The organism is Marinobacter sp. R17 (assembly GCF_003789045.1).
GTDB classification, from domain to species: Bacteria; Pseudomonadota; Gammaproteobacteria; order Pseudomonadales; family Oleiphilaceae; genus Marinobacter_A; species Marinobacter_A mangrovi.
This window is the reverse complement of sequence record NZ_RHGZ01000005.1, coordinates 1-112,706: the sequence shown is the minus strand read 5'-3', so window position 1 is coordinate 112,706 and position 112,706 is coordinate 1. Positions and strand designations below refer to the sequence as shown.

Annotated in this window: 110 protein-coding genes (1 of these 110 running past the window's edge); 45 read left to right on the top strand and 65 right to left on the bottom strand. The window is 63.4% G+C overall.

Features of this window, described 5'->3' with window-relative positions; genetic code table 11:
- Positions 1-329, top strand: the end of a protein-coding gene (locus EB809_RS05685; protein WP_123633852.1) for a SulP family inorganic anion transporter. It extends 1,159 nt beyond the left edge of the window; 329 of the gene's 1,488 nt are visible here — the last part of the coding sequence; its start codon lies beyond the left edge, outside the window; the stop codon is at positions 327-329.
- Positions 330-403: 74 nt separating this feature from the next.
- Complete coding sequence (locus EB809_RS05680; protein ID WP_123633851.1) at positions 404-1,255, top strand: universal stress protein; 852 nt, start codon at positions 404-406, stop codon at positions 1,253-1,255.
- On the opposite strand, the gene EB809_RS05675 is transcribed toward EB809_RS05680, so the two are convergent.
- Both EB809_RS05675 and EB809_RS05670 read right to left on the bottom strand, forming a co-directional pair.
- Entirely contained in the window at positions 1,242-1,541 is a 300-nt protein-coding gene (locus tag EB809_RS05675; protein WP_123633850.1) for a hypothetical protein, read from the bottom strand. The genes EB809_RS05680 and EB809_RS05675 overlap by 14 nt on opposite strands.
- Positions 1,538-2,449, bottom strand: coding sequence for an esterase/lipase family protein (locus EB809_RS05670; RefSeq protein ID WP_123633849.1), 912 nt, complete (start codon positions 2,447-2,449; stop codon positions 1,538-1,540). Before EB809_RS05670 ends, EB809_RS05675 begins: the two co-directional genes overlap by 4 nt.
- A 266-nt stretch (positions 2,450-2,715) precedes the next feature.
- Between EB809_RS05670 and EB809_RS05665 the strand changes: the two genes are divergently transcribed.
- Positions 2,716-3,546 (top strand): substrate-binding periplasmic protein, encoded by an 831-nt coding sequence (locus EB809_RS05665; protein WP_190294832.1) that lies wholly within the window; start codon positions 2,716-2,718, stop codon positions 3,544-3,546.
- Here EB809_RS05665 and EB809_RS05660 read toward each other — a convergent pair.
- Positions 3,530-4,234, bottom strand: a complete 705-nt coding sequence (locus tag EB809_RS05660) for a DUF3047 domain-containing protein (protein ID WP_123633917.1) — start codon at positions 4,232-4,234, stop codon at positions 3,530-3,532. The genes EB809_RS05665 and EB809_RS05660 overlap by 17 nt on opposite strands.
- A gap of 119 nt (positions 4,235-4,353) precedes the next feature.
- A complete protein-coding gene (locus EB809_RS05655) occupies positions 4,354-4,962 on the bottom strand; it encodes a GNAT family N-acetyltransferase (protein WP_123633847.1) in 609 nt (202 codons plus the stop codon).
- Positions 4,963-5,075: 113 nt separating this feature from the next.
- On the opposite strand from EB809_RS05655, the gene EB809_RS05650 reads away from it, so the two are divergent.
- Complete coding sequence (locus tag EB809_RS05650; protein ID WP_223807829.1) at positions 5,076-5,702, top strand: LysE family transporter; 627 nt, start codon at positions 5,076-5,078, stop codon at positions 5,700-5,702.
- On the opposite strand, the gene EB809_RS05645 is transcribed toward EB809_RS05650, so the two are convergent.
- Positions 5,703-6,569, bottom strand: coding sequence for a hypothetical protein (locus tag EB809_RS05645; RefSeq protein WP_123633846.1), 867 nt, complete (start codon positions 6,567-6,569; stop codon positions 5,703-5,705).
- Between the two features lie 268 nt (positions 6,570-6,837).
- Here EB809_RS05645 and EB809_RS05640 point away from each other — a divergent pair, with 268 nt between their 5' ends.
- Positions 6,838-8,121 carry a DEAD/DEAH box helicase gene (locus EB809_RS05640; RefSeq protein WP_123633845.1) on the top strand — a complete coding sequence of 428 codons (1,284 nt, stop codon included), beginning with the start codon at positions 6,838-6,840 and terminating at the stop codon, positions 8,119-8,121.
- A gap of 48 nt (positions 8,122-8,169) precedes the next feature.
- Here the strand turns inward: EB809_RS05640 and EB809_RS05635 are convergent, their stop codons facing one another.
- Positions 8,170-8,865, bottom strand: coding sequence for an OmpW/AlkL family protein (locus EB809_RS05635; protein ID WP_123633844.1), 696 nt, complete (start codon positions 8,863-8,865; stop codon positions 8,170-8,172).
- 143 nt (positions 8,866-9,008) lie between these two features.
- A complete protein-coding gene (locus EB809_RS05630; RefSeq protein ID WP_123633843.1) occupies positions 9,009-9,470 on the bottom strand; it encodes a winged helix-turn-helix transcriptional regulator in 462 nt (153 codons plus the stop codon).
- A 114-nt stretch (positions 9,471-9,584) separates the two neighbouring features.
- Here EB809_RS05630 and EB809_RS05625 point away from each other — a divergent pair, with 114 nt between their 5' ends.
- Both EB809_RS05625 and bamE read left to right on the top strand, forming a co-directional pair.
- On the top strand, positions 9,585-10,697 hold the full coding sequence (locus tag EB809_RS05625) for an NADH:flavin oxidoreductase (protein WP_123633842.1): 1,113 nt from the start codon (positions 9,585-9,587) through the stop codon (positions 10,695-10,697).
- 113 nt (positions 10,698-10,810) lie between these two features.
- On the top strand, positions 10,811-11,122 hold the full coding sequence (gene bamE / locus EB809_RS05620; RefSeq protein WP_123633841.1) for an outer membrane protein assembly factor BamE: 312 nt from the start codon (positions 10,811-10,813) through the stop codon (positions 11,120-11,122).
- Positions 11,123-11,128: 6 nt separating this feature from the next.
- Here the strand turns inward: bamE and EB809_RS05615 are convergent, their stop codons facing one another.
- The 3 genes from EB809_RS05615 to EB809_RS05605 form a co-directional block, all read right to left on the bottom strand.
- A complete protein-coding gene (locus EB809_RS05615; RefSeq protein WP_123633840.1) occupies positions 11,129-12,025 on the bottom strand; it encodes a nucleotidyl transferase AbiEii/AbiGii toxin family protein in 897 nt (298 codons plus the stop codon).
- A gap of 48 nt (positions 12,026-12,073) precedes the next feature.
- The gene (locus tag EB809_RS05610) at positions 12,074-12,685 is read right to left on the bottom strand and encodes a type IV toxin-antitoxin system AbiEi family antitoxin domain-containing protein (protein WP_223807828.1); all 612 of its coding nucleotides are present in this window, start codon (positions 12,683-12,685) and stop codon (positions 12,074-12,076) included.
- A 164-nt stretch (positions 12,686-12,849) separates the two neighbouring features.
- The gene (locus tag EB809_RS05605; protein ID WP_123633839.1) at positions 12,850-13,479 is read right to left on the bottom strand and encodes a TetR family transcriptional regulator; all 630 of its coding nucleotides are present in this window, start codon (positions 13,477-13,479) and stop codon (positions 12,850-12,852) included.
- A gap of 172 nt (positions 13,480-13,651) precedes the next feature.
- Here EB809_RS05605 and EB809_RS05600 point away from each other — a divergent pair, with 172 nt between their 5' ends.
- Complete coding sequence (locus tag EB809_RS05600; protein WP_123633838.1) at positions 13,652-15,235, top strand: flavin-containing monooxygenase; 1,584 nt, start codon at positions 13,652-13,654, stop codon at positions 15,233-15,235.
- A gap of 140 nt (positions 15,236-15,375) precedes the next feature.
- Here EB809_RS05600 and EB809_RS05595 read toward each other — a convergent pair whose 3' ends face one another.
- From EB809_RS05595 to EB809_RS05575, 5 genes are all read right to left on the bottom strand, one after another.
- Positions 15,376-16,149 (bottom strand): SDR family oxidoreductase, encoded by a 774-nt coding sequence (locus EB809_RS05595; RefSeq protein WP_123633837.1) that lies wholly within the window; start codon positions 16,147-16,149, stop codon positions 15,376-15,378.
- A 56-nt stretch (positions 16,150-16,205) separates the two neighbouring features.
- Complete coding sequence (locus tag EB809_RS05590; protein WP_123633836.1) at positions 16,206-17,345, bottom strand: acyl-CoA dehydrogenase family protein; 1,140 nt, start codon at positions 17,343-17,345, stop codon at positions 16,206-16,208.
- 13 nt (positions 17,346-17,358) lie between these two features.
- Complete coding sequence (locus EB809_RS05585) at positions 17,359-18,546, bottom strand: acyl-CoA dehydrogenase family protein (RefSeq protein ID WP_123633835.1); 1,188 nt, start codon at positions 18,544-18,546, stop codon at positions 17,359-17,361.
- A 305-nt stretch (positions 18,547-18,851) separates the two neighbouring features.
- Positions 18,852-20,033, bottom strand: a complete 1,182-nt coding sequence (locus EB809_RS05580) for an acetyl-CoA C-acyltransferase (protein ID WP_123633834.1) — start codon at positions 20,031-20,033, stop codon at positions 18,852-18,854.
- Positions 20,034-20,101: 68 nt separating this feature from the next.
- The gene (locus tag EB809_RS05575) at positions 20,102-22,201 is read right to left on the bottom strand and encodes a 3-hydroxyacyl-CoA dehydrogenase NAD-binding domain-containing protein (RefSeq protein ID WP_123633833.1); all 2,100 of its coding nucleotides are present in this window, start codon (positions 22,199-22,201) and stop codon (positions 20,102-20,104) included.
- A 207-nt stretch (positions 22,202-22,408) separates the two neighbouring features.
- Between EB809_RS05575 and EB809_RS05570 the strand changes: the two genes are divergently transcribed.
- The 3 genes from EB809_RS05570 to EB809_RS05560 all read left to right on the top strand — a co-directional run bounded on the left by EB809_RS05570 (position 22,409) and on the right by EB809_RS05560 (position 24,431).
- Positions 22,409-23,029, top strand: coding sequence for a TetR/AcrR family transcriptional regulator (locus EB809_RS05570; RefSeq protein ID WP_123633832.1), 621 nt, complete (start codon positions 22,409-22,411; stop codon positions 23,027-23,029).
- Positions 23,030-23,114: 85 nt separating this feature from the next.
- Positions 23,115-23,423, top strand: coding sequence for a hypothetical protein (locus EB809_RS05565; RefSeq protein WP_123633831.1), 309 nt, complete (start codon positions 23,115-23,117; stop codon positions 23,421-23,423).
- 111 nt (positions 23,424-23,534) lie between these two features.
- Positions 23,535-24,431, top strand: a complete 897-nt coding sequence (locus EB809_RS05560) for a DMT family transporter (protein ID WP_123633830.1) — start codon at positions 23,535-23,537, stop codon at positions 24,429-24,431.
- On the opposite strand, the gene EB809_RS05555 is transcribed toward EB809_RS05560, so the two are convergent.
- Entirely contained in the window at positions 24,432-25,301 is an 870-nt protein-coding gene (locus EB809_RS05555; protein WP_123633829.1) for an alpha/beta fold hydrolase, read from the bottom strand.
- 164 nt (positions 25,302-25,465) lie between these two features.
- On the opposite strand from EB809_RS05555, the gene EB809_RS05550 reads away from it, so the two are divergent.
- The gene (locus tag EB809_RS05550) at positions 25,466-26,101 is read left to right on the top strand and encodes a MarC family protein (protein WP_123633828.1); all 636 of its coding nucleotides are present in this window, start codon (positions 25,466-25,468) and stop codon (positions 26,099-26,101) included.
- Positions 26,102-26,215: 114 nt separating this feature from the next.
- Positions 26,216-26,617, top strand: coding sequence for a group III truncated hemoglobin (locus EB809_RS05545; protein ID WP_123633827.1), 402 nt, complete (start codon positions 26,216-26,218; stop codon positions 26,615-26,617).
- Between the two features lie 12 nt (positions 26,618-26,629).
- On the opposite strand, the gene EB809_RS05540 is transcribed toward EB809_RS05545, so the two are convergent.
- Positions 26,630-27,148: a hypothetical protein gene (locus tag EB809_RS05540; protein WP_123633826.1), complete on the bottom strand. Its 519-nt coding sequence runs from the start codon at positions 27,146-27,148 to the stop codon at positions 26,630-26,632.
- A 206-nt stretch (positions 27,149-27,354) separates the two neighbouring features.
- Here EB809_RS05540 and EB809_RS05535 point away from each other — a divergent pair, with 206 nt between their 5' ends.
- Positions 27,355-27,687 carry a DMT family transporter gene (locus EB809_RS05535; protein ID WP_123633825.1) on the top strand — a complete coding sequence of 111 codons (333 nt, stop codon included), beginning with the start codon at positions 27,355-27,357 and terminating at the stop codon, positions 27,685-27,687.
- An 18-nt stretch (positions 27,688-27,705) separates the two neighbouring features.
- On the opposite strand, the gene EB809_RS05530 is transcribed toward EB809_RS05535, so the two are convergent.
- The 4 genes from EB809_RS05530 to EB809_RS05515 all read right to left on the bottom strand — a co-directional run bounded on the left by EB809_RS05530 (position 27,706) and on the right by EB809_RS05515 (position 30,873).
- Positions 27,706-29,160 (bottom strand): succinylglutamate desuccinylase/aspartoacylase family protein, encoded by a 1,455-nt coding sequence (locus EB809_RS05530; RefSeq protein WP_123633824.1) that lies wholly within the window; start codon positions 29,158-29,160, stop codon positions 27,706-27,708.
- A gap of 71 nt (positions 29,161-29,231) precedes the next feature.
- Positions 29,232-29,603, bottom strand: a complete 372-nt coding sequence (locus EB809_RS05525) for a DUF2784 domain-containing protein (protein ID WP_123633823.1) — start codon at positions 29,601-29,603, stop codon at positions 29,232-29,234.
- 57 nt (positions 29,604-29,660) lie between these two features.
- Positions 29,661-30,470 carry an OmpA family protein gene (locus tag EB809_RS05520; RefSeq protein ID WP_123633822.1) on the bottom strand — a complete coding sequence of 270 codons (810 nt, stop codon included), beginning with the start codon at positions 30,468-30,470 and terminating at the stop codon, positions 29,661-29,663.
- A gap of 25 nt (positions 30,471-30,495) precedes the next feature.
- Positions 30,496-30,873: a DUF4398 domain-containing protein gene (locus EB809_RS05515; RefSeq protein ID WP_123633821.1), complete on the bottom strand. Its 378-nt coding sequence runs from the start codon at positions 30,871-30,873 to the stop codon at positions 30,496-30,498.
- Between the two features lie 335 nt (positions 30,874-31,208).
- On the opposite strand from EB809_RS05515, the gene EB809_RS05510 reads away from it, so the two are divergent.
- Positions 31,209-31,751 (top strand): macro domain-containing protein, encoded by a 543-nt coding sequence (locus tag EB809_RS05510; protein WP_123633820.1) that lies wholly within the window; start codon positions 31,209-31,211, stop codon positions 31,749-31,751.
- 9 nt (positions 31,752-31,760) lie between these two features.
- Here the strand turns inward: EB809_RS05510 and EB809_RS05505 are convergent, their stop codons facing one another.
- Positions 31,761-33,404, bottom strand: coding sequence for an MBL fold metallo-hydrolase (locus tag EB809_RS05505; RefSeq protein ID WP_317848704.1), 1,644 nt, complete (start codon positions 33,402-33,404; stop codon positions 31,761-31,763).
- A 128-nt stretch (positions 33,405-33,532) separates the two neighbouring features.
- On the opposite strand from EB809_RS05505, the gene EB809_RS05500 reads away from it, so the two are divergent.
- Positions 33,533-33,958: a thioesterase family protein gene (locus EB809_RS05500; protein ID WP_123633819.1), complete on the top strand. Its 426-nt coding sequence runs from the start codon at positions 33,533-33,535 to the stop codon at positions 33,956-33,958.
- 166 nt (positions 33,959-34,124) lie between these two features.
- On the opposite strand, the gene EB809_RS05495 is transcribed toward EB809_RS05500, so the two are convergent.
- From EB809_RS05495 to EB809_RS05480, 4 genes are all read right to left on the bottom strand, one after another.
- Positions 34,125-35,411 (bottom strand): MATE family efflux transporter, encoded by a 1,287-nt coding sequence (locus EB809_RS05495; RefSeq protein ID WP_263316976.1) that lies wholly within the window; start codon positions 35,409-35,411, stop codon positions 34,125-34,127.
- A 167-nt stretch (positions 35,412-35,578) separates the two neighbouring features.
- Positions 35,579-36,076, bottom strand: coding sequence for a thiol peroxidase (tpx, locus tag EB809_RS05490; protein ID WP_123633818.1), 498 nt, complete (start codon positions 36,074-36,076; stop codon positions 35,579-35,581).
- A 217-nt stretch (positions 36,077-36,293) separates the two neighbouring features.
- On the bottom strand, positions 36,294-37,511 hold the full coding sequence (locus EB809_RS05485) for a Bcr/CflA family multidrug efflux MFS transporter (protein WP_123633817.1): 1,218 nt from the start codon (positions 37,509-37,511) through the stop codon (positions 36,294-36,296).
- A 135-nt stretch (positions 37,512-37,646) separates the two neighbouring features.
- Positions 37,647-38,561, bottom strand: coding sequence for a LysR family transcriptional regulator (locus EB809_RS05480; RefSeq protein WP_123633912.1), 915 nt, complete (start codon positions 38,559-38,561; stop codon positions 37,647-37,649).
- A 110-nt stretch (positions 38,562-38,671) separates the two neighbouring features.
- Here EB809_RS05480 and EB809_RS05475 point away from each other — a divergent pair, with 110 nt between their 5' ends.
- Positions 38,672-39,346: a haloacid dehalogenase type II gene (locus tag EB809_RS05475; protein WP_123633816.1), complete on the top strand. Its 675-nt coding sequence runs from the start codon at positions 38,672-38,674 to the stop codon at positions 39,344-39,346.
- Here the strand turns inward: EB809_RS05475 and EB809_RS05470 are convergent.
- The gene (locus EB809_RS05470; RefSeq protein ID WP_223807827.1) at positions 39,343-40,491 is read right to left on the bottom strand and encodes an alpha/beta fold hydrolase; all 1,149 of its coding nucleotides are present in this window, start codon (positions 40,489-40,491) and stop codon (positions 39,343-39,345) included. The genes EB809_RS05475 and EB809_RS05470 overlap by 4 nt on opposite strands.
- A 146-nt stretch (positions 40,492-40,637) precedes the next feature.
- Here EB809_RS05470 and EB809_RS05465 point away from each other — a divergent pair, with 146 nt between their 5' ends.
- Complete coding sequence (locus tag EB809_RS05465; RefSeq protein WP_123633814.1) at positions 40,638-41,525, top strand: acyltransferase; 888 nt, start codon at positions 40,638-40,640, stop codon at positions 41,523-41,525.
- Between the two features lie 23 nt (positions 41,526-41,548).
- Here EB809_RS05465 and EB809_RS05460 read toward each other — a convergent pair whose 3' ends face one another.
- From EB809_RS05460 to EB809_RS05445, 4 genes are all read right to left on the bottom strand, one after another.
- Positions 41,549-43,069 (bottom strand): putative bifunctional diguanylate cyclase/phosphodiesterase, encoded by a 1,521-nt coding sequence (locus tag EB809_RS05460; protein ID WP_123633813.1) that lies wholly within the window; start codon positions 43,067-43,069, stop codon positions 41,549-41,551.
- A gap of 91 nt (positions 43,070-43,160) precedes the next feature.
- A complete protein-coding gene (locus EB809_RS05455; RefSeq protein ID WP_123633812.1) occupies positions 43,161-43,355 on the bottom strand; it encodes a hypothetical protein in 195 nt (64 codons plus the stop codon).
- A gap of 75 nt (positions 43,356-43,430) precedes the next feature.
- Positions 43,431-45,416, bottom strand: a complete 1,986-nt coding sequence (locus EB809_RS05450; RefSeq protein WP_123633811.1) for a ribonuclease R family protein — start codon at positions 45,414-45,416, stop codon at positions 43,431-43,433.
- A 396-nt stretch (positions 45,417-45,812) separates the two neighbouring features.
- Positions 45,813-46,373: a hypothetical protein gene (locus tag EB809_RS05445; protein ID WP_123633810.1), complete on the bottom strand. Its 561-nt coding sequence runs from the start codon at positions 46,371-46,373 to the stop codon at positions 45,813-45,815.
- 102 nt (positions 46,374-46,475) lie between these two features.
- Here EB809_RS05445 and EB809_RS05440 point away from each other — a divergent pair, with 102 nt between their 5' ends.
- Positions 46,476-46,832: a hypothetical protein gene (locus tag EB809_RS05440; protein ID WP_123633809.1), complete on the top strand. Its 357-nt coding sequence runs from the start codon at positions 46,476-46,478 to the stop codon at positions 46,830-46,832.
- Positions 46,833-46,838: 6 nt separating this feature from the next.
- Here EB809_RS05440 and EB809_RS05435 read toward each other — a convergent pair whose 3' ends face one another.
- The 8 genes from EB809_RS05435 to EB809_RS05400 form a co-directional block, all read right to left on the bottom strand.
- The gene (locus EB809_RS05435) at positions 46,839-47,288 is read right to left on the bottom strand and encodes a DUF411 domain-containing protein (protein ID WP_123633808.1); all 450 of its coding nucleotides are present in this window, start codon (positions 47,286-47,288) and stop codon (positions 46,839-46,841) included.
- Between the two features lie 120 nt (positions 47,289-47,408).
- Positions 47,409-50,144, bottom strand: a complete 2,736-nt coding sequence (locus EB809_RS05430; protein ID WP_411711060.1) for a heavy metal translocating P-type ATPase — start codon at positions 50,142-50,144, stop codon at positions 47,409-47,411.
- A 236-nt stretch (positions 50,145-50,380) separates the two neighbouring features.
- Positions 50,381-50,821 carry a MerR family transcriptional regulator gene (locus EB809_RS05425; protein WP_123633807.1) on the bottom strand — a complete coding sequence of 147 codons (441 nt, stop codon included), beginning with the start codon at positions 50,819-50,821 and terminating at the stop codon, positions 50,381-50,383.
- Between the two features lie 79 nt (positions 50,822-50,900).
- Positions 50,901-51,227, bottom strand: a complete 327-nt coding sequence (locus EB809_RS05420; RefSeq protein WP_123633806.1) for a hypothetical protein — start codon at positions 51,225-51,227, stop codon at positions 50,901-50,903.
- Positions 51,228-51,306: 79 nt separating this feature from the next.
- Positions 51,307-53,577: a putative bifunctional diguanylate cyclase/phosphodiesterase gene (locus tag EB809_RS05415; protein WP_123633805.1), complete on the bottom strand. Its 2,271-nt coding sequence runs from the start codon at positions 53,575-53,577 to the stop codon at positions 51,307-51,309.
- A gap of 183 nt (positions 53,578-53,760) precedes the next feature.
- The gene (locus tag EB809_RS05410; RefSeq protein WP_223807826.1) at positions 53,761-54,711 is read right to left on the bottom strand and encodes an AEC family transporter; all 951 of its coding nucleotides are present in this window, start codon (positions 54,709-54,711) and stop codon (positions 53,761-53,763) included.
- A 6-nt stretch (positions 54,712-54,717) separates the two neighbouring features.
- Positions 54,718-55,986, bottom strand: a complete 1,269-nt coding sequence (locus EB809_RS05405) for an HD-GYP domain-containing protein (protein ID WP_123633804.1) — start codon at positions 55,984-55,986, stop codon at positions 54,718-54,720.
- A 464-nt stretch (positions 55,987-56,450) separates the two neighbouring features.
- Entirely contained in the window at positions 56,451-56,879 is a 429-nt protein-coding gene (locus tag EB809_RS05400) for a CoA-binding protein (RefSeq protein WP_123633803.1), read from the bottom strand.
- Between the two features lie 162 nt (positions 56,880-57,041).
- Here EB809_RS05400 and EB809_RS05395 point away from each other — a divergent pair, with 162 nt between their 5' ends.
- Entirely contained in the window at positions 57,042-57,767 is a 726-nt protein-coding gene (locus EB809_RS05395; protein WP_123633802.1) for an MBL fold metallo-hydrolase, read from the top strand.
- A 51-nt stretch (positions 57,768-57,818) separates the two neighbouring features.
- A complete protein-coding gene (gene folK, locus EB809_RS05390) occupies positions 57,819-58,364 on the top strand; it encodes a 2-amino-4-hydroxy-6-hydroxymethyldihydropteridine diphosphokinase (protein WP_123633801.1) in 546 nt (181 codons plus the stop codon).
- On the opposite strand, the gene EB809_RS05385 is transcribed toward folK, so the two are convergent.
- The 3 genes from EB809_RS05385 to EB809_RS05375 form a co-directional block, all read right to left on the bottom strand.
- Positions 58,248-58,970, bottom strand: a complete 723-nt coding sequence (locus EB809_RS05385; protein WP_123633800.1) for an SDR family NAD(P)-dependent oxidoreductase — start codon at positions 58,968-58,970, stop codon at positions 58,248-58,250. The genes folK and EB809_RS05385 overlap by 117 nt on opposite strands.
- Before the next feature lie 17 nt (positions 58,971-58,987).
- Positions 58,988-59,551 carry a GTP cyclohydrolase I FolE gene (gene folE / locus EB809_RS05380; protein WP_123633799.1) on the bottom strand — a complete coding sequence of 188 codons (564 nt, stop codon included), beginning with the start codon at positions 59,549-59,551 and terminating at the stop codon, positions 58,988-58,990.
- 171 nt (positions 59,552-59,722) lie between these two features.
- Positions 59,723-59,911: a hypothetical protein gene (locus EB809_RS05375; RefSeq protein WP_123633798.1), complete on the bottom strand. Its 189-nt coding sequence runs from the start codon at positions 59,909-59,911 to the stop codon at positions 59,723-59,725.
- A gap of 353 nt (positions 59,912-60,264) precedes the next feature.
- Here EB809_RS05375 and EB809_RS05370 point away from each other — a divergent pair, with 353 nt between their 5' ends.
- Complete coding sequence (locus tag EB809_RS05370; RefSeq protein WP_123633797.1) at positions 60,265-61,176, top strand: alpha/beta fold hydrolase; 912 nt, start codon at positions 60,265-60,267, stop codon at positions 61,174-61,176.
- A gap of 39 nt (positions 61,177-61,215) precedes the next feature.
- Here EB809_RS05370 and EB809_RS05365 read toward each other — a convergent pair whose 3' ends face one another.
- Positions 61,216-62,307, bottom strand: coding sequence for a GGDEF domain-containing protein (locus tag EB809_RS05365; protein ID WP_123633796.1), 1,092 nt, complete (start codon positions 62,305-62,307; stop codon positions 61,216-61,218).
- 104 nt (positions 62,308-62,411) lie between these two features.
- A complete protein-coding gene (locus tag EB809_RS05360) occupies positions 62,412-63,053 on the bottom strand; it encodes a TetR/AcrR family transcriptional regulator (protein WP_190294831.1) in 642 nt (213 codons plus the stop codon).
- Positions 63,054-63,219: 166 nt separating this feature from the next.
- On the opposite strand from EB809_RS05360, the gene EB809_RS05355 reads away from it, so the two are divergent.
- Together EB809_RS05355 and EB809_RS05350 are read left to right on the top strand one after the other, a co-directional pair.
- Complete coding sequence (locus EB809_RS05355) at positions 63,220-64,299, top strand: patatin-like phospholipase family protein (protein ID WP_123633794.1); 1,080 nt, start codon at positions 63,220-63,222, stop codon at positions 64,297-64,299.
- Between the two features lie 55 nt (positions 64,300-64,354).
- Positions 64,355-64,600: a CDGSH iron-sulfur domain-containing protein gene (locus tag EB809_RS05350; RefSeq protein WP_123633793.1), complete on the top strand. Its 246-nt coding sequence runs from the start codon at positions 64,355-64,357 to the stop codon at positions 64,598-64,600.
- A gap of 4 nt (positions 64,601-64,604) precedes the next feature.
- On the opposite strand, the gene EB809_RS05345 is transcribed toward EB809_RS05350, so the two are convergent.
- The 12 genes from EB809_RS05345 to pilG form a co-directional block, all read right to left on the bottom strand.
- A complete protein-coding gene (locus EB809_RS05345; RefSeq protein ID WP_123633792.1) occupies positions 64,605-66,059 on the bottom strand; it encodes a PAS domain S-box protein in 1,455 nt (484 codons plus the stop codon).
- A gap of 236 nt (positions 66,060-66,295) precedes the next feature.
- Positions 66,296-67,111 carry a zinc ABC transporter permease subunit ZnuB gene (gene znuB, locus EB809_RS05340; protein ID WP_123633791.1) on the bottom strand — a complete coding sequence of 272 codons (816 nt, stop codon included), beginning with the start codon at positions 67,109-67,111 and terminating at the stop codon, positions 66,296-66,298.
- On the bottom strand, positions 67,098-67,871 hold the full coding sequence (gene znuC / locus EB809_RS05335; RefSeq protein WP_123633790.1) for a zinc ABC transporter ATP-binding protein ZnuC: 774 nt from the start codon (positions 67,869-67,871) through the stop codon (positions 67,098-67,100). Before znuC ends, znuB begins: the two co-directional genes overlap by 14 nt.
- Positions 67,864-68,355: a Fur family transcriptional regulator gene (locus EB809_RS05330; protein WP_123633789.1), complete on the bottom strand. Its 492-nt coding sequence runs from the start codon at positions 68,353-68,355 to the stop codon at positions 67,864-67,866. Before EB809_RS05330 ends, znuC begins: the two co-directional genes overlap by 8 nt.
- 85 nt (positions 68,356-68,440) lie before the next feature.
- Entirely contained in the window at positions 68,441-68,905 is a 465-nt protein-coding gene (locus tag EB809_RS05325; protein ID WP_123633788.1) for a chemotaxis protein CheW, read from the bottom strand.
- A gap of 10 nt (positions 68,906-68,915) precedes the next feature.
- Entirely contained in the window at positions 68,916-69,965 is a 1,050-nt protein-coding gene (locus EB809_RS05320; protein WP_123633787.1) for a chemotaxis protein CheB, read from the bottom strand.
- Positions 69,965-78,118 (bottom strand): Hpt domain-containing protein, encoded by an 8,154-nt coding sequence (locus EB809_RS05315; RefSeq protein WP_123633786.1) that lies wholly within the window; start codon positions 78,116-78,118, stop codon positions 69,965-69,967. The genes EB809_RS05320 and EB809_RS05315 overlap by 1 nt, the downstream gene beginning before the upstream one ends.
- An 11-nt stretch (positions 78,119-78,129) precedes the next feature.
- Positions 78,130-79,023 (bottom strand): CheR family methyltransferase, encoded by an 894-nt coding sequence (locus EB809_RS05310; RefSeq protein WP_190294830.1) that lies wholly within the window; start codon positions 79,021-79,023, stop codon positions 78,130-78,132.
- 48 nt (positions 79,024-79,071) lie between these two features.
- Positions 79,072-81,144: a methyl-accepting chemotaxis protein gene (locus EB809_RS05305; RefSeq protein WP_123633784.1), complete on the bottom strand. Its 2,073-nt coding sequence runs from the start codon at positions 81,142-81,144 to the stop codon at positions 79,072-79,074.
- A 77-nt stretch (positions 81,145-81,221) separates the two neighbouring features.
- The gene (locus EB809_RS05300; protein WP_123633783.1) at positions 81,222-81,767 is read right to left on the bottom strand and encodes a chemotaxis protein CheW; all 546 of its coding nucleotides are present in this window, start codon (positions 81,765-81,767) and stop codon (positions 81,222-81,224) included.
- A gap of 19 nt (positions 81,768-81,786) precedes the next feature.
- Complete coding sequence (pilH, locus tag EB809_RS05295) at positions 81,787-82,149, bottom strand: twitching motility response regulator PilH (protein WP_123633782.1); 363 nt, start codon at positions 82,147-82,149, stop codon at positions 81,787-81,789.
- Between the two features lie 33 nt (positions 82,150-82,182).
- Positions 82,183-82,575 (bottom strand): twitching motility response regulator PilG, encoded by a 393-nt coding sequence (gene pilG / locus EB809_RS05290; protein ID WP_123633781.1) that lies wholly within the window; start codon positions 82,573-82,575, stop codon positions 82,183-82,185.
- Between the two features lie 461 nt (positions 82,576-83,036).
- Between pilG and gshB the strand changes: the two genes are divergently transcribed.
- The 9 genes from gshB to EB809_RS05245 all read left to right on the top strand — a co-directional run bounded on the left by gshB (position 83,037) and on the right by EB809_RS05245 (position 90,605).
- The gene (gshB, locus tag EB809_RS05285; protein WP_123633780.1) at positions 83,037-83,981 is read left to right on the top strand and encodes a glutathione synthase; all 945 of its coding nucleotides are present in this window, start codon (positions 83,037-83,039) and stop codon (positions 83,979-83,981) included.
- A 148-nt stretch (positions 83,982-84,129) separates the two neighbouring features.
- The gene (locus EB809_RS05280) at positions 84,130-84,996 is read left to right on the top strand and encodes an energy transducer TonB (protein ID WP_123633779.1); all 867 of its coding nucleotides are present in this window, start codon (positions 84,130-84,132) and stop codon (positions 84,994-84,996) included.
- A 74-nt stretch (positions 84,997-85,070) separates the two neighbouring features.
- Entirely contained in the window at positions 85,071-85,628 is a 558-nt protein-coding gene (locus EB809_RS05275; RefSeq protein WP_123633778.1) for a YqgE/AlgH family protein, read from the top strand.
- Entirely contained in the window at positions 85,621-86,049 is a 429-nt protein-coding gene (ruvX, locus tag EB809_RS05270) for a Holliday junction resolvase RuvX (RefSeq protein WP_123633777.1), read from the top strand. Before EB809_RS05275 ends, ruvX begins: the two co-directional genes overlap by 8 nt.
- A gap of 93 nt (positions 86,050-86,142) precedes the next feature.
- A complete protein-coding gene (gene pyrR / locus EB809_RS05265; RefSeq protein WP_123633776.1) occupies positions 86,143-86,670 on the top strand; it encodes a bifunctional pyr operon transcriptional regulator/uracil phosphoribosyltransferase PyrR in 528 nt (175 codons plus the stop codon).
- A 4-nt stretch (positions 86,671-86,674) separates the two neighbouring features.
- A complete protein-coding gene (locus EB809_RS05260) occupies positions 86,675-87,682 on the top strand; it encodes an aspartate carbamoyltransferase catalytic subunit (protein WP_123633775.1) in 1,008 nt (335 codons plus the stop codon).
- Positions 87,679-88,971 (top strand): dihydroorotase, encoded by a 1,293-nt coding sequence (locus EB809_RS05255; RefSeq protein ID WP_123633774.1) that lies wholly within the window; start codon positions 87,679-87,681, stop codon positions 88,969-88,971. The genes EB809_RS05260 and EB809_RS05255 overlap by 4 nt, the downstream gene beginning before the upstream one ends.
- A gap of 115 nt (positions 88,972-89,086) precedes the next feature.
- Positions 89,087-89,374, top strand: coding sequence for a hypothetical protein (locus EB809_RS05250; RefSeq protein WP_123633773.1), 288 nt, complete (start codon positions 89,087-89,089; stop codon positions 89,372-89,374).
- A gap of 262 nt (positions 89,375-89,636) precedes the next feature.
- Positions 89,637-90,605, top strand: coding sequence for a putative solute-binding protein (locus EB809_RS05245; RefSeq protein WP_223807832.1), 969 nt, complete (start codon positions 89,637-89,639; stop codon positions 90,603-90,605).
- 44 nt (positions 90,606-90,649) lie between these two features.
- On the opposite strand, the gene EB809_RS05240 is transcribed toward EB809_RS05245, so the two are convergent.
- Entirely contained in the window at positions 90,650-90,925 is a 276-nt protein-coding gene (locus tag EB809_RS05240) for an HU family DNA-binding protein (protein WP_123633771.1), read from the bottom strand.
- A 389-nt stretch (positions 90,926-91,314) separates the two neighbouring features.
- Between EB809_RS05240 and EB809_RS05235 the strand changes: the two genes are divergently transcribed.
- The 3 genes from EB809_RS05235 to EB809_RS05225 all read left to right on the top strand — a co-directional run bounded on the left by EB809_RS05235 (position 91,315) and on the right by EB809_RS05225 (position 95,683).
- Positions 91,315-92,385 carry a hypothetical protein gene (locus EB809_RS05235; protein ID WP_317848703.1) on the top strand — a complete coding sequence of 357 codons (1,071 nt, stop codon included), beginning with the start codon at positions 91,315-91,317 and terminating at the stop codon, positions 92,383-92,385.
- A 159-nt stretch (positions 92,386-92,544) separates the two neighbouring features.
- A complete protein-coding gene (locus EB809_RS05230; RefSeq protein WP_123633770.1) occupies positions 92,545-93,564 on the top strand; it encodes a putative solute-binding protein in 1,020 nt (339 codons plus the stop codon).
- 37 nt (positions 93,565-93,601) lie between these two features.
- Positions 93,602-95,683: a TRAP transporter large permease subunit gene (locus EB809_RS05225; protein WP_190294829.1), complete on the top strand. Its 2,082-nt coding sequence runs from the start codon at positions 93,602-93,604 to the stop codon at positions 95,681-95,683.
- Positions 95,684-96,239: 556 nt separating this feature from the next.
- Here EB809_RS05225 and EB809_RS05220 read toward each other — a convergent pair.
- The 6 genes from EB809_RS05220 to mutM form a co-directional block, all read right to left on the bottom strand.
- On the bottom strand, positions 96,240-97,772 hold the full coding sequence (locus EB809_RS05220) for a phosphoenolpyruvate carboxykinase (RefSeq protein ID WP_123633769.1): 1,533 nt from the start codon (positions 97,770-97,772) through the stop codon (positions 96,240-96,242).
- 263 nt (positions 97,773-98,035) lie between these two features.
- Positions 98,036-98,887, bottom strand: coding sequence for an Hsp33 family molecular chaperone HslO (hslO, locus tag EB809_RS05215; RefSeq protein ID WP_123633768.1), 852 nt, complete (start codon positions 98,885-98,887; stop codon positions 98,036-98,038).
- A 52-nt stretch (positions 98,888-98,939) separates the two neighbouring features.
- Complete coding sequence (gene hslR / locus EB809_RS05210; protein ID WP_123633767.1) at positions 98,940-99,344, bottom strand: ribosome-associated heat shock protein Hsp15; 405 nt, start codon at positions 99,342-99,344, stop codon at positions 98,940-98,942.
- Positions 99,345-99,413: 69 nt separating this feature from the next.
- Positions 99,414-100,094, bottom strand: coding sequence for a GMP/IMP nucleotidase (gene yrfG / locus EB809_RS05205; RefSeq protein WP_123633766.1), 681 nt, complete (start codon positions 100,092-100,094; stop codon positions 99,414-99,416).
- A 79-nt stretch (positions 100,095-100,173) separates the two neighbouring features.
- Complete coding sequence (locus tag EB809_RS05200) at positions 100,174-100,500, bottom strand: hypothetical protein (RefSeq protein ID WP_123633765.1); 327 nt, start codon at positions 100,498-100,500, stop codon at positions 100,174-100,176.
- 148 nt (positions 100,501-100,648) lie between these two features.
- Positions 100,649-101,464: a bifunctional DNA-formamidopyrimidine glycosylase/DNA-(apurinic or apyrimidinic site) lyase gene (gene mutM / locus EB809_RS05195; RefSeq protein ID WP_123633764.1), complete on the bottom strand. Its 816-nt coding sequence runs from the start codon at positions 101,462-101,464 to the stop codon at positions 100,649-100,651.
- 371 nt (positions 101,465-101,835) lie between these two features.
- Between mutM and EB809_RS05190 the strand changes: the two genes are divergently transcribed.
- Positions 101,836-103,014, top strand: a complete 1,179-nt coding sequence (locus EB809_RS05190) for a fatty acid desaturase (RefSeq protein ID WP_123633763.1) — start codon at positions 101,836-101,838, stop codon at positions 103,012-103,014.
- Positions 103,015-103,061: 47 nt separating this feature from the next.
- Here EB809_RS05190 and rsmD read toward each other — a convergent pair whose 3' ends face one another.
- Positions 103,062-103,691: a 16S rRNA (guanine(966)-N(2))-methyltransferase RsmD gene (rsmD, locus tag EB809_RS05185; RefSeq protein ID WP_123633762.1), complete on the bottom strand. Its 630-nt coding sequence runs from the start codon at positions 103,689-103,691 to the stop codon at positions 103,062-103,064.
- 180 nt (positions 103,692-103,871) lie between these two features.
- On the opposite strand from rsmD, the gene ftsY reads away from it, so the two are divergent.
- The 8 genes from ftsY (at position 103,872) to EB809_RS05145 (ending at position 112,029) form a co-directional block, all read left to right on the top strand.
- The gene (ftsY, locus tag EB809_RS05180; RefSeq protein WP_123633761.1) at positions 103,872-105,056 is read left to right on the top strand and encodes a signal recognition particle-docking protein FtsY; all 1,185 of its coding nucleotides are present in this window, start codon (positions 103,872-103,874) and stop codon (positions 105,054-105,056) included.
- Between the two features lie 74 nt (positions 105,057-105,130).
- Positions 105,131-105,823, top strand: a complete 693-nt coding sequence (ftsE, locus tag EB809_RS05175) for a cell division ATP-binding protein FtsE (protein ID WP_123633760.1) — start codon at positions 105,131-105,133, stop codon at positions 105,821-105,823.
- Positions 105,813-106,814 carry a permease-like cell division protein FtsX gene (ftsX, locus tag EB809_RS05170; RefSeq protein WP_123633759.1) on the top strand — a complete coding sequence of 334 codons (1,002 nt, stop codon included), beginning with the start codon at positions 105,813-105,815 and terminating at the stop codon, positions 106,812-106,814. Before ftsE ends, ftsX begins: the two co-directional genes overlap by 11 nt.
- Before the next feature lie 229 nt (positions 106,815-107,043).
- On the top strand, positions 107,044-107,910 hold the full coding sequence (gene rpoH / locus EB809_RS05165; RefSeq protein ID WP_123633758.1) for an RNA polymerase sigma factor RpoH: 867 nt from the start codon (positions 107,044-107,046) through the stop codon (positions 107,908-107,910).
- Between the two features lie 144 nt (positions 107,911-108,054).
- Complete coding sequence (locus tag EB809_RS05160; RefSeq protein WP_123633757.1) at positions 108,055-108,975, top strand: NAD(P)-dependent oxidoreductase; 921 nt, start codon at positions 108,055-108,057, stop codon at positions 108,973-108,975.
- A 3-nt stretch (positions 108,976-108,978) separates the two neighbouring features.
- Positions 108,979-109,758 carry a hydroxypyruvate isomerase gene (gene hyi / locus EB809_RS05155; RefSeq protein ID WP_123633756.1) on the top strand — a complete coding sequence of 260 codons (780 nt, stop codon included), beginning with the start codon at positions 108,979-108,981 and terminating at the stop codon, positions 109,756-109,758.
- A gap of 110 nt (positions 109,759-109,868) precedes the next feature.
- Positions 109,869-110,549 (top strand): response regulator transcription factor, encoded by a 681-nt coding sequence (locus EB809_RS05150; protein ID WP_123633755.1) that lies wholly within the window; start codon positions 109,869-109,871, stop codon positions 110,547-110,549.
- Complete coding sequence (locus EB809_RS05145; protein WP_123633754.1) at positions 110,536-112,029, top strand: sensor histidine kinase; 1,494 nt, start codon at positions 110,536-110,538, stop codon at positions 112,027-112,029. The genes EB809_RS05150 and EB809_RS05145 overlap by 14 nt, the downstream gene beginning before the upstream one ends.
- Before the next feature lie 24 nt (positions 112,030-112,053).
- On the opposite strand, the gene EB809_RS05140 is transcribed toward EB809_RS05145, so the two are convergent.
- Positions 112,054-112,287, bottom strand: coding sequence for a hypothetical protein (locus EB809_RS05140; protein WP_123633753.1), 234 nt, complete (start codon positions 112,285-112,287; stop codon positions 112,054-112,056).
- Between the last annotated feature and the right edge of the window lie 419 nt (positions 112,288-112,706).

Below are 112,706 nucleotides of genomic sequence, written 5' to 3'. Positions count from 1 at the left end.
GCCGGTTCATGGTAGTCACCCCGTCACTGGATGAGAGTGGCCAGACCCGCACTTATAAGGTGGTCGGCCAGGTGTTCTTCAGCTCCACCGAAAAATTCCTGGCGGCGTTCGACTTCAAGGAGGCTGTGGATAACGTGGTCATCGACCTGAGCCGTGCCCATTTCTGGGACATCACGGCGGTCGGCGCGTTGGACAAGGCAGTGATCAAGTTCCGCCGGGAAGGCGCGGACGTGGAGGTGATCGGCCTGAACGAGGCGAGCGCCACCATCGTCGACCGGTTTGCGATCCACGACAAGCCCGAAGCCGCCGATCAATTGATGGGGCACTGATGACGGCTGTCATGCAATCAGGGCAAACTGTTCGTACGGAAACATCAATAATAAAGCGAGGGGGAGACGGTTCCATGTCCCAAGTTGTAGCCTGCATCGATGGCTCCCGGTCCACGACGGCGGTGTGCGATTACGCCGCCTGGGCCAGTCAGCGCCTGGATGCGCCGCTGACCCTGTTCCACGTGCTGGATCATGCCCGTTACCCCACCGAACCGGACCTGGCCGGCAGCATCGGCCTCGGCAGCCGCGAGCACCTGTTGGAAGAGCTGGCCGAGCTGGACCAGAAGCGCAGCAAGCTGGCGCTGGAGCAGGGCCGGCACATGCTGGATGCGGCGGAGACGCGGGTCCGCGAAGATGGCGTGTCAGACATTCGCCAGCGTCAGCGTCACGGCGATCTGGCCGAGAGCCTTTTGGACATTGAACAGGACACCCGCCTGCTGGTCATGGGCCTGCATGGCGAGAGCAGCACCGATCGGGACATCCACATCGGCAGTCAGTTGGAAACCGTGATCCGCACCCTGCATCGCCCGCTGTTGCTGGTGCCGGATGAGTTCAGCACGCCGCGCAGCGCCATGCTGGCGTTCGATGCCAGCGAAACGGCGCGAAAAGGCATCGAACTGCTGTCAAACAGCCCGATTTTCAGGGATTTTCCGCTGCATCTGGTGATGGTGGGACCGGACACCAGTGACCGCCGGGCCCAATTGGACGAGGCGAAAGACAAGCTGTTGAAAGCGGGCTGCAACGTGGAAGTGGCCATCCGCGCCGGCGACGTGGAACCGACCCTGCACGCCTACCAGGCGGAACAGGACATCGACCTGCTGGTGATGGGGGCGTATGGCCATTCCCGGATCCGCCAGTTCCTGGTGGGCAGTACCACCACCAGCATGCTGACCACCACCCAGACGCCGGTGCTTATTCTTCGCTAGGCGCCCTCTCCTCGGGCGCCGGGGACCGAACCCACTGGTTGAGTCCCCGCGCGCCCAGCGCCACGCCGCGGTAGCTCAGCGCTGCAATTCCGTGATGGATTCGGCGCACCGGCTCGCTGAACGGCCGGGTCACCGGAATCCGGGCCAGCACATCGAACGTTTCGTCGGCGATGGATCGATGCACCCCTTCCAGCCGGCGAGCGGTGACTTCGGCGCTGGCGCTGGCCAGATCGGCCACGCCCCGCCACCAGATTCCGGGGCTCTCCGATGGCTGTGTCGTCTTCATCGTAACCAGTCCTCCAGTTGGGCCAGCACCGCCGGGTGATGGGCCAGCCGAATATGATCGATCCCCGCCAGCGTGGCCTGATCCGTCAACTGCCAGCCCGGCTGGCGATGCCCGCGGGCGCTGTCCTCATGCACCAGTGCGTCGCCGAACAGCCAGTTGGCCGGATTGGCCCGATGCCGGCCCAGCAAGCCGCAGATCGCATAGTGTCGGGCCGTCGCCAGCAGCGGCGGTTGTTCCTCCGGCTGGTCGGTGATCTGGCCGCGATTCAGGTTGCGAATGCCGACACTGCGCAAATCGATCACGTCGCCGATCGCCTTCAGGTAGTCCCGGGGCAGGGCCTGCAGCACACCGGCACCGCCCTGCGCCAGACGCGCCAGCCAGGCGCCATCGTGGGGTGAGCCCAGGTAGACGCAGCTGTCGACGGTCCGTATCCAGTCATAGCCGGCAGCTTCCCCGTAATGACAGGCACTGCGGATCAGCAGTCCGCCCATGCTGTGGCCGATCAGCACCAGGTTTTCCACAGGCACCGGCCAGGCGGCGACCAGGGCGTCCAGTTGCTGGGCCAGCGCCCGACCGTTGTCGGGAATGGCGCGACCGGTGTTGTAGCGCAGGCTGAGGGGTTCGGCGCCCAAGCCTTCGCAGAGTGCGGTGGCGTAGTTGGTGCCGGGTTGCCCCGGAAAATCCCAGATGGACTCCAGCTCGGTCAGGCCATGGACCAGGAGTACCAGGCTGCGCCGGGGCGCCTGACCGTCCTGTATCAGGTCATCCAGTACCAGGGGCCGGCCGTGACGATAGAGCTGCATGTCGATCGCCAGCGGATTACCGCGACTGGCCAGCCAGTCACCCAGCAGCCCGCTGAGGATGGCCGACGCCTGATGCTGCCAGTGGGCAAGCGGGGAGGAGGGCATGGCAGTGACTCGCGTTGATGATTTAATAATCAGTTTAGGGCGGTGCCGGCGTCCGGACCATTGGCCCGTCGGGCCGAAATCAGCGGCAGCCCAATCAACGCGGGTGCGAGAAACGCCACCTCCGTCAAATAATCGCGCACCTGTAGTGGTCGCCTGACGGGGGGCAGGTTATGTTGAGAGACAGGTGTTCTGTGATCAAATCCGGGTCGAGGCGTTGTGTCGCTCCCCGGCAGGGTGTTGAGCGGTATGGTTTTTCGGAGTCCGATGTGAAAATCGATTGGATCAGGTCGTTCGTCCGTTACCACGCCCTGTTCCAGGTGCTGGCGGCGGTTTTGGTCGGCCTGGTGTCGGTCACGGCGCGGGCCGATGCGCCGGTCGCGAGAATCGGTTATGTGGCCTTCCCGCCCTATGAATATCGGGACTCGCAGGGCCAGCCCGCCGGCAGCTTCATCGACCTGACCCGCAAAGTGGCCATTGAAGCGGGCTACCGGCCGGTTTTCGTCTATCTGCCAATCAGCCGGGTGTATCTCTACCTGCGGCAGGGCCGCATCGACCTCTGGCCCGGACTGACTCACATCCCTTCCCTGGAGGGTAAGGTGCGGCCCAGTGCCACCCGCCCGATCCACGTCGAGCTGAGTGCCTGGCATCTGAAGGACACACCGCCCATCCGGCAGTTCAGCGACCTGAGGCACCAGCGCCTGATCCTGATTTCCGGCTACACCTATGGCGGCCTCGCCCAGTACCTGGCCGATCAGGGCGACAATGACCTGACCTACACCTCCACTCATCAGGCCGGTGTCGACATGCTGCACCGTCGCCGCGGGGAATACCTGCTCGATTACCGGGATCCGGTGGCGGCGATCGGTGTCACCAACGGCCCCGAGGGGCTGGAACACTGTTTTATCCGGGAGCGCGAAGCGGCCTGGCTGTTCTCGGTAGAAGACGCCAAGTCGGAGCGTATGCGGCAGGCGTTCGATGCGGCGTTCCAGCGCCTCAAGGCGACAGGTTCGCTGCCACTGGCGGGGGATCAACGGCCGGTTTCAGCTCTGCCGGGGTTTCCCATGCCGGCGGAAGGGGGCGTCAGCGCTCCAGAGTGATGTCGCCGTACCAGGCGGTGGCGGATTCCCCGGTATTGTCGGCGTCGGTCATGATGCCAATGCCGATGATCGGCGGCGGCGCCTCGCCGAACGCGCGTTTGTAGTCGGCGACGATGTCCTGCGACTCCATGACCCATTGCCCGGTCTGGTCCGACCCGCTCTGGACCACGATCATCTGGGTCCGGTCGGTGTAGGGGTTGGCGATGACGGTATTCACCGGCAGCTTGTTGGCCCAGATGTAGTTCAGAGCGTTGCCGGGGAGTTCCTTGCCGTAGATCAGTTCGGCGGCTTTGCGTTTGGCCCGTTCGAAGAAACCGGCCTTGTCCGGTTCAAAGGCAAAGGCCACGTAGATCCGCGCCGGGTAGTCGTCGCCGTCCTTCTTGCGCGCGTTGCCGGTCTGGTAGATGTTGCTGACCTTCCAGCGCCACTGCAGGGTCAGCTTGTCGCCCGGCTCGATGCGGATTCGGGCAATCCGCCCGGAGGCGCCGCCCCGGGTCTGGGCCTTGATCACCTGCACACCGTCTTCGGTGACCAACTGATATTGCGAGTGTTTATTGATGTTGGGAAATTCCAGCGGTGCCCAGCCGTCATCCAGGGAGGACATGGTGGAAAACGGTTGCAGCGTGTCTGCAGGCGTGGGCCCCGCGACCAGGGCCAGTGTGGCCACCAGCAGGATCCCTCTCAGCATCGTCATGGCGCTTCTCCGGCGCGTTTTTTCGCCATTGTGTGGGTTTACCGGGCCAACGTCCATGGTATCCATGGTCGGGGGCTGCTCACCGGCGCCACAATACCCCGCCCGTCTCGACGTCAGCCGCGCTCGCGCAGGCGGGCCAGTTTGAAGGCGAGGGATTTCCTCACCGTGGGCCACTCACTTTCCAGGATCGAGAACACCACGGTATCCCGGTAGGCGCCATCGGGCTCAATGCGGTGGTTGCGCAGCACGCCGTCCTGCTTGGCGCCGAGCCGGGCGATGGCGCGGCGGGAGGCCTCGTTGTGCCAGTGGGTGCGGAATTCCACCGCGATGGCGTTCAACTGCTCGAAGGCGTGGGTCAGCAGCAGCTGCTTGCACTCGGTGTTCACCGCCGTGCGCTGGGCGCGCTGGGCGTACCAGGTGTAGCCGATCTCGACGCGCCGGTGGTCCGGCTCGGCGTTGCAGTAGCGGGTGGCACCGATCACGTCGCCACTGGCATTCTCGATCACCACGAACGGCAGGGCGCGGCCGGCGGCTTTGTCCTTGAGCGCCTGCTCGATGTAGGTGTCCACCGTGTCGGCGGACGGCGCGCCGGTAAACCAGAGCTCCCAGAGGCGACCGTCGCTGGCGGCTTCGACCAGCGCGTCCCGGTGTTCCGAGGCCATCGGTACCAGGCTGGCGGTCTGGTTCGTGAGGGTGACGTCTTCAAGCCATGTTGTCGTCATGCGTTCTCCGTGTGGTGTTGGGCGTCCTGGCATCCATTGCCAGGAAGGTGGACAATGAGTGTCACCCGATCGAGGCGCATTGCACAAGCACTCGCCTTGTCGCTGACTGGCCCATGGAGATTCCGGTGCACCTGTACCTGCTGTTCCTGCTGATGGCGACGGCCACCGCCCTGAGTCCCGGGCCCGGTGTCGTCATGACCCTCTCGAACGCCTTGCGCCTGGGGCAGCGCGGCACGTTGGGCGGTATCCTGGGGATTTCCGCCGGGGCTCTCGTAGTGTCGGCGCTGTCGGCAACGAGTCTGGGGGTTCTGCTGGCCACCTCGGCGACGGCCTTTACCTTGGTCAAGTATGTGGGCGCGGCCTACCTGGTGTACCTGGGTATTCGCCTGTGGCGCAAGCCGGGCCTGAACCTGCAGACGGACACCGGTGCGGCGGACGATCGCTTCGGGCGGCGCTTTGTTGAAGCGTTGGTGCTGCAGCTCAGCAATCCCAAGGTGGTGCTGTTCTTCCTGTCGATTTTCCCCCAGTTCATCGATCCGGCCGGCGATTTCCAGATCCAGTTTGTCCTGCTGACGCTGACGTATGCCGTGATCGTGGCTCTGGTACACCTGGGTTACGCCCTGGGCGCGAAGCGGATTCGAGGCTGGTTGACGTCGGAGCGGGGCGGGCGCGTGATGAACCGGACCGCCGGCTCTACCTTTCTGTTCTTTGGAGCCGTTCTGGCCAGCGCCCAGCGCTGATCACTCCTGCTGCGACGGCAGGTGCCAGTAGCGATCCGGGATCTGATCCAGCGTGCGGCTGGTTTCCGGTGTCTCCAGCCAGATGATCTGACGCTTGTCCAGCTCACCCTGGTCCAGTGCGGCCCGGTTGGCGGGGTGGTGGCGGAAGTTGTCCATGAACGATCCGTCGTCATAGGCCTTCATCAGACCCTGTTTCAGGATGTCGTGGAGGTCTGGTCGCGACTTCGACACATAGAGAAAGTAGTCGTAGCGCATGGCCAGGGCCACGCCGGGCAGCATCGCCAGGTTATCCCGGCCGGGTTTGGCCAGCTCGGTGAAGATTTCCTGAATGCCACGGTGGAACAGGTCGAAACGCTGGTACTCGAGCATACGCCAGAGGTTTTCATACTGGCTGGTCACCAGTTTGATGCCGTTGTGTTCCAGGATCCGGTTCTCTGGCCAACCGGTGCCGGAGCCAACGGTGACCTGTTGCAGCTCATACAGGGTGTCGATTGGACTCAGTTCAGCCATCCGATCCTTGCGCACGGCAAACAGGCGGTAGCCCAGCAGGCCCCGGGTCATGGGAATGTTGACCTGCAACAGGCTCTCTTCCCGTTCCGGGCTGTAGCCACTGAAGAAGACGTTGATCTTCGGGTGCGCCTCATGAAGCATGGCGAACACACGGTTCTGGGGCACTTTCGGCAGCGGGACCACTTCCAGCGTCTGCGGGCCGGGGGCGTGGTCGAGGGCCAGGCGGATCACCGACAGCTCGTAGTCGAACACCTCGGCATCGCCGTGCAGCAACCCCACACGAAAGGTCGCGGCGGCCGCAGGCAGGGTTAGCCACGCACACACGCCAATCAGGCCGAGGCGATACCACAGCATCATCGTCTCCGGGACAGGTTCAATGGCCTCCTAGTATAGGGGATATGGCCCTGTCACGGTTATCCACAGGTGCCCGACGTCGTTTTTATGGGCGAACTCTGTTAGGCTCCTCACATTCCTACCTCGAAGGACTTCGCCGCCATCGGCGCGGCCCCACTTATACGACCTTTCAGAGGGCGGCACGCCAACCCGGCGATGCCTGCAGTCGTTTTAGTCCATCCGATGCGCCACGTGCCCATGGCCGGTCAGCGCATCGCACGAGATCATATCTATGAGTTTTGAATCACTCGGCCTGTCCGAGGCATTGTTGCGTGCGACCCGCGAACAGGGTTACGAAGAGCCGTCCCCCATCCAGGCCCAGGCTATTCCCGCCGTCTTATCCGGTGGCGACGTTATGGCCGCCGCGCAAACCGGTACCGGCAAGACCGCCGGTTTCACGCTGCCGCTGTTGCAGCGTCTTGGCGAACTGCCGCGTCGTGGTAAGGGCGTGCGCGCGCTGGTGCTGGCACCGACCCGCGAACTGGCCGCCCAGGTGGGCGAGAGCGTGGGTCGTTATGGCCGCTACCAGTCGGTGAGCTCCGCCGTCATCTTCGGCGGCGTCAAGATTAACCCGCAGATCCGGAAGCTGCGCGAAGGCGTGGACGTGCTGGTCGCCACACCCGGCCGGTTGCTGGACCTGTACCAGCAGGGCGCCGTGCGTTTTGACGCGCTGGACATACTGGTGCTGGACGAAGCGGACCGCATGCTCGACATGGGCTTTATCCGCGACATCCGCAAGATCCTGGCCCTGCTGCCGAAACAGCGTCAGAACCTGCTGTTTTCAGCAACGTTCTCAGCGGAGATTCGCAAGCTGGCGGAAGGCCTGCTGAATGAGCCGGTCCAGATCGACGTGGCACCGCGCAACACCACCGCCGAAACCGTGCGCCAGACGGTTCACCCGGTGGACCAGAATCGCAAGACGGCGCTGCTCGCCCGTCTGGTGCATGACAACGACTGGCAGCAGGTGCTGGTGTTTACCCGCACCAAGCACGGCGCCAACCGGCTGTCCCAGAAACTGGAGCGTGACGGGATCACCGCGGCGGCGATCCATGGCAATAAGTCCCAGAACGCCCGCACACGGGCCCTGAGCCATTTCAAAGAAGGCGAGATTCGCGTCCTGGTAGCGACGGACATCGCCGCCCGGGGCCTGGACATCAAGCAACTGCCCCAGGTGGTGAACTTCGAACTGCCGAATGTGCCGGAAGATTACGTCCACCGGATCGGTCGTACCGGCCGGGCCGGAGAGAGCGGCCACGCGGTATCACTGGTCAGTGCCGACGAAGGCAAACTGCTGGGCGGCATTGAAAAGCTGATCAAGCAGGACCTGACGCGGGAAGTGATCGACGGGTTCGAACCCAGTGTTGCCCTGGCCACCAGGCCCCGCAATGATCAGGGGCGCGGCGGTAACGGCGGCAAGCGTAACGCAGGCGGACCGCCGCGGAACAACAGCTCGCGTCGTCGCAGTGGTCGGGGTCGTTCCGGCGGTGGCGCCCGTCGCCCGTCCGCTAACGCCTAGCATCAAAACGGGCCGATTCCGTATCGGCCCGTTTCCTTTCCGGCCGGCTCAGAACCGGTAACCGACGCCGATCATGTAAACGAACGGATCGATATCCACATCGACCTTCCCGGTGGCCACTTTGTTGCCGGCGCCATCGTAGGCCTTGATGGTGGCCGTCGTGTCGATGTCCGCGTACCAGACGGCGGCATTCAGCAGCAGTCGATCGGTCAGCATCACGTCCGCTCCCAACTCGGCCGCCAGCCCCACACTGTCATCCAGCTTGATATCGGTTGAAGCCGCGCCCAGGGCGTTGGTTAGCGTGTCGGTGGTCTTCTCGTCAAAGAAGTGGGTGTAATTCACGCCAATCCCGCCATACGGCTGAATCGTCATCCCCGGATCCAGCGGGAAATACTGGAGCGTGACGGTGGGCGGCAGATGTTTGGTCTCGGCCAGCTTGCCGGCACCGCCCAGAGCACCGGCGCCATTGATATCGTGTTTGAAAGGCGTGGCGGCCAACACGCCGATCCCCCAATGCTGGCTCAGCATATAGCTGGCGGTCAGACCGAGTTGCGTGTCGGAATCGACGCTCACTTTCCAGTTATCCAGTTTGGTGCTGCCAACCCGGACGTCGCCGCTGGAATCGTGTGGATCGACCATAGCCGCTCCGGCACGCAGGATCAGGTCGCCGGCCTCGTGGGCCTGGGCGAGGGAAGCGGGTAACAGGGCGGCTGCAATCAGGCCGTAACGGACGGTCTTTCTCATGGCTATCTCCTTGATATGAAAAGAGGGAATAGCCTGAGAGTAGGGCGTCGCCGGCGTCGGATATTGATCTGACGCAAGAATTCGGAGAGCGCCGGGCGGGAATCATCAATCCATTGATTCAGCTCAAAAAATGCAGTTCTGAATCAACCGGTTTTGGAGGTGCTTTCGGCGTCCGGCATAAACACATCACGGACCGAAAGGGGCTCACCGTCAGCGCTCTGGACGGTCATGGGCCGAATTGACTGTCCCGTGGCCCGGTCGCGCAGATCCAGGGCACCGCAATGGGGGGCCGGATTCCATTTGTCGCCCCACTGGCGCAGGGCGACCACCACCGGAAACAGGTCCCGGCCTTTCTCGGTCAGGCGATATTCATGCCGTGAGCCGTGTTCACCCACTTCCACTTTGCGCAGGACCTCATTGTCCACCAGGCGGGCCAGGCGGTCGCAGAGGATATTGCGGGCAATGCCGAGCTCCTGCTGGAAGTCGACGAAGCGGCGGGTGCCGTACATCGCCTGCAGCACGATCAGCAGCGACCACCAGTCCCCGACTTCATTCAGGGCCCGGGCCACGGAGCAGTTGGAATCATCAAAACGTTTTCTGGCCATGATTCGAGTCTACCGAAAAGAGTTGCATTTTGAAACCGGATTAAATAGGGTTGCATAACGAAACCAAATTCGCCGAATGTCATCCGGCTCCCCATTCCTCAGGAGGCTACTGCCATGACCATGAATCTCGGTCCCCTGTTTGACCCCTTTGAACTGAATGATCTGAAACTGCGCAACCGTGTTGCCATGGCACCGATGACCCGCAATTTCTCGCCGGGCAATGTCCCGGGTGAAAACGTGGTGGATTACTATCGCCGACGCGCCGAAGGTGGCGTGGGCCTGTTGATCACCGAGGGCACCACCGTGAACCACGCGGCGGCCAACGGCTATGAAAACGTGCCGGCCTTCCATGGCACCGACGCGCTGGCGGGCTGGAAAAAGGTCGTCGATGCGGTCCACGAGGCCGGCGGCGCGATCTTCCCGCAGCTCTGGCACGTGGGTGCCGTGCGCAAGGAAGGCATGGAGCCTGATCCGTCCGTACCGGGCTACAGCCCGTCCGGCTTCTACGCACCGGGCAAGCCTAACGGCAAGGCCATGACCAAGGAAGACATCGCCGACGTGGTCAACGCGTTTGCCGATGCGGCCCAGGACGCCAAGGCGCTGGGCTTTGACGGTGTCGAGATCCACGGCGCCCACGGCTACCTGATCGATCAGTTCTTCTGGGAAGGCACCAACCAGCGGGATGACGAGTACGGCGGCAGCATGGCCAATCGCCAGCGCTTTGCCATCGAGATCATCGAGGCGGTACGCCATCGGGTGGGTCCGGACTACCCGATCATGCTGCGTTTCTCCCAGTGGAAAATGCAGGACTACGACGCCAAGCTGGCGAAGACCCCGGAAGAGCTGGAAGCGTTCCTCAAGCCGTTGGCGGACGCGGGTGTGGACATCTTCCACGCCTCCACCCGTCGTTTCTGGGAACCGGAATTCGAAGGCTCTGACCTGAACCTGGCCGGCTGGACCCAGAAGCTGTCCGGCAAGCCCACCATGTCCGTCGGCAGCGTTGGCCTGACCGAGGACTTCATCAGCGGCACGTTTGCCAGCAAGAAGGACGCGGTGGAGCAGTCCGGCATCGACGAGCTGGTCGAGCGCATGAACAACCACGAGTTCGAGCTGATCGCCGTGGGCCGCGCCCTGCTGCAGGATCCGGAGTGGCTGGTGAAGGTGAAGGAAGGCCGCATCGGCGATGTGGAGCCGTTCGCCAAGAAATCCCTGGCCAAGCTGTACTGATCCAGAGCGGCAGGGATAAAGCATGGCGATTGCGGACTGGCTTACCGGTCCGTAATCGCACGCGTCACGTTGTTGCGTATGATGGAGGCATCATCCATTGACGGAGTGACGTGATGCCAGGAATGAAACCGCTGTTTGGCGCCGTTGTCGTTGCAACGGCGCTCACCGCCGGCTGTGCCACGGTCGGCCACGATTTCCCCACCCAGAACGTCGATCAGATCCGCATCGACCAGACCACCCGTGCCGATGTCCGGCAGATGTTCGGTGAGCCCTGGCGTACCGGGATCGAGGACGGCAAGTCCACCTGGACCTACGGCAAGTACCGCTGGTCCGCCTTCAGCGACGCCCAGACCACCGACCTGGTGGTGCGCTTCAACGCCGACGATACGGTGGATTCCTACGTCTACAATACAACCAAGAAGTAAGCGCCTTCACCCCTGAGGTCCTGAAACCCATGGGCCGGGTGGGTGCCAGGTTAGCGCCTTGGCCTCACCCGCAATGACAGGCAAGAGGAATTCACTTAGTGCTTCCACAACCTCCGAAAACGCTTCTGGAGGTTGTGGCTGGCCAAGGCGTTTTCGAAAAGCCTGCCACTGGGATTGTTTACTGCTTACAAATGCTGCCGTGAGCGGATCGCTTTCAGGCAGCGCCGTCCCCCGTCTCTCGAAGGTCCTGAGGACAGCGCCGGATAGATTCGCCAGGGTGAAGGTATGTCGACGAGCCATCAGCCAGATATCGTAGAAGTCCTTCATGCGACTGTTCAGTTCGCCCAGGCTAACCATGGCTTGAAACTTCTCGGCAATGGATGTTTCCGGGGGATAGCATTGTATCCGGGCGACGGGGAAATCCAGCAAGGTCGGAAAATCCCGCCAAGACGGTAACGGGAAAACGGCATCGCCAAAACCGATGTCCAGCTGCATCGGAATTCTGGCGGTGTCCAGAAATCCAATAAATGTTACTCGCAGACCCTGATAATCCGCATCTTCGGTAATCGCTTCAACTTTCAGGGTTTTCGGGTCGAAACTCAGGCCATCCTCGGCCACTTCGGTGGCAATCACATCACGGATCTGTGTCAGAATCGCCTCTGGTTCGTTGCTGGTCCGGCCCAGCATGTCGATATCCCGGGTGGGGCGGCTGTCCGGCCCCTGCAGGGTCCAAAGCATCAGGGCGCCTTTGAGCGTAAAGCAACTGTTGTGGGGCGATTGACTCAGCCGATACAGAAACCGCTCCATGGCGAAGTACTGCAAGAGCTCCTGAAAAGGGCGTTTCTCATCTCTGGATTTATTCAGCAGTTTCTGACGTACAGACGCCGCAATATTTTTGGCCACAGTGATCTCCTTTCACTTTGGTTGTTTCCTATGGACACTGGATTCCATTCATAGCTTGGCCTCTACGTAGGGGGCCATCACGTTGGCGACTCTGCAAAGGCGAGCGTATTCCATCAGTTTGCCCGGCTGAAATGTCTTTCTTGTACGGTAAAGTTCCAGAGCCTCCAGAACGACATCCATGCCGATGCGATTACGGAACTTAAAGCAGTCGGCCAGGGTCTTTTCCGCATTGTAGACCTGCATGGTGATGCCGTTGATGTTCACTCGTTCGATGCCCTCGCTGAACGCTTGCCCGGAGAACCGGTATCCGGATACCGGGGGATACTCCAGTACCGGCAGGCGCGCGTCGCGCTCAACGGCCAAGTGTATCTGATGGGGAATTTGCGTCGTGATGCCATGCCAGTCCAGAGCGGAAATCAGGCAAAGCACCGCGCCAGGAAAACGGGTCATGGCCGCCACCAGATCCGGATTTTCAACTGGCGGCATGTCCGCCAGTCGGTATAGGCCCCGGCTAACCGGTTCTATCACCCCTGCATCCCTTAGCTGATAAAACCGGTAGCGGCTGATGCCCTGTTCGAGCGCCTCGCTTAACCGCAGCTGTCCGCCATGCTGGCGAAACAGGGTTTGGAGTTGTGATCGGGAAGATCTGGGTCCAGACAAACTGTCACCACTTATAGATATCTGGTGACAGTTTGTCTGATGGGGTGGAAAGGTTCAAGCGGCCGCCACGACGGCGTTCCCTGGTTCAGCTTTAGCAAAGTTCCAGACATCGTTTTCGGTGGCTAGGCTCAGATTGAAAGTGAGCGATTACTAACGATTTGAGGTCAGTGACTACTGGCCCAGCGGGCGATGGTCTCGAGTGGCTGGGATTCCACCAGCGCCCCGCGGAACTGGCGGTTGATGAAGTGTTCGGTTTCGATCTGGATGCGATCGCGCTGTTCGGGTTTTTCGATGTAGTCCATGGCCCGGAACAGGATGTAGCGGATCGTCATGTGGGAGATCTCATGGACCGTGGCATCATCCACGCCCGGCACCAGGCGGCGTTCGATGATGTCCTCGGCCATCTCCCGGGCGCTGGCGTCCAGTTGGCTCTCTAAAGCCCGGCGTAGCACCGGTGACGGGCCGTGCAGTTCACGCACCGCCACCGTCGTCGCCGCGGCGTTGTTCAGAAAGTAGTGATAGACGAAGGCGACCGTCTCCCGGGACGCCTGGTCGGAACTCTCCGCCATCCGACGCAGTTCCCGTACGCCGGTTTTCATCTCTTCGGCGATATAGCCCAGCACCTGCAAACCGAATTCGTCCAGATTGCGGAAATGCCGGTAGAAGGTGTTGGGGTTCAGCCCTGCCTCCCGCGCCAGTTCGCGCAGGCCCAGTGAGGTCAGGCTGCGGCTCTCGGTAATCAGCCGCAGGGCGGCCTGCACCAGCTTCAGTTTTCCTCCGGTCATCACGCTCATCAGGACGCCTTCTTGTCGCTATGGGCCAAACGCCTATTTTTCGATCAGCAAAAGTATACAGTCGTCTACATGGGGTGTATACATCTGTCTACTGGCTCAGGTAGACAGGTGTCTACTCAGGAGCCATCGCTGACAACAAGACGCGCACAAGCGACAACGAGGTGTGGTGGTTATGACTGACAAGACTCCGATAGCAATCATCGGCACCGGCTTTGCCGGGCTGGGTATGGGCATCAAGCTGAAGGAAGCGGGCTACGAGGATTTCGTGATCCTGGAGCAGGGCAGCGACGTCGGGGGCACCTGGCGCGACAACCACTATCCGGGTTGCGCCTGCGACGTCCAGTCAGCGCTGTATTCCTTTTCCTTCGAGCAGAACCCGAGCTGGTCGCGGATGTACGCCCAGCAGGGCGAAATCCTCGATTACCTGCGCCATTGCGCTGAGAAGTACGGCCTGATGAAGCACATCCGCTTCAACACACACCTGGCGACCGCCCACTACGACGAGCAGCGCAACCTGTGGAAGCTGGAGACCGCCGACAGCCCGGCGCTGTGGGCGTACATGCAGAAGCATGACCTCAAGCCCGGCGATGCCCTGGACGTGAACGATCCCGACCTGCCGGCCTTTGAGGCTATGGAGGCCAACATTCTCGTCTCCGGCATGGGCGGGCTGAGCACGCCGGCCTATCCGAACATACAGGGCCTGGACCGGTTCAGGGGCAAGATGTTCCATTCCCAGGACTGGGACCACGACTACGACCTGAGAGGCAAGCGGGTGGCCGTGATTGGCACCGGTGCCAGCGCCATCCAGTTCGTGCCGGAAGTGGCGAAAGAAGCCGCCCGCGTGGATCTCTACCAGCGTACGCCGCCGTGGGTCATGCCCAAGCCGGACCGGCCCATGAAAGGCTGGGAGAAGGCACTGTTCCGTCGAGTACCGGCGGCCCAGTCGGCGCTGCGCAACTCCATCTACTGGCATCTGGAGTCCCGTGTTTTGGCACTGGCGCTTAACCCGCGCCTGATGAAAGTCGCCGAGCTGGAAGCCCGTCGTCACATCCGCAAGCAGATCCCCGACAAGGCGCTGCGCAAGAAGGTGACGCCGGACTACACCATCGGCTGCAAGCGTATCCTGCTGTCGAACAACTATTATCCGGCCCTGGCGCAGGACCATGTGGACGTGCGCACCGACGGCATCCAGGAGGTCACCGCCGGCGGGGTTGTGGATAAAAATGGCGTTGAGCGTGAAGTGGATGCCATCATCTTCGGCACCGGCTTCAGGGCGCAGGACCCGATTCCCCACGGCATGATCTTCGGCCGCGGCAACCGCGATCTGCTGGACGCCTGGCGCGAGGGGGCCGAAGCCTACAAAGGCACCACCGTGCACGGCTTCCCCAACTTCTTCATGCTGGTCGGCCCCAACACCGGCCTGGGCCACAGCTCGATGGTCTACATGATCGAGTCCCAGATCCAGTACGTCATGGACGCGCTGGCCCAGATGCGCCAGCAGGGCTGGGAAGCGGTCGATGTGAAAGAGAATGTGCAGGCGGATTACAACGCCATGCTCCAGTCCAAGTCCGACGGCTCGGTCTGGGACAGCGGCTGCAACAGCTGGTACGTCAACGAGAACGGCAAGAACACCACCCTGTGGCCGAGCTTTACCTGGGCCTTCCGGCAGCAGACCAACCGGTTCGATGCGCAGCAGTATGTGTGTGAGACGTCGGCGTCATTGCGGGAAGTGGCTGGAGAGGCGGTGCCGGCCTGACTGGGCTTTGGCCTGACAGGAACAATGTAGCGGACGCTTCAGCTTCCGAGCGGGCCGAAGGCTCGCCGATGGACCCGGGGCCCTGACGGGCCCTCCGAAGCTGAAGCGTCGGCTACATCGTATGGCGGGTGGACCTCAACTCAGGACACCAACGTCCCGCCATCTACCGCCAGACACTGCCCGGTAATATGCCGGCCGGCCTCGGACGCCATCAGCACCGCGGCCCCTTTCAGGTCTTCCTCACCGCCAAACCGGTTCAGCGGAATGCGGTCCAGCATGGTGTCGCCCTGGGCGTCCAGCAGGCCCTGGGACATTTTGGACGGGAAAAAACCCGGGCACAGGGCGTTCACGTTGATGTTGTGGTGGCCCCATTCTGCTGCGAGCGCCCGGGTGAAGTTCACCACGGCGCCTTTGCTGGTGTTGTAGGCGATGGTCTTCATGGCTTCCGGGTTGCCGGACAGGCCAGCGATGGAGGCGATGTTGATGACTTTGCCGGTGTGGCGCGGGATGAAGCACTTCTTGGCCACCGTCTGGGTCAGGAAGAAGACCGCGTTGACGTTGAGGTTCATCACTTTCATCCAGCCTTCGGCCGGGTAATCCTCGGCGGGCGCGCCCCAGGTGGCGCCGGCGTTATTGACCAGGATGTCGATGTCGCCCAGACCGGCAACGATGTTATCCACAACCGCCGGAATGCCTTCCAGGTCGGACATATCCGCCGCCAGGGTCATCACCTCGACGCCCTGCTGTTTAAGATGGGCTTCTGCTTCGTCCAGTTCATGCTGTTTGCGGGCAGTGAGAGCCACTTTGGCTCCCATTTCGCCCAATGCTTCGGCCATCTGCAGGCCCAGACCCCGGGAACCGCCGGTGATCAGGGCCACCTTGCCGCTCAGGTCGAAGAGTTGTTTAACGCTCACTCACTTCCCCTTACTGTTGAATCGGGTGCTGCCGTGACGGCAGCACCCGTCGGGTTTCAGGCGCTTTTCAGCAGCCCGTCGCTGACTTGGCCGAGGTGGTAGTCGGCATCGCCGAACTGCAGGTTGATCAGTGTCAGCCGCTTGAACAGGTGCGCGGCGAACATCTCGTCCGTGACGCCCATGCCGCCGTGCAACTGGACCGCCTGCTGGCCCACGTAGCGGGCCGACTGGCCGACCAGGGTCTTGGCCATCGACACGGCTTCGCGCCGTTGTTTGCGGTCGTCGGAGTCCGCCATGCTGGCCGCCAGGATGGCCATGGATTTGGCCTGCTCGGCGGCGATGAACATGTCCGCCAGACGGTGCTGAATGACCTGGAACTTGCCGATGGGCATACCGAACTGCTGGCGGGTCTTGACGTACTCCATGGTGGTCTCGTTGAGCGCTTCCATGGCGCCGACGGCTTCGGCGCACAGGGCGGCGATCGCACGGTCCACGCCCTTCTCGATGATGGGCATGGCCTGGCCACGGGCACCGATGCGGTCATCGTCACTGACCATCACGCTGTCGAGGATCACGTCAGCCACCCGGTGACCGTCATGAGTGGTGTATTCCTCGATCTCGACACCGGAGGTGTCGTGGTTGACCAGGAACAGGGACACCGGCTCTGTCGGCCGCCCGCCCCGGCGCCCGGAGACGATCAGGTAGTGGGCGCCGGCGGCATTCAGAACCGCTGTCTTGCGCCCGTTCAGGATGTAGTCGTCGCCGTGTTTCTGGATCTCCGTTCTCACGTAATCCAGGTTGTGACGCCCGCCGGGTTCCTGATGGGCCAAGGCCAGGAATTCCTCGCCGGTAGCGATTTTCGGCAGGATCCGCTCTTTCTGCTCGTCGGAACCGGCATCCTGGATGATGCCGCCGCCCAGCACAACGGTGGACAGGTAGGGTTCGACCACCAACGCACGGCCGAAACTTTCCATCACCAGCAGGGTGTCCATCGCATTACCGCCCAGGCCGCCGTATTCCTCCGGCAGGGTGTAGCCCAGCAGACCCATTTCCGCGAACGCGTTCCAGGTCGGCTTGTCCAGACTCTGGCCGGCGGCAATGATCTCCTTGCGCTTTTCAAAGCCGTATTCGTTGGCCAGGAAGCGACGCAGGGAGTCCTGCAGCATTTGCTGTTCTTCGGTGAGATTGAAATTCATGATGCGCGCCTCCTTACAGTCCCAGAACCCGTTGGGCGATGATGTTGCGCTGGATCTCGTTGGACCCGCCAAAAATCGACAGCTTGCGCATGTTGAAGTAGTCGCCGGCGGCCGGTGTGGCGTCGGGCGAGCCGACGCGGGATCCGGGGTAGTCCAGCTCCAGCGCTTCCGGAATGTGCGCCAGGGCGTCGGGCCCCACCGCTTCCATCATCAGCTCGAACAGCGCCTGGCCGATCTCGGTGCCGCGAATCTTCAGGATCGAGGCCTGCGGACCGGGACCGTTCTCATCGGTCAGAACGCGCAACACGGTCAGCTCCAGGGCCTTAAGCTCGATCTCCAACTGAGCCAGGCGGTCGCGGAAACGGGTGTTTTCAATGAGCACCCGGTCGCCGTCCGGCTGCTCCTCGGCAATTTCCCGGAGCCGTTTCATCATGGCTTTCCACTGGCCGACGTTGGCCAGGCCGGTGCGCTCATGGCCCAGCAGGAACTTGGCGTAGGTCCAGCCCTTGTTCTCCTCGCCAACGAGGTTTTCCACCGGCACCTTCACGTTGTCGAAGTAGACCTCGTTAATCTCGTGCTCGCCGTCGAGCATGATGATCGGCCGCACGTCGATACCGGGGGTGTTCATATCGATCAGCAGGAAGGAAATGCCTTCCTGTGGCTTGCCCTCGTTGCTGGTGCGCACGAGGCAAAAGATCCAGTTGGCGTGCTGGCCCAGGGTGGTCCAGGTCTTCTGACCGTTGACGATGTAATGATCGCCTTCGCGAACTGCCTTGGTCTTCAGCGAGGCGAGGTCGGAACCGGCGCCGGGCTCGGAATAGCCCTGGCACCACCAGTCCTCGCCGCTGAGGATGCGCGGCAGGTACTTCTGCTTCTGCTCTTCATTGCCGAAGGCCATGATCACCGGGGCGACCATGCGCAAGCCGAAGTCCAGCTGGCGTGGTGCACCGGCGAGGGCGCATTCCTCCTCGAAAATCAGCTGTTCGACGGGCGACCAGCCCGGCCCGCCGTGTTCCTTCGGCCAGGTCGAAGCGCCCCAGCCCTTGTCGAACAGAATCTTCTGCCAGCGCTGGGTCATGGCCTTGTCCGGACGCAGGCGTTTTTTGACGCGGTCGCGAATGTCTTTGGGGAGATTGTCTTTCAGGAACCGGCGCACTTCCTCGCGGAAGGTCGCCTGCTCGGGGGTATAGTTCAGGTCCATGGCTAACCTCGTTGTCAGGTCGACGTCTGGAAACGCTGTCTTGTTGTGGGTGCTCGTTTTAAATGTAGCTGATGGTTTGGCTTTCGGTGGTGGCCGGATTGATGCCAGGGTTTCCAGGCCGTGATACTTGGCCTGGAGTGACCGGTTACGCTCCCTCTCCCCTTGCGGGAGAGGGCCGGGGAGAGGGGGATCGGTTGTCTTGGCGCCCGGTGAATCCAGGTGCAGACGTCCAACTCGTCTCCCCCTCTCCCCAAACCCCTCTCCCGCCAGGGGCGAGGGGCTTAAAAGACCAAACCTCGGCGATATCAGGCGACCTCGAACAGCCCGGCCGCACCCATACCGGTGCCGACGCACATGGTCACCACCACGTACTTTACGCCGCGCCGTTTGCCTTCGATCAGCGCGTGGCCGACCAGGCGGGAACCGGTGGTGCCGTAGGGGTGGCCCACGGCGATCGCGCCGCCGTTGACGTTCAGGCGATCCATGGGGATGCCCAGCTTCTCCTGGCAATACAACACCTGGACGGCGAAGGCTTCGTTCAGCTCCCACAGGCCGATGTCGTTAACGGTCAGACCGTGGCGTTTAAGCAGTTTGGGGACCGCAAACACCGGGCCGATGCCCATCTCGTCCGGCTCACAGCCGGCCACGGCAAAGCCGCGGAAGATCCCCAGAGGCTCGATGTTGCGCTGCTCCGCCAGAGTGCCGTCCATCAGCACGCAGGCGGACGCGCCGTCAGAGAACTGGCTGGCGTTCCCGGCCGTGACCACACCGCCGGGCATCGCCGAGCGGATCTTGCTGACGCCTTCCAGGTTGGTGTCCGGGCGGATGCCTTCGTCCTGGCTGACGGTGACTTCCTTCGTGCTCAACTGGCCGGTGGCCTTGTCCGCGACGCCCATGGTGGTGGTGATGGGCACGATCTCGTCGTTGAATTTACCGTCTTCACGAGCCTGGGCGGCCAGCTGCTGGGAGCGCACACCGTATTCGTCCATGGCTTCCTTCTTGATGCCATAGCGCTCCGCCACGGTTTCGGCGGTCTGCAGCATGGACCAGTAAAGCTCCGGCTTGTTCTTCGCCAGCCAGGGTTCCATCAGGTAGTTCTGGTTGACGTTGGCCTGGACGGTGGAGATGGACTCCACACCGCCGGCGACCATCACCGGCACCTTATCCACAGCGATGTGCTGGGCGGCCATGGCGATGGCCTGCAGGCCGGACGAGCAGAAGCGATTGATGGTGGCGCCGCCGACGGTGACCGGCAGACCGGCGCGGATCGCGCCCATGCGGGCCACGTCATTACCGGTGGAGCCTTCGGGCAGGGCGCAGCCCATCAGCACGTCTTCGATTTCGTTGGGATCGACCTTGGAGCGCTCGACCGCGTGCTGGATGGCGTGGCCGGCCAGGGTGGCGCCGTGGGTCATGTTCAGCCCGCCGCGCCAGGACTTGGCCAGCGGCGTACGGGCGGTGGATACGATGACGACATCATTGGACATAACAATTCTCCTGTTGGCGGGCCTGCCCGGAGGCAACCCCGCTTGAATGCGTTGACCGGATACCCGAGTTATTTGGAGCGCTCATCGAAACGCTTGCCTTCGGCGGCGCAGCGCGCCAGCAGCGGCGCCGGTTCCCAGAAGCCCGGCTGGGTGTGGGTGTCGGCGAAGGGTTCCATGGCGCGGACCACATTGGGCAGGCCCACTTCCTCGGCGTAGTGCATGGGGCCGCCGCGGAACACCGGGAAGCCGTAGCCGGTCAGGTACACCATGTCGATGTCGGAGGCGCGCTGGGCGATGCCTTCGTCCAGCAGGCGGGCGCCCTCGTTGACCAGGGCGTAGACGCAGCGCTCGACGATTTCCTGGTTGCTGATCTTGCGCGGGGTGATGCCCAGCTCGGCGCGGACCTCGTCCACCACCTTATCCACTTCCGGGTCGTGCAGGGCGTTGCGGTTGCCCGGCTCGTAACGGTAGAAGCCGGCGCCGGTCTTCTGGCCGTAGCGGCCCATCTCACACAGGCGATCGGCGACGACCATCTTCGTCATGTCCGGGTGCTCGGCATACAGGCGCTTGCGGATGGCCCAGCCGATGTCGCCGCCAGCCAGGTCTGCCATGCGCAGCGGGCCCATGGCAAAGCCGAACTTCTCGATGGCCTTGTCGATCTGCTGGACGGTGGCGCCTTCTTCCAGCATCAGGATGGCTTCGCGCTGGTACTGGTTGATCATGCGGTTGCCGATGAAGCCGTCGCAGACGCCGGAGACCACAGCGGTCTTCTTGATGGTCTTGGCCAGTTTCATGGCGGTGGTCAGCACGTCCTTGGCGGTCTTGTCGCCACGAACCACTTCCAGCAGCTTCATGATGTTGGCCGGGCTGAAGAAGTGCAGGCCGATGACGTCTTCCGGGCGTTTGGTGAAGCTCGCGATCTTGTTCAGATCCAGGGTGGAGGTGTTGGAGGCGAGGATCGCGCCCGGCTTGCAGGTGGCGTCCAGCGTCTCGAAGACGGACTGTTTGACGCCCATTTCCTCGAACACCGCTTCGATCACCAGATCGGCGTCCTTCAGGTCGTCATAGGACAGGCTGGGCGTGAGCAGATCCATGCAGGCTTTCGCCTTGTCTTCGCTCATCTTGCCTTTCTTCACACGGCCTTCGTAAACCTTCTGGATGGCCGCCACGCCGCGGTCCAGGCCTTCCTGCTTCATTTCCACCAGGGTGACCGGGATGCCGGCGTTGAGGAAGTTGATGGTAATGCCGGTGCCCATGGTGCCGCCGCCGATCACGCCGACCTTTTGGATGTCGCGGGTCGGGGTGTCGCTCGGCACGTCGGCGATCTTGCTGGTCAAGCGCTCGGCAAAGAAAGCATGGCGCAGGGCCTTGGATTCCGGCGTCTGCAGAAGATTGGCGAAGGCTTCGCGCTCGACCGCCATGCCCTGGTCAAACGGCTTGGTGACGGCGGCTTCCACGGCGTCCACGCACTTCAGCGGCGCCGGGTAGTTCTTGGCCACCGCGCCCACGGTGTTGCGGGCGAACATGAAGAAGCCTTCCGGGTTGGCGTGGGTCGCTTTCAGGTCGCGCACGCGCTTGAGCGGCAGCTTCTCGGCAACGACCTTTTTCGCGTAAGACAGCGCGCCTTCGAGCAGGTCGCCGTCGACGATGTCATCGAACAGCGGGCTGCCCTGGAACTGTTTGGCCGGCACGGCGGCGCCGGAGACGATCATGTTCAGGGCGTGCTCGACGCCGATCACCCGCGGCAGGCGCTGGGTACCGCCGGCACCGGGCAGAATGCCCAGCTTCACTTCCGGCAGGGAAATCTGCGCGTCCGGCTTGGCGACGCGGTAGTGACAGCCCAGCGCCAGCTCCAGGCCACCGCCCATGCAGGCGCCGCTGATGGCTGCAATCACCGGCTTCTTCGCTGTCTCGAGGTAGTTAATGACGGTGGTCAGGATGGGCTCGGCCAGCATTTTCGGCGTGCCGAACTCGCTGATGTCGGCGCCGCCGGAGAAGGCACGGTCAGAACCGATCAGGACCACGGCCTTGATAGCGTCATCGCTTTCGGCCTTTTTGATGCCATCCACAATACCCTGGCGCAGGGGCAGCCCCAGGCCGTTCACCGGCGGGTTATCCAGGCGGATAACGGCGATCTCGCCGTTCACGTCGTAGTGCGCGCTACTCATCGCGTTGCTCCTTGTTGGCAGGCGGGGCGAACCATGGCGCCGACCCGCGCGAAAGATGGAAGACAGGTGCCGGAGTCGTCGGGTGATGGCTCCATACACTGGTGTATTGTTTTTCCGTACACTAATGTATGTTGTGGGTGCGGTCAACGCTTGGCCGGTTCATGTAGAATCCCACGTCATGATGTCAGGACAGGAACAGAGTGCTGTATGAGTGAAGCCAAAACCCGGAGTACGCGCAGACCGGCGTCGTCCGGCGACAAGACCCAGTTGACGCGCGATCACTGGCTGGACGCCGCCGCCGGTGAAGTGGCCTCCAGCGGATTCAGCCATCTGCGGGTGCTGACGCTGGCTAAGAAGCTCGGCGTGACACGGGGCAGTTTCTACTGGCATTTCAAGGACCATGAGGATCTGGTGGTCAGCTTCCTGAATCGCTGGCGCGACCGCCGCCTGCACGAACTGCAGTATTGGAAGCCCCAGGGCGGGGACGTGGAAATCGAATTGCGCAAGATCCTCGAACTGCTGCTCACCGATGCGGCCCGCAACGTGCGCCGGTTGCAGGTGGAGTTGGCGGTGCGCGATTTTGCCCGCCGTAACGCGTACGCCGCCGAATTGGTGGCCCAGGTGGACGAAGCGCGGATCAACCAGAATTGTGAGCTGTTCAGCCGCATCAGCAGTGACCCGGAGCGGACGAAAGACTTGTCGATGCTGCTGTATGTTGCGACCATCGGCTCCCAGGTGGTCCTGACCGGCCGCAGCGGAGAAGAAGACGATATCGGCCGTATTGAGGACCTGATGGCGCGCATCGTGATGGGCCAGCGGGATACGTGAACGACGCTTTACGGTTTGGTAACGGCGCCCATCGCCACACACGTGGTAGCGTTCCTTTACCTTAGATGGCCAAGGAGTATCCGCCATGAAACGTCTACTGATGACCGCTGTCCTGCTGACCGGGACTATGGGTGTCGCCTACGCCGGTGGCCACCATCACGATGGTTACGATGACTTGCCGCCCGGCCTGCAGAAAAAGGTCGATCGGGGGGAATCGCTGCCTCCCGGATGGCAGAAGAAGCTGCACCGCGGCGATCATCTGCCCGACGACTACTATCGCTATGGGGATGTCCACCATGTGGATGATCGCTACGACAGAGTCCGCATTGAAGATAAGGTATACCGCGTGATTCGCGATACCCGCGAGATTGTCGATATCCTCAACAACTCCTGACGACAAGCGGTGTCGCCAAAGCGACAGGTGACGCCGCGCTGCAGCATTTCTTTTGGGGTTACGCTACCCTTTCGGTCCTGTTTCGAGGATTTCGCGACAAGGACGTAGCCCATGCCCATCGCCGCACATTACTGCCTGACGGTCCTGATCTGGGGGCTGACCTGGACGGCGATTCGCCTGCAGGTGGAGTCGGCGCCTGTGGATATCTCCGTCTTCTATCGATTTGTGCTGGCGGCGGCGGTGACCCTGGGCGTGCTCAAGCTGGCGCGCCAACTTCCCAAATTGAGTTGGCTGCAGCATCGCTGGCTGGTGCTGCAGGGGCTGACCCTCTACAGCGTTAATTTCCTGCTGATTTACCGGGCTGCCGAGTCCATGACCTCCGGCCTGCTGGCGGTGGTGTTTTCCCTGGCGGCCCTGTTCAACGCCTTCAACGGTTGGCTGTTGCTGCGCCTGACGCCGAACCGGCGGATCTATCCCGCAGTGGCGTTGGGTGTGACCGGGGTGGCGCTGCTGTTCTGGACCGATCTGGAGTTGGGCAATGCCCGCGCTTCGGCCATCCTGTTCGCCCTGGCGGGCACTTACTGGTTCTCTTTCGGCAACCTGATCAGCCTCAAGGTCCGTGCGGCCGAGGTGCCGCTATTGGTGGGCAATGCCTGGGCGATGTTCTACGGGGCGGTGATCTTGGGGGTATGGTGCCTGATCAAGGGCGTTGAATGGCAGTTGCCGGCCGCGCCCAGCTTCTGGGGCGCGACGCTGTTCCTGGCGATCCCCGGCTCGATCATCGCGTTCTACAGCTACCTGACGGTGATCCGGACGCTCGGCGCCGACCGCGCGGGCTATGCCACCGTATTGTTTCCGGTTGTCGCGCTGAGCGTGTCCACCTGGCTGGAAGGCTTCCAGTGGACCGCACCCGCCGTGGTCGGCGCGGTGCTGGCGTTGTTGGGCAACTACGTGTTGTTCCGCAAACCGGCGGCGCCGAAAGCCGATGCCAGCACCTCCCGTCCCTGATTACTCAGCCAGGAAATCGTTCAGGTAGCCGGCCACTTCCGCTGGCTGCTCCTCCTGCAGGAAGTGGGCGGCGTCCACCTGTTCCACCCGGATGCTCTCGAAACAGTCTTCGATGTGGTTCAGGTACTCGGGGATGATGACCTTGTCCCGGTTGCCGTAGATATACAGCCCCGGCATCGGCCAGACGTGGCCCCCGGTGGTGGCCCAGCGTTTGGCGTCGTCGTGGAAGGTGCGGTAGTAGTTGGCGCTGGCGCCCGGCGTACCGGGGATGCGGAACATGCGCACGTATTCCTGCAGGGCATCCTCGGGAAAGCCGTCGCGGCGCCAGGTCCGCAGGAAGTGCTTGAGCCAGGTTTCCTCGTTGCCGGGAATCATCGCCTCCGGCAAATCGGGGGTCTGCAGGAAGTGCTGGTACCAGTACACGCTGCCACTGCCGGAGCGCACCGTCTCGATCACTTCCTGGTTGCCTTTCAGGTTGTTGATGATCGCGATGTTCATGATCACCAGTTTGTTCACCCGGTCGGGGATCGCCAGCGCGATTTCCTGGGCGACGATGCCGCCCCAGTCGTGGCCGACCAGATAGAAGTCGTCGATCTCCAGCGTGTCCAGCAGCGCCATGACGTCCCGCGCCAGGGCGGCTTTGCGGTAAGGCTCCTGGCCCGGGGTGCGCTCGCTGTCGCCCAGCCCGCGCAGGTCCGGTGCGATCACCCGCAGGCCCGGGTCCAGATGCTCGGCGACACCGGCCCAGCAATAGCTGCTTTCCGGCCAGCCATGGATCATCACCACCACGGGGCCATCGGCTGGCCCGCTTTCCCGATAGGCAAATTGTCCTCGCGGTGTTTCGAGGGTTTCCGGGTGGCTCAGGGGCATAGGCTCTCCGATGGATCGGCTTTCAGGTTCGTCAGCTTCCCACAATACACCCCTGTATGGAAACCCGTTGCCGTCCGGTTGCAATTACGCATAGTCGTCGGTACCGGTCTAGGCTATGGTCTGCAGCCCTTTGAGTTTCCTCCTGTTTGTTGACCGGAATTGCCATGTTACACACGTTTTTCGCGACCTATCTGAGTAGCGCCATCCGCTTCCTGTTCCTGCTGGCGCCGTTCTTCGTCGTCACCATGTTCCTGGCCCTGACCCGGGGTGATGACGCCGGCCAGAAGAAGCGGGTGATCAACCGATCGGTGTTTTCGGCGCTGGTCCTCGGGCTGGTGCTGTTCTTCGCCGGCCCGTTGTTGTTCGAAGCGATCGGGATCACGCTCAATTCCTTCCGGATCGGCGCCGGATCGCTGCTGTTCCTGACCGCGATCAGCCTGGTGACCAGCGGCACCCGCAACCACGCCACCAGTCTGCCGGAGGAAAACCGGGACGATGTGGCGGTGGTGCCGCTGGCGATTCCCATCATCATCGGGCCGGCCACCATCGGTGCCATCCTGGTCTACGGCGCCGAGCTCAACACGGTGCCGGAAATGGCCGGTGGTGTGCTGGGGCTGGTCACCGGACTGTTGGCCCTGGGCGTGCTGCTGCACCTGTCGGGTTACCTGGAAAAGGCGCTGGGCAAGACCGGCTTGAACATCATGTCCAAGATCAGTGGCCTGATCCTGTCGGCGATGGCGGCGGAAATCGTGATGTCCGGGATCGCCGGTTTTATCCAGTCGGCGGGGCTGGTGGGCTGACCGGTGACCCGTTGCAAAAACGGGGTGACGGGGTCGGGTAAACCTGCGTTATCATCAGAAGTTCGCCGGAGGAATGCCTGAGGCATTCCCGAACCTGAATGGGGCGGAGGGCCTATGGATCTCGACAATCCTGCTGCGATCCACCGCATGGTACAGCTGTTCTACGCCAGCCTGCTGGATGATCCGGTGATGGAACCGGTGTTCATGGAGGTGGCTGGCGTGCATCTGGCCGAGCATCTGCCGATGATTGAAGGCTACTGGTGCAAGATGCTACTGGGCAAGGACACCTACCACCGCAACATGGTCTATCGCCATGAACGCGTCCACGACAAGTTCCCGCTGAGTCGTGAACACTTCGAACTCTGGTTCGACCATTTCAACCACACTCTCGACACCCACTTCGAAGGCCCCTATACGGAAAAGGCCCGCAAACTGGCGCGCCGGATCCTGCGTAACCTGGCGCGCTGGCTGAATGCCCGGGATGCCGAGATGGCGGCGGCTGCCGCAGACTCTTAGTGCCCGCTCGTTCTATTGATCCACCGGGCAGCGGGTTTTGACCGGTGCCCAGTGGGGCGGATCGGCCACGCCCGGCATGTCGCCGGTGGTCGGCCGGATCGCTTTGAAAATCTGGCCTTTGTAGGTCACCCACTGGCCGACCGTGTAAGTGTCGGAGAACGTCCAGTCCGGCGCCGGCTGGCAGTCCGCTTCTGACCGATCGCCCGGTTCGCCCAAAACGGCGTCCTGATCGTCGGCTGTGCCGACGGCGCTGCCGGTGTTCTTGCCATGGCCTTTCGCTTTGGCGGGGGCCTTGCAATCCGGTTCCTTGTCCAGCGGTTTCCAGGCGAAGCCGCCGCCGTCCGGGCGCTTGCCTTCCTGCCATTCCTGGGCCGCCCACCATTTGCCGTCGTAGAACACGATTTCACCCGCGTCGTAATAGCGGCTCGGCAGCCAGGCGTTGTCTTCCGGGGCGCAACTGCGCTCAAGGGCGCTGGCGTTCAGGGCGGTGAGAGAAAGCAGGAAAAGCAGCAGGGTAGCCGTCAATCGCATAGGGTCGTCCATCCGGGCGAATCCGGAGACCGCCCTGTTGTGAGGTTGTTGTGGTGCCAGACTGCCCGGGAACGGCGGCGGGATCAAGCGCAATGAGTGACGTGCGTGCCGCCTCCGTAGTTCCCCCGGTGGTTGCCGCCGCTGCCATCGGTTACGCTTGCCGGTTCGTCATCGTCCGGCGAAGGAATGGAAGAGGAGTAACGAACATGCAGCAATGGCTGATTCTCGGTGCCGCGATCTGCTTTGAGGTGATTGCCACGTCGGCCCTGAAGGCGTCGGAAGGCTTCTCGAAGTTCTGGCCGTCGCTGCTGGTGGTGGTCGGCTATGGGCTGGCGTTTTACTTCCTGGCCCTGACCCTGCGTACGATTCCCGTCGGCATTGCCTATGCCGTTTGGGCCGGTGTGGGCGTGGCACTGATTACCCTGATCGGCTGGCTGGTGTTCAACCAGACGCTGGATCTGGCGGCCGTGATTGGCATCCTGTTCATCGTGACCGGGGTGCTGATTCTCAACATCTTCTCCAGGGTCACGCCGCACTGAACAGGATGCCCGCGCCGGTCAGTCCTCATCCGGACCCTGTTCCGGGCCGCGGGCTTCGGTGCCCATGTGGTAGGTGGCAAAGCCGGCCATGACCACCTGATCCACCGCCATGCCGATGACCCGGCCATCCTGTTCCGCGCGGATCGGGTGCTGGGCGTTGGTGATCGGGTCGGTGACGATGCCCAGCACCTCACCGGCTACCACTTCGTCCCCCAGATCCACATCGCTCACCAGAATGCCGCCGTGTTTGGCGCGCAGCCAGGTGGAGTTGTAGTACACCGGCTCAGGTTTGCCCCATACGAACAGCCGGGAAATCATGCCCTGCTTTTCCAGCAGGCTGTTGATGCTGTTGACCCCCGCCTTGATCTGGTTTTCCTGGATGCGCAGCGATTCCCCGGCTTCCATGGTGACGGCGACGATGCCGTGGCTGGTCGCCGCCGTGCGCAGCATGCCCGGTGTCCCCTGGCTGTGGACCACGGCCATCTTGTCGAAACCCTCGGTGAATGTCGCCACTGAGCTGATGTGCATGTCCGCCCGCAGCTGGGCCAGGTTGGAGCGCTTGAGCGAGCCGGTGTGGATGTCCACCAGCATGTCGCAGTGGCGGATCACGTCGTTGAACAGAGAATAGGCCACGCGGGATGCCAGGCTGCCGTTGGGATCACCGGGAAAGTTTCGATTCAGGTCGCGCCGGTCCGGCAGATAGCGGGAGCCGCGCTGGAAGCCCTGCAGGTTGACGATCGGCACGCCGATCAGCCGACCGCTCAGCTCGTCCGCCTGGATGTCGTACATGACCCGGCGAATGATCTCGATGCCGTTCAGCTCGTCCCCGTGGACGGCGCCCGTCAGGCACAGGTTGGGCCCCGGCCGCGCGCCGTTGATCACGAGTACCGGCGTGGGCTGGTTGAGGCCCGCCATGGTGGTGTCCGGCGTCCAGCCCAGGCGGGTGGTGGTGCCCGGGCGGACTTCGGTACCGAGGATCACCAGCGGTTCGGCCGGTGGTGCTTCCTGCGGCGCCTCGTCGGTAGCGGTCTGTTCGTCGGCCGTTGTGGAATCAGGGCCGGGTGCGGTGGCGTCCGCGCCGGGTTCTGTCGGTTCCGGTGTTGCCGAGTTACCAGTTGCTTCCGGCGATTGCTCGGGTGGAGGCGATTTTGGGGCCGGTTCCAGAGTGGGCGCCACCTGTTTCAGGTCAACGTTGGGGGCAATCCGGGTCGGAGTGGCCTCGGCCTCGTCCGGTGGGGTGGCGGCCGCTTCCGACATGCTTTCCGCTCCGGCGGTTTCCGTGGCCGTGTTCTCAGCGGCTGGCGCGGCCTGGCTGGCCTCGATGTCCTCCACACTCTCGTCTTCCGACAGTTCCACGGGATGAGGCTGTTCCGGCGCCGGTTCCTGGGCCCAGAGGGTGGCGCTGAAGAGCACGGCGCCCAGGGTCGGCAGGATTCGGCGGGGACGCACGGACAGCGAAGAAGACGGCAACATGTCGGGTATTCCTTGAACGACTTAACTCACGGCGAAGCGCCTATTCTGCCTACGACCGCGGATCAACAACATTAAGATCCTGTTGCCTTCCGGCGTCGGATCAGCCAGCCGTAAATCGCTAGGTTGATCAGGACCACGCCGACACCGAGTGCGATCTGCACCGTGCGGGTCAGGCCCGGCGGATAGATTAAAGGTAGCAGGTAGTGAGCAATGAAGCTGCCGCGGTAGCCGGCCTCGCCGGCCCATTGCCGCAACTCGATTTCCAGGGGTGTGAGTGGGCAGAGCCAGCCGTTGAGCATGACCAGCGTCGCCCAGATCAGGGCCGGCACGTGTAGCCAGACGAACCCGCGCCGCCACAGGATGAGCAGGCCTCCGAGGACGGCAAACGCGATAAACAGCAGGTGCAGGACGAGGACGGCATCCGCCGCCAGGCGCCAGATCATCGGGGCTTAAACGGGAAAGGCTGGCCGGCCTTGGGATGACCGGCCAGCGGGTCCGGGTCAGCGACTCTTGATGTCGCCGTTTTCATCCGAAATGACGATCTCGACCCGACGGTTCTGCTGACGTCCGGCCGAGGTGTCGTTGGTGGCTACGGGGTACTGCTCGCCATAGCCTTTCACTTCGACCCGGGATGAGGCGATCCCCGCCAGCATCAGGGCATTGCGCACGGATTCGGCGCGCCGCTCGGACAGCGTCTGGTTGTAGGACGCGGCGCCGGTACTGTCGGTGTAGCCTTCAACCCGCACCCGTCGTTCCGGGTACTCGTTCATGAAATCCGCCAGTTTTTGCACCGTGCGTTCGCCGGCAGGCTTGAGGTCCGCCTTGTTCACGTCAAACAGCACGTCGCCCAGGGTCAGGACCATGCCGCGCTCGGTCTGTTTGGCCTGCAGCGCCGCCATTTCGGCTTTCAGGCGTTCCGCTTCGGATTGCGCCTGCTGGGTCTTCATGGTCTGGGCCTGCAGGGTCAGTTGATCTCGGCGGCTTTCCGCCGATTTGATTTCCTCCTGCAACCGGGCGCGTTCGCCCTGCTGGCTGGCGATCTCGGCGTGGCGATTGGCCAGGTAAGCGGCCTGTTCCACCCTGTCGGTGTCGGCGCCGTCCTCAAGCAGGTTCTCGGCCTTCTTCAGGGACAGCTCGGCTTCGCGCAGTTGGGTCGAGCCGGCGCGGGCGACGTAGGGATCGTCGGCGATCGCCTGATAGGAGGCGCGTGCCTCGTCCACCTTGGCGTTCTGCTGAGGAGTACTCGCGCAGGCGGTGAGCAGGGCGGACAGCGCCAACGCGGAACCCGACATCAATATCCGTTTCGTCATGATGATAACCTCCTGGAATCCGCTGTTACTGCTGCGCCTGGTTCAGACGCTGGCGCAGCTGTTCGATGTTGGCGTTGATTTCCTCGACGGCCTTACGGGCCTTCGCGGTTTCCGAGCGGGCGGCCGCCAACTGGGCATCAACGGTGGCCTGCTGCAGCAGATCCCCCGCCTCGTTGAACTTCTCGTCTTTGATCAGTTGCTCGGCATCCGCCACCTTGTTCTGGGCCCGGTTCAGCAGCACTGGTTCGAAGTCGCGGGCGTCGGAGGATTCCGCCTGCTGGATGGCGTTCTCAGCGGCGGTCTTGTCTTCGGTGGGAATCTTTCCCGAACTGGCGCAGGCTGCCAACATGGTCGACAGCCCCAGGGCCAGTGCCAAACGGAGGTAATAAGTCTGCCTTATCATTCACCCTCTCCTTGTGCTTGCGGTTGTAGGTCCAGCCTGCATGGCTGCTCGTCACTCGCCGATTGCCCCTTTCTGGGAGGGGCTGTTTCACCAGGAGCACACTTCTTGACTACGATTAAAAATAGCAGCTGGCTTTGATTTCTGTATGAAAAATGTGCAACTTGACGGGGTGGATCGTCGGGCTGTACGCATGCGCGCGTCGCGGCCCTGAGGCAGGCTGACCGCGGTTCCGGCACCCTTACGATCTGGTCATATTCCTGATTTTTCGCCGATTACCAGCTGTTGGCGTCTGCGGAAACGCGATCACCGGCCCGGACCAACAAGGGGGAGGCAGGATGTTTGAACTGAATCGCCATGGCGTCACCGTGAGCTGTGTGCAGGGGGACATCACCCGGCAGCCGGATCTCGACGCGGTCGTGAACGCGGCCAATGCGGAATTGCGACCCGGTGGCGGCGTCGCCGGGGCCATCCATCGGGCGGCCGGGCCGGAGCTGGATGCGGCCTGCCGTTCCTTGGCGCCGATTCGGCCGGGGGATGCGGTGATCACCGCGGGATATGGTTTGCCCAACCCCTGGGTGATTCACTGCCTGGGTCCGGTGTATGGCCGCGATACGCCATCAGACAGCCTGCTGGCGGACTGCTACCGCAATGCAGTGGAGCTGGCGGACAAGGAGCAGCTGCACTCCATCGGCTTTCCCGCCCTATCGACCGGAGCCTTTGGTTATCCCATGGAAGCGGCAGCCGAAGTGGCTTTCCAGACACTCTTGGCGCTGTGCGCGTCCCTGAGCCATGTGCAGCAGATCCGTTTTGTCCTGTTCAGCCACGACGATGCGGCCCTGCATGGACGGGTGTTGCGGCGGGTTGGGGTATCCAACTGAGCGTGGGGATCAGCGGAGGGCCCAGTGCTCGCCGTCCCGTGTTGCCCGGCCGTCTTTTTCCAGCTTCAGCAGGTGCGCCAGCAGCGAGCGCGAGGCCAGACCATGCAGGGCCGGCGCGGCATCGGCGTAAGCGTCCGGCACCAGATCGTCGAGCGGCGCGGGTCCGGTTTTGCGTAGCGCCCGGATGACCTTGCGCTCGCGGTTCAGGCGGTGGGTGACCAGCAGGTCAATCACGATCTGTGGATAAGCCAGCAGGAAGCCGTGCCCCGGCGCGATCCAGTCGATCTCTTCTTCCAGCAGATGATGCAGGGAATCCAGGTAGTCCGCCATGTCGCCATCCGGTGGATTAATGACGACGGTTGAGCCTTGCATGATGTGATCGCCGGAAAACAGCATGCGCTCGCCTTCGTGCAGGAAGCACAGGTGGTTGGAGGCATGGCCGGGCGTGTGCAGGATTTTCAGCCGGGCATCCGCCAGTGTCATCACGTCGCCGTGGGCCGGGGTGTGGTCGGGTACGAACGACGTATCCTGGAAGCTGTCGTCCGGCGGTGCCAGGCCAATCAGCGGCGCGCCGGTGGCCTCCTTCAGTGCGCGGGCGCCGGGACTGTGATCCCCGTGGGTATGGGTGACGAGGATGGCCCGCACCTGGTTTCCGGTCCGTTTCAGCAGGCGTTCGATGTGTTCGGCGTGATGGGGGCCGGGGTCGATGATCAGGGCGCCGTCGGCGTCTTCGATCAGGTAGGTGTTGGTGCCGGGACCGGTCATCACGCCCGGGTTGGGGACGGTCAGGCGCCAGATGTGTTTGCCCAGGCGCACCCAAAGGCCGGGTTCGATCGTCGCTTCTGCGGTGCCGTAGCCTTCCGGATCGCGCTTGCGCACTTCGGGATAGGCGGCGTCGCCGGGATCCAGGGTGACCAGATCGCCGTTCTTGCGGGCGGGCCAGGGTTCGGTGGGAAACGGCTGTGGCCGGTTGCGCCGGGCGTCCGCCAGGGCGTCGTCCAGGCGGTCAAAACGGGCCAGCCGGCGCAGGACGGTCAGCGTCGGGGCGCCGAACTGTCGCTTGCCCACACGATGTTCTTCCAGCGCCTGCTGCGGGTTGAGCCAGCAATGATCGATCGTCTCCCGGCCATCGTGGGCGGCCGCCTGGTCTTCCGGCGCTTCCGCCAGGAAGAAGCGGGTATCGAACCGGCGCGGGGCGCCGGGCGGCGTCACCCAGTGGTCGATGTAGTGCAGTCGGTCCAGGGGCAGGGTCAGGTTGTGGGCCCGGCACAGGTCGGCCATGGGCCGTTCACCGTGCATGATGGCGTGGCGGTCTTCGTCCAGGGCGGGGTGGTTCGCGCCGATGGTGGCGCCATCGGGATCCTCGGCCAGCAGCAGGCCTGCTTCTTCGAAACACTCGCGGATGGCCGCCACCAGGTAGCCCAGTCCGTCGGTGTCGATGCCCAGCATCTGGCAGGCGGACGCTTCGGAGTGGCCGGTCAGCCAGGGTATCAGGTCCGGGTGGGTGTCGATGGTGTCCACGGCGCCGCCGGGGAAGACGAAGTAACCGGGCAGGAACGCGGCCTGGTGACTGCGCTGCAGCATCAGGACTTCGAAGCCGTTGGCGGCCTCCCGCAGGAGCGCCAGCGTTGAGGCAGGTCGCGGTTGCATCATGGTGACGTTCGCTGACTGGAGAATGAAAGCATCAACGATAGCGCGCCTTGAATGCGAATGCGACCGTGGCGGTAAACGCGTAGACTACGGCTCCTTTTGTCTCCAACGTGTCACGAACGAGCAGTATTATGGCCCGAGTTCAACTCTCCTTTCCCGATGACGTCTTTGTTTTCTCGACGGAAATGCCGGTGCGGATCACCGACATTAACGGCGCCAGCCACCTGGGCAACGATGCCCTGATTTCCATGCTGTCCGAGGCCCGGGCGCAGTTGCTGGTGAAGTACGGGATCGGGGAGGTGGATCGGGACGGTGCCGGGATCATCGTGACGGACCTGGCCACCATGTATCAGTCGGAGTCGTTTTTCCCGGAAGTGCTACGCTTTGAAATCGGGCTGACGGATTTCAATAAATACGGCGGGGATTTCGTGTTCCGGGTGACCAAGGCGGAGTCCGGGCAGCCGGTGGCGTTGGCCAAGTATGGGTTTGTTTTCTTCAACTATCGGGAGAAGAAAGTCGTGCCGATGCCGGAGGCGTTTCGGGCGAAGTTTCCCTAGGCCGGCACACGCATGAAATCTTGTGCCGGGAAGTGAATGGGCATTCTTGCCTACGCTGCATTAGACGGCCGTCCCTGGCCGGCTAATGCGACCGGCACGTCCCTGTGCCTCCTCCGGCAAGGATGACCATTCGCTTCCTTCATACCTCGAGTTGACGTGACCGGTTTCAGGCTGGTTCGGCGACGGCCGTGCGCAGCTTCACCATGCCCTGCCGATAGAACAGATAAGCCTGCGTCCCGGCCGCCAGGTTGCCCACCAGCGCCCCGCTGAGCAGCCCTTCGATGCCGCCGATCTGCGATCCGATCCAGAGGCAGGGCAGGTAGCACAGGAACAGCCGCAGCACCGAGACCAACAGGGCCCGCATCGACAGCCCCAGCGCGTTGCAGACCGACACCATCAGCATGCACACCCCCAGCCCGCAGTAACTCAGCGGCACTCGCACCAGGTAGCTGTGCAGGACGGTCGTGACCGACGCGTCCGCCGTGAACAGGTCCGATACGAAACCGGACAGTGCCAGCCACACCAGACCGATGGCCAGTTGCCAGATCACGACGAAGCGAACGGCAATGCGCACCAGCTTGCGGATGCGGTCGATATCGCCCGAGCCCAGGAAGCGGCCGATCATGGGCGGCATGGACATGGTCAGGGCCAGCACCACGACGATGGAGAAAAACTCGAGCCGGGTACCCAGACCCCAGGCGGCGACGGCCGCGGTGCCGAAACCGGCGACCAGCGCCGTGGCGAGGCTGGCGGCGAGGGGCGGCATCAACTGGCTCATCATCGCCGGGGCCATGATCCCTCCCAATTGACGCACGGCGGGTCCGAGGGCCAGGGCCGACAGGTCAAAGCGCAGCCAGCCGCGCTTCAGCAGTTTGGGATAAACCCCCAGGATGCCCACGGTGAAAGAGGTCATGGTGGCCAGCGCGGCGCCGGGCAGGCCCCAGTCGAAGACGAAGATATACAGCGGGTCCAGCGCAATGTTGACCAGGCTGGTGGCCACCATCATGTAGCCGGGCAGGCGGGTATCGCCGTGGGAGCGGCACACGCTGTAGCCGAAATAGGCCATGGCGCCCAGCCAGGCGGCACCCAGCCAGGGGATCCAGTAGGTGGAGATCAGCGGCATCAGGCCGGGCTCGGCGCCCAGCAGTTTCAGGATGGGGTAGCGGGAAAGCCAGAGCAGGCCCACCAACAGCAGGACCATGCCGCCGCCAATGAAGACCACGAGACCGCCCAGCCGTTCGGCCCGGGTTTCATCGCCGGCGCCCAGCGTGCGGGAGATGATGGCCGTGGTGGCGATCCCCAGTCCCACCTGCAGGCCGATGATCAGTTGCTGCATCGGTACGGTGAAACCCAGCGCCGCCAGCGGATCCCGGCCCAGTTGCCCGATGAAGATGCTGTCCACCAGCTGGAAACTCATCAGTGACAGCACGCCGAACAGCATGGGCCACGTCATGACCAGCAGTTGGCGGCCGAGGGGGCGGTTGGGGTCGATTTGGGCTCTCACGTCAGCGGGAAACCTGCGGGTCCGGACACAAAATGAACGGGAAGTTTACCAGCCGGAGCCAGGAAGGGCAGTGCGGGATGACCGGGGCCCACAGGCCCCGGCGCATTGACGATGGATCAGAGAACGGCGAGGGCCGCCTCGTAATCCGGCTCGTCCTTGATTTCGCCGACGAGCTGGCTGTGCAGGACGGTGTCGTTCTCGTCCAGCACGACGACCGCGCGGGAGCACAGGCCTGTCAGCGGGCCGCTGTTGATGGCCACGCCGTAGTCTTCGCGGAAGTCGTCGTTGCGGAAGGTGGACAGGGTTTCCACGTTTTCCAGACCCTCGGCGCCGCAGAAGCGGCCGGCAGCGAACGGCAGGTCAGCGGAGATCACCAGCACGACGGTGTTGTCGAGGCTGCCGGCCTTTTCGTTGAACTTGCGGGTGGACGCCGCGCAGACGCCGGTGTCGACGCTGGGGATGATGTTCAGGATCTTGCGTTTGCCGGCCCAGGCGCTCAGCCCCTTGTCTTCCAGGCCGCTGGTGGTCAGCGAGAAATCCGGGACTTTGTCGCCCTTGGCAGGGAATTGACCGCCGATCTCCAGCGGGTTGCCATCGAGTGTGACCTTGCTCATGAAAATGCTCCTTGTCGTTTGGCCGTACTTGAGTGATGGATCGTTTTACCACGCCTGGTGCAAAACGGATCTGTCGACTTTTGGATTAGGCGTCGGCGAAAACCGTGAGAGAAGTCTAGACCGGAATTCGTCCTGGAGGTTCGGAAATCAGGTGTCCGGCGGTTGGCGTGGACTGACTGCTCATCGTCAGGTGCGAGTCGACGCCGAACCCTTATCCTCAGCCATGACTGGGCACGACGTCAAAACTGGGCGCTGGGTAGCGGGCGGTGCGCAGCAGGTAGGCGACACCGGCGGCCAGGGCGCAGCCGGCAATGATGCTGGCCATGGTCTGGCTGGTGCCGTTATGCAGGTGACCGACCAGGGCGCCGGTGCCGGCGGCGGCCGCCATCTGGATAAAGCCATACAGCGCCGAGGCGGATCCGGCCATGTGCGGGAACGGCGCCAGGGCGCCCGCCATGGTCTGGGGCATCACCATGCCCACGCCGATCATGAACACCATCTGCGGCAGGATCACGGCCGCCCGGGTGAACACCTCCGCCCAGGCGAGCCCGGCCATCAGGGTGCCGCCGGTGACGGCGATGATCAGGCCCAGGCGCAGCATCTGGTCGGGCGACAGGCGACGGCCCAGTCGGGCCGCCAGAAAGCTGCCAGCCATGTAGCCGAACACCATCACCGAGAAATAGGCGCCGAAGGCTGTCGGCGACACGCCCAGGAAATCGATCAGCACGAAGGAGGCGCCGGACAGGAACGCGAACAGGCCGGAGAACAGCAGCGCGTTGGTCAGTGCGTAGCCCTGGAACGACCGGTCGCAGGCAACGGTCCAGTAGTTCCGGACAAGGTTCGCCGGCTTCAGGGTTTGTCGGTAATGGCGCGGCAACGGCTCGGGCAGGCGCAGCGCGATGATCAGGCTCAGAGCCACCGCGTAGACGCCCAGGGCCAGGAAAATCGATGGCCAGCCGAAACCGGTCAGCAGGGCGCCGCCCAGCGTCGGTGCGATGGCCGGTGCCACGGCCATGATCGCCGCCAGCAATGCCATGATGCGGGCGGCTTCCCGGGGGCTGTGGATATCCCGCACGGCGGCCCGGCCCAGCACCGGTCCGGCGGAGCCGCCCAGGGCCTGCAGGAAGCGGCACAGGGTCAGTGCTTCGATGCTTTCAGACAAGGCGCAACCGACGCTGGCCAGGGCAAACAGCAACAGGCCGCCCACCATGATCGGCTTGCGGCCGAAACGGTCTGCCAGGGGGCCGCAGATCAGTTGAGCCAGGGCGAAGCCGGCCAGGTACAGGCTCAGGGTCAGCTGGACCTGGCCGGTGTCCGCCTGCAGCGTCGCCCCCAGCTCGGGCAAGGCTGGCAGGTACATATCCGTGGCCAGCGGTCCCAGGGCAACGGCCGCAGCGAGCAGGATCGTGGTGGACAGGCTGGTCAAGGACAGCATGAGCCGGAGGACTCCAGAGATTTGAGAAGGACTGCGAATAAATGGGTTCGTCAGTTATCAGGAGACAGCTTACGGAAAGACCGACGTCCGATAACGGCCGGATCGTTCATTCGATATATGAATAAAAGTGATGGGTTATTGCGGCGGGTGTTCCGGCAGCTGGCTGGCGATCGTCAGCAGCTGGTTGCGGACCCAGCGCTGCGCCGGATCCTTGTGGTGGCGCTGATGCCAGAGCAGGTACAGACTGAAGGTGCGATGACGGAAGGGCAGTGGGGCAACGGCAAAGTCCCGCAGGATGCCGTCCTTGAGGCGCGCGGGCGCGGATGCCAGCAGCGGGGTATCCCGCAGGAAGGCCGGCAACCCCGAGAAGTTGGACACGGTCACTGCCGCCTCCCGGACGAGGCCCTGGCTGGCCAGGACCTCGTCCATGCCCAGGCGCTCGCCGGTGTTGAAGACGATGGAGATGTGCCGGCTGGCCAGGTAATCGGCCATGTTGGCTGGCGCGTCCCGCTGGGCCGGGTCGTAGAACACCACCATGCGGTCGTCCAGCAGGCGGCGCTGGATGATGTCGCTGGCGGGCGGCGGATGCGGGGTGATCATCAGGTCGCACAGCTCCCGGCGCAGTCGGTCCGGTGTGGGAATGCCGGACGGCATGACCTGCAGTTCGATGCCTGGTGCTTCCGATTGCAGCACCTTCGCCAGGGCCGGCAGCAACAGGTCGCGCTGGTAATCGTTGGCGGCGATGGTGACGGTCAGACGGGCTTCGGCCGGTATGAACGGCGGGCCCAGCGCCAGCCCACGCAGTTCCTGCACCAGTTGGCGCACGTGGGGACCGGTGTCCAGCGCGTAACGGGTCGGTGTAATGCCCCGGCCCGCCTTGACGAACAGCGGGTCACCAAGGGCCTGGCGCAGGCGGTCCAGTGTATGGCTGACCGCGGACTGGCTCACCCCGAGGGACACCGCGGCGGCGGACACGCTGCCTTCGTCCAGCACCGCCAGGAAGACGCTGAGCGAGCGGACATCGAGGTTGAATTGATCGATCGGATTCATGAATCGCAGTGTACGGCGGTTGTCCAGAGACGGCCAGCGTCGCATACACTGACTGGCAAGGTTCCATTCCCCGGCCCGCCGGATCGGGCCCTGAACAAGGCGAATTTCCCATGAGCATGCATCTGGCGTTCGATGTCTACGGCACCCTGGTGGATCCCCAGGGCATGAGCGATCACCTGAAAGCGGATTGCGGTGAACAGGCCGCCACGGTCAGCCGCCTGTGGCGGGAGAAGCAACTGGAGTTCTCGTTCCGCCGCGGGTTGATGCGTCTGTACGCGGATTTTGGCGTCTGTACCCGCGAGGCCCTGCGCCACGCCATGGCGCTGCAGGGGCTGACGCTGTCGACGGCGCGGGAGGACGACCTGATGCAGGCTTACCTGACCCTGCCGGCCTTCCCGGATGCCAAGCCCATGCTGGCGGAGTTGGGTGAGGTGTATCCCTGCTACGCGTTTTCCAACGGCAGCTACCCGGCGCTGGAAAAAGTGCTCGGCCATAACGGTTTGCGGGACTATCTGACCGGGCTGGTCTCCGTGGATGACATCAAGAGCTTCAAGCCCGACCCGGCGGTGTACGCCCACGCCCGGCGTGCCACCGGCGCCTACGATCAGCCGCTTTGTCTGGTGTCGTCCAATGCCTGGGACGTGATCGGGGCCCGCTCGGCCGGGCTGTCCGCGATCTGGGTGCAGCGGGACCCGGCCGTGCCGTTCGAGGATTGGGGGCTGACGCCGTCGGCCGTTATCCACAGCCTGCAGGGATTGCGTGAGGCCCTGGACGACATCGCCTAGTCCGAGCGCTCCGCCAGCCAGTCGGCGATCTCGATCCAGCTGGCTTCCGGCGCCTGACTGCCCGCCAGGATGCCCATGTGTCCGCCGGGCACGACGCGGAAGGTCTTGTCGCTGGAGCTGACGTGGTCCATCACCCGCTTGGCGGCGCCCGGTGTGACCATGGTGTCGCCCTCGCCGGCAATGGCCAACAGGTTGGCGTGCACGTTCTCAAGCCGGGCCATGTCGTCGCCGATCTGGATTTCCCCGTCCGACAGCTGGTTGTCGATCCAGACCCGCACCAGCGTGTCCTGGATGATGCCGCCGGGGTAGGCCACCATGCGATCGAGGAACGCCGAGGTGGTGGCGTGGTTGGTGACGAACTCCCGGTCTCCCAGGCGCAGCAACAGTTCCCAGTAACCCATGGCACTGCCAATGGGGTTGGTCAGCTTGAAGCCGATGGTGTTGGCCCACCCCGGCGTGTGCAACCAGTGCGGGCGCACATCGTGAATGCGAAAGCCGGTATGGCGGCGCACCAGTCCCGCCACATCGCTGAAGCGCCGGTACATCAGTCCCATCAGGCCGGAGGCGTGGCTGTCGATGGGCGAGCCCAGCACCACCGTGTTGCGGATATGGCGATCACCGCTCAGGGCTGTGTAGAACAGCGTGAACATCCCGCCCATGCTCCAGCCGTGCAGGCTCAGGTCCTGCTCGCCGCTGTGCTGGCGCACGGCATCCAGGTAGCGGGGCAGCAGTTCGGCCACGTAGGTGTGCAGGTTGTAGTGGCTATGCCGCCGGGTGGGCATGCCCCAGTCGATCAGGTACACCTCGAAACCCCGGGCGCGCAGGTAGCGCACCAGGCTGCGTTGCGGGAAGAGATCGTAGATCAGCATGTTCACCGCCAGCGGCGGGACAATCACGATCGGTACGCGGTGGGTGGTGGGTTCCACCGGTACCGTATCGTCGCCCAGCTGGATGCTGAAACTCTCCAGCGGCGGGTAGTAGCGCAGGCTCACCAGGCCGTCTTCGGCCAGTGTCTCATAGGGCGTCTTGCCGGCCAGCACCATCTCCGCGGAGCGGAAGACGCGATCGAACGCGTTGCCGGCATAATCCCGGGTTTGCCGGCTGAACCGGGCGCCGCGCTGCAGGGTGGACTGGATCAGGTTCACGGTCAGGTCCTGTTGGCGAAACATGGTCGCAGTGTAATGACTCAGGTCCACCAATCAGTGGCGGACCCGGCATCCACGTCGGGCATTTTGGCCAGTCGCTTGTTATCATGAGCGCCGGTTTCCCGATGCCTGAATGGACAACAACAATGCTGAGTTTTCTGCCCGCCCCGGTCCGGGGTGTCATTGCCGCCGTGCTGCTCGCCATCAACACCGTTTTCTGGTGCGTGCTGCTCTACATTCCGGCGCTGCTCAAGCTGATTCCGATCAAGCCCTGGCAGGGCTTCTGCACCCGGATCATCATCATGATTTCCGAGGCCTGGGTGGCCTGCAATACGGGTTGGCAGATGCTGACCCAGAGCACGAAATGGGACGTCGAAGGGGCCGATAAGCTCCGCCGTGAGGGGTGGTACCTGGTGCTGTCCAACCACCAGAGCTGGGTGGACATCTTTGCCATGCAGCGGGTGTTCAATCGCCGGGCGCCGTTCCTCAAGTTCTTCCTCAAGCGGGAGCTGATCTACGTGCCGGTGATCGGCCTGGCCTGGTGGGGCCTGGATTTCCCGTTCATGAAGCGTTATTCCCGCGAGTACCTGATCAAGCACCCGGAAAAGCGCGGCCAGGACATGGTCTCCACCCGCAAGGCCTGTGAAAAATTCCGCTTTGCACCGGTCTCGGTGATGAACTTCGTGGAAGGGACCCGTTTCACCCCGGCCAAGCACGCCAAACAGAAATCCCCCTACAAGCACCTGCTGCAGCCCAAGGCCGGTGGGGCCGGGTTCGTACTGGACGCGATGGGCGATTCGATCGAAACGCTGGTGGACGTGACCATTGCCTACCCGGGCGGGGCCCCGAGCTTCTGGGATTTCCTCTGCGGCCGGGTGTCGACGGTTCGCCTGCGCATCGACACCGTGCCCATTCCGGCTCACCTCAAGGGGCGGGATTACAGTGAGGATGCCGCCTTCCGCAAGGAAATGAAGGCCTGGCTGGGCAGCGTATGGTCCGAGAAGGACCAGATGCTGGATTCGCTGAACGCCTGATTCAGGCGCGAATCAGAGGCGCCCTAGCGCACCTCTTCGCCGGCGTCGGCGGACTGCAGCAGTCCGCTGGCGGGCACGGCCTTCAGCAGGTCGTCCACCGCCTGGGGCCGGCTGAACAGGAAGCCCTGACCGTAGTGGGCACCCATGCCCAGCAGGCAACCCAGTTCCGCCTCGGTTTCAATGCCCTCGGCCACCACATCCAGCTCCAGTCGCTCGCACAGCGTCAGGATCATTTCCAGGATGGCCCGTTTCTCGTTGTCGTGATCCAGCCCGGAGACCAGGCTGCGGTCGATCTTGAGCTGATCCAGGGGCAGGTTGCGGATGTAGGCCAGCGACGAATAGCCCGAACCGAAGTCATCCAGCGCAATGGCGATGCCCTGCTTGCGCAGGCGGTGGATCAGGTGGATGGCCACGTTGGGGTCGGCCATCACGGCGGTTTCGGTCAACTCGATTTTCAGCCGCCGCGGATCGGCGTCGGCGGTTTTGAGGATCTGCAGAATCTGGTCGGCCAGGTTGGGGTCGTGCAGCTGGGTCGGTGACAGGTTCACGCTGAGGGTAAAGTCGTCGCCGAAATGCTTCTGCAGGCGGGCGTCCTGCATCAGCGGCACGGCCTGGCGCATCATCTGGTCGCTGAGCGGACGAATCAGGCCGGTGCGTTCGGCCACGGGCACGAAGACCGAGGGCGAGATCAGTCCGCGTTCGGGATGACGGATGCGCGAGAGCACTTCAAAGCCGGTCACCTGGCCGTGCTGCAAATCCACCAGCGGTTGCAGGAAGGTCTCCAGCCAGCCCCGGCGCAGGGCCGAGCGGATGGTCTGTTCCATGTCCAGGCGGCCGTGGCGCTGGGCGCGCATGGTGTCCTCGAACAACACGAAACTGCCGGTGCCCTTGCTGCGGGACTCGCCCAGGGCCGCGCGGGCGGCCTGGATCAGGGTGTGGGTGGTATCGGGACCTTCCGGGCGCACCCGCGCCGCCGAGGCCACCGCCGACAGCCAGACCTGGCGCTCGCCCAGGCTGAAGGGGTCATCCAGGGCGTTCATGATGTGCTGGGCCCGCAGACGCAACTTGGGTTCGCTGTCCATGGGTACCACGAACGCGAGCGTGCCGTCGGGCAGGCTGGCGACCAGTTCGTTGGTGGCCAGGGTGCGCTGCAGGCGTTCGCGCAGGGCAGTGCGCAGTTGCCGGGTCTCCCGGGCATCGAGGGTTTCGGCAATCAGGGTGCGGTTGGGAATGCTCAGCAGGATCAGCGACAGGACCGGGGTGTCGGCGCCGCGCAGGCGACGGTCGAGCTGTTCTTCCAGATAATCGGCGTTGGCGAAGCCGGTCTCGGTGTCCAGGTACTGCTGGTCGTGGATCGCCTGGTCCATCACCGCAAGCAGATGATGGACCGTATCCATCAGTTGCAGCATATCGGCGTCGTCGGAGTCCGACACCACCGGCACAATATCACCCCGGGCCAGCCGCTCACGCAGCTGGCGGGTGATGTCCTGTATGTTCTGCCGGAATAAGGCGTCGCTTTCCCTGTACTCACTGTCCCTGGACACTGACTCTCACCTCTGCCGGATTGCACCGGATTCAAGACGGATACATCACGTGGCGTGGTGCGGCGTTACCAGTCTGTTGGAAAACCGGGTTTTATTCTTCTGGTTCGTCTTCGATGTCTTCAGGGTGTTCGTGCCGATACCGTTCCCAGTCTTCCCAGTCATGAGGCGTCCCGGCGTGGGGCCGCTTCAGGTGACGGGCGTGGTCGAGTGCCCGACCGCGCAGGCTGTGGTCTTTCTCGTCCTCTTCGTCGAAGCCGTACTTCTTGAGGAATTCATCGGGTCGCATGGTTCACCTCCTGAGGGGTGGTGCCAGGCTGTTTTGGGGACGTTCATTCGACTATGAGCGTCCCACTCGGTCTTTTCAAGAGCGTTCTGCCGGGTCCGGGGTCTCGCTGTCGCCGGTTTCCGCCAGTTTGAGCTGCACCTGACGCTTGTCCGCATCCACGCCGGCAAAGGTCACGGTGACCGGCTGGTCGAGCTGGAAGATACGCTCTTCCGGGCCCGTCAGGCGCAGGGTCACCGGGTCGAAGCTGTACTTGCCGGTCATGTCCCGGGTGGTCACGAAGCCCTCAATACCGTTGCTGTCCAGACGCACAAAGAAACCGGCTGAGGTGGTCCGGGAAATCACACCGGTGTGGGTCTGCTTGCCCAGTTGCGGCGCGTACAGTGACTTCAGCCACTGTTCCAGGGCGTTGGCTGCCCGGCGGGCGTTGAACTGGGCGTCCTGCAATGCGGCCATGGCCTCGGCGTTCATGTCCGCCTTCTTGCCATTCCACAGGGCGGCCCGCAGCAGGCGGTGGACCTGGAAGTCGGAATATTTGCGCAGCGGCGACGTAAAGGTGGTGTAGGCGGGCAGCCCCATGCCCTGGTGCGGGGCCGGGGTGGCCGAGAGCTCCGCCCGGGCCAGCTGGCGCATCAGGATGGATTTGACCGGGACCTCGGCCTCGAGCTTTTCAGTCGCCCGCATCAGCTCGCGGAAACCCTCGGCGCTGGTGATGTCCAGTTCGGTCAGTTCGGGCGCATAGCGCTTGAGCAACTCGCGGATGTTGTCGAGCCGATCGTCCCGCAGGCCGGGATGGGTGATGAACAGGCCGTTCGGGCTATTCGCCTCGAGCGCGCTGGCTGCACAGCGGTTGGCGGCGACCATGCACTCTTCCACCAGTCGGTGGGCTTCGTTCTGCTGGGACGGCTCGATGGTGCGGATATGCCGGTTCTCATCCAGGCGCAGGCGGAATTCCGGGCGATCCTGGCTGAGCAGGGCGTGTTCCTCGCGCCAGCGGCGCAGGGCGTTGGCGGCTTGCGCCAGTTGGTCGATATTGGCACTGACCGCGTCCGGCAGGGCCTGGATCTCTTCGTCGCTGCGCCCGGCAATCACGCCGTCCACCAGATCGTAGCTGAGCTTACCGTGGGAGCGGATGACCGCTTCCTTCAGGCTGAATTCGCCCAGTGACCCGTCGTTGTTGACCTGGATGTCGCACACGACCGCCAGCCGCAGCACGTCCGGCACCAGTGAACACAGTTGGGTGCTCAGGGTGTCGTGCAGCATCGGCCGCGGCTCGCCCGGGAAGTAGATGGCGGTCGCGCGCCGGCGGGCCTCCCGCTCGACCGGTCCGTTCACCTGGAGCAGCGCGGTGGGGTCGGCGATGGCGACGGACAGGGTCCAGCCGGTGGCGTTGGGAATGGCGCAGAGGGCGTCGTCCATGTCCTGGGTGCTGGGGCTGTCGATGGTCACGAACGGGTCGCCGGTGCGGTCGTCGCGGCCTTCGGCCAACTGCGCCACCCGATCCTCGTTGAGCTGCTCCAGCTCGTCTGCGGCGTCTTGTGGCCAGTCTTCATTGAGGTCGTACTGGGCCAGGGTGACGGCGCGCTCGATGCCGCTCCGGTCAGGCTTGCCCAGCACGCGCAGGATACCGGCCTGACCCTTGCCGTCTTTCACCGGATGTTTGGCCACCTCGCAGTAGATAAAGTCGCCCGGCTCGGCCCCGGCACGCTGCTTGGGCGGAATGAACAGCCAGTGATTGAGGCCGGGGGTTTCCGGCGCCACGAAATGCCCTTTGCCGCGGACCTTATAACGACCCACAAAGGTTTTCAGCGGCGATTCCAGCAGCTTGTCTATCTGGCCATAGGTCTTGCCCTTTTCGCCTTCGTGTTCGGTGACCTCGACACGGTCGCCGGGCAGCACGCGCTGCATCTGCTCCTGGGGCAGGTACAGGTCACGGCCGTCGTCCAGAGCCACGAAGCCGAAACGGCCGTTGGTGGCCTTGACTGTGCCGGGGTGAACCACCTTGTTGGCTTCGATGTCGGTTTTGAGCTGGCGCAACTGCGAAAGGGCGTCGGCGTTTAGCATGCGATGGAACCTGACTGGCGGGAACTTGAAAATGGACCGGCAGTATACCGGTTATGGCGCGTGTCGTCAGATGGGAAATGGTGACGATCGTGCAACCGCACGTTGGACCTTCCCTGGGTTGGCGTCCTAGTGTCCCGTCTGGTTAATTCGTTGACCTACTGCGTACCGCTGACGTCTCTGGCCAAGGCGCCAGCCCGCCGGTGTGGTGGTTCCACATCCAGGGTTGGCAACGCAGGTCCAGAGGCGTCAGCGGTGCGCCCTTCGGGAGCGCCTGAACGCTTTGATAGCGGTGTTGCGGCAGCTCGATTTGGAACCACCAAACCTTCGCTACCGCGCCTTGCTCTCAAAGCGTTCAGGCGCTCAGAAGATCAGCGAATTAACCAGACGGGACACTAGCTACCAGCCCAGACCGAAGTGGGGATCCGTCATAAACATAACGCCGGTGTAGGCGCCGGCCAGGGCCAGGCTGGCGGCGAAGGTCACCAGACTCCAGTGCAGGGTGTGCCGGGCATCGCGTCGGGCCAGACCGAGACCGAGGATCACCCCGATCAGCGCCACCAGCAGCAGCGTCAGCGCCAGGGTGACCTGGTTGACGGTCCGGATGGCGACGTTGTTATCGTCGCCGAGGTCCAGGCTGGCCCGGGTCTGGGGCGCCTGGATGCTGTAGCGATAGAACGGCCAGAAGCGGCCGCAGCGCAGCACGACCGGCTCTCCCAGAGCCGCTGGCGTGCGGCCGGCGGCGGGTAGCAGCTGGGTACCGCAGTCGGCGTCCAGCCGATCCAGTTCCGGCGTGTTGACGTTGGTGAACGTCAGGCTGGGGCTGAACAGCGCCTCGCCCCGGAGTTGGAACAGCGCGTATTCCGCCAGGCTGAGGCTGTAGCTCAGGCTGCCGTAGAGAAACAGCCCGATCAGGAGTATCTGCAGTCGTTTCGGGCGTTTGCCGGTGATATTCCGCATGATCCCGCAGGTCCTCGGTCGCGCTCTGGCAGCAGGTGGCAGTCCAGGGAATGTCGGCCATACTGTGGACAAACGATCTGCATCCTGCCGGGAGTCTCAAAAATGATAAAGCCCACCGCAGTTTACGCGATCTTGCCGCTTGTCGTCTTCCTGGGCGCCTGTGCCGCGCCCCCGGACCAGCCACCGCAGAACCGGAAGGTGGCGGACGGCCCGCGGGGTCAGTTTGAGTGCGCCGATCGTAACAGCAACGACTACATTGACCGGGCGGAGCTGGTCTACTTACGCCAGTGCGGCGTCGGCGAGGACCTGCGCTGCGGCTCAGTCCCCGACACGATGGCGCCGATCCCGGCCAAGGACGAGTTTGAAGGCGGCCGCCGGATGCTGGAAGTGATGGACGCGGACGGCGACAACCGCATTAGCAAGCTGGAATTCCGCGCCCACTGCAACAGCAATCGATAGAACCCGTCAGTCGTACCGGGCGAACGGGCGGGTCTGGCCGTCCGCGTTGAACAGCAGCACCTGATAGGCGTCGCGACGGTTGCCCATGTCCATACCCGGTGAACCAATCGGCATGCCGGGCACGCTCAGTCCCCGCGCCTTGGGCGCCTCGGCCAACAGCCTGTGAATATCCGCTGCCGGCACGTGACCCTCGATCACATAATCCCCGATGAACGCGGTGTGGCAGCTGGCCAGATTGCGGGGCAGCCCGGCATCCGCCTTGATGCGGTTGATGGCCGTGGTGTCGTGGGCGGTCACCTCAAAGCCGTTGTCCTTCAGGTGGCCGATCCAGGCCTCGCAGCAGCCACAGGTCGGCGACTTGTAGACGGTGATGGCCTCCCCGGCCGCAGCCAGGGTGCTGAGCAGGGTGGCGCCGCCGAACAGGGCGGCGCGCAGCAGTGGATGTGACGCTTTCATGGAAATGGCCTCAGTGGTGGTGATGGGAGGAATCGCCAACGGACGGGCCGCTCAGCCAGAACCAGTAGACGATAAAGGCGGCCAGCAACAGGCCGGCGCCATTGATCAGTAACGTGCTCATCAGGAGGCCTCCTGGTGTTTACCGGGTTTGAAAAAGCGCAGCCGGTTGGCGTTGGAGACGACGGTCACCGACGACAGGGACATGGCCGCCCCTGCCAGGATCGGACTCATCAGGATGCCCCAGACCGGATACAGGATGCCGGCGGCGATCGGAACCCCGAGACTGTTGTAAGCAAAGGCCCCCAGCAGGTTCTGGCGGATATTGCGCACCGTAGCCCGGGAGATCTCGATGGCATCGGTGACGCCCTGCAGGGAACTGCGCATCAGGGTGATGGACGCGCTCTCGATGGCCACATCGGTGCCGGCACCGATGGCAAACCCAACATCGGCGGCGGCCAGGGCCGGGGCGTCGTTGATGCCGTCGCCCACCATGGCCACACGCCGCCCCTCGTCACGCAGCTGTTTGACGATGCTGGCCTTGTCTTCCGGCAATACGTTGGCATGCACCTCGTCGATACCGGCCTGACGGGCAATCGCCCGGGCGCTGGCTTCGACGTCGCCGGTGAGCATCACGACTCGAATGCCCTGGTCGGTCATGCGGGCGATGGCCGCCTTGGAGTCGTCCTTGATGCGGTCGGCGACACCGATGACACCCAGCGCCTGGGCGTCCCGGGCCAGGAACAGCGGTGTGCCGGCATCGTTCGAGATGGCCTCGGTCGCGTCGCTCAGGCCTGACAGGTCCACGCCTTCGCTTTCCAGCCAGCGGCGGTTGCCCAGACGCAGTGTCTGGCCGTCGGCCTGGGCCGTGACGCCCTGGCCGTTCAGGGCTTCGAAGCCGCTGCTGCTGAACCGTTCCACCCTCCGCTCATCGGCGGCGGTCAGGATCGCCTGCGCCAGCGGGTGTTCGGAGTGTTGCTCGAGGCCGGCGGCCAACCCCAACAGCTCGTTCTCGCTGACACCGTCCGCTGGCACCAGCTGGGTGACGCGGGGCTTGCCTTCGGTGATGGTGCCGGTCTTGTCCAGCACCACCGTGTCGAGCTGGCCGGCCAGCTGCAGGGCTTCCCCCTGACGGATCAGGATGCCGTGTTCGGCGGCTTTACCCACGCCGACCATCACCGACATGGGCGTGGCCAGCCCCAGCGCACAGGGGCAGGCGATGATCAGCACCGTGGTGGCGGCCACCAGCATGTGCGCCGCTGCCGGGGCCGGGCCGACGTTGTACCAGACCAGCGCTGCGGCAATGGCGATGAGCAGGATGGTGGGCACGAAAATCGCCGAGATCCGATCCGCCAGCCGGCCGATGGGTGGTTTCTCGCCCTGGGCCTTTTTCACCAGCTGGATGATCTGGGCCAGGGCGGTTTCCGAGCCGACCCGGGTCGCCTGGCACACCAGCGCGCCGCTGCTGTTGATGGTGCCGGCGGACACCTCGTCGTCTTTGGCCTTGTTCACTGGCATGGGCTCACCGGTGAGCATGCTTTCATCGATGCGACTTTCGCCGTCGATGACCACCGCATCCACCGGGACCTTTTCGCCGGGGCGCACGCGGAAGTGATCGCCCACTTGCACCTCTTCCACCGGGATGTCGACCTCCTGACCGTCGCGGATGACCCGGGCGGTGCGGGCGCGCAGGTCGAGCAGACGGCGGATGGCCTGTGACGTCCGGCCTCGGGCGCGCAGTTCCAGCGCCTGGCCGAGGTTGATCAGGCCGATGATCATGGCCGACGCCTCGAAATAGACATGCCGGGCGGCTTCCGGCAACAGCTCCGGCGCCAGCACGACGCCCATGGAATAGAGCCACGCGGTGCCGGTGCCCAGGGCGATCAGGGTGTCCATGTTGGCGTTGTGATGGCGAAAGGCCTTCCAGGCGCCGGTGAAGTAATGGCCGCCGGCCAGCACCAGCACCGCCAGGGTGACGGCCCCGACAATCAGCCAGCCAATGCGGGTGTCGCCGTTAACGGCCATGGTGCCGCCGAATAGCCCCCAGGCCATCAGGGGAAGACCCAACCCCAGGCCCACGGCCATCTTGGTCAGCAGAGTCCGGTATTCCTTTCGGCTGGCGGCTTCCTTCTCGTCATCCACCGCATCCTGGTCGTGAATCTCGCTGGCGCCGTAGCCGGCGCTGCTGATGGCCTGGATCAAGGCATCGGTGCTGGCATTCCCCTGGGCGGTGGCGGTCAGGTCGGCCAGGTTCATGCGCGCCTCGGTCACGCCTGGCACCCGCTGCATGGCGGTTTCGATGGTGCGTACGCAGGAGGCACAGGTGGCGCCGGTGATCGACAGGTGGATCTCGCCATCGTCGGCGTGGGAGCCGCTACTCGATCGGTCTTGGGGTGACGTGGCGGCGGATGTTGCGGGCTCGGGCGGGCCGCTGTCCGCCTCTTCGGTATCAACGGCGTCCGCCCGTTGTGCCGGATAGCCCGCGTCGGAGATGCGCTGGACGGCCTCTTCCGCGTCGATACCGGCCGGCAGGGTAACGGTCTGGCTCGCCAGGTCGACATCAATATCATCCGCTGCGTTTACCAGTGGTGTCACCGCCTCCCGGATCTTCTTGACGCAGCCCTGGCAGGAAGCGCCCTGGATGGCGAGCTTGACAGTCGCTTCGCCTTCCGCGCTCTGCACGGGATAGCCGGCCTCGGTGATGCGAGCCGCCGCGGCATCCAGATCCGTGCCCGCGGGCAGGGTGACCGTCTGTTGCTCGAGATCGACCGTCACCGTGTCGGTGGAGTCCACCAGCGGCGCCACGGCGTCGCGGATTTTTCGGACGCAGCCCTGGCAGGAGGCGCCGCGGATGGTCAGGGTCTCGCCGGCTTGCGCCTCGACGGGCCGGGCCGGATACCCGGCGTCGATCACCCGCTGGGCGGCTGCTTCGGCGTCGGTGGCTTCCGGCAGGGTCACGCGCTGCTGGTCCAGGTCGACGGTGACCTGCTCCGGATCGGACACCAGGTCGGTCAGGGACTCGCGGATCTTGCGCACACAGCCCTGACAGGAGGCCCCCTGGATGGCCAGTTGGGCGGGATGTCGCGTTGCGGTGTTCATGCGTGCCCTCCTTGTTTATCGGTGTTCGCCTCGGAGTCGTCCCAGTGCTCGATCAGGCGGCATATGGTGTGGCCGTCCGGTGTGCCGTCGGGCATGGTTTCCCAGGCGGCCATGGCATCGCGCATGCGGTTGCGCAGGGCTTCCAGTTCGGCCAGGCGGGCTTCCACGTCCTGCAGGCGGCGCTCGAAAATGTCGCGCACCATGGGGCAGGGGGAGGTGTGATGGTCCGCTTCCCCCAGGATGGACTGAATTTCGCTGAGCGCGAATCCCAGCTGCCGCGCCTTGCGGGCGAACTGCATGCGCTGGAGGTCGTCGCTGGAGTAGATGTGGTAACCGTTGTCCGGGTTACGCTCGGGATGCAGTAACCCCTCCCGCGTGTAAAAACGCACCGTCTCCGGATTCACGCCTGCGGCGCGGGCCAGCTCGCTCACCTTCATGGGACACTCTCCCCGATGGATTCAGGGACAGTTTAAAACCCTTGAGCAACTCAAAGGTCAAGGGTTTTCTGGGCAAGCGTCAGCGGGATTGGCGGGCGCGCAGGACGATGCCGCAATGCCGGCACTGATCCGGCGCCTGCAGTTTGGCCTGCCAGCCGATGCGATGGTCGCAGGCGGGGCAGCGCAGACGCAGCTGCAGCACGATGATCGGGACAATCAGCAACACCAGCAGCGGACCCAGCGCGCCCCAGTCCTGGCCGCTGGACAATCCCAGTTGGCTGCTGAAGACCAGCAGGATCACCAGGGCGACAAAGGCAAAGATAAAGTAGCGGCGGTTCCAGCGTTCCCAGCGCCGGACCTGTTGGTCCTGTTCGGCTGTCAGGTAGTGCGGGGAGGAGGTACTCATAGTGCTCCGACCGGGATAAATGAGTGCGTATCTTATCGTGGTTTACGCGTGAACGCCGCGTTGCGTTCACCGGAGCGGGTCAATCGGGCTGGTGCAGCGGGTTGGGCAGTTGGAAGCCCCGGCTGACCAGTGCCTCCAGCTCCGACGCCGGCATTGGGCGGCCGATCAGGTAGCCCTGGGCCAGGTCGCAACGGTGGGTATTGAGGAAGTTGAGCTGGGCTTCGGTTTCGATGCCTTCAGCGGCGACCTGGATGCCCAGGTTGTGGGCCAGGTTGATCACCGCCCGGGTGATGATGGCGTCGTCGTGGCGTTCGGTCACCCGGGTGATGAACGAGCGGTCGATCTTGAGCAGGTCCACCGGGAAGTCCCGCAGGTAGGCCAGTGAGGAATAGCCGGTACCGAAGTCGTCGATGGCCAGGTGCACGCCAATCTGGTGCAGGCGTTTGAGTTGGTCCAGGTTGTGCTCGAGGTTGTCGATAAAGATTTCCTCGGTCAGCTCCACTTCCAGCTTGTCGGCCGTGACGTTGTTATCGCGCAGGGCCCGTTCGATGTTGCTGACGAGGTCCCGGTCTTCCAGCTCGCGTCCGGACAGGTTGATGGCGATCCGCAGGTGGTCGAAGGGACCGCCCTGCCAGGCGGCCAGCTGGCGACAGGCCGCCATCGCCACCCAGCGCCCGATATCGGTGATGCGACCGCTCTCCTCGGCCAGCGGGATGAAGTCCACCGGTGGCAGCAGACCGCGGGTCGGATGCTGCCAGCGGATCAGCGCTTCCACGCTGCCGATCTGCTGGGTGGCCAGATCCAGTTGAGGCTGGAAATGCAGCACCAGCTGATCTTCGCTGAGGGCGCGGTTCAGGTCCTTGTCCAGTTCCAGCCGGCGCACTTCCCGGTCCTGCATGCCCTCGGTGTAGAACTGATAGTGATTGCGGCCGTTTTCCTTGGCCCGGTAGAGGGCGACGTCGGCATTGCGCAGCAGGATATCGGCATCCAGTCCGCTCTGCGGGTAGATGGCCACGCCCATGGTGGCGGTGATCTGATGGCTCTGTTCCTGGACCTCGAACGGGTCCACGAAGCATTGCTTGATCTGGCCCAGCAGCGCGATGACGTCGTCGATGTCGTCGATGTGCTGCTGGCAGATCATGAACTCGTCGCCGCTGGAATAGGCCACCAGCACCCGTTCGCTGCTGAGCTGGTTCAGGCGCTCGGCCACCTTGATCAGCAGTTCGTCGCCGAATTGGTGGCCGAGGGTATCGTTGAGGATCTGGAAACGGTCCAGATCCAGCATGATCAACGCGACCTGGCGGTACTGGCGGTCGGCGATGGCCAGGGTGTGGGTCAGGTCTTCGACGAAGAAGCGGCGATTGGCCAGGCCGGTCAGGCTGTCCGTGGATTCGATTCGGGCCAGATCCTGCTGCACCGACTCACGCTGATAGATTTCGTTTTCCAGGGCGCTGCGGGCGTGTTCCAGTGCCCGGTTGCGGCGCATCACCGCCTGGGTCAGCCACACCAGCAGGCTGATCAGCAGGCCGAGGATCAGGAAGCTGACCAGGGCAAGGTCCGGCCAGATGCCCTGGTGGTCTGTGGTCCACTCACGGGTTGGGGTGATCCGGAGCGTCCATGCCAGGCCCGGCACCGACAGCGTGGCTTCCTGCGACAGACGGCCGGCGATCGGGCTGTCGGGTTTGTTGGTGTAGCGGACCTGGCCGTCTTCTTCGATATCGACCTGGAAGTTGTCGTGGATGCGGGGCGTGATCAGGGCTTCGGCCAGACCTTCCATACGGAAAACACCGGCGATGAAGCCGTGCCGGCCCCCTTCGTCGTCAACGATAGGGGCGTAGATGACAATGCCGGTGCCGCCCTGGCGCAACTCGATGATGCCGGAAAAGTCGGCCACACCGGTGCGGGCAGCCTGCTTCAGGCTGGCGAGTCGCTCGGCGTTGAAGGCGACGTTAAAGCCGACCACATTCTCGTTGCCCGCCAGGGGCGCCACCCAGCGAATGCGGTAGTCGGGAGCGATCCACTCGATGGCCTGGTAGTGGCGAAAATCCCGCAGGTAGTGTTCGGCGTCCTCCTGCCAGATCTCCCGGGGCATATTCGGGCTGGCAGCCCGGCGTTCCGCCATCCGGCGCAAGGCATGGACATGGGCGGTAAAGTCGGAGGCCAGTTCCCGCGACAGGGCGGTGGCCTCGGCATCCAGGGTCAGTTCCATCTGGTGCCGGACCTGGCGTTCGATGCCCTGCCAGAGGACCGTCGCCAGCACGATAAACGTCAACAGCAACACGGCCGGTAATGCGGGACTGACCACCACCCGCATGAGCCCGGTGTACCATCTGGACGTCTCGTTATGCATGGAACTCCTGAAACACGACATTTGTTTGTTGTACTGTCCTCACATTCTCGGCCAGTACAATGAATACTTCAGTAGAGTTTACAAGTATTTGCAATTCATGTGTCTGTAATTTGTAGGAAGTCTCGGGATCGTGGTGCCAAATTGGCGGAACCTGTCGCGATAAGCGCCAGACATGCTCGATCTCTAAATAAGGCCCAGAGTCCGGAGGGCGTAGATCCCCACACTCAGGCTGATCGGCGCCAGCAGGGTCGTCAGGGCCACGATACTGGCGGCCAGCTGGTGATTGCCCCCCATGGTGCGGGCCATGACGTAGCTGGCAGTGGCCGTGGGCGAGGCAAACATCGCAAACAGGGTGCCCAGCTCCATGGGTGAAAAGCCGAAAGGCAGCGCCGCCAGGGTGCCTGCAATCGGCAGGACGACGAGTTTCAGGGCGGTGGCCACGAAGGCGGTCGCGGTGCCATGGCTGAGCGCGTCCAGGCTGAGCGTGGCGCCCACACAGAGCAGGGCCAGCGGCAGGGTCATCTGTCCGAAATAGGCGGCGCTGGTCAGAATCAGGTCCGGCACTGGCACCTTGAAGGCGGCCAGCGTCAGGCCCAGCAGGATGCTGATGATCAGCGGGTTGCGGGTGATGCCCCGGATAATTTGGCGCCAGGACGTGTGCTGCCGGCCGCCGCTGGCGGTCAGGGCGTAGACCGACAGAATGTTATAGGCCAGCGTAATGCCGGCCAGCAGGACCGAACCGACCGCCAGCCCCGTATTGCCATAGAGGCTGGCGCAGACGGCGATGCCGATGATGCCCAGGTTGCCGCGAAACGCGCCCTGCACAAAAACACCCCGATCCGGTCCGGAACCCGGCCACCAGGCACTGACGATCCAGAGCAGGACAAAGCTGGCCACGGTCACCGTCACACCAAATCCCACCTGCCGGGGATTGACCAGGCTGTCCAGATCCAGGTTGACCAGGCTGGTGACGATCAGCGCGGGCAGGGCCAGGTTGAACACCAGGCGTGAGCCGGTTTCCACAAAGGCATCGTCGATCCACTTGAGGCGGCGCAGGAACCAGCCAGCGGCCATCACCAGGAAGATCGGTGCCGTCACGGACAGTGAAAACAGCAGGTTATCGAGATAGCTCACGGCGCCTCAGGCTGATTCAGTAATGGTCTCAATACGGCCTGACAGGGTGACTCCGTAGGCGCCATCCGGAAGGGGGGCGGTAATGGTGTAGAGCTGGCCGCTTGTGGTGCGGGGTTCGTCTTTGAGATCGATGGTCTGGGGCGGGACGGACTGTTTATCGGGCCCGAGCAGGATCTCTACCCGCGGGCGTAGTTTATAGGATGGGTGGTTGGAAATCACCACGGCCACTTCGCCGGAATTGAGCTCCACCAGGCTGCCAGGGGGATAGACGCCGATCATGCGGATAAAGGCTTCGATCATGCCGGCATCGAACTGACGGTCGCGCTCGCGGTAGAGGATGCGCATGGCGTCGGTGGTGGGCAGCCCGGCGCGGTAGCATCGATCGCTGGTGATGGCGTCAAACACGTCGACGATCGCCACCAGTCGTGCGAAACGGCTGATCTGCCAGGCTTGCAGGCCGCGGGGGTAGCCTGCGCCATCGAGCCGCTCGTGGTGGTCGAGGCAGACGGTGGCCACGATCGGGTCCAGGTCCTGTTGCCGCAACAGATCATGGCCATGGCGGGTGTGCTGGCGAACGATCTCCATTTCGGCCGCGTTCAGGGCGCCGGGTTTGTTGAGCACCCGGTGCGGCACCTGCATCTTGCCGATGTCGTGCAGCAGCCCGCACAGCCCGGCGGTTTCCATGTCCACCGTCGACATCCCCAGGTAGCGGGCAAACGCCATGGCCAGGATGGCGACCCGCTGGCAGTGCTCAGCGGTGTAGGCGTCGCGATGCTTGATGCGGTTCATCCAGAACATGGCGCTGGGGTTGGCGGTGATGCTCTCGGCGCAGCGCTGGATCAGGGGGCGGGCCATCGACAGATTCACGTCGACGCCGCTCTCGACCCGGTCCAGCAGGTCACGGACATAGTCGCTGGTGGATTCGAAGACTTTCCGGGCGCGGGGCAGTTCGACATGGATCGGATGCTGTTCCGGCATGGGCTCGTCACGCCGGCGCCGCTGGATTTCGATCTGCTCCAGTACCGGTGTCAATTCCGTCGACAGGGCTTCCACCCAGACCCATTCGCAGTGCTGGCGGAGGATTGCGAGCTGGTCCGCGCGGTCGATGGTGAAGCCCTGGAACAGCACCGGCACTTCGGTCCACGGGCGATCCAGCTTGATGACGCGCATGCCGATGCCCAACAGATCCACCGGAATCCGTGAACGAATCAGATTGTCGACGACGCGACGGGAAGCTTTGACGGGCTTTCGGTTAGGTTGACGTCTGAACGGCATGACGCGACCGATCCTGACAATGAGCGTACGGTCAGTATTGCACGGGATCGGTCGCGTGACTGTGCGTTTGACGATGTTTTATACAATTATGCCGCGGTTGGGCGGTTCAGAAGCCGATACCCGGCCCGGCCGTATAGGCTGATGCGACAATGAACAGGGCTGTGACGGCCGCAATCTTGGCGAAGGAAACCAGTTGATCGACCATGATGCACCTCCGTTGTGGGGGCGCCGGGGCGGTGTTCCTCACCTGCCGCCGGCGAAGACGGATCGGGGCGTCGGGGAGACACTGAGTGATTGTCTCCGGGACCGGTTACCTCCAGCTTCTCGCAAGAATAAGACCGTTTGATGAAAAAGTGGTCAGCAACGATCGGGTTGGCGGACGAACTTCAGGTCCTGCCTCAACCAGCCGTGAAGGGCGGGTGTAAAAAAACGCAACGGTTTGGGTCGGAAAGTGACAACGCGCTTCACGGTGTGGCCAATGGCACACCCAGCCGCGGAATTTCCTGCTTGGGACAGCGGTCCATGACCACCTGCAGGCCGGCGGATTCAGCCTGGGCCGCGGCGTCTTCATCGATGACGCCGATCTGCATCCAGATGGCATCGACGTCACCCCGGCGCAGGGCTTCGTCCACCACAGCCCCTACGCGGTGGCTCGCCAGGAACAGGTCGACCATGTCGATCTTTCCGGGGATCGCCGTGACGTTCGGATAGACGTGTTCGCCCAGCAGGGTGCCGCCTGCCAGACGCGGATTGACCGGAATCACCCGGTAGCCGCGACCCTGCAGGAACGCCATGACGGTATGGCTGTCGCGGTGGGGCTTCTCGCTGGCACCGACCAGGGCGATGGTGCGGACGGACTCAAGAATCTTGCGAAGCTGCTCAGGCGTGGCCATAGGGTTTCCGGTTCCAAGTGCTGGCATAAAGGGCTATGGTTGCCGGTGCTTGGGCGACCGGCGGCTCGACGTTCGGGAGTCCCTGAAGGACTCCTGAGCAATTCTGGCCCAAGTCACGGCCTCTGGACAAGCCACAACCCTGTAATGGATGAAGGACAATCAATGGCAGTATTCACCATGACCGGCGTCGGCCACTCCGAGGCCATCGCGCACTGGAACAACAACGCGATGATTACCGCCGGCGGGCGTCGCTTGCTGATCGATGCCGGTTACACCATCAAGTTTGCCCTGCGCGATCTGGGGCTGGACCTGAGTCAGGTGGATGGCGTCTTCATTACCCACGTGCACGCCGATCACTGCTTTGGCCTGGAGCGCCTGGCCTACGAATGCCGTTTCCGCTACGGCTTCAAACCCCGGTTGTACCTGCCTCCGGGCGTCTACGAGGAGCTCTGGGATCAGACGCTGAAGGGCGTGATGGGTCAGGTGGGTGAAGGGCCGGCCACGCTGGACGATTATTTCGAGGTGATCCGACTGGACGGCGCGTTTGAATTCGAGGGTGTGCACCTGGAGTATTTCCAGAATAACCACACGCCCAACAAACCGTCCTATGGCCTGTTCATCAACCGCCGATTGCTGTTTAGCGGCGATACCCGGCCGATCGTGGAGGCGGTGACCCGGCGCGATCCCGAGATCATCCTGCACGACTGCACGTTGGCAGAGTGGAACCCGGTCCACGCCAGCCTGGCGGAGTTGGAGGTCAGCTACCCCGCCGCGCTGCGTGAGCGCATGTACCTGATGAGTTATGAGGATCACTACCGTGAATTCGAAACCCGGGTGGCCTCGAATTTCGCCGGCTACGCCCGACAGGGACAGACGTTTGAACTGTAACGGCAATCGATCCGCCCGGGATCAGCGTATGAAACAGCGTTTGTGACGGAAATGACTGAGGTAACCATGTGGTACCTGTGTGGCTTGGGCAGCAACATCCGCCCGGAACAGAACCTGCCGCGGGCGCTGGATCTGCTGGTGCAGAAGACCGGCTGCCTGCGAATCAGCCCGGTGGTGGCTACCCGCCCCCAGGGGATCGACAGTGACCGGGGCTTTCTCAATGCGCTGGTGGTGTTGCAATCGCCGCTGGCGCCGACCGAGTTGAAAGCCTGGTTCAATGGCGTGGAAGAGTCATTGGGGCGGGACCGGAGCGACCCCGCCTCTAGCCTCAAGGATCGCACCATCGATATCGACATCCTCGAGACCCGTGCCAATGGGCTGCCCGACGGGCGCAGTGTGCAGGAGCCCTATTTCCAGGCCTTGCTGGCGGATCGGGTGGATCCTGCCGACTGCCGGACGCTTCGTCTGGGTGAGCTGGCGCTAGGCCAGGCGACGGCCACCATCTACTGGGATCATCGCACCGGTCATGAAATCGTTGTCGATCAGCGCCATGGCCTGCTTGACGACGCTCTCGAAACCGCCTTCCCGGGCCAGTAACGTTTCGTCCAGCACCTCCTGTTTCTCATCGTCGGTGTGCCGCGGCAGGAAGCGGATCGGCCCCGGCATGATGGCGTTGACCCGCACCGCCGGCGCCAGCGACTTGGCGTAGCTCAGGGTCAGGTTGGCCAGCGCTGCCTTGGTGGCGCAATAGGCCGCGTAGCGCGGGTTGGGGTTTTCAGCAAAGATATCGGTAATGTTGATCACCACCGGCAGCGGGGCGCGCTCGCTGCTGGAGGCCGCCATAGTATCGGCCAGCCCTTCGATCAGCTGCATCGGCGCCACGGCGTTGACCCGATAGAGTCGCTCGGCGAGTTCGGTCAGCGCGGCCGGGTCTTGCGGGTTTTGCTCGAACTGGGAGGCGTTGTTGATCAGCACCCGCAGGGGCGTCGTGTGGCGGATCCGCTCGATGGCCTGCTGCACGCTGGCGTGGTCGGCCAGATCGGTCTGAATGACTGAGACGCCCCTCTCGCGCAGTTCTTCCACCTCGTCGGTGGCGGTGCGATAAAGGGCAAACACCTGGTAGTCGCGAGCCAGCAGAGACTTGCTCAGTTCATATCCGAGACGCCGTCCGGCGCCGGTGACGACTGCAGCGGGTAAGGTCATGATCGATCCGGTTCCTCTCAGTGGTTGATCAGTTGCAGGAATTCCGTCCGTGTGGCCTGGGATTTGCGGAAGCTGCCCAGCATGACGGAGGTCTTCATCCGCGAATTCTGCTTCTCCACGCCACGCATCATCATGCACATGTGCTGGGCTTCAATCACCACACCGACGCCCTGGGCGCCGGTTACCGACTCGATGGCCTCGGCGATCTGGCGGGTCAGGTTTTCCTGGATCTGGAGGCGACGGGCATACATGTCGACGATGCGGGCGAGTTTGGACAGGCCCAGGACCCGACCCTGGGGAATGTAGGCGATGTGGCACTTGCCGATGAACGGCAGCAGGTGATGCTCGCAGAGGCTGTAGAGCTCGATGTCCTGGACCACGACCATTTCGTCCATGTCGGATTCAAAGGTGGCGTCGTTGACGACGCTGGCAAGATCCTGCCGGTAGCCCCGGGTCAGGAATTCCATGGCCTTGGCGGCCCGCTCCGGTGTCTTGGCCAGCCCTTCACGGGCGGTGTCTTCACCGAGGGCCTTCATGATCTGTTCGTAGTGTTTGGCGATGGTGTCGGTCGTGTCAGTCATTCCGCATGTCTCTGGGGAGGGCTTCAGGCACGTACGTGCGATCGGGGTAACCGGATGAGTGCCAAGCGGTTCAGGGCGTCTCTGATGGACGCCTTTCGTTGGCGAATCTTAGAAGACTAAGCCATTTCCGGCCTGAAGCCCAAATTCCCTGCGGATGACTGCCCGGGCGGGTCACTCGGTGTCGCTGGTCTCTTTGCCAAGGGCATTGCTGATGGCATCGGCCTCGGCGGCAAGCACACGATACAGCAGGCTGTCGCTGCGTCGCCCGGAGCGCTGCAACTGCTGCTGTTTCAGGTGGTAGAGGCGGTTGAGACGGCTGTCGTCCCGCCGGGTCTGGTTGACTGGTTCGATGGTACGCATGGCAAAACCTCACACGGTTCGCGCGACGCCCGGAAAGCCGGGTGGGCGCCTTTGACGGCCCTTGCTGTCATGATCATGATATGGGGGCACGTCGTTTCAACTTCCACAGTCATATACGAAGCAGATTCCGTACCAGTTGATTAAAAAACACCCGGCCAACCGGGTGGCTGTGATGCGATGCCTGAAATGACCTGTCCTGCAGTGCTTCCCGAAGGGGGAATGCGCTAGTCTAATAAGCCGAGACGGGAAGGTACCGACCCAACCGGAGGAAGGTGTAAAGTATTCTTTACAGGTGGCCGGGCATTCCGGGTTCAGAACTGACGCGCCAGGGCAGCGGGGACGAAAAAGGGCATATGGAACGTGTAGTTTCTCTGGATGTACCGACCGACAACCATCACGCCGGTATCCCGGTTCATCGCTGGCAGCAGGCGGGCAAGTGGTTCGCCTACGGTGAACACGCCATCTTCAGCCGCATGGAGGGCCGCGGTGAGGTTATCCTGTTGTTGCACGGTTTTCCGACCGCGTCCTGGGACTGGAACCGACTCTGGCCCTACCTGACCCAGTCCCACCGTGTATTGGTGGCTGACATGCTGGGCTTCGGGTTTTCCGACAAGCCGGTGGACTATCCCTACAGCCTGATCGACCAGGCGGACCTGCAACAGGGTTGGCTGGAGGCCATGGGCGTTGAGCGGGTCCACCTGCTGGCTCACGATTACGGTTGCAGCGTGGCGCAGGAACTGCTCGCCCGGGAGCAGGAAGGCCAACTGCCGTTCTCGATTGCCAGTGCCTGCTTCCTCAACGGGGCCCTGTTTCCGGAAGTGCATCAGCCGATCCTGATCCAGAAACTGTTGGTAGGCCCCCTGGGCGGGCTGATCAGCCGGGGTTTCACCCGTGGGGTGTTCGACCACAACTTTTCCAAGCTGTTCGGCCACCACACCCGCCCCAACCGCAGCGAGCTGAACAGTTTCTGGCAGTTGCTGCTGTACAACAATGGGCGCGGCATCCTGCACCGGCTGATCCATTACATGGACGAACGCCGCTGCCACCGCAATCGCTGGGTGGGTGCGCTGGTCAATGCGCAGCAGCCCCTGCGGCTGATTTCGGGTACCGAGGATCCGGTGTCCGGCGTGGCCATGGCGGATCGCTACCGGCAGCTGATCAAACAGCCCGACGTCGTCGCCCTGGATGGGGTGGGGCACTATCCCCACTACGAGAATCCGGTGCAGGTGTTCGAGGCAGTGCGGGACTTCCTGGCCCGGGTCTAGGCCGTCGGAAACCGACCATTCCAGGCCGAAGGTGTTTCATCAGACATTCGGTACCGGCATGTCGTCGCCGCTGGCTTCCCGTTCCGAGCCGCGCAGGATCATGACCCGGTTGCGGCCCGCCTCTTTCGCGGTATAGAGCGCCTGGTCGGCCCGGTTGAGCCAGGTGGACCAGGTTTCGCCCTTGATCAGTTCGGTGACGCCAGCGCTGGCGGTCACCTGGATGTCCTTGCTGAACGGTGCCACGCTGAGGGTATCCAGCAACTGCCGCGCGAGCTCTTCGGCCGCTTTCTGCCGGGTTTCCGGCAACACCATCATGAACTCCTCTCCGCCGATCCGGAACAGCATGTCGGTGTCCCGCAGTCGCCGTCGCAGGCGCGTGGCGGCTTCCTGGAGTACCGTGTCGCCGGTGGCGTGGCCCCAACGGTCGTTGATCGTCTTGAAATGATCCAGATCCACCAGGATCAGGCTGGCGACCCGCTCGTAGCGCTCGCGCAGCTGGATCTGGCTGTTCAGTTCATCGGCCATCTGGGAACGGTTCAGGCAGCCGGTCAACGGATCGGTCGTGGCCAGGTCCGTCAGCTCGCTTTGCATCCGCCCCACCAGCCAGGCAAACACGGCAACGAAAACGGCCGTCAGGCTCAGGGAACTGGTGATGCGCCAGAATTCCGGCGTGGGAAAACGCTCGAAGGATACCCCGGCCAGGATGATGATAAAGAGACCGTTGAGGATCAGCGCTTCGCGCAGGGACAGCAGGAAGAACATCGCGGCAATGGCCGGATAGCCCCAGAACAGGCCGTTATGCCCGTTGATGATCGTCGAGTAGACGGTGCAGGCAATGGCAAACAGGGCGAAGAAGCGCCCCTTGAAGAGATAGCGACCGCGCAGGCGTAGGTAGAGGATCACCGCCACCAGGTTCAGGCAGAAGATCGCCAGCAGCAGGCTCAGCAACGGATGATGTTCGGACCACTGGACCAGCACCAGCGGCGCCACGGCCACCAGGGTCCAGAAATGTACGTGATAGACAATCTGGCGCTGGAAGCCCAGGATCGTTTCCGTCGGGTTGGTGGCTGTGTATTTCAGGGCTAACCGCTTGGCCACACTGCGCTCCTGCAGGTTGCGGGACCGATCCATCGTTCAGACGCCCGCGTTTTTGTGGACGTTACGGACACTTATAGCAGGAATTTGGCGAAGCGAAAGTCCTATCGTCTGGCTACCGCCACAGCCTGGGCGGCCACTTATTCACTGGCGGGTGGGGCGGCCAACCCGCCTTCAATGAAGTCGAGGAAGTAATTGAACAGGGTGAGGTCGTCGGGGCGGATGTTGCCGAACGGCGTGTGGGACAGCATATCGATCTCCGCGGCGCCGTGGATCAGGCTGACGAAGGTGAACGCCAGGCGGATACGCAGGACATCCCGGGGAATGGTCGGTAGCGCCCGGCACAGCTGGGCCTCGATGCGCTCCACATCGGGCCGGAAGTGGGTGTTCAGCAGTTCGACAATGTCCGGTGTGTTGTCCGCGTGCAGGTGGGCCATGAAGCGCAGTGCGGACGGCCCCCAGTCCGGTGCCAGGGTCAGGGACAGGTAAGGCGTGGTCACGGCCCGGACCACGTCGCGCAGCGTTGGCGCGGGAGCCTCCTCGACGCCCCGGAACCCGCTTTCGAACTGTGGCCGGGTGTGATCGGTAATAAAGGTGATCACCGCCTCCAGCAGGCCCAGACGGCTGCCGAAATGATAATGGGCGGCCGCGGAATTGCGGGTGCCGGATTCCGCGCTGATGGTCCGCAATGACACCCCGTCCAGCCCGTGCCGGGCATACAGGTCGAGGGCGGTCAGGATGATCTTCTTGCGGGTTGCTTCGCCGTGATTCGCGCGCGCCATGGAGGGGGTTCCGGATAAATTCCCGGGCAGTATAGCGCAGTGGCCGGACCAGATCAGGCCCCGTCCGCAGCGGCGTGCCCCGGGATGCCGTTGCGAAACAGGCTTTTGCTGTGGGAGCGGGTCCGTTAGACTCCCGCTCAGCTTCGTCGCTGTATAGGAAATTGCCATGTCCACCGTTTCGCCAGACCAATCCGTCCTGACCATCCGTGCGGGACGCCGGGCTTACGCCCGTATCCAGGAGCACGGCCTGCGTCCGGAAGACGTGCACGTGGTTCCCGGTGCCGCCGGTGGTCCCAAGGCGCTGGGCATCTGTGGGCTGGACCAGGCGATCTTTGGCGAGTGGCTGCCACGGGCGCCGCAGGTGCGGTCTCTGATCGGCGCCTCCATTGGCAGCTGGCGGTTTGCGGCCATTTCCTCCGGTGATCCGGTCAGCCAGCTGGCCCGGCTGTCGGATCTGTACACCCGCCAGCGTTTTCCAAAGGGTGTCAGCATGGCCGAGGTGACGCGCCGCAGCATGGTGTTCCTGGAAGAGCTGCTGGGCGGACGGGAAGACGCCATCCTCAACCACCCGGACTACCGCCTCAATATCGTGGTGGTGCGCAGCCGCGGCATGCTCCAGCACGACACCCGCGGCCGACTGGCCCTGGGGCTGATGGCCGCGATCAGCGCCAACATGGTCAGCCGTAAGCACCTGGGCCGCTTTATGGAGCGCGGTATCCTGCACGATCCCCGTGAGCGCGCCCCGCTGGGCGACCTGATCGACTTCCAGAGTCATCAGGTGCCGCTGACCCGGGACAACCTGATGGCGGCTCTGCTGGCGTCGGCGTCGATTCCCATGGTGATGTCCGGGGTGGCCGGAATTGCCGGCGCGCCGGAAGGCATGTACCGCGACGGCGGTCTGCTCGACTATCATCTCGACCTGCCTTACGAGCAGCCCGGCGTGGTGCTCTATCCCCACTTCACCGACCGCATCATTCCCGGTTGGTTCGACAAATCGTTGCCCTGGCGCCGGGGCGATCATACGCGCCTGCAGGACGTGGTCCTGGTGGCCCCGTCCCGCGACTACCTGGCCCAGCTGCCGGACCGCAAACTGCCCGACCGGAAGGATTTCGAGCGTTACCTGGGCAACGACGACGGGCGGGAACAGGTTTGGCGGCAGGCCATCGGGGACAGCGAGCGCCTGGGCGAGGCCTTCCTCGATCTGGTGGACAGTGGCCGGGTGGCCGAGGCGGTCCAGCCGCTCTGATCGTCTCTGCCGTCTATACTGGGGAAACGACATCCATGGCCTGGAGGTGACCGCCATGTCCGACGATGCGCCCCGTGTGGCTCGATCCAGTCCTTACGCGATTCCGGTAGAAGCCGGCAAATCCTATTTCTGGTGCGCCTGCGGTCGCAGCGCGGACCAGCCCTTCTGCGACGGCTCCCATAAGGCGACCCAGCTGCGTCCCGTGAAATACACTGCCGAGCGGGACGAGTGGGTCTGGTTCTGTGGCTGCAAGCAGACCGGTGATGCGCCCTTCTGCGACGGGACCCACAAGAGCCTGTGACGGGTCAGACCGCGGATATGTCTTCCTCCGGCTGACCCGGTCGGGCCTGGATGGACAGTCGGAAGCCGGCACAGCCGGTGAGGGTATCCACCACCGGCTTCAGCCGCAGGGTCACCGGTATGCCGACGCTGTCGCTGTTCTGCAGCAGCAGATCCATCCGCACCAATCGACGTTGTTGGCGAGAGGCGGTCAGGCCCTGTTTGAAACGCTCACGATCCTCCGGCATAACGTAGTTGCTGAAGGGATGATGCTCCAGCTCCGCCGGTGGGCGGCCAAGAAAGTCCACGGCCAGCGCTGAGATGAAGCCGATCCGGCCTTCCTCGTCCATTTCCGCGATGCAGCTGCCGGCGATTTCCACCAGGTCGCGGCTGCGCTGTTCGCTGTTCTGCAACGCCTGTTTCAGGGCGTGCTTCTCGATCCGGTTGTTCTCCAGGGCCTGACTCTCGATATCCAGCGCCCGGGTCACGAAGGCGTGGTCCCGACGATCCCGCGCCAGTCGCAGGCACAGCAGCCAGACCAGAACAGCGGCGGCCAGCGACGCGGCGGCCCCCACCAGCCACACGATCTGGCTGATCCGCTCCACCGGTGCGCCCATGTAATGCTTGTCGGGAATGGTGGTGAGGATCCATTCCCGGTCCGCCAGGCTGATGGCCGAGCGCAGGGCCCAGGCCATGCGCGGCTGTTCCAGCCGGTCGGTGGCAAACAGCGGTGTCTTCAGGTGCTGGTCCAGATCGAACACCGTTACCTGCAGGGCCGGACTCATCTGTGCAGGCAGGGCCTCCTTGAGCAACTGATCGGGGGAAAACGTCAGGCTCACCAGAGAGCCGTCCTCCAGCGCCCGGAACAGGCGTACGCCGACCTGGCTGCTGCCGTTACGCTGGATGCGGGTCTGGGCTGTGGCGGAGACCTTGTCGTGCTGCAGTGCGGTTTCTATCGGCTGGCGCCAATGCGGCACGGAGGGGGCCACCAGGCCGAGGATGGCGCTCGGCGGGTGGCGGTCGGCCACCTGGATCACCACCTGGTAGCTGGGTTGATGCGGCGCAACGCGGGTGATGCCACTCTCCTGCCATTCCCCCAGGGTGATGTACTGGCCACCGATATCGCTCAGGTTGCGCTCCACCACGCGGCGTTCGTCGTCGGAGATGGTGATGATGCGGTCCAGGTCGATCACGTCCGGCAAACGCCGCAGGACGGCTTCGGTCTGGTACTGGAAGATGCGGCTGTGGTCGCTGTGTCCCGACAGCGTCCGGGCCAGCACGTCGAGGGTCTGGATGCGGACGTTGATGGCCTGCTGCACCAGGTCGGTGAAATGGGCGTGCTGGCTTTCGAGCAAGCTTCGGGTCTGTTTGTCCAGGCTCTTGCTGGTCCAATGGTCCACCGTGCCGGTACACAGAATGCCGACGACAAGGACCACCAGTGGCAGCCAGATGTGCATGCCCCGTCCTGCAGGCCTTTCCATGGGTGCTCTCCCTTGCCTGATGAGGTAACGACCCCGGTAGCCGGATGGCTGTGTTCGTCCGTGATGTCGTCCGGTGTGGGGTGTCGGGATCCCCGCAGATTCCTTGCAGGGACCCCTTAACTTTAGGTGGGCCGGGGCGTTGGCGTCCAGTGTCGCTACCGGGTACGTCGCCGGAATGTGGCCGCTTTGGCGGTTAACGGCGGCGAATCGGGCGGATCTGTCGCCGGATCAGTCGGTTATCCGTGACGCTGCTCGCGGACCAGTCCGTAGACCAACAGGAACAGCAGGAAGGCCGACACCACGATGGACGGGCCCGCCGGACTGTCGAGAAACCAGGACATCGACAGGCCGCCACCGACGGCGATCACGCCGCCGACAATGGCCAGGCCCACCATCCGCTCCGGGCTGCTGGCCAGGCGCCGGGCGGTGGCGGCGGGAATGATCAGCAGCGCGGTGATCAGCAACACGCCGACGATCTTCATCGCCACCGCAATCACCAGCGAGAACATCAGCATCAGGCCCAGGCGTAACCGTTCCACCGGCAGGCCCTCGGCCTTGGCCAGCTCCTCATGGATGGTGCTCATCAGCAGGCCGCGCCAGAGCCAGGCCAGCAGGGCCAGCACAACGGCGGCGCCGCCGTAGATCCAGGCCACATCCATGCGGCTGATGGCCAGTAGGTCGCCGAACAGGTAGCCGGTCAGGTCCAGCCGCACGTCCGGCATGAAGCTTAGGGTCACCAGGCCGATGGCCAGGGCACTGTGGGCGAGGATGCCCAGCAGCGTGTCCGTGGCCAGGCTGCGATTGCGGGACAGAACCACTAACAACAGCGCCAGCCCGATGCAGACCACCGCGATGCCCAGGCTGAGCTGGATCTGCAGCAGCGTGCCCAGGGCCACGCCCAGCAGTGCCGAGTGGGCCAGGGTGTCGCCGAAGTAGGCCATCCGCCGCCACACCACGAAGCAGCCCAGTGGACCGGCCACCAGCGCCACACCCAGGCCGCCGATCAGCGCGCGCCAGAAGAAATCGTCGAGCAGGGCGTCAATGAGAGGCATGATCGTGGCAGGTCTCCGTCGGGGCGTTATCCACCACATCGCCGTGCAGGTTGTGGTCATGGTTGTGGTGGTGATGGTAGATGGCGACGCTGTCCGCCACGTGACGGCCGAACAGCTCCACGAACGCGGGATCGTGGGAGATCTGCTCCGGATAACCGCTGCAGCAGACGTGCTGGTTCAGGCACAGCACCTTGTCGGTGGCCGCCATCACCAGGTGCAGGTCGTGGGAAATCATGATGACGCCGCAGTGAAGGCTGTCCCGCAGTTCACGGATCAGCTCGTACAGCTCGGCCTGACCGTTGACGTCGACGCCCTGGGCCGGCTCGTCCAGCACCAGCAGGTCAGGCTGGCGGACCAGCGCCCGGGCGATCAGCACACGCTGGGTTTCACCGCCGGACAGGTGATGAATGGACGAGTCATAGAGATGATGGACCGCAGTCCGTTCCAGCGCCGCCCGGCACTCCGCGGGCGCGGCCCCGGTCAGCGCCATGAAGCGCTTCACCGTCAGCGGCAGTGTCGGCTGGAAATGGATGTGCTGGGGCACGTACCCCAGACGCAGGCCCGGCGTGCGCCGGATGCGGCCGCCGCTGATGGCCTGCAGCCCCAGGATGGCCTTGATCAGCGTGGTCTTGCCGGCGCCATTGGGGCCGATGACGGTAATGATATCGCCGCGGCTGACGGTCAACCGCACGTGATCGACGATGTTCTGGCCGCCCAGGCGCACACTGACATCGTCCAGCGTGACCAGCGCCTCACTCATGGTCGCCCTCCTGCTGACAGGCGGGACACAGTCCGGCAATTTCCAGGGTGGTGTCTTCGGCCGCGAACCCTTCATCCTGCGCTGCTTGGTCCACCGCTTCGGCAACGTGCGGCGCCGACAGCTCCAGGACGTTGCGGCAGGCCCGGCAGATCAGGAAAAAACCGGTATGGCGATGCCCCGCGTGGGCGCAGCCGACGAACGCGTTCAGGGACGCGATCCGGTGCACCAGCCCGTGCTGCTGGAGAAAGTCGAGGGCTCGATAGACGGTGGGCGGCGCGGCGTTGTGGCCGTCCTGGGCCAGCGCGCCGAGCAGGTCGTAGGCGCCGAGCGGTTTATGGGATTGCCAGATCAGTTCCAGCACCCGCTCGCGGGTCGGGGTCAGGCGGGCCTTGGCGTCGTTGCAGATGCGATGGGCATCGGCCAGGGCCTGATCCACGCAGGCCCGGTGGTTATGCGGGCGGTAGGGCAGCGGTGTCTGTGACATGGTGCGTCCGATCGGTCAATGGATGAAACATTATAACATCGCATTGCCCGGTCGGACGAGGTCCGTATCGATCGCAGCGCCTGGGTCAGGCCGCGAAGGATTTGGCGGCGAGGGATTCCAGGTATTCGAGATTGGGGATATAGGCCGTGTGGCCTTCGACATCCACCACCATCAGGTCCGCCGGACCGGTGTCGCCTTCCACCTGCTGAATCTCGGGCTCGGCCAGCTTGGTCTGGCTGGGAATCCCCTGGGTCACCATGGCCAGGAACGGCATCGCCTGGTGGCTGTCGCTGATGGTGTTGAGCACCGCAATCCGTCCGCGGGCGCCATCCGGGCGGGCGCCCTGGCCGCCGTTGGCCGCGTCGTAGGAGATTACCGGCAGGCGCAGGCCGCGCCAGTTGAGGTAGCCGATCAGCCACTCGGGGCCGCCATCGGCCGCTTCCGGCTCGGCATAGTCGACGATTTCGGCGATGGAAACGTTGGGCAGCAGCAACTGACGGTCCGTCACCGGAATCAGTACGCAGGGAAGGACTTGGGAATTGTCGGCCATGGTGTCGTCCTCAGGCGGAATCGCGATCCTGCTTGCGCTTGAGCAAACAGGCTTCTTCAAGGGTTTGCGTCAGTTTTCGGGCCAGTTGCGCCGGATCGCCGACGAAACTGGTGCAGCCCGTGGCCCGGATCGAGTCCGGCATCGAGCTGTTGCCACAGCTTTCACTGTTCTGGACCCAGATGCGGCTACCGTAGGCGTGCAGCAGCGGGGCCGCAATGGCGCCATCGTTGCCCATGCCGGAAAACAGGATAGCATGGCAGCGGTCGCGGTAATGGTCGGCCACATTGAGCAGTACCTGGTCAATGGACGGTCCATAGGGACCGGGCCACGGCGTCGCTTTTTCCTGCAGGCGGCCGCTGTCGTCCAGATACCACTCGTTTTCCACCGGCAGCAGCACCACGTCGCCGTTACGTACCCGATAGCCGGTTTCGGCCCGGCGCAGGCTGTAGTCCGCGTGGCGCCCCAGCACCCGGGTCAGCACCTCGGTAAAATGACCATCGATGTGCTGGGCATAGACAAAGCCGACCGGCAGCCCCGGCGGCAGGTTGTCGAGGAACGTTTTCACCGCGGCCGGACCGCCCAGTGATGCTCCCAGAATCCAGATCTCCTCGGCCGGCTCGTCCGTCTTGCCGGCGGGAATCCAGGCTGGCCGCTCCCGTCGGGTTACCGGCTCTTCCGGATGATCCAGCGCCTCTAATGTCGTGGCGCTGTCCAGCTGTTCCAGCTCGCCTAGCTGCTGTTCCAGTTTATCCAGCAGGCGCCGTTCCCAGCGAAAGGCCTCGGTCGTGCCCGGTGCCGGAGCCTCGTCCACACCGAACAGGATCGGCGCCTCGGTATTCTCCAGCAGGAAATCGAACAGCGTGGGATGATCGGCTTCGTCTTCGAGCGTCACCAGCCAGAGTTCAACGTCCGGGATCGCCGGCTGCGCCAGCAGGCGATCCGGGTCTCCGGTAAAGCGGCTGTCCAGGCCGAATTTTCCGACGGCGTCCTGCAGTCGGCGCCGCTGGAGCGGGCTATCGGATACGATAGCCACGCCCGGCGGCAGCACCTCGCGGGTCATCACTGATTCCCGGTCAGGCGCTCAATGGTGTCAAGCAGCTGGGTTTCCTGGAACGGCTTGCCCAGATACTCGTTGACGCCCAGCGCCAGGGCCCGCTCCCGGTGTTTCTGTCCGGTTCGCGAGGTGATCATGCAAATGGGCGTGTCGCGCAGGCTGTCGTCGTGGCGCACGAAGCTGGCCACTTCGAAACCGTCCATCCGCGGCATCTCGATATCCAGCAGGATGATGTCCGGGCGGTGATCCTGCAGTTGGGCCACAGCGTCCAGGCCGTCCTTCGCGGTGATGACCTCCATGCCGTTCCGTTCCAGCAGGCGCGAGGTGACCTTGCGCACGGTGACCGAGTCGTCCACCACCATGACCAGGGTCTCGCGGTCCTCGCGGCGGGCCTGGGCCTGAGCCGCTTCCAGATCCGCCAGGCGCTGGCGCTCGGACAGCATGTCGGAGCGGATCATCGCCGGCAGGTCGAGGATCACGACCACGTTACCGTCACCCAGAATGGTGGCACCGGAGACGCCCCGTACGGACGAGAACTGCGGGCCGAGGGACTTGACCACGATTTCCCGGCTGCCCATCAGGCTGTCCACCTGCAGCGCCATGGGTTGTTCAGCCCCGCGCACCAGGATGACCGGCAGCGGCAGGGCCTGTCCCTGCAGCTTGGGATGGTGCTCGCTGTGCAGCAGGCCGCCCAGGTACTGCAGGCGGTATTCCTGGCCGGCGTATTCGTACAGCGGCGCATCCGGCTTGTAATACTCTTCCAGCTCGTAGGTGCTGACCCGCACGATCCCCTCGATGGTATTGAGCGGGATGGCGTAGAAGTCCTCACCGGTGGAGACCATCAGGGCGCGGTTGACCGAGACCGTGAACGGCAGGCGCACGGTGAAGGTGGTGCCCTGGCCCAACATCGAGTCGATGTCCAGGCTGCCGCCAAGCTGTTTGATCTCGCTGGCCACCACGTCCATGCCCACACCGCGGCCGGAGATCTGCGTGACCTGGGCGGCGGTGGAGAAGCCCGGCTGCAGGATGAACTGCAGGACCTCCCGGTCCGACAGATCCTCGTCTTCGCGCAGCAGGCCCTGCTTGATGGCCTTTTCGCGAACCGCCGAGGTGCGGATGCCGGCGCCGTCGTCCATCATCCGCAGCACCACTTCACCGCCTTCTCGGGTCAGCGACAGGATGATTTCGCCGGTTTCCGGCTTGCCGGCCTTGCGGCGGTCTTCCGGTGTTTCGATGCCGTGGTCGAGGGCGTTGCGCAGCATGTGCTCCAGCGGCGCCACCATCCGCTCGAGGATGTTGCGGTCCATTTCGCCTTCGGCGTTGCGGACGTCAAACTCCACCTTCTTGCCCAGCTCGCCGCTGATCTGGCGAACGATCCGGCGCAGGCGCGGCACCATGGACGCGAACGGGTTCATCCGCGTTTTCATCAGGCCTTCCTGCAGCTCGGTGTTGATCCGGGACTGCTGGACCAGCAGGGTTTCGGTGTCGCGGGTCCGGTCGGACATGGTTTCGCGCAGGTCCGCCAAATCCGAGGCCGATTCACTCAGGGCCCGGGACAGCTGCTGGATGGAGGAGTAGCGGTCCATCTCCAGCGGGTCGAAGTCTTCGCCGTAGTCCGGACCGTGCTCTTTTTCGGCGCGGAACAGGATCTGGGCTTCGGTCTCGATGTCCATCCGGCGCAGCTGTTCGCGCAGACGTTCGATGGTCGCGGCCATCTCGTCCAGCGTGTGGCCGAAGTCACTGGACTGCTGCTCCAGACGGCTACGGGTGATACTGGTTTCACCGGCCAGGTTGACCAGCTCGTCCAGCAGCGGGGCGTTGACGCGGATGGTTTCCTGCGCGGCACGGGCCGGGTCCGCCTTGCGGTTCCGGGCCTTTTTGGCCGGCGGCTTGGGTTGTGGCTTGGCCTGTGGCTCCGGTTTGGCGTCCGCTGCGGCTTCGGCGGATGGCTCCGCTGGAGGCGCGGCCTCATCCGGGGTGTCTGCCTTGGTCTCCGGACTGCTCGGCAGGGTGACCGGGCCGGCACCGGCGTCTTCATAGCGTTTGCGGATCTCACCCACCATGTCGGTCAGGGTGTCGTGATCCCGGGTAATGGCGTTCCAGGTGGCGCTGTCGGGTTCGTTGCCGCCCAGGTCGATCAGGCGGGTTTCGAAGGCGTGGGCCTGGTCACCCAGCTCAACCAGTTGCGCCAGGCGTGCGCCGCCCTTGAGGGTGTGCAGGGCCCGTTGCAGCTCGCGGTTGAAGTGGTCGCTGGACGGCTCCTTGCGCCAGTCTTCCAGCAGGTTTTCGATCTGGTCGAGCAGTTCGCCCGCTTCTTCCAGGAAGATTTCCAGGACTTCCGGATCGACGCTTTCAGGCTGGGCAGGCTCGTTCTCCTCCGTTACCGGGGCGTCATCTACTGGCGTGACGCCTTGAGCCAGCGCCTCGATCAACTCGGCGTCGGCCACCGGCGTACGGCCTTCCTCGATATCGCGCAGCATCTGCGCCAACTGAGCTGAGGCCTTCTCACTGAGGGCCAGCGCGGCGGCACCGTCGGCGGCATCGGCCAGCGTCGATTCCAGGCGCTCGTACCAGGTTTCCGCCAGGTCCGCGATGGGGTCGACATCAGCCAGTCGGGCACCGCCCTTGAGGGTGTGCAGCTCCTGCAGCAGCGACGTCATGCTGGCCAGGGCTTCCGGCTCTTCGCGCCATTGCGCCAGGCATTCCTTGATGGCGTCGTGGATCTCCACGCCTTCGTCCAGGAAGATGCCGATCAGGTCGTCGTCCCGATCCAGCGGCTCGCTGTCGGCTGCGGTCGGCTCGGCAGGCGTCTCGTCCACCTCCACGGGCGGCAAATCGACCGGCGCGCTGTCTTCAGCCGGTGTGTCCGTGTCGGCCCGGCCCGAGAGGATGGCTTCGACGCGCTCGATCAGTGCGGTGGCCGGCTCGCAGGGTTTCTGCGCGGCCACTTGCTCCACCATCTGCGCCAGCCGGTCGTGGCAGGCAAACAGCAGGTCGGTCATGTCGGACGTGGCGTCCAGGCGGCCTTCAGCGACGCGCTCGAATAGGTCCTCCAGCACGTGGGTCAGATCGCCGATGGCATCGACACCGGCCATGCGTGCGCCGCCCTTGAGGGTATGCACGTCGCGTTGCAGTTCGCCAGCCAGCTTGGTGTTGCTGGGATCTTCGGTCCAGCTGTGCAGGGTGCTGGCGGTGGAGTTGACCAGGTCGTAAGCCTCTTCCAGGAAGATGCTGACCAGCTCCTGGTCGAGGTCCTCGGCATCGCCGGCGTCGTCGTCCGCGGCGGCCTGGTCCATGGCTTCCACCAGGAGGGCGTCGTCGAACACACTTTCTTCGGCTTCGGCTTCGGCTTCGGCTTCGGCTTCGGCTTCGGCTTCGGCTTCGGCTTCGGCTTCGGCTTCGGCTTCGGCTTCAGGCGCTGCCGGCTCGTCTTCCGGCGATTCGGTGGCTTTTTCGTCAACCGGTGTAGCGGCCGGCGCGTCGGTCAGGGCGGCTTTCAGGGCGTCCAGAACGTCCGGCGCTTCCGGACACTGTCCGGCTTCGGCAATGGCGTCCACCATCGTCGCCAGTTGATCGTGGGCGCGCAGGGCGACATCGGTACGCTCCGGCGTGGCTTTCAGGCGGCCTTCGACGATGCGCTCGAACAGCGTCTCCATTTCATGGGCAATATCGGCCACGGGCGCGATTTCCGCCATGCGGGCGCCGCCCTTGAGGGTGTGCAGTTCGCGCTGGAGTTCCTTGACCAGTTCCGGCTGGTCGGGATTGCCCTGCCACTGGTGCAGCTGCTCGGCGGTGGTATCAATGATGTCGCCGGCTTCCTCAAGGAAGATTTCCGCCAGTTCCGGATCCAGGTTCTGCAGCGCGCCGGTGCGCGCCACCGGCTCGGCGTCGTCCGTCTCGGTCGCATCCGGTGTGCCGGACTCGTCCTCTTCGGCGACATCCAGTTGCGGCAGCTCAAGCTCGATCTCATCTTCGGATTCGGCGTCGAACGAGGTGGCATCACTGCCGCCCGCATGCTGACTGATGTAGGCCTGGATCTCCTGGATCAGGTCCGGCGCCGGGCGTGGCTGGTCACCGGTACTGATCGCGTCCACCATGGCGGCGAGCCGGTCGTGGCTGCGCAGCAGGAGGTCTTCGAGGTCCTCGCGGGTGCTGAGCCGGTTGTCGGTCAAGCCTTCAAACAGGGTTTCCAGCTCGTGGGACAGGTCGCCGATGGCACTGATGTCGGCCAGGCGCGCGCCGCCCTTGAGGGTGTGCAGGTCGCGCTGCAGGTGGCGCAGCAATTCGGTGTCGGACGGCTGCTCGGTCCATTGTTGCAGGCGTTCGCCGGTGCCTTCGATCAGGTCGCGGGCTTCCTCCAGGAAGATCTCGACCAGCTCGGGGTCGAGACCGTCGTCGGCTTCCGGTGTTTCGACCTCGGCGGCGCCGGGTTCGTCGGCTTCGATGTCCAGGGTCGGCAGCTCCAGGTCTTCCTCGAAGCTGTTGTCGATGTCCTCCAGATCCTGGGCGAAGCTGGAGTCGGCCTGTTCGCGGAATTGGTCGAGCTGGGCCTGCAGTTTGCCAAGCAGGTCGTCGTCTGGCTTGGTCGCCAGACCGGCGGCCACCTGGTCCATCATGTTGATGAGGGCTTCATGGCCGGCGCGGGCAACGCTGAAGAACTCGCTGTCCGGCTGGGCCTTGGCGTCGAACACGGCGGCATAGGTCCGCTCGAGCCGGTCCGCCAGTTCAGACACATCGGCCAGGCCGGCCACATCGGCGCCGCGGGCCAGCTGGCGCAGTTCCAGCACCAGCTTGTCGAGCTGCTCGTTCTCGCCGGGTGCGGCGGCCCAGGCGTCCAGGATGGAGTCGGCGTCCAGCAGGATATCCAGGCCTTCGTTCAGGAACAGCTGGATGAGCTGCGGGTCCGGGCGGTGTTCGGCTTCCGCATTTTCGGTGCTGACCGGATTGGACGACAGGGTGCGGGTAGCGAGCATATCCAGGCGTTCGAGGAACGCCTCCGTGCCTGCCAGCGGTTGCTGCGGCGCAGAGCGGATCTGCCCCAGGCCACGCCCGATGAAGTCGCAGGCATCGGCCAACAGGGCCATCACGTCGCGATCGGCGCGATGGTTCTCGGCGCGGGCCGTTTTCACGAATTTTTCCAGCGGCGAGATGATGGTCGCCAGCGGCTCGATGCCGGCGGTGTGGGCCGAGCCTTTCAGGGTATGCAGGGCGCGGGACAGGCCATCGGTGTAGGCGGTGGTTTCGCGGCCTTCGGCCTCCGTCAGGAATTGTTTGAGCGCCTGCAGATGGGTTTCGGTTTCGCTCTCGAAGATGTCCAGCAGGACCGGGTCCACCAGCTGTTCGTCGCCGGCGTCATCGTCTTCCGCCTGTTCTTGCCGGTCTCCAGGGGCGGCCTCGACCGCTGCTGCATCCGGCTCGAATCCGGCGCTGTCGCCGTCTTCCGGCATGCGGCTGGATTCCAGGATCTCGCCGTTGGCCAGCGCGGTCGCCCGGGCTTCCAGCGATGAAGTGTCCAGCGACGCTGGGCGGCGGGCCTCAAAATCGCTGACCAGGGCCGGAATCACGCCAACCACGTCGTCCAGCAGGCGGGCGATGTCGTCGTTCATGAACACGCTGCCGTCGATCACCCGGTTGAGCATGTTCTCCACCGCCCAGGCGAGCTCGCCGACGGCGCTGGCGCCCACCATGCGGCCACTGCCCTTGAGCGTATGGAATGCCCGGCGAACTTCGGCCAGCGCGGTCCGATCGTCAAACTGGCGCAGCAGCATGGGCAGGTATTCGCGGATGGTCTCCAGCACCTCGCCCGCTTCCTCGATGAAGATCTCGAGGATTTCGTCATCGATCAGGTCGTCGTCGATCCCGTCGTCCTGTGATGGCGCGGCGGATTCGACGGTGTCGTCGTTCGTCGCTTCCGGCGCGCTCTCGGCGACCGGTTCGGCGGCGTCGGCTGCCGGTTCAGCGGTGGTTTCGCTGTCCGGGCCGGTCTTGCGGGTGGTGGCCAGAGCGTCGGCCTGGGCAATCAGATCGCTGACGTCGCCATCGGCGCTGCCGTCACGGAACTCGGCGATCAGGCCCGGAATGCGATCGATGGCGGTATCCACCAGGGCAAACAGTTCTTCCGTAGGCCGTACACTCTGGTCGATCACGCGGTTGAGCAGGTTCTCCACCGCCCAGGCCAGTTCGCCAATGCTGGTGGCGCCCACCAGTCGACCGCTGCCCTTGAGGGTATGGAACGCGCGACGGACTTCTGTGAGCGCTTCGCGATCGTCGTGATCCTGACGCAGACGCGGGTAGAAATCGCGGATGGTAGCCAGGACTTCCTCGGCTTCCTCGATGAAGATTTCGAGGATTTCGTCGTCCACCAGGTCGGCGTCGGAGGTTTTCGGGACGTCGGGTCCGGAGGTGGCCGGCGCCGGTTCTGGCTCGGCGGATGTGACGGCCGGCTCGTTGTTCCAGGTGGGTTCTTCGCCCACCGGGAAGCCCAGGCTGCGCAGGCTGTCTTCGGCGATCTTGAGGACACTTTCGTTGTCCTCAATGCCTTCCGCCAGGCGCTCCAGGTAGTATTCGATACTGGTCACCATGTCCGCCAGGGTGTCCAGCTGCTGCCAGTCCGGGACGCGCTGCCCGTCCAGCAGGACATCGGTGACGTAGCGCTCGGCGGACGCGAGCATGTCGCCGACACGCTCCAGCGGGATCAGTTGCAGGCCGCCGCGGATGCTGTGCAGCAGGCCCGGGACATGCTCGATTTCACGCCGGTCCCATTGGGCGGCAATGAAATTGACGATGGCGGTCTTGACCTGTTCCAGCGAATTGCGGGACTCGCGCAGCAGCGCCCGGTTCGCATCGTTCAGTTCCTGGGTGCCGTACTGGACGGCGTCGCCGGTGTCTTCGGAATGGGTCTGACGTTCTTTTTCAAGTCCGGCCAGGGTGGCTTCGACATAGAGCAGGGCGCCGGCGATGTCCATCAGGATGCCATCGTCGGCCGGCTCGTCATCGTGGCTGAGGCGCTGGACGATTTCGATCTGCTCGGTGACCACCCGGCGCGGGATGCCCAGACCCAGGACGGCCAGGGTGTTGGCCACCTGTTGCAGGCCCGGCAGCAATTCTTCCAGTTCGCTGTTCTGGCGGAATTCGGCACGCACAAACAGGTCGAGCTGGTCCTTCAGGCGGGCCAGTTCCTCGTTGAGGGCGCTGACCACGGATTGGATGGCCTCGCGACCCGGTCCGGAGACCCGCTGGCGGGCATCGTCCACGGATTCGTCGGAGGGCAGGGCGTCCGCCAGCTTATAGCGGCTGCGCAGGTCGTTGACCCGGGGCATGCCCAGGTCGTCGGCACGGGCGACGTAGTACAGCAGATGCTTGAACAGCGCCTCGGGCACCGGTTGCTGCAGGATGTCGCCGTGCTCGTCCAGCAAGCGCTTGAGTTCCGCATCCAGCTGGCGCAGCAGGGATTTGGCGGCGGAGTTGATCGGGTTGTGCCGGCTCTTGAGCGTGTCCAGGAAACCACCGGCAGCCTGCCAGAGTTCACCGCGGGGGGTGCCCTGGCACAGCTTGATGACCCGCTGGATCACCTTGTCCATGTAGTCGAAGTGGGAGTCCAATTCGGCTTCGCGGATGATGCCAACCAGCGCAAACTGGAACATCTGGCGCAGCTTGCGCACGTGGCCCAGGACCTTCGGATCCTGCAGACGCTGGGTGGCCGCCGGGTTGGCCCGGAAGTCCGCCGCCGACAGGTCCGGCTTGAACAGCGAGGTATCGGAAAGCAGGGCTTCGCCGCGGGCGGCGCGCAGGTCATTGAGCAGCGGCAACAGCGCCAGCGGGAAATCATCGCGGTTGCTGTCCAGGTGCTCCAGGTACTGCGGCAGCTGCAGGATCGCCTGCATCAGGACTTCGATGGCTTCATCGACGTTGCTGGTAGCGTCGTTGAGGACGGCCTGGGCCAGCTTTTCCATCTCTTCGGTGAGCAGGGCCGCACCATAGAGTTCGACCATCTGCAGGGTGCCGTGCACCTGATGGAGATAGTTCAGGCAAAAACGCAGGCGTGCCGTGTCGTCACGATTGTCGACATAGGCTTCCAATGCCTGCTGACCCTGTTTCAGGGTGTCCTGAATTTCGCCCCTAACCCAATCCAGGGCGATGCTGTCATGGTGATTGCCCATAACCACTCCGGTTATTCTTCGTCTGTCTGGCGTTTGATCCACGCCAGCACGCTATCCGATGGCACCCGCTGCAGGGAGGGATGCTGCCAATCCGTCAGTTCGCCCTGACCCAGCACCAGGAGTCCACCCGGTGCCAGTCGTTCGGTCAGTCGCCTGACAATTTCCCTGCGCCGCCAGCGGCGGAAGTAGATCAGCAGGTTCTGGCAGAAAATGATATTCATGCCATGCATCGGTGCCTGATTCAGGTCCAGCACGTTCAGTCGGGTAAAACAGACCCGCTGTTTGATCGCCGGGTCGATGGCCCATTCATTGCCGGTAGCCGGATGGAAGTAGCGTTCCCGAACCGCAGGCTCTGTTGTGGATAGCCTGCGGCCCCCGAATACCCCTCTCTGTGCCTTTTCCAGGGCCGGCTTGCTGATGTCCGATCCGGTCACCCCGAACAGGGGTTCCAGTTCCAGCTGCTGCATGCACTGATCCAGCAGCATCGCCAGGGTGTAAGGTTCTTCGCCGGTTGAACAGCCCACGCTCCAGGCTTCCAGGGGGCGTTTCTTGAGGCTGTCCCGTGGCCGGGTCATGACATAGTCCGAGACCAGTCGGAAGGCGTCCGGATCACGAAAGAAGCGGGTTTCCTGAACGGTGAGTCGGTCCACCAGGGTGGCCCACTCGACGATGGCGCCGGGGCCGGAAACCACTTTCTCGTAATAGGCCTGATAGGTCTCGCAACCGATTTCGCGCATCCGGATGCCCAGATTGGTCTGCAGGAACGATTGTCGATCCGGCGTCAGGGTCATTCCGGTCCGCTCTTCCAGTAGCGTCTGCCACTGCTGGAACTGGGCCCCGTCCATCTGGGGAAGGGGCCGCAGCGTCCAGATACCGGCGGATCTGTCGTCGCGCGTTTCGGCCATGATCATGATTCAGCCGTACTTTCCGGCGTCGTCACTTGCACCCCGCTATCAGCTCACCACGGGAACGTCGCTGTCTTCCTCTTCTTCTTCCGGCAGATCTTCCTCCGGCAGCGTGAAGCCGGCAACGGAGGAGCGCAGCTCACCGGCCATTTCGGCCAGGTTACCGATCGACTTCGCGGTCGCGTTGGTACCGGAGGAGGTCTGCGAGGTGATCTCCTGGATAACGTTCATCGTGTTGGAGATGTGAGCCGCGGACGACGCCTGCTGACGGGCCGCGTTGGAGATGTTCTGGATGAGTTCCGCAAGGTTCATCGAGACGTTCTCGATTTCCTCGAGGGCCACACCCGCGTCCTGGGCCAGGCGGGCACCACGGACCACCTCGGCGGTGGTGTGTTCCATGGAGATAACCGCCTCGTTGGTGTCAGACTGGATCGTCTTAACCAGGGCTTCAATCTGCTTGGTGGCCGCAGAGGAACGTTCCGCGAGGCGCTGAACCTCGTCCGCAACCACCGCGAAGCCTCGACCCGCGTCACCGGCCATGGAGGCCTGGATCGCAGCGTTCAGGGACAGGATGTTGGTCTGGTCGGCGATGTCGTTGATCAGGGAGACGATGTCACCGATTTCCTGGGAGGATTCACCCAGACGCTTGATCCGTTTGGACGTTTCCTGGATCTGCTCACGGATGTTGTCCATGCCGCGGATGGTGTTCTGTACCACTTCCGCGCCTTTCTTCGCGATCGCAACCGACCGCTCAGCAACCGCGGAGGATTCGGCGGCGTTCGAGGAGACCTGGTCGATGGATACGGCCATTTCGTTCACGGCCGCGGAGGCACCGGCAATTTCCTGGGCCTGGTGCTCGGAGGCGTCGGCCAGATGCATCGCAGTCGCCTGGGTTTCCTGGGCGGCGGAGGAGACTCGAACCGCGGTACCCCGGATGGACTGTACCAGCCCGCGCATCTGGTCGATCGCGTAGTTGATGGAGTCGGCGATGGCCCCGGTGAAGTCCTCGGTGACCGTGGCCTCGGTGGTCAGGTCACCATCGGCCAGGTCGGCCAGTTCGTCCAGCAGTCGCAGGATCGCGTTCTGGTTCTGTTCGTTCTGGTCCTGGGTCGACGCCAGTCGCGCCTGGGAGGTCCGGTAGATGGTCAGACCGATGACGACGATAACGGCAGCCAGGGCGGCCAGCAGGATGTACGCCAGCATCGGACTGATCAGGCGGGAGTCGGCCTGGTCACGGAATTTGTCGGCCAGTGCGGACGTTTCGTTCAGCAGGGCCTGGGAGCTCTGGTAGATCTCGTTGGACGCGCGGCGGACGGTAAACAGGTCCGGAGACGCGTCGAGGATGGCGTCAACGTTCTGGGAGACGAATTCGAACAGTTCGGAAACCGCGTCCAGACCGTAGCGGGCGTCTTCGTCCTGGACCTTGGAAATGCCCATGGCGGCGTTGCCGTTGGTCTGGCCGTCGAGGACGCGACCGAACAGCTTGGCGTCGCGGCCGAAGCGGTCGGCGGCGATCACCGCGTCTTCGTCACCGGACAATACGTTGTTGACCGAGCGCACGATCCGTTCCGCCAGCAGGGACTGACGCTGGGCCAGGGCGACCTGTTCCGCCGGAGCGTTGTTGTCCAGGAGGATCTGTACGATGTCGTCGTACTCCACCTGCAGCTGGGGGATGTTCTCGTTCAGGGTCTGGGCCACCTTGTGCAGGCCCAAAACCGCCTCGCGGGTGGAGATGATGGTGTCAGCCCGTTCACGAACGGCGTTCCAGTCCTCCTGTACGCCGCTTTTGGCAGCCAGGTCACTCGGCGGAAGGCCGGTCTGCGGGTTGCCCTCGGTGAGGAATCCCCAGAGTTTTGCGAACTGGTCACGAGAGCGCTGCAACTGATCGAACGCTTCCGGCGTCCCGCCGGCCGCTTCCGAGGCGTTTTTCGCGATTTCCTGTGACAGGACCCGCAGCTCACTGGCGTGGGCGATGTATTCCTGGTCGTGGCGGCTGTCGCGGTTGATGATGAACAGCACAGCGACGAGCAGGACGGTCAGTACGATCAATGCACCGATCAGGCCGCCAACCAGCTTGTTGGCGCCCTGACCCGCATTGAATCTTCCGGCTCTTTTCTTCATTTTCTGGCTCCCGGCCTTATGTCGGCAAGTTGGTCCTTCGGGTCTGGGGATTCAGTGAACAGGCCCTGCCGTCCTGTTCACCACTGAGAAACATCCAGGAAACGCTCATCGTCCATCAGTGCGAAGGTCGAGAACACATTCCAGGTTTCTTCGTTGCGTCGATAGCCTCCGTGAACGAAAGGCTGAACGATGTCTGGGACTTGCGCCGGATCTTCGGTGAAGCTTTCCAGCGCGAAATACTGCATGCCTGAGACGCTGTCGACGACCAGGCCACTGAACACGTCGCCCTGTTCGATGACCAGCACGCGACGCTCCCGGTGACTGCGGGAACTGCGGCCCAGGTCAAAGAAGTGGGCAAGGTCGATCAGGGGCAGCAGCCGGCCACGGACGTTCGCCGCGCCGAGCATAAATGGACGAACCCCCGGTATATGGGTGTACCGGGGGACGTGAAGAATTTCGACCACTTCGCCCATCGGGGCGACGTAGCGTTGTCCGGCCAGCGTGAAGCCGATGCCATTCCACAGCTCAATGGCTTCCTGCTGGGCCGGCAGGCCCGAAGCGAGGGCCTTGCTACGCCGGGCGATATCCGTCAGTACGGCAAAAGGGGCAGCCTGGGCGGACATGCTTACTCCATACTGGCGGTCAGGCGATCAGACTGGCAATCGTCTTGATCAGCTCATCTTCGTTGACGGGTTTGACCAGATAGCCCTTGGCGCCCTGACGGGTGCCCCAGACGCGGTCGGTTTCCTGATCCTTGGTGGTGACGATCACCACGGGAATGGAAGCCGTGTCCGGCGAGCGGGTCAGCTGACGGGTAGCCTGGAAACCGTTGAGCCCGGGCATGACGACGTCCATCAGGACCAGGTCGGGCTGTTCGGCGCGGGCCTTGGCGACGCCATCGGCACCGTTGTCCGCGGAGAGCACTTCATGCTGGTGCTTTTCCAGGATGCTGGAGATTTTCTTAACCTCGGTCGGAGAGTCGTCGACAATCAGGATGCGGGCCATGAGTTCCTCGATAAATGCGTTGTATCAATCGGTTTACTGTTCCGCCGTGGGAACGTACTGACGAATGGTGTTCAGCAGTTCGTCCTTGCTGAAAGGCTTGGTCAGGTACTGGTCGGAACCGACTATACGTCCCTTGGCCTTGTCGAAAAGGCCGTCCTTGCTGGAGAGCATGATGACGGGAGTCTTCTTGAACGCGGAGTTGTTCTTGATCAGGGCGCAGGTCTGGTAGCCGTCCAGGCGTGGCATCATGATATCGACGAACACGATGTCAGGTTGGGTGTCGGCAATCTTGGCCAGGGCATCGAATCCATCCGTTGCGGTGATGACTTCACAGCCAACCTTTTTGAGAAGGGTTTCGGCGGTGCGACGAATCGTCTTGCTATCGTCAATCACCATAATCTTCAGGTTTTCGAAGTTGTCATCCATTATCCAACAGCCTTGCGCTCTACAGGATCGTTGTTGTTCAGCTCCGATTCGAATCACTCTGGCTGTTCCAGCCGGTCACGCAGTCGATTCGGTAGCTGGCCTTGCTTCCAGCCCGGCTTCGTTGGCGCCGTCAGACCGGTTTCCGAGACCAGTGGGAGATTTGACGGGCCTTTTTAACACACATTCAAGGGGCGTTCTATAAAGCCTGACTATTTATAGATTATAGGTCGCTTGAGAAAAAGCATAAGTTTGTGACCAAATGTACTCTTGCGCTTACAAGAGCGCTTGCGGGGCCGGCTTTTGCGTAGTGATTCGGCAGCTTTGGGTAATGCATACTGAACGTCGGTACACTACCATCGGTCCGGCCCGGAAATATCCGCTGTGCCTGCCAGCATAGCACCTGAGCGTCGGGCTGCTCTGCTGACCCGTTCCTGTTTCCAGAAAGAGGTTGAAGTCGCGCTATGACCGTCAGACTCGGTATCGTCATGGATCCCATCGAGGACATCCACTACAAGAAGGACACGTCGCTGGCGATGCTATGGGCCGCCCAGCAGCGGGGCTGGGAACTGATCTACATGGAGCAGCACGACCTCTTCCTGGACGGCGGCGAAGCCCGTGCCCGGGTGCGCGAACTGACGGTGCGCATGGACCCGGACGACTGGTACACGTTCGGTGATGAGTTCGAGATGGCGCTGGGCGAACTGGACGTGATCCTGATGCGCAAGGACCCGCCGGTGGACCGGGAATTCATGATGGCCACCTATATCCTGGATGCCGCCGCCGACCAGGGCGCGTTGGTGGTCAATCCGCCGAACGCGCTGCGCGACTGCAATGAAAAGCTGTTCGCCACCCGCTTCATCGACTGTACGCCGCCGCTGGTGGTGACCCGCTCCGCCGAGCGCCTGCGGGAATTCTATGCCCGCCATGGCGACGTGATCATGAAGCCGGTGGACGGCATGGGCGGCAAGTCCATCTTCCGGGTGAAGGAAGGGGACGCCAACCTGGGGGTCATCATCGAGACGCTGACCAACGACGGCAATCACCAGATCATGGCGCAGAAGTTCCTGCCGGCGATCAAGGACGGCGATAAGCGCATCCTGATGATCGACGGCGAGCCGATTCCCTATGCGCTGGCGCGCATTCCATCCCAGGGCGAGAACCGGGGCAACCTGGCGGCCGGTGGTCGCGGCGAAGGCCGCCCGCTGACCGATCGGGACCGGGAAATCTGCGAGCGCATTGCGCCGACGCTGAAAGAGAAAGGGCTGATTTTTGTCGGTATTGACGTCATCGGCGACTACCTCACCGAAATCAACGTGACCAGCCCCACCTGCGTGCGCGAACTGGACCGGGAATTCGGCATCGACATTTCGTCGCAATTGCTGGACGCCATCGAAGCCCGGTTGTGATGTCGGCGTACCGTGACATCCTGTGACGATTTGTTGGCAGGATGGACAAGTGCCGACGAAGACAGCAAACTTGGGGCCTTATCTGAGGGTGCGCTTCGCCGCACCGTCGCGTCTCATGCAGTGGTCAGTGGTTGATTAAGTGGCGAGCATGGCTGTCCAGGTCAGTGATTTCGATCGGTTTTCCTTTACCTTTTTTATGGCACTGGCGCTTCATGCCGTCATCGTGCTGGGGATTTCGTTTGCCCCGGACGACCCGGCACCGGCCGCCGAGACGCTGGAAATCACCCTGGCCCAGCACGATGACCAGAAGGCGCCCGACGAGGCCGACTTCCTGGCGCAGACCAACCAGAAAGGCAGCGGCACCGAACAGGAAAAGCAGGAGCTGACCACCACGCACCAGGCGCCGGTGCAGAATACCCAGGTCAAACCCGTCCAGCCCCAACCGGTGCAGCAATCTCAGCCGGAACCCAAGCCCCAGCCCGATAAGCAGGTCGTCACCACGACGGCCAAGTCGCGTCCGGCGCAGCAGGAAAAAGAGAAAGAGAAGCCGGTTGAGAAGGCGCCGGTGAAGAAGAAAAAGAGCCTGATGGACCGCAGTCTGGAAATTGCCAGTCTCGAAGCCCGGCTTGACCAGCAGCAGCGCGCCTACGCCAAGAAACCGCGGATCAAGCGGGTGACGGCGGCCTCCACGCTCAAGTCCGATAACGCCTGGTACGTTCAGAATTGGGTGAGCAAGGTGACTCGCGTCGGCAACCTCAACTACCCGCCGGAAGCCCGCCGCTCGGGCATCTACGGCTCCCTGCGCATGGTCGTGGTGCTGGAGAAGGACGGCAGCGTGAAGGACGTGCAGATCCTCAACTCCTCCGGCAACAAGGTGCTGGACGATGCGGCCATCCGCATCGTGCGTCTGTCCGCGCCTTTCGCCCCGTTCTCGGATAAAATGCGCGACCAGTTCGACCAGCTGGAAATTATTCGCACCTGGTCGTTCCAGCGCCGGGGCCTGTCCTCCGGCTGATTTCCCGGCGTTGCCACCGGCCGGTCACATTTCCAGGCTTGCACCGGCGCGCCTCCGCACGAATACTAGATCCTATGACGATTGCTGACGATTCACTCCGTAACCGCCTGCTGGTGGCTTCGCCCTATCTTGAGGATCCGGGTTTTCACGGGACCGTGATCTTCATGTGTGAGCACAACAGCGACGGGGCCATGGGGCTGGTTATCAACCGGCCGCTGGATATTTCCGTGGGTGAAGTGCTGGAACAGCTCGACCTGGACGGCGAGGAAGTCAACCAGCCCGTCTACGCCGGCGGCCCGGTGCAGCCGGAGCGGGGCTTCGTGCTGCATCGTCCGTTCGGGGAATGGCAAAGTTCCATGGCCATTACCGATCAGCTCACCATGACCACGTCCCGCGATATTCTCGAAGCCATTGGCTGCGGTGAAGGCCCGTCGGAGTTCCTGATGGCCCTGGGCTATTCCGGCTGGTCGCCCGGCCAGCTGGAAGAAGAGCTCAATACCAGCAGCTGGCTGGTGTGTCCGGCCAATCACGACCTGCTGTTCCGGGTGGAGAGCGAGCAGCGCTACGCCGAAGTCATCCGCGCCATGGGCATCGACCTTAACCAGCTGACCGATACGGTGGGCCATGCCTGAGGTCGGTCAGCGCCGGGTGATGGGGTTTGATTTCGGCACCCGCCGCATCGGCATCGCCGTGGGCCAGGAAATGCTCGGCACTGCCAAGCCGGTGGCTATGCTCAAGGCCCGGGACGGGCAACCCAACTGGGATGAAATTGCCAAAGTCGTGGACGAATGGCGGCCCAACCTGTTTGTGGTCGGCCTGCCGCTGAACATGGACGGCACCGAGAGCGAGATGTGCTTGCGTGCCCGCAAGTTCGGCAAGCGCCTGCACGGCCGTTTCCATCATCCGGTGGAGATGGTGGACGAGCGCCTCAGCAGTTTCGAAGCCAAGGGCGAGGTTATGGCCCGCGGCGGCTCCCGTGATTTCGGCACCCACGGCGTCGACGACCTGGCGGCAGTCATCATTCTGGAGACCTGGTTTTCCAGCAACGGCTGACCGCCGGCCTCCCTGCCTTGCGACCCCGTCTGCCCGCTGCTTCCCCCGATTGGCCATGGTAGACTAGCGCCGCTGTTCGCACGGGGGACTACAATGACGGCATTGCTGAACGTGGACGCGTTGCTCGACGATCTCGAGCAGGGCCTGCGCCGCCTCCTCAAGGAGCGTGGCATCGAACGGCCGGTACTGATCGGCATCCGTACCGGCGGTGTCTGGCTCGCCGATATCCTGCACAAGCGCCTGGGCCTGGACGAGCCCTTTGGTGAGCTGGATATCTCCTTCTACCGGGACGACTTTTCCCGGATTGGGCTGAATCCGAAAGTCCGGCCTTCCCATCTGCCTTTCGAGACCGAGGACCGCCACATCATCCTGGTGGACGACGTCATCATGAGCGGGCGCACCATCCGCGCTGCCATGAACGAGATCTTTGACTACGGCCGCCCCGCCGGCATCATCCTGGCGACGCTGATCGACCTGGGCGCCCGGGAACTGCCGATCCAGCCGGACGTGGTGGGGCAGACCCTGACGCTGAAAGCCAATGAGCGGGTCAAGCTCAAGGGCCCGGATCCACTGAGCGTGGAACTGCGCCAGGCCGATGCAACGCCGGCAAAAGGAGCCTGATTCGATGACGACAACGGACGCCTCAGCGCGCGCGCTGCAGCTCAACGAGCAGGGCCAGCTGCGCCATTTCCTGACCATCGACGGCCTCGACCGGGAGCTGCTCACCCGCATCCTGGACACCGCCGACTCCTTTATCGAAGTGGGCGAACGCCGCATCAAGAAAGTCCCTCTGCTGCGGGGCTGCACGGTGGTGAACCTGTTCTTCGAATCCAGCACCCGCACCCGCAGCACCTTTGAACTGGCGGCCAAGCGCCTGTCGGCGGACGTGCTGAACCTGGACATCAGCACCTCCGCCACCTCCAAGGGCGAGTCCCTGTCCGACACCCTGCTTAACCTGGAAGCCATGGCCAGCGACATGTTCGTGGTGCGCCATTCCCGCAGTGGCGCGCCGCATTTCATCGCCCAGTCGGTGACGCCGGGCGTGGCCATCATCAACGCCGGCGACGGCCGTCACGCGCACCCGACCCAGGCGATGCTGGACATGCTCACCATTCGCCAGCACAAGGGCCGCTTCGAAGGGCTAAAAGTGGCGATTGTCGGCGATATCCTGCACTCGCGGGTGGCCCGCTCCCAGATCCAGGCGCTGAACGTCCTCGGTGCTGAAGAGGTGCGCCTGATTGCCCCCAGCACGCTGCTGCCGACGGACGTGGAGAGCCTGGGCTGCTCCGTGGCTTACGACATGCGCTCGGGGCTCAAGGACATCGACGTGATCATCATGCTGCGCCTGCAGCGCGAACGCATGGAAGGCGCCTTGCTGCCCAGTGAGCGGGAGTTCTACAAAGTGTACGGCCTGAACACCGAGAAGCTGGCCTACGCCAAGCCGGATGCCATCGTCATGCACCCCGGTCCGATCAACCGGGGTGTGGAAATCGAATCCGCCGTGGCCGACGGGCCGCGCTCGGTGATCCTCAACCAGGTCACTAATGGTATTGCCATCCGCATGGCCGTGATGTCCATGGCGATGGGCGGGCAGCGGGCCCAGCGTGGTCAGGATGCGGAGGGACAGGCATGAACAGCACACCGGCACTGCGCATAGAAAACGGCCGTGTGATTGATCCTCATACCGGTCGGGACGAACAGCAGTCGCTACTGATCCGGGATGGGCTCATAGCCGCCACCGGCAGCGAGGCGGATGCCGCCGCGGCGGATTCGGTTCTGGACGCCGCGGGCGGCTTGCTGACCCCCGGCTTTATCGACCTCTATTGCAACCTGCGCGAGCCCGGCAACGGCCAGAAGGGTTCGATTGCCAGCGAGAGCCGGGCGGCGTCGCGTGGCGGCTTCACCACCGTCTGCGCGGCTCCGGATTCCTCGCCGGTCAACGATTCCAGTGCGATCACCCACCTCATTCGCGATGTCGCCGAGCGCGACGCGCCGATTCGGGTGCTGCCGTTGGGCGCCGCGACCAAGGGGCTGTCCGGCGAGCTGCTGAGTGACATGGTGGGCCTGACCGGCGCCGGCTGCGTGGCCCTGAGCAACGGTTCGGAAACCCTGGTCAACGCCCGGGTGTTGCGTCGTTGCATGGCGTACGCCCGCACCTTCGGCATCACCCTGATGCTGCACCCGCAGAATCACGCCCTGGCGGCGGATGGGTTTGCCCACGATGGGCTGGTGACGGCGCGCCTGGGTCTGCTGGGCATTCCCGAGGTGGCGGAGACCGCCGCGGTGATGGAAATGATCCTGCTGGCCGAGGAAACCGGCGTGCGCCTGCACCTGAGCCAGCTGTCCTGCGCCCGCAGTGTGGATATGGTGGCTCAGGCCCGCAGCCGTGGCGTCGCGGTCACGGCGGATGTGGCCATGCATCATCTGCTGTTCACCGAACAGGCGTTGGCCGATTTCGACAGCCGCTACCATCTGCAACCGCCGTTGCGTTCCGAGGAAGATCGCCAGGGGCTGATTGAAGGCGTGCGCAGCGGTGCCATCAGCGCCATCGTCAGTCAGCACCAGCCCCACGATCCGGCGGCCAAGAACGCGCCGCTGGGGGATACCGAGGCCGGACTGTCCAGCATCGAAAGCGTCCTTTCCATGGGCCTGATGCTGGTGGAGCGGGGCGAGCTGGAGCTGCCGGCCCTGATCCGCGCCCTCACTACAGGTCCGGCCCAGGCGCTGGGACTGACGCCGCCGTCGCTGTCGGTGGGGCAGGTGGCCGATCTCTGCTGGATCGATCCACAGGCACACTGGACCGCGTCTGCGGATTCGCTGTTGTCCGTTGGCAAACACGCCCCGCTGCTGGGGACACCGTTGCCGGGCGTGGTGAACCAGGTCTGGGTCGACGGCGACGTGGCGTACACCCGGCAGGACTGAATCCTTGGCAGACTGCCGTTCCGTCCGGGCCTGCTACACTTAATGGGCCTCTGACTGGCTTATGGGCCGGCTCACCGGAGCCGGCGGTTCCTGACCCAAACTGGCGGAGATCACCATGGGATTCCTGTCTTTCCTGCTGTTGCTGGCGATTGTCTGGCTGCTCTGGACCATTTCCCGCAACTCCACTGATTCCCTCGACAAGCAGACGGCGCTGCAGCATCAGTTGGTGGCGCTGGAGAAGCGGGTGGATACGCTGCTGGAGCAGCTGGCCGAGCAGCAGAAGAAAACAACCAGCAAGAGCTCGCCCAACCGGCGCTCCACGGCCCGCAAAAGCGGAACTGGTTCAAAGACCGGCACAAAAGCCGGCGGCACCGACGCCAGCGCTGCCAAGAACGCCGAATAGCCCGATGGCGCAGCAGGCCGGCCCGTCCGGGCTGCTGTGATCTGTCGCCGATGGCTGGTGGCAACAATGCCCCATCGGCCCGGGCGCTCCTGCCAACGCAACCCTTCCGGGGCCTTCCTATTCTGATGCCACCGGTGGCCGTTCTGGTCAACCCATGAACCAGGCCGGACACAAGGCATGACAAGAATAAGCAGGAGTGCGCCCCATGTTCAGTCCATCCCGGCTGCGCCACCTGACCGGTGGCCTGGCCTTGTCTATCAGTATGCTGCTGACCGCAACCGCTCAGGCGGACGAGCAGGCGGTCATCAAACGCAGTTTCTGTGTGTTTGATCCCGTCGGGGCCAACGGCCCGCTGTTCGCCATCACCAAGACGTTTCGTCCGGTCGCCCTGCGGGAAGGGGTGGAACTGGACCTGCGCGCCTACACCGATGAAAAGGTGGCCGCCGAAGACTTCAAGGCCGGGCAGTGCGATGCGGTCCTGCTGACCGGCACCCGGGCCCGGGAGTTCAACAAGTTCACCGGCAGCCTCGAAGCCATGGGCGCCATTCCCGGCGAGAAGGAAATGCGGCTGCTGTTCAACACCCTGAGCCAGCCCAAGGCCAAGCCGTTCCTCACCAACGAGCGTTACGAAGTGGCCGGTATCTTCCCGGGTGGGGCGGTCTACCTGTTCACCCGCGACCGCAACATCGACACGGTGGAGGAATTGCAGGGCAAGAAGATCGCCACGCTCGACTACGATACCGCTTCACTGACCATGGTCCGCCACGTGGGCGCGTCAGTGGTGGGGGCCAATTCCGCCAACTTCGCCGGCAAGTTCAACAACGGCAGCGTCGACATCGCCTACGCGCCGGCGGTGGCCTACACGCCGCTGGAACTCTACAAGGGCGTTGAACCCAACGGTGGCGTCTTCAAGTACGCCGTGGCCTACATGAATTTCCAGGTGATCCTGCACCGCGACCGCTTCCCCGAGGATGCCGGGCAAATGGTGCGTGACGAAGCGTCCAAGCGCATCAACGAGGCCTACCAGATCATTGCCCAGGCGGAAGCCGAGATTCCTGAGGACGAGTGGATGTACCCGCCGAAAGAGGACGTGCAGGAGTATGACCAGATGCTGCGGGAGGTGCGCCTGTCGCTGCTCGACAAGGGTGTCTATGACCCTCGTGCGATCAAGCTGATGAAAGCGATTCGCTGTCGCGTGGATGCTTCCAGGGCGGAGTGCGCGTCGAGTTAAGGGAGAAACCGGGCCGGCTACAGGACGCAGCCGGCCGCTGGCGCTTACTTGCCGACGGCGTCTTTCAGCGCTTTACCGGCCTTGAAGCCCACCGTCTTGCTGGCGGCGATCTTCATGGTAGCGCCGGTCTGCGGGTTGCGACCGGTCCGGGCTTCGCGCTTGCGGACACTGAAGGTGCCAAAGCCGATCAGTGAAATGTCGTCGCCTTTGGCGGCGGCGGCGGACACCTGATCGGTAAAGGCGGTGATGACCTCGGCGGCTTTTTCCTTGGTCAGACCGGTCTGCTCGGCAATGGCACTGGCAAGTTCGGGTTTGCGCATGAAATTCTCCTTCGATGGTGAACAGGTGATGCGCCCTGCGGGGACGTCACCGACTGCTGCCGGGTATCGGCCCGGCGATAGTGAGCCTACCTGAGGCTTCATACAGGTATAGCGTTTCGGCGGAGGCTGTCAATCCCGAAGCAGGGCAGAGCCGCCGCCGTCATTGCGGCTTTGAGGCGTCCGTCTCACAAAATCGTTGTGGACTTGAGGATAATCCCGGTCTGTAACAAATCGTTACAGGTGGTGCCATGTCAGGGTGCCTTTAGACGGTGCTGCACAAAAAGCGTGAATGCGTCGGACAGCAGCAACCTCGTAGCGGTTCCGCAACTTTCTAATAAAAACAGGGGAGTAAGCAGATGCTCCCGCGAACCCAAAAGGTGACAGGCTGTATGACAACACGTGCTGATGCTTCCCGTTCATTCTGGCGTCCGGCTCTGGTACGCCGCGCCCGTGCCGTCGCGTTGTCGGCGCTGGCTGCCGCTTCGCTGAGTGGCTGTGGCGTCGTGAACCACATGATCTATTCCACCACCGGCGACGTGATGCAGGGTTTCTCCAAAGAGCACACCATGCCTTACCTGCTGGAGACCCGCGATCTGGAGATGGCCTGCGCCATGAGCGAGTCGGTGCAGCCGCTGTTGATGTCCTTTGGGCGGGTCACCGACAACCCGGACCAGCTGGCGGTGATGATGAGCCTGCAGGCCGGTGGCTGTGCCGAGGACCAGGCGCGGGAGGCGGAGCTTGAAAGCATGGGCGCCCTGCGGGCCCGTCAGCCGGAGCAGGCCGAGGACGCCATTATCCTGCAGAAGCGCTATTACGCCCTGGCCGCCCAGCGTTATTTCAAGGGCTGGCGCCATTTTGAAGCCTTCTACGGCGATCCGGAAACCGAAGCGTGTCCCGACTTCGACGAGGACATGGACGAATTCATCTACCTGGCCGGCCTGCTGTCGGGGTTGCAGGCTCTGAACGCGGAAATCCAGTCCACCGCGCCGGTCGGTGTGCCCAAGAACATCGGCTCGATCGTGGCCCGCGCCTCCGGCTGCCTGGATAACGAAAAATGGTGGGGCGCGCCCATGGCCCTGCGGGCCACCGTCTGGGCGATGATCCCGGGGGCCCAGCCGGATGGCGAAGACGCCTTCGAACGGCTGCAGGCCTCCGATGCCATCGGCGAGGCCGAGGGTGTTCGCATCAGCCACGTGTTCCACGCCATCGCCGCCTGGAACGAGGGGGATATGGATCGGGTGAAAGATGTCATCCGCCGCCATGCCGACGCCATCGAGAAACGACCGGCCGACCCGGAATGGGCTCTGGTCGACGAACTGGCCACCCACAACATCCTGGCGATTTCCGACCGGTTGTGGATGGAGAACACCGGTCACCGCACGCCCATGGGCGGGCTCGGCACCTTCTGGGATGACGAGGCCCCGGTGGGTGAGGTGATCGATCTGGATTCCCTGCTGTAGGCCGACCGGGCTGTTGGGGAATCCGTCTGCGGGCGTTAGCGCCCGCACTGGCGGCGGTGCTGTGAGGCCCGCCGGCATCACGTTGAGCGGTCGTGATGTAGGGACACCGCTGTAGCCCGTCTACAGCGCATAACGATAACAATGACGGAGACACTCAACATGCAACTTGGAAAGCGGGCCCTGGCGGCCCTTGGCCTGACACTCTGGCTGGGCGCCGGCCTGGCTCACGCAGCCAATGCGGAGGTGATCAAGCGATCCTTCTGCGTTTTTGATCCGGTGGGTTCCAATGGCCCCCTGTTCAACGTGATGAAGTCGGTTCGCCCGACGGCCCTGGGCTGGGGCGTCGACCTGGATCTGCGGGCCTACACCGACGAGAAAATCGCCTCGGAAGACTTCAAGGCCGGACAGTGTGATTCGGTGCTGCTCACCGGCACCCGGGCGCGGGAATACAACCACTTCACCGGCAGCATCGAGGCCCTTGGTGCGCTGACCAGCGAGGCCCAGATGCGCATCCTGCTGCAGACCTTGGCCCAGCCGTCCGCCGCCAGCCTCCTGCAGAAGGACAATTACGAGGTCGTGGGCATCCTGCCAGCGGGCTCCATCTACCTGTTCATCCGGGACCGCAACGTCGACACCGTGGAAGAGCTGCAGGGCAAGAAGATCGCCACGCTGGATTACGACAACGCCGCGGTCACCATGGTGCGTCACGTGGGCGCCTCGGTGGTGGGCGCCAACTCCGCCAACTTTGCCGGCAAGTTCAATAACGGCAGCGTCGACCTGGCCTACGCGCCGGCGGTAGCCTACCAGCCGCTGGAACTCTACAAGGGCGTCAATCCGGACGGTGGCATTTACCAGTACCGCCTGGCGCAGATGACGTTCCAGATGATCGACCATCGTGACCGCTTTCCCGACAACTACGGCGATCGCATGCGGGCCTACGCGCTGTCCCGGGTGGACGAAGCCTACGGCCTGATCCAGCAGGCAGAGAAGGACATTCCGGCATCCACCTGGATGCATCCGACCCAGCAGCAGGTGGCGGACTACGACCGCATGCTGGGCGAGGTCCGCGTCAGCCTGCGCGACGCCGGCACCTACGATGCGCGCGCTCTCAAGCTGATGCGGGCCATCCGCTGCAAGGACGATGCGACACGGGCGGAATGCGCCCTCGCCGCCGAATAGGGCGAACAACACCGTAAACCGATAAGGCTCGATCTCGATGTCTGCAACCGTAATGACCCAGCGAACGGCCGCGCGAACCGGATTGGAGTGGTTTTCCTCGCTGCCGGCGTGCCTGCTGTTGTTGCTGGTGGTGATCTTCTCCACCAGCAGCGATATCCACAACCAGATGCTGCGCGGTGGCGAGCAGCTCTGGAGTGGGTACTACAAGCTGCGGTCGGATCCAGTGGAACCCGGTTGCAATCCGAACCGGGACATCGACACCGAGGTCGAGCGCAAACTGGCTGACTCCCGTAAGGCGGCGGATGACCCGCTGATGGGCCTGCTCGGCGAACAGACGGTGAACCCGGCCGATGTGCGTGCGGCGGTGGAGAACGCCGTCGCCCTGTGCCGGGAGAAGCACGCCGACTACGCCAGCCTGCAGGGCCAGATGACGCCGGGGCTGAAAGCCTATCGGGCGGTGGAAGGGTTTGTCGCCGATCTCATTGCGCTGGGCCTGACGTCCCAGCGCTACATCCTCGTGGTCCTGGTGATGCTGTGCGCCGCCACCGCCACGCTCACCCGTCATCACATCGCCATGCGGGCCATCGAGACCCGTCTGGACTACACCCTGTCGTATTTCCTGCAGACCGTGGCCAACGTCATGCTGCTGGGCTCCAGCCTGTTGTACCGACAGACCTCCCATGATGCGGGCTCGGACATCACCTTGGAGCGGGAAATCCTGCACGACCTGTGGATCGCCGGCTTCCTGGCCCTGACGATGGTCAGCCTCTATCGCCTGGCGCGGCCGCCCGCCGACCTGAAACCGGGCGGGGACCTGGTCAAGGCGGGACTCGCCGTGCCGCTGTATACCGGCATGTGCCTGATCTCGGGCACCTATTTTGCTGTGGTGGGGCACGCCGCGGGCATCGGGGTTTATCTCGACAAGATGATGGAACTGTCCGACATGTTCCTGAATGTGGCGCTGTATGTCTGGGTGGGCATGATGCTCAAGCAGACGCGGCTGGCGACGCTGGTGTTCAATGTGTTCCGGCCCTGGCGCATGCCACCTGAAATGCTGGCGGTGGTCGCGGTGATCGTGGCGGCGGTGCCCACGGCCTACACCGGGGCGTCCGGGATCTTCGTGATCGCGGCCGGCGCGGTGATCTACAGCGAGCTGCGGGCGGCCGGGGCCCGGCGTCATCTGGCGCTCGCCGCCACCGCCATGTCCGGCTCGCTGGGTGTGGTGTTGCGGCCCTGTCTGCTGGTGGTGGTGATCGCCTACCTGAACCGGGAGGTGACCACGGACGATCTGTTCGGCTGGGGCGTCTGGGTATTCCTGCTGACCGCCGTGCTGTTCCTGGCCATTTCCCTGAGTGCCAACCGGCAAAGCCCGCTCAAGCTGGCGCCGGCCGGCGAGGCGCTGCCGGCCATGCTGCGCCAGTTGGTGCCGCTGGTGCCCTACGTGCTGGTGATTGCCGGTGTGGTGCTGTTCTACCGCTGGGCGCTGGATGTGGGCATGGACGAATTCTCGGCGCCGCGCATCCTGCCGGTGATCATGCTGGCGATCCTGGTCTACGAGCACATCACCCTGAAACGGGCCCGCCACGCCGACGGCGATCGCGTGAATCATCAGGGCATCGAGCGCAGTATCCGCGGGGCCACCAACGATACGACGTCGGAAATCGGGGCGTTGCTGCTGTTGCTGGGGCTGTCGGTCAGTATTGGCGGGGTGATCGAGCGGGCCGAGATCATGTCTCTGTTCCCACAGTCCTTCGCCAGCCCCTGGGCGGCGATGGTGCTGATGGTGCTGGTGTTGGTGGTGCTGGGGATGATCATGGATGCGTTTGGTGCCGTGATCCTGGTCAGTGCGACCGTGGCGTCCATCGCCTACAGCAGCGGCATCAACCCGATCCACTTCTGGATGACCACGTTGGTGGCCTTCGAACTGGGTTACCTGAGCCCGCCGGTGGCGCTCAACCATCTGCTGACCCGGCAGGTGGTGGGCGAAGCGGAAGTCTCTGCGGCCATGGCCCAGACCGGCACCTTCTATCAGCGCCATGAGCGGATCATCATGCCGTTGATTGTCATGGGCATTGCGTTGCTGTTGGTGGCGTTTGTGCCGTTGGCGTTTTATGCGTGATTCAAGGATTCCTCGGGAGTGACTCTTGTGTAGCCGACGCTTTAGCTTCGGAGGGCCCGTAAGGGCCCCGACATGCCTCTCTCAAATGTGGTGAGTCAAATTCCAGGGTTGCCAGCTCGTGCCAGGGAAACGCAGGAATACCCTTGCCTACGCTGTATTAGACGGCCGTCCCTGGCCGGCTAATACGACCGGGACGTCCTTGTCCATCCTCCGGCAAGGGTAATCATGCGCTTCCCATAAACCTCGAAATTAGCGCTTCAAGCGTCACCGGATACATCGATCATGGTCGGCAATGAATGCGATAGCTTCGTAGGTTGGCGCTGACGCAGGAAGCCCAATAGGGCGGGTTTGAGGCCAATCTCATCCAATCCAATGGTCGCCAAGCCGGCTTTCGAGAACCCATGCTCCAAGCCTGTCTCGCGATAACGGGAACGTCTGGTGCCCGCTCATTGTTGGGCTTCCTGCGTCAGCGCCAACCTACCTCTCCGCGAGCGTATTCATGCATCGTTGGGCACAAAAAAGGCGCCCATTGGGCGCCTCGTAAACCAGCTTCCGATCAGGCTTTGGGGCCTGCCGCCACGATGGCGTCGGAGACGTCGAACTTGGTGAAGTTGTCGACGAACTGGTTGATCAGCTCCTGGGCCTTGGCGTCGTATTCGGCCGGGTCGCTCCAGGTGTTGCGCGGGTTCAGCAGTTTGCTGTCCACGCCCGGGACTTCTTTCGGCACGTCCAGGTTCAGCTTGTCCAGGTGCTCGGTTTCGGCACCTTCCAGGTCGCCGTTCTGGATGGCGCTGATGATGGCGCGGGTGGTCGGGATGCTGAAACGCTCGCCGACACCGTAGGGGCCGCCGGTCCAGCCGGTGTTGACCAGATAGACCTTGCTGCCGAACTCTTCCATCCGCTTCATCAGCAGCTCGGCGTAGACGCCGGCCGGACGCGGGAAGAACGGCGCGCCGAAACAGGTGGAGAAGGTGGACTTCAGCTTGGAGGAGGAGCCCATTTCGGTGGAGCCCACCAGCGCGGTGTAGCCGCTCAGGAAGTGATAGGCCGCCGCTTCTTTATTCAGCAGGGACACCGGGGGCAGGACGCCGGTCATGTCGCAGGTCAGGAAAACGATCGCGGACGGCTCACCGGCGCGATTCTCGATGACCCGCTTCTCCACGTGCTCCAGCGGGTAGGCGCAGCGGGAGTTTTCGGTCAGGGAGACGTCGGTGTAGTCCGGCTCGCGGGTCTCGTCGTCGATCACCACGTTCTCGACGATGGCGCCAAAACGGATGGCGTCCCAGATGATCGGTTCGTTCTTCTGGCTCAGGTCGATGCACTTGGCGTAGCAGCCGCCTTCGATGTTGAAGACCGTGCCCGGACCCCAGCCGTGCTCGTCGTCACCGATCAGATAACGATCCGGGTCGGCGGACAGGGTGGTCTTGCCGGTGCCGGACAGGCCGAAGAACAGGCAGGTTTCGCCGTCTTCGCCGACGTTGGCCGAGCAGTGCATTGGCAGCACGTCTTTTTCCGGCAGCAGGAAGTTCTGCACGGAGAACATGGCCTTCTTCATTTCTCCGGCGTAGTGCATACCGGCGATCAGGACCTTGCGCTTGGCAAAGTTGATCATCACGGTGCCGTCGCTGTTGGTACCGTCACGCTCCGGGTCGCACTGGAAACCGGCGGCGTTGAGGATCTGCCATTCCTGCTTGTCCGCCGGGTTGAAGCTCTCCGGACGGATGAACAGGGTGCGGCCGAACAGGTTCTGCCACGCGGTTTCGGTGGTCATCTTGACCGGCAGGTAGTGCTCCGGATCCGAGCCCACGTGGACGTTGGAGACAAACTGGGTCTTGTCCGCCAGGTAAGCTTCCACACGATCCCACAGCGCGTCGAACTTGTCGGCATCGAACGGGCGGTTGATCGGGCCCCAGTGGATGGCGTCGGAGGTGCTGGGTTCTTCGACGATAAAACGGTCCATCGGAGAACGGCCCGTCCGTTTGCCGGTCTTGACGACCAGAGACCCGTTCGCAGCCAGCCGGCCTTCGTTGCGCTCCAGCGCCAGTTCGACCAGTCTTGCTGCACTCAAATCAGTGTAGGTGTTACTCACTTCAACCTCGCCCTAGGTGGTTTCGGCATTGCTCGATCCGACGTCGTCCCGGGAACGGCCCGGCTCAGAAACTGACGGTTTTATGAACAATCGGGTTCGCACAGGCGCGCTATTATGCCAGAGACCTGATTAAAAAACGACTGCCCGCAAAGGTGCATGGTTGAGGGCTTTACGGCCAATTTGCACAACGTTGGGGAGCCTGTTTGCAACTGTTCTGTTACATTCCGGGAAGCCTGGATCCGATGGTATCCAGGCCATCCCGATCAGTGCAGTGAATGACCGTGGAACAGTTGGTCGATATCGTTGCGGTCAAAGCGGTACTGCGTATGGCAGAACTGGCAGTCCATCTCGATGGTTTCCTGCTCATCGAGAATGCTGTAGCACTCGTCCTGACCAACGGATTCCAGTGCCGCCAGTGTCCGCTCCCGGGAGCAGCTGCACTGGAAACGCACCGTTTCCGAATCGAAAACACGCAGGGTTTCTTCGTGGAACAGGCGGTTCAGGACGGTCTGGCTGTCCAGTCCGAGCATTTCATCCGCCTTGACCGTGCTGGCGAGATGGCCGACGCGTTGCCACAGGTCGTCGTCCAGCGACTTGTCGCCCGGCAGACGCTGCAGCATGAGGCCGGCGGCCTGTTTGCCGTCGGCAAACAGGAACAACCGAGTGTCGATCTGCTCCGAACGTTCGAAATACTCTTCCAGACAGGCGGACAGGTTGTCGTGCTCCCGCGGCACCACGCCCTGGTAGCGCTGGCCCTGGTCCGGGGTGATGGTGATCGCCATGCGGCCTTCGCCAAGCAGCTCGTCGAGACTTTCGCCGGCCGGCTGGGTGTCGTAGCGGGCGATGCCGCGAATCGCGCGGTCGTGACTGCATTCGGCCATCAGCATGCGGACCGGACCTTCGCCCTGGGCCTGGATGGACAGGGTCCCTTCAAACTTGAGCGTGCCGGACAGCAGCACGCTGGCCGCCAGGGTTTCCCCCAGCAGGTGCTGGATGCGCTCGGGGTAGGCGGACTGGGAGATGATCTCCTGGAAGCTGCCGGACAGGCGGACCCACTCGCCGCGGACCTGGCTGTCTTCAAAAAGGAATCGTTGGAACTGATCGTCCAAAGCCATGGAATCAAGACCTCATCTTGAATAGGGGGTAAAAGGCGTCAAATGATTGCTGTCAGAGCCCGTGCTGATCCCGGAAACGCTGCAAGTCCCGGCGATCTTTCTTGGTCGGGCGCCGTGCCGGCGGCAACTGGGCGGCCTGCATGGTCTTGCGCTGCCAGGCGATCTCTTCGCGCTTCTTCTCGCTCTCCGCGGTCTCGTGGTAGAGCTTCTGCGCTTCCGGAGCCGCGCGCCGACGGTCGCTGATGTCGTCGACAATGACTTCCTTTTCCTGATGACCCAGTCTCAGCCGCAGCCGCGCGCCCACTTCCACCGGTTTACCCGGCTTGGTGCGCTGACTGTTGTAATGAACCTTGCCGCCTTCGATGGCTTCCTTGGCGATGGTTCGGGTCTTGTAGAAGCGTGCGGCCCAGAGCCACTTGTCGAGCCGCACCCGGTCATTGGTTTCTGCTGAACTCATGATGCTCCGGTAGCCGGGTGTATCTGTGTCGGTGTGCCCGCCGACGATCCTTACTTGATTATAACGCGATCAACCCGGCATGGGGACGGGTGAAATATCCGCCAGGATTTCATCAAAGTGAGCAATCGACGGCGTCCCGGCCTGGGCCGCGCGCACCGGTTCCCGGCTGTCGGGCGCCAGGATGGCCAACTGCTGGCCAATGCCGGCTTGCCGGGCGCTGGCCAGGACCGACAGATTGTCGTCCACCATCAGCGTGCGTTCGGCCCGATAGGGCTCGACTGCCGCCAGATCGGCCCAGAACCGGATGTCCTCTTTCGGGCGTCCGAAGTCGTGGGTCGACAGGATTCGATCGACATGGCGGTCGAGGCCGGTTTTTTCAAGTTTCAGGGCCAGCGGTTTGGGGTGGCAGTTGGTGACGATCACGCTGCGGCGGCCGCTGTCACGCAGTTTCCCCATGAACGATTCCGCATGCGGGCGGTAGTTGATGCGATCGGCGACTTCGCGCTTGAGGGCGGTGATGTCCACATCCAGGCGATCGCTCCAGTAGTCCACGCAGTACCACTGCAGGGAGCCTTTTTCCGATTCGATCTGGGGGATGATGTGCTCGCGCGCCGCCGCGTGGCTCACGGATTTGAGTTCAGCGTAACGACGGGGCAGGTGGTCGAGCCAGAAGTGGCTGTCGAAGTGCAGGTCCAGCAGTGTTCCGTCCATATCCAGGAACACCGTGTCCAGCGCTGACCAATCGATCATGGGGCAGGCCCGATATCAGAGAGTGATATTCAAGCCTGCCGCAGATCCCGGGTCGGGGCAATAGGGCCTTGCCGCGACGTTACTGGGTGTTGGCGACAGTGTCCTGCTTGCGGCCGGACTGGGTGCAGCCCAGACAACGGACAAACGTGGCTTCTGCCGGTCCCAGGAACAGCGTCTCGCCCGCTTCCTTGGCATTACCGCCCAGCAGCGAGAAGGGCAGGGACACTACATACACCGCACCGCCAACGATCGTCGTGGCCAGCAGGACCGGGCGAGCGAACAGGGCATCGGCGGTCATGGCGAAGGCGGACGGCTCTTCTTCGACGGGGTTGGCGTAGCCCAGGGAGGAAAAGCCCATCAGGCTGACGGCGAGGGTCATGACGAAAACACGTGCAAACTTGGACATTGCTGATTCTCCTGGAAATTCCGGAATACCGTCCGGCCATCCGGGGCAGGACGCCGGTTTTCTGGTTCAGATGGGTTAACTATGGCTCATGGTGCCGTGATTTCAAACGTTTTTCTGTCACTCAGTGTGACACGTTACGCGCTTCGCTTTAGCGCTGGCAGCGGGGGCAATACACCGTAGAGCGCTGTCCCAGCCGGATTTCCTTCAGGGTGGTTCCGCACTGGCTGCAGGGTTCGCCACCGCGGCCGTACACGTTCAGGGACTGGGCAAAGTAGCCCGGCTTGCCGTCGCTGTTGACGAAATCCCGCAGGGTGGTGCCGCCCATCAGGATGGCGGCCGTGAGAATTTCCCGGATGGCCTCCACCAGGCGGACCATCCGGTCCCGTCCAATGCGGCCGGCGGCCCGGCCCGGGTGAATGCCGGCCATGTGGAGCGCTTCATTGGCGTAAATGTTCCCTACCCCGACTACAATGCGACTGTCCATGATGAAGGACTTGATGGCGGTGCTGCGCCCGCGGGACTGCCGGTAGAGCTGATAGCCGGTAAACGCCACCGGATCCAGCGGTTCCGGGCCCAGGTGGCTGATCAGGGGATGCGCGTCGGGATCGTCGCTCCACAACCAGGCCCCGAACCGGCGCGGATCGTTGTAACGCAGCCACCGGTTGTCGCCCAGCTCCAGTTCCACGTGGTCATGGGTCAGGCGGGGCGTACCGTCGGTCACGATGCGCAGGCTGCCGGACATGCCCAGGTGGATCATCAGCGTGCCGTTATCGAAACGCACCAGCAGGTACTTGGCGCGCCGGTCTACCTGCCGCGGCGTGGCACCGGTCAGACGCTGGGCCAGATCGTCGGGAATCGGCCAGCGCAGGCGTGGCTCGTGCACCCGGGCACTGCGGATTACCCGGTTTTCCAGGAAAGGGGCAATACCGCGTCGGGTGGTTTCCACTTCGGGCAGTTCAGGCAAGGTCGACTCCTCGGTCACGGGCAGTTCAGGATGCGGATTGTCGCCTACGGGGGCGGGAAGTCAAACGCCCGGGTGCCCCATGGCCGGCTTTCCGTACCGACTGTAATCGAGACTTACAAAGACTCGCGACTGGTCACAAAATAGACATGGATTGGGCTGCGAGGCTTGTTGTAGCTTACAGCTGTACGCTAGACTGCGAACGTCCAGGAGTTCCTCAACTATTGGCGGTATAAGAAAGGCTCCTGAGTGCGAGATGGCGTGAAGACAAAGGCGTTTGGCGCGCTTTCACGCGGTCTCTGATTTGTCAGGTTCCATCGCGGAGAGATACGGAACGTCTTTTCGCCCGCGTTATTTCTTCGAGGAAACATCCTATGTGGTACAACGGTCTCCTGGACCTCCCGGCCTGGCAGCTGGTGCTGGTGGTACTGGGACTCACTCACGTGACCATCGTCAGCGTCACCCTTTACCTGCACCGGCATTCGGCGCACAACTCGCTGGATCTGCACCCGGCACTGGCGCATTTCTTCCGCTTCTGGCTGTGGCTGACCACCGGCCAGAACACCAAGGAATGGACCGCCATCCACCGCAAGCACCACGCCACGTGTGAAACCGAAGACGATCCCCACAGTCCGGTGGTCAAGGGTCTGAAAAAAGTGCTGGCCGAAGGCGCCGAGCTGTATCAGGAAGCCGCCACGCCGGAAACCCTGGCCCGCTATGGCCAGCGCACCCCGGAAGACTGGATTGAACGCAAGGTCTACACCCCGCATAAATTGATGGGCATCGTCTTGATGGCGGTGATTGATCTGGCGTTGTTTGGCGTCAATGGCATCTGGATCTGGGCGATTCAGATGATGTGGATCCCGCTCTGGGCGGCCGGCGTGATCAACGGCATTGGCCACTATTTCGGCTACCGTAATTTCGAATGCAGCGACAACGCCCGCAATATCGTGCCCTGGGGTCTGATCATCGGCGGTGAGGAGCTGCACAATAACCACCACACCTATCCGAACTCGTCCAAGCTGTCGCGTCGCTGGTACGAAGTGGATATTGGCTGGGGCTATATCCGCCTGTTCCAGTTCTTCCGCCTGGCCAAGCCGAAAGGCTATCGTCCGATTGCGCACCGCGTACCGGGCAAGCTGGATATGGACGTGGAAACCGTGCAGGCGATCGCCAACAACCGCTTCGACATCATGCGCCAGTATCGCAAGCGCGTGCTGGAGCCGGTCCTGCGCCAGCAGAAGCAGGTGATGGAAGAAGACATCAAGCCGTTGTACAGCAAGGCCCGCAAGCTGCTGTCGCGGGAGAGTTCTCTAATCAAGCCGCACGACCAGAAAAAGCTGGAATCGCTGCTGGAACGCAACGCCGTGCTGCGTCAGATCTACGACAAGAGTCACGAGCTGCAGGCGCTGTGGCGCCGCCGTGGCCTGAAGCCGCAGGACAAACTGCACGCGCTGGCGGAATGGTGCCGCGACGCCGAAGAAAGCGGTATTCGCTACCTGGAAGAGTTTGCCGCGCACCTGAAGTCCTACGCCCTGCGCCCGGCATCCTGATTGAATCCCGGTCTGATCCGGCTGCGCGCAGCCGGATCAGAACCGGATCAAGCACCTACCTTGTACAGCCGGTAGCACACCTGACCGGCGACTTTCTCCCGATGCAGTGACCAGTTGGATGGCACCACCACCTGGCTCCGTTCGCTCTCATGCTCGATATACACCCAGCTGCCGTCGGCGACCCAGCCGTTGTCGACAATCAGCGGGAGCAGCCGGTCCAGCCAGTTCTCGCGAAACGGCGGATCCATCAGGAGCAGGTCGAATGGCGCGTCCGCGGTCTGCCCCAGAAAGCCGGCGACATCCTGGCAGACGACCCGGCCGGTATCGGACTTAAGCCGGGCCAGGTTGGCTTTCAGGGCGTCGCACAGGGCCCGGGTGTGATCCACGAACACCGCTTCGCGGGCCCCGCGGGACAGGGCTTCCAGTCCCAGGACGCCGCTGCCGGCGAACAGGTCCAGGCAACTTGCGCCGGGGACCACCGGCATCAGCCAGTTGAACAGGGTTTCGCGGACCCGTGAGGGTGTTGGTCGGACGCCGCCCACGGCGGGAAAGGTCAGGCGCCGGCTGCGCCAGTCGCCGCCGATGAGGCGGAGTTCACCCGTGTCCTGGACGGTGGCTTGGATGGCACGGCGTCGGGCCGGAGGTCGGCCGTTTTTTCGGTTCGGCTTGCGTGGCATGGTCGTTAAGAGCTCCACCGATGGGTTTAGACGCGCGCAGTCTAACCAAAACCGCCATCAATTTGGACGATCATTGGTCAGCTCGCTAGAATACGCGGCTCTGACGGCGTGTCCCGGGCGCCGCGCCCGGTGTAGTGACACCTTCGATTTCTCACCTCTTGACCGACGGAACTGCAAAAGATGAAGGCAGAGTGGATTATGACAGGACTTCTGGTCCTGCTGGTGCTTGTATTTGTTGTGGAACTGGTGAATCGCCGCCGGGCGCGTCCGCGTCCCAAGGCAGTTCCGCAGCGTGAACCTCAGCCCCAGGCCGGAGCCACGCCTGCCGAGACGCCAGCGGTTACCGAAACGGTCGAAGCGGAAGCCGAAGCAGAAACGCCCGCCCCGGAACCGGCGGTCGAGCCGGAAAAGCCGGCGCCTGAGCCCGTCCCTGAACCGGAATCGTCCGCGAGTGTTTTCCAGCGCATCAAGAGCGGCCTGGGCAAGACCCGCGCCAACCTGTCGTCCGGCCTGTCCGATCTGTTCAGCACCGGCAAATCGGTGGACGAGGACCTGCTTGAAGAGATCGAAACCACGCTGCTGACCGCGGATGTGGGCATCACCGCGACCACCGAGATCATCGGGTCCCTGACCGACAAGCTGGAGCGCAAGCAGCTCAAGGACGGTCAGGCGGTGCGCGAGGCCTTGAAGAATGATCTGCGGGACCTGCTGGTGGACAGTACCGAGCCGCTCAATATCGACACCGGCAAGAAACCGTTCGTCATGCTGGTGGTCGGCGTCAACGGTGTCGGCAAGACCACGACGATTGGCAAGATGGCCCGCAAGTTCAAGGCCGAGGGTAAGTCCGTCATGCTGGCGGCCGGCGATACCTTCCGTGCGGCGGCGGTGGAGCAGCTGCAGGTCTGGGGCGAGCGAAACGAAGTGCCCGTGGTCGCCCAACACACCGGCGCCGACAGCGCCTCAGTGATCTACGACGCGGTGCAGTCCGCCCAGTCCCGCGGTGTCGACGTGGTGATCGCCGATACGGCGGGCCGTCTGCAGAACAAGGACAACCTGATGTCCGAGCTGGAGAAGGTCGTCCGGGTGATGAAGAAGCTGGACGATTCCGCCCCCCATGAAGTGATGCTGGTACTGGATGCCGGAACCGGTCAGAATGCCCTGAGCCAGGCGCAGGTGTTTCAGCAGGCCGTTGGTGTCAGTGGCATCACCCTGACCAAGCTCGACGGCACCGCCAAGGGCGGTATTATCTTTGCCGTGGCGCGCCAACTGAAACTGCCGATTCGCTACATCGGCGTGGGCGAACAGGCGGAAGACCTGCGTCCGTTTGATGCCGAATCCTTTGTCGAGGCGCTTTTCGACGAATAAACGGGAGTGGCCGGCGATGAGGCCGTCCTCGCGCGGCCGGGCCGGGCACGTATTTCCAGACAGGAAACAAGCAGTTGATCGAGTTCGAGAAAGTCAGCAAACGCTATGAAGGCGGGCACACGGCCCTGAAAGCCGTCAGCTTCGCGATGAATCGGGGCGAGCTGGCTTTCCTGACCGGCCATTCCGGCGCCGGCAAGAGTACCCTGCTCAAACTTATCATGCTGATGGAGCGGCCCACCGGCGGACACGTTATCGTCGGTGGCCAACGCCTGAACCAGCTGCCGCGCCGCCAGATTCCCTTCATTCGCCGCCACATCGGCGTCGTGTTCCAGAACCACCAGTTGCTGTTCGACCGCACGGTTTTCGACAACGTGGCCATGCCGCTGGAAGTGACCGGTGTGCCGCACCGGGAAATCGGTCGCCGGGTGCGGGCGGCCCTGGATAAGGTGGGCCTGCTCAACAAAGAGAAGATGAACCCGATCCAGCTCTCCGGCGGGGAGCAGCAGCGAGTGGGCATCGCCCGCGCCGTGGTCAACAAGCCGCCACTGCTGCTGGCGGATGAGCCCACCGGTAACCTGGATCCGGAATTGTCGGCGGACATCATGCACCTGTTCGAGCAGTTCAGTCAGGTGGGTGTCACCGTCCTGATTGCCAGTCACGACATCGCCCTGATCCGGCACATGCGCCGGCGCGTTCTGACCCTGCGCAACGGCGAGATGACCTCGGGCGACGCCATGCCGGACGAGGAGGCGCTGTATGGCCACTGAACGTCGGGCCCGCGGAGCCGCCTCCACCCGTTCTCCCTGGAAGGAACTGCTGGGCAGTTACCTGCTGCATCATCGCAAGACCGCCCGCGACAGCGCCGAGCGCCTGTGGCGGGCGCCGGTTGCCAGCCTGATGACCTGGCTGGTGATGGGCATCGCGCTGGCCCTGCCAGTGGGGTTGTTGCTGCTGCTGACCAGTTTGCAGGGCGTGAGCGCCGGTTGGGAGAGCACCGCCCGGGTGACCGTCTATCTGGACCAGTCCGCCACCACGGATGATCTCGATCGTCTGCGGGCCCAGGTCGCCAGCCGGCCGGATGTCACCGACGTGACGGTGATCACCAAGGACGAGGCCCTGAAAGAATTCCGGGCGTCGTCGGGTCTGGCCGATGCGCTGGACTACCTGGATGAAAACCCGCTGCCGCACACCCTGCTGCTGACGCCGGACGAGTCCGTCCGCAACCAGATTGGCATGCAGAAGCTGATGGTGGCACTGGAAGATCTGAAAGACGTGGCCCGGGTCCAGGTGGATCTGGGCTGGCTGCAACGGCTCAACACCATTACCGACCTGCTGGGGCGCGGGGTCTGGGCGTTGGGGCTACTGCTGGCGGCGGCGGTGATCCTGGTGATCGGCAACACCATTCGACTGGCCATCGAAAACCGGCGCGATGAAATCCTGGTGGCCAAACTGGTGGGGGGCACCGACGCTTTCGTGCGTCGGCCGTTCCTGTATACCGGCGTCTGGTATGGCCTGGGTGGCGGTATCGTGGCCTTTATCCTGCTGCAGGTAACCCTGTGGTGGATGAGCGGCCCGGTCCAGCGGCTGGCGAGTCTGTATCGCAGCGAATTTGAACTGAGCGGCTTGTCCTGGGATGGCACGCTGGGCTTGCTGATGGTGTCAGTGCTGTTAGGGTGGATGGGCGCCTGGCTGGCCGTAAAGCGCCATCTTGAGGCGATCGAACCCAACCAGATTGAAGCCCGTGCGACGGCCGGCTGATGCCGGGGCCGTTTCGGGTTCACCGTATAGTCGATTTTGCCGGTGACCGGTACAACAGAGTAACGAAAGTGTTGGTGGTGACCGTTTTATTGCCGGTCCGACACGTCGAAATCGAGCCAACACATTGATATTGAAGGTTTCATTCCTGAAGGCATGGAACTTTCAGGCGACTTGGCGGTCATAACAATGATTGCTATATTAGTGGGTCGCCACGTTGCGGAGGAAAAGCATGGGTACAAGCTTACAGCTGACAGATCGAATGGTTCCGGGTGCGAATCTTGAGGCCTACATCCAGGCCGCAAGCAGCATCCCGATGCTGTCCGCCGCTGAAGAAAAGGAACTGGCCGAACGCCTGCATCAGGACAATGACCTGGAAGCGGCGCGTCGTCTGGTGATGTCCCATCTGCGCTTTGTCGTGCACATTGCCCGCAGTTACTCCGGTTACGGACTGGCTCAGTCGGATCTGATCCAGGAAGGCAACGTCGGCCTGATGAAGGCCGTCAAACGCTTCAACCCAGAATACGGGGTGCGTCTGGTGTCGTTTGCCGTGCACTGGATCAAGGCCGAGATTCACGAGTTTATCCTGCGCAACTGGCGCATCGTGAAAGTCGCGACCACCAAGGCGCAGCGCAAACTGTTCTTCAACCTGCGCAGTCAGAAGAAGCGCCTGGCGTGGTTGACGCACGACGAACTCAACCGGGTCGCCGAGGATCTGGGTGTGGAGCCCAAGGTCGTGCGCGAGATGGAGGGCCGTCTGGCCTCACAGGATACGGCGTTCGACGGTCCGATGGACGATGACGACGATAACGCCTATCAGGCGCCGGCCTATTATCTGGAAGACCGTCGCAGCGACCCGGCCAAGCAGTTGGAGCAGTCCGACTGGACGGAGGATTCCAACAGTCGCCTGATGAGCGCGCTGTCCGGCCTCGATGAGCGCAGCCAGGACATCCTGCGTGAGCGTTGGTTGAGCGAGAGCAAGTCCACGTTGCATGAGCTGGCGGACAAGTACGGCGTGTCTGCCGAACGGATTCGACAGCTCGAGAAGAACGCCATGAAGAAGATCCGGTTGCAGATGGGCGAGCCTGAAGTCGCCTGATCGCACGCGATCTGAACCGAAAAACGCCACGGCCGTGATGGTCCGTGGCGTTTTTGTTTGTGGGGGGTAACCCGTGCCCGTCGGCAGAGTCCCCCGCAATCCGTTATCATCGGGACTTTTCCACTGCCCGGAAAGCCCGTTGCTATGACCCAACCTCGTATTGCCTTCCTCGGAATCGGCCTCATGGGGGCGCCCATGACCGAGAACCTGCTTCAGGCCGGCTACCCCATGACCCTGTGGAACCGCACCCGCAGCAAGTGCGCCCCCTTCGCCGAGCGCGCCGCCGTCGTAGACTCCCCAACAGACGCTGTCGCCGGAGCGGACATTGTCATCACCATGCTGGAAAACGGCCCGGTGGTGGACGATGTGCTGGTGAACCAGGGCGTGATCGATGCGCTGCGGCCGGGCAGCATCGTGATCGACATGAGTTCGGTACAACCATCGCTGGCCCGCGACCACGCCGAACGCTGTCTGGCTTGCGATGTGGGCTACCTGGATGCACCGGTGTCCGGGGGTACGGTCGGGGCGGAAGCCGCCAGCCTGAGCATTATGGCCGGGGGCGAGGCGTCAACGCTGGAACAGGCTCGCCCGGTGCTTGAACGTTTGGGCAAGGTGACGCACATCGGCCCGGCGGGCAGCGGGCAACTGGCCAAGCTGGCCAACCAGGCCATCGTCGGCATCACCATCGGCGCGGTATCAGAGGCGCTGATGCTGGCCGCCCGGGGTGGGGCGGATCCGGCGGCGGTGCGCGAGGCCCTGATGGGCGGGTTTGCCGGCAGCCGCATCCTGGAGCTGCACGGCCAGCGCATGATCGACCGCCGTTTTGACCCGGGCGCGCCTTCGCGCATCCAGCTCAAGGACATGCGCATGATCCTCGACGAGGCCCGCGCGGAGAACCTGACCCTGCCGCTGGCGCAGCGCACCCACGACGAATACCTGTCCCTGATCGCCAATGGCCAGGGCGAAGCGGACCACAGCGGCCTGTTGTTGGCGCTGGAGCATCTCAACGGCGTGCAGATGTCCGATCCGGACCTGCCGCCACGGGCCAAAGCCAACCGGAAGTAAGCCATGCCGCGCTTCGCTGCCAACCTGACCCTGCTGTATACGGAGCTGCCTTTTCTGGATCGCTTTGAAGCGGCCGCATCGGATGGCTTCAGGGGCGTCGAGTACCTGTTTCCCTACGAATGGCCCGTCCACGAATTGCAGGCCCGCCTGAAAGATCATCGGTTGACCCAGGTGCTGTTCAACCTGCCACCCGGTGACTGGGCCGCCGGGGAGCGGGGCATCGCCTGCCTGCCGGACCGGGTGGATGCGTTCCGTGAGGGCGTAGCCCGGGCACTCGACTACGCCGGGGCACTGGAATGCACGCGCCTGAACTGCCTGGCGGGCATCAAACCCGTCGGTCTGGATGACGGGGTGGCGCGGGATACCCTGGTGGCCAACCTGCGCTGGGCGGCGCAACAGCTGGCGCCGGCCGGGATCACCCTGACGGTGGAAGCCATCAATTCCCGGGTGGACATGCCCGGCTTCTTCCTGGACACGGCCGAGAAAACCCTGGCCATGATTGAGGCGGCGGATGAACCGAACATTGCCTTGCAGTATGACCTGTACCACATGCAGATCATGTCCGGCGATCTGATCCGATCGCTGGAGCGCTATTTACCCGACATCGGTCATATCCAGTTCGCCGACAATCCCGGCCGCCACGAGCCCGGCACCGGTGAGATAAATTTTGACAGAATTTTCAGTACCCTGGACGAAATAGGCTATAGTGGGTGGGTCAGCGCGGAGTACCACCCCAGCGGTGCCACATCGGCCAGCCTGTCCTGGCTGGGTGCGTCGTCATGAGCTGACCGTCGCCATTTGCGACACCCTCTTACAAGATGTTAACTGGCTGTTTAATGTAGCGGTTCGTACTCTGTAGTCATTCCATTCACGCATTGCGGGAGGCCTGACCGGTGAGAGCGCTGGTAATTGAAGACGATCATGATGTAGCAACCTACCTCGTCAAGGGACTGAAGGAGTCCGACTTCGTCGTCGATCACGCGGCTGACGGCAAAGACGGGCTGATGCTGGCAGCGAGCGAAGACTACGACATCATGATTGTCGACCGGATGCTGCCGGGCATGGACGGTCTGAACATCATCAAGACGGTTCGGGCCACCGGTAACAGCGTGCCGGTGCTGATCCTCAGCGCCCTGGGCGACGTGGACGACCGCGTCGAAGGTTTGCGAGGCGGCGGTGACGACTACCTGACCAAGCCGTTCTCGTTCACCGAGCTGCTGGCCCGGATCGACGCCCTGGTGCGCCGTAACCGCCAGTCGCCGGAAACAGAAACCGTGCTGCGCGTGGCGGACCTGGAAATGGATTTGCTGGCCCGTACGGTCAAGCGGTCCGGCCAGAACATCGACGTTCAGCCCCGGGAATTCCGACTGCTGGAATACCTGATGCGCAACGCCGGCCAGGTGGTGACCCGAACCATGCTGCTGGAGAAGGTGTGGGACTATCACTTCGATCCCCAGACCAACGTGATCGACGTCCACATCAGCCGGCTGCGCGCAAAGATCGACAAGGAATTCGATACGCCGTTGCTGCAAACGGTGCGGGGCGCAGGATACATGTTGCGTGAAGATACTTAGTCAGCTCAAAACCTCCACCTTTCAGCTGGCCCTGCTTTACATGGTGGTTTTCGCCACCTCCGTATTCCTGTTGCTGGCGTTTATCTACTGGCGAACCGCCGGTTTCATGACCGAACAGACGGATGAAACCATCGAGGCGGAAATCGCCGGTCTGGCCGAGCAGTACCGGGGCCGTGGCGTCAACGGCCTCATCACCATCATCCGGGAGCGGGTGGCCCGGGATCCCAACGCCAAATCCCTCTACCTGCTGGCCACCGACGATTATCTCAAGCTGGCCGGTAACCTCAGTACCTGGCCGGAAGAAGCCCAGATCCAGAACGGCTGGATCAACTTCACCCTGGACGACAAGGTGGGCTGGAAAGGCTCCGAGCGCCTGGCGCGGGCCCGCGTGTTCGAGGTGCAGGGCGGGTTGCGCCTGCTGGTCGGACGCGACGTCCAGGAACTCACCACTCTCAAGCGCCTGATCGAGCGCGCCATCAACTGGGGCATGGGCATCACCCTGGCGCTCGCGCTGCTGGGCGGTTTCATGATGAGCCGCAGCACCACCAAACGGATCGAGGTGATCAACGCCATCTCCCGGCGGATCATGAACGGTCACCTGTCCTTGAGGATACCCACGCGCGGCACCAACGACGATTTCGACCAGCTGGCGGACAACCTCAACCAGATGCTCGACCGCATCGTCTACCTGATGGAAGGCATTCGCCACGTTTCCGACAGCATCGCCCACGATCTGCGCACGCCGTTGACCCGGCTGCGGAATCAGCTCGAGAACACCCTGATGGCGGTCGACAACGACGAGGCCCGCGATCAGGCGGCCAAGGCCGTGTCGGAGGCGGATCAGCTGCTGGCCACCTTCAACGCCCTGCTGCGGATTGCTCGCCTGGAAACCCGCGGTAATGCTGCCGACAAAACCGTCATCTCACTCGGCGAACTGGTGGCCGATGCCTGCGAGCTCTACGAGGCGGTGGCCGAGGACAAGGACCAGGCCTTCGAACAGGCCATCAGCATGGAAGTGAAGATCGAAGGGGACCGCGACCTGCTGTTCCAGATGGTCAGCAACCTGATCGACAACGCCATCAAGTACACGCCGGAGCAGGGCGATATCCGCGTGGCGGTGGAAGAGCTGGAAGGCGAAGCGGTTCTGGAAGTCAGCGACAGCGGCATCGGTATCCCGGACAGCGAGAAGGACAATGTCTTCCAGCGCTTCTATCGGGTCGGCAAGAGTCGGTCGTTACCCGGCAACGGCCTTGGTCTCAGTCTGGTCAGCGCGGTGACGGAGATTCACCAGGGCCGCATCGAGTTGAGTGACCGCCGGCCCGGCGAGGAAAACCCCGGACTGCGCGTGCAGGTTTTCCTGCCACTCTATCGTCCGATTCGCGGCAAGGCGCTGCGGGTTCAGGAGCAGGCCCTGCAGGCCGGCGCGGTGGAGCCCGACGAGAAAGAAACCCAGCAGGAGTCCAGCCTCTCGCAGTCGTGAGCGGCCGGACTCACGCCCGGGTGATCAGATGCGCGCCAGACCCCGGGCGCGGTCAACCAGGCCTTCGACACGGCGGATCTGGCTGCCGTAGCGCGCCTGCAGGCTGTCCCATTCCCCTTCCAGGTGTTTCTGCTCGGCCATGGCCAGGGCAATCAGCGTATGGCGGTTCACCTTGCTGGTGACGCCGTACTGATCCAGTCGGTAGCCCACTGCATCCAGCCCGTTCAGGGCCATGTCGATCGCTTTTTTCACATTCATCCGGGTGCACCTCGTATTACTGTGTGTCGTCGCCGATCAGCCTCAATGGCTGGCGGACAGCGCTTTCATACCTGTGCGCAGAATCTAGGGCGGGTTTCTAGAATGCTCAACCTAGAATGACCAAAAAGTTCCCGGCCGACCCCTTAAAAAAGTGTAATTGCGGGGCCACTTGGGTGTAACCCCGGATGTGCAGAATAGAAAGTGTCGAGTAAGACAATATCTGAGACGCCAAGCGCTTCAGGTATTGTTCCCTCCAGCACAGCGCTAGCCTTAACCCCGCAATTTGCGGGGTTTTTTTGTGCGCCCGGCACGGGCGCACTCCTGGAGGTGCAAGTCCTCCCGTGAGCTGGCCACAGCGAGCGAAGTGAAGCGCAACTGCGGAAGGGCGACTGACCGTGGGGAGGAAGCGTGGAGCGTAA

Bases quoted from the DNA above. Each gene is read 5' to 3' on its own strand.
- EB809_RS05680 (WP_123633851.1), top strand. From the start codon at position 404: ATGTCCCAAGTTGTAGCCTGCATCGATGGCTCCCGGTCCACGACGGCG.
- EB809_RS05675 (WP_123633850.1), bottom strand. From the start codon at position 1,541: ATGAAGACGACACAGCCATCGGAGAGCCCCGGAATCTGGTGGCGGGGC.
- EB809_RS05670 (WP_123633849.1), bottom strand. From the start codon at position 2,449: ATGCCCTCCTCCCCGCTTGCCCACTGGCAGCATCAGGCGTCGGCCATC.
- EB809_RS05660 (WP_123633917.1), bottom strand. From the start codon at position 4,234: ATGCTGAGAGGGATCCTGCTGGTGGCCACACTGGCCCTGGTCGCGGGG.
- EB809_RS05655 (WP_123633847.1), bottom strand. From the start codon at position 4,962: ATGACGACAACATGGCTTGAAGACGTCACCCTCACGAACCAGACCGCC.
- EB809_RS05650 (WP_223807829.1), top strand. From the start codon at position 5,076: ATGGAGATTCCGGTGCACCTGTACCTGCTGTTCCTGCTGATGGCGACG.
- EB809_RS05645 (WP_123633846.1), bottom strand. From the start codon at position 6,569: ATGATGCTGTGGTATCGCCTCGGCCTGATTGGCGTGTGTGCGTGGCTA.
- EB809_RS05640 (WP_123633845.1), top strand. From the start codon at position 6,838: ATGAGTTTTGAATCACTCGGCCTGTCCGAGGCATTGTTGCGTGCGACC.
- EB809_RS05635 (WP_123633844.1), bottom strand. From the start codon at position 8,865: ATGAGAAAGACCGTCCGTTACGGCCTGATTGCAGCCGCCCTGTTACCC.
- EB809_RS05630 (WP_123633843.1), bottom strand. From the start codon at position 9,470: ATGGCCAGAAAACGTTTTGATGATTCCAACTGCTCCGTGGCCCGGGCC.
- EB809_RS05625 (WP_123633842.1), top strand. From the start codon at position 9,585: ATGACCATGAATCTCGGTCCCCTGTTTGACCCCTTTGAACTGAATGAT.
- bamE (WP_123633841.1), top strand. From the start codon at position 10,811: ATGCCAGGAATGAAACCGCTGTTTGGCGCCGTTGTCGTTGCAACGGCG.
- EB809_RS05605 (WP_123633839.1), bottom strand. From the start codon at position 13,479: ATGAGCGTGATGACCGGAGGAAAACTGAAGCTGGTGCAGGCCGCCCTG.
- EB809_RS05600 (WP_123633838.1), top strand. From the start codon at position 13,652: ATGACTGACAAGACTCCGATAGCAATCATCGGCACCGGCTTTGCCGGG.
- EB809_RS05590 (WP_123633836.1), bottom strand. From the start codon at position 17,345: ATGAATTTCAATCTCACCGAAGAACAGCAAATGCTGCAGGACTCCCTG.
- EB809_RS05585 (WP_123633835.1), bottom strand. From the start codon at position 18,546: ATGGACCTGAACTATACCCCCGAGCAGGCGACCTTCCGCGAGGAAGTG.
- EB809_RS05580 (WP_123633834.1), bottom strand. From the start codon at position 20,033: ATGTCCAATGATGTCGTCATCGTATCCACCGCCCGTACGCCGCTGGCC.
- EB809_RS05575 (WP_123633833.1), bottom strand. From the start codon at position 22,201: ATGAGTAGCGCGCACTACGACGTGAACGGCGAGATCGCCGTTATCCGC.
- EB809_RS05570 (WP_123633832.1), top strand. From the start codon at position 22,409: ATGAGTGAAGCCAAAACCCGGAGTACGCGCAGACCGGCGTCGTCCGGC.
- EB809_RS05565 (WP_123633831.1), top strand. From the start codon at position 23,115: ATGAAACGTCTACTGATGACCGCTGTCCTGCTGACCGGGACTATGGGT.
- EB809_RS05560 (WP_123633830.1), top strand. From the start codon at position 23,535: ATGCCCATCGCCGCACATTACTGCCTGACGGTCCTGATCTGGGGGCTG.
- EB809_RS05555 (WP_123633829.1), bottom strand. From the start codon at position 25,301: ATGCCCCTGAGCCACCCGGAAACCCTCGAAACACCGCGAGGACAATTT.
- EB809_RS05550 (WP_123633828.1), top strand. From the start codon at position 25,466: ATGTTACACACGTTTTTCGCGACCTATCTGAGTAGCGCCATCCGCTTC.
- EB809_RS05545 (WP_123633827.1), top strand. From the start codon at position 26,216: ATGGATCTCGACAATCCTGCTGCGATCCACCGCATGGTACAGCTGTTC.
- EB809_RS05540 (WP_123633826.1), bottom strand. From the start codon at position 27,148: ATGCGATTGACGGCTACCCTGCTGCTTTTCCTGCTTTCTCTCACCGCC.
- EB809_RS05535 (WP_123633825.1), top strand. From the start codon at position 27,355: ATGCAGCAATGGCTGATTCTCGGTGCCGCGATCTGCTTTGAGGTGATT.
- EB809_RS05530 (WP_123633824.1), bottom strand. From the start codon at position 29,160: ATGTTGCCGTCTTCTTCGCTGTCCGTGCGTCCCCGCCGAATCCTGCCG.
- EB809_RS05525 (WP_123633823.1), bottom strand. From the start codon at position 29,603: ATGATCTGGCGCCTGGCGGCGGATGCCGTCCTCGTCCTGCACCTGCTG.
- EB809_RS05520 (WP_123633822.1), bottom strand. From the start codon at position 30,470: ATGACGAAACGGATATTGATGTCGGGTTCCGCGTTGGCGCTGTCCGCC.
- EB809_RS05515 (WP_123633821.1), bottom strand. From the start codon at position 30,873: ATGATAAGGCAGACTTATTACCTCCGTTTGGCACTGGCCCTGGGGCTG.
- EB809_RS05510 (WP_123633820.1), top strand. From the start codon at position 31,209: ATGTTTGAACTGAATCGCCATGGCGTCACCGTGAGCTGTGTGCAGGGG.
- EB809_RS05505 (WP_317848704.1), bottom strand. From the start codon at position 33,404: ATGATGCAACCGCGACCTGCCTCAACGCTGGCGCTCCTGCGGGAGGCC.
- EB809_RS05500 (WP_123633819.1), top strand. From the start codon at position 33,533: ATGGCCCGAGTTCAACTCTCCTTTCCCGATGACGTCTTTGTTTTCTCG.
- EB809_RS05495 (WP_263316976.1), bottom strand. From the start codon at position 35,411: ATGACGTGGCCCATGCTGTTCGGCGTGCTGTCACTGATGAGTTTCCAG.
- tpx (WP_123633818.1), bottom strand. From the start codon at position 36,076: ATGAGCAAGGTCACACTCGATGGCAACCCGCTGGAGATCGGCGGTCAA.
- EB809_RS05485 (WP_123633817.1), bottom strand. From the start codon at position 37,511: ATGCTGTCCTTGACCAGCCTGTCCACCACGATCCTGCTCGCTGCGGCC.
- EB809_RS05480 (WP_123633912.1), bottom strand. From the start codon at position 38,561: ATGAATCCGATCGATCAATTCAACCTCGATGTCCGCTCGCTCAGCGTC.
- EB809_RS05475 (WP_123633816.1), top strand. From the start codon at position 38,672: ATGAGCATGCATCTGGCGTTCGATGTCTACGGCACCCTGGTGGATCCC.
- EB809_RS05465 (WP_123633814.1), top strand. From the start codon at position 40,638: ATGCTGAGTTTTCTGCCCGCCCCGGTCCGGGGTGTCATTGCCGCCGTG.
- EB809_RS05455 (WP_123633812.1), bottom strand. From the start codon at position 43,355: ATGCGACCCGATGAATTCCTCAAGAAGTACGGCTTCGACGAAGAGGAC.
- EB809_RS05450 (WP_123633811.1), bottom strand. From the start codon at position 45,416: ATGCTAAACGCCGACGCCCTTTCGCAGTTGCGCCAGCTCAAAACCGAC.
- EB809_RS05445 (WP_123633810.1), bottom strand. From the start codon at position 46,373: ATGCGGAATATCACCGGCAAACGCCCGAAACGACTGCAGATACTCCTG.
- EB809_RS05440 (WP_123633809.1), top strand. From the start codon at position 46,476: ATGATAAAGCCCACCGCAGTTTACGCGATCTTGCCGCTTGTCGTCTTC.
- EB809_RS05435 (WP_123633808.1), bottom strand. From the start codon at position 47,288: ATGAAAGCGTCACATCCACTGCTGCGCGCCGCCCTGTTCGGCGGCGCC.
- EB809_RS05425 (WP_123633807.1), bottom strand. From the start codon at position 50,821: ATGAAGGTGAGCGAGCTGGCCCGCGCCGCAGGCGTGAATCCGGAGACG.
- EB809_RS05420 (WP_123633806.1), bottom strand. From the start codon at position 51,227: ATGAGTACCTCCTCCCCGCACTACCTGACAGCCGAACAGGACCAACAG.
- EB809_RS05415 (WP_123633805.1), bottom strand. From the start codon at position 53,577: ATGCATAACGAGACGTCCAGATGGTACACCGGGCTCATGCGGGTGGTG.
- EB809_RS05405 (WP_123633804.1), bottom strand. From the start codon at position 55,986: ATGCCGTTCAGACGTCAACCTAACCGAAAGCCCGTCAAAGCTTCCCGT.
- EB809_RS05400 (WP_123633803.1), bottom strand. From the start codon at position 56,879: ATGGCCACGCCTGAGCAGCTTCGCAAGATTCTTGAGTCCGTCCGCACC.
- EB809_RS05395 (WP_123633802.1), top strand. From the start codon at position 57,042: ATGGCAGTATTCACCATGACCGGCGTCGGCCACTCCGAGGCCATCGCG.
- folK (WP_123633801.1), top strand. From the start codon at position 57,819: ATGACTGAGGTAACCATGTGGTACCTGTGTGGCTTGGGCAGCAACATC.
- EB809_RS05385 (WP_123633800.1), bottom strand. From the start codon at position 58,970: ATGACCTTACCCGCTGCAGTCGTCACCGGCGCCGGACGGCGTCTCGGA.
- folE (WP_123633799.1), bottom strand. From the start codon at position 59,551: ATGACTGACACGACCGACACCATCGCCAAACACTACGAACAGATCATG.
- EB809_RS05375 (WP_123633798.1), bottom strand. From the start codon at position 59,911: ATGCGTACCATCGAACCAGTCAACCAGACCCGGCGGGACGACAGCCGT.
- EB809_RS05370 (WP_123633797.1), top strand. From the start codon at position 60,265: ATGGAACGTGTAGTTTCTCTGGATGTACCGACCGACAACCATCACGCC.
- EB809_RS05365 (WP_123633796.1), bottom strand. From the start codon at position 62,307: ATGGATCGGTCCCGCAACCTGCAGGAGCGCAGTGTGGCCAAGCGGTTA.
- EB809_RS05360 (WP_190294831.1), bottom strand. From the start codon at position 63,053: ATGGCGCGCGCGAATCACGGCGAAGCAACCCGCAAGAAGATCATCCTG.
- EB809_RS05355 (WP_123633794.1), top strand. From the start codon at position 63,220: ATGTCCACCGTTTCGCCAGACCAATCCGTCCTGACCATCCGTGCGGGA.
- EB809_RS05350 (WP_123633793.1), top strand. From the start codon at position 64,355: ATGTCCGACGATGCGCCCCGTGTGGCTCGATCCAGTCCTTACGCGATT.
- EB809_RS05345 (WP_123633792.1), bottom strand. From the start codon at position 66,059: ATGGAAAGGCCTGCAGGACGGGGCATGCACATCTGGCTGCCACTGGTG.
- znuB (WP_123633791.1), bottom strand. From the start codon at position 67,111: ATGCCTCTCATTGACGCCCTGCTCGACGATTTCTTCTGGCGCGCGCTG.
- znuC (WP_123633790.1), bottom strand. From the start codon at position 67,871: ATGAGTGAGGCGCTGGTCACGCTGGACGATGTCAGTGTGCGCCTGGGC.
- EB809_RS05330 (WP_123633789.1), bottom strand. From the start codon at position 68,355: ATGTCACAGACACCGCTGCCCTACCGCCCGCATAACCACCGGGCCTGC.
- EB809_RS05325 (WP_123633788.1), bottom strand. From the start codon at position 68,905: ATGGCCGACAATTCCCAAGTCCTTCCCTGCGTACTGATTCCGGTGACG.
- EB809_RS05320 (WP_123633787.1), bottom strand. From the start codon at position 69,965: ATGACCCGCGAGGTGCTGCCGCCGGGCGTGGCTATCGTATCCGATAGC.
- EB809_RS05315 (WP_123633786.1), bottom strand. From the start codon at position 78,118: ATGGGCAATCACCATGACAGCATCGCCCTGGATTGGGTTAGGGGCGAA.
- EB809_RS05310 (WP_190294830.1), bottom strand. From the start codon at position 79,023: ATGGCCGAAACGCGCGACGACAGATCCGCCGGTATCTGGACGCTGCGG.
- EB809_RS05305 (WP_123633784.1), bottom strand. From the start codon at position 81,144: ATGAAGAAAAGAGCCGGAAGATTCAATGCGGGTCAGGGCGCCAACAAG.
- EB809_RS05300 (WP_123633783.1), bottom strand. From the start codon at position 81,767: ATGTCCGCCCAGGCTGCCCCTTTTGCCGTACTGACGGATATCGCCCGG.
- pilH (WP_123633782.1), bottom strand. From the start codon at position 82,149: ATGGCCCGCATCCTGATTGTCGACGACTCTCCGACCGAGGTTAAGAAA.
- pilG (WP_123633781.1), bottom strand. From the start codon at position 82,575: ATGGATGACAACTTCGAAAACCTGAAGATTATGGTGATTGACGATAGC.
- gshB (WP_123633780.1), top strand. From the start codon at position 83,037: ATGACCGTCAGACTCGGTATCGTCATGGATCCCATCGAGGACATCCAC.
- EB809_RS05280 (WP_123633779.1), top strand. From the start codon at position 84,130: ATGGCTGTCCAGGTCAGTGATTTCGATCGGTTTTCCTTTACCTTTTTT.
- EB809_RS05275 (WP_123633778.1), top strand. From the start codon at position 85,071: ATGACGATTGCTGACGATTCACTCCGTAACCGCCTGCTGGTGGCTTCG.
- ruvX (WP_123633777.1), top strand. From the start codon at position 85,621: ATGCCTGAGGTCGGTCAGCGCCGGGTGATGGGGTTTGATTTCGGCACC.
- pyrR (WP_123633776.1), top strand. From the start codon at position 86,143: ATGACGGCATTGCTGAACGTGGACGCGTTGCTCGACGATCTCGAGCAG.
- EB809_RS05260 (WP_123633775.1), top strand. From the start codon at position 86,675: ATGACGACAACGGACGCCTCAGCGCGCGCGCTGCAGCTCAACGAGCAG.
- EB809_RS05255 (WP_123633774.1), top strand. From the start codon at position 87,679: ATGAACAGCACACCGGCACTGCGCATAGAAAACGGCCGTGTGATTGAT.
- EB809_RS05250 (WP_123633773.1), top strand. From the start codon at position 89,087: ATGGGATTCCTGTCTTTCCTGCTGTTGCTGGCGATTGTCTGGCTGCTC.
- EB809_RS05245 (WP_223807832.1), top strand. From the start codon at position 89,637: ATGCTGCTGACCGCAACCGCTCAGGCGGACGAGCAGGCGGTCATCAAA.
- EB809_RS05240 (WP_123633771.1), bottom strand. From the start codon at position 90,925: ATGCGCAAACCCGAACTTGCCAGTGCCATTGCCGAGCAGACCGGTCTG.
- EB809_RS05235 (WP_317848703.1), top strand. From the start codon at position 91,315: ATGACAACACGTGCTGATGCTTCCCGTTCATTCTGGCGTCCGGCTCTG.
- EB809_RS05230 (WP_123633770.1), top strand. From the start codon at position 92,545: ATGCAACTTGGAAAGCGGGCCCTGGCGGCCCTTGGCCTGACACTCTGG.
- EB809_RS05225 (WP_190294829.1), top strand. From the start codon at position 93,602: ATGTCTGCAACCGTAATGACCCAGCGAACGGCCGCGCGAACCGGATTG.
- hslO (WP_123633768.1), bottom strand. From the start codon at position 98,887: ATGGCTTTGGACGATCAGTTCCAACGATTCCTTTTTGAAGACAGCCAG.
- hslR (WP_123633767.1), bottom strand. From the start codon at position 99,344: ATGAGTTCAGCAGAAACCAATGACCGGGTGCGGCTCGACAAGTGGCTC.
- yrfG (WP_123633766.1), bottom strand. From the start codon at position 100,094: ATGATCGATTGGTCAGCGCTGGACACGGTGTTCCTGGATATGGACGGA.
- EB809_RS05200 (WP_123633765.1), bottom strand. From the start codon at position 100,500: ATGTCCAAGTTTGCACGTGTTTTCGTCATGACCCTCGCCGTCAGCCTG.
- EB809_RS05190 (WP_123633763.1), top strand. From the start codon at position 101,836: ATGTGGTACAACGGTCTCCTGGACCTCCCGGCCTGGCAGCTGGTGCTG.
- rsmD (WP_123633762.1), bottom strand. From the start codon at position 103,691: ATGCCACGCAAGCCGAACCGAAAAAACGGCCGACCTCCGGCCCGACGC.
- ftsY (WP_123633761.1), top strand. From the start codon at position 103,872: ATGAAGGCAGAGTGGATTATGACAGGACTTCTGGTCCTGCTGGTGCTT.
- ftsX (WP_123633759.1), top strand. From the start codon at position 105,813: ATGGCCACTGAACGTCGGGCCCGCGGAGCCGCCTCCACCCGTTCTCCC.
- rpoH (WP_123633758.1), top strand. From the start codon at position 107,044: ATGGGTACAAGCTTACAGCTGACAGATCGAATGGTTCCGGGTGCGAAT.
- EB809_RS05160 (WP_123633757.1), top strand. From the start codon at position 108,055: ATGACCCAACCTCGTATTGCCTTCCTCGGAATCGGCCTCATGGGGGCG.
- hyi (WP_123633756.1), top strand. From the start codon at position 108,979: ATGCCGCGCTTCGCTGCCAACCTGACCCTGCTGTATACGGAGCTGCCT.
- EB809_RS05140 (WP_123633753.1), bottom strand. From the start codon at position 112,287: ATGAATGTGAAAAAAGCGATCGACATGGCCCTGAACGGGCTGGATGCA.